Origin of the sequence: Glutamicibacter sp. NPDC087583, from assembly GCF_044743685.1 — a bacterium.
In the GTDB taxonomy this organism is placed as follows: domain Bacteria; phylum Actinomycetota; class Actinomycetes; order Actinomycetales; family Micrococcaceae; genus Glutamicibacter.
In genome coordinates this window covers 225,972-341,314 of the sequence record NZ_JBIUWY010000003.1, presented here as the reverse complement: position 1 = coordinate 341,314, position 115,343 = coordinate 225,972, and the positions used below count along the sequence as shown (strand labels likewise).

96 protein-coding genes (2 of these 96 cut by a window edge) are annotated in these 115,343 nt (G+C 62.1%); 34 read left to right on the top strand and 62 right to left on the bottom strand.

Translation table 11 applies throughout. From position 1 onward, the window contains the following. Positions 1 to 263, bottom strand: the 5' end (the start) of a protein-coding gene (locus ACIOU9_RS10700) for a metallophosphoesterase (RefSeq protein WP_332498835.1). 568 nt of this gene lie to the left of the window's left edge; 263 of the gene's 831 nt are visible here — the first part of the coding sequence; the start codon lies at positions 261 to 263; its stop codon lies beyond the left edge, outside the window. A 248-nt stretch (positions 264 to 511) separates the two neighbouring features. Between ACIOU9_RS10700 and ACIOU9_RS10695 the strand changes: the two genes are divergently transcribed. From ACIOU9_RS10695 to ACIOU9_RS10660, 8 genes are all read left to right on the top strand, one after another. Further along, positions 512 to 1,462, top strand: a complete 951-nt coding sequence (locus ACIOU9_RS10695; protein ID WP_105656229.1) for a beta-ketoacyl-ACP synthase III — start codon at positions 512 to 514, stop codon at positions 1,460 to 1,462. A gap of 137 nt (positions 1,463 to 1,599) precedes the next feature. Then, positions 1,600 to 1,938, top strand: a complete 339-nt coding sequence (locus tag ACIOU9_RS10690) for a metalloregulator ArsR/SmtB family transcription factor (protein WP_332502965.1) — start codon at positions 1,600 to 1,602, stop codon at positions 1,936 to 1,938. Continuing rightward, positions 1,935 to 2,915: a TIGR03086 family metal-binding protein gene (locus ACIOU9_RS10685; RefSeq protein ID WP_105656227.1), complete on the top strand. Its 981-nt coding sequence runs from the start codon at positions 1,935 to 1,937 to the stop codon at positions 2,913 to 2,915. Before ACIOU9_RS10690 ends, ACIOU9_RS10685 begins: the two co-directional genes overlap by 4 nt. Positions 2,916 to 2,924: 9 nt before the next feature. Then, on the top strand, positions 2,925 to 3,362 hold the full coding sequence (locus tag ACIOU9_RS10680) for an SRPBCC family protein (protein WP_402696875.1): 438 nt from the start codon (positions 2,925 to 2,927) through the stop codon (positions 3,360 to 3,362). Positions 3,363 to 3,498: 136 nt separating this feature from the next. Next, a complete protein-coding gene (locus tag ACIOU9_RS10675) occupies positions 3,499 to 4,203 on the top strand; it encodes a FadR/GntR family transcriptional regulator (protein ID WP_105656225.1) in 705 nt (234 codons plus the stop codon). Further along, on the top strand, positions 4,200 to 5,195 hold the full coding sequence (locus ACIOU9_RS10670; RefSeq protein ID WP_286172202.1) for an asparaginase: 996 nt from the start codon (positions 4,200 to 4,202) through the stop codon (positions 5,193 to 5,195). Before ACIOU9_RS10675 ends, ACIOU9_RS10670 begins: the two co-directional genes overlap by 4 nt. Before the next feature lie 47 nt (positions 5,196 to 5,242). Continuing rightward, positions 5,243 to 6,658: an aspartate ammonia-lyase gene (locus ACIOU9_RS10665; protein ID WP_402696873.1), complete on the top strand. Its 1,416-nt coding sequence runs from the start codon at positions 5,243 to 5,245 to the stop codon at positions 6,656 to 6,658. A gap of 14 nt (positions 6,659 to 6,672) precedes the next feature. Then, positions 6,673 to 8,151, top strand: coding sequence for an amino acid permease (locus ACIOU9_RS10660; protein ID WP_133834084.1), 1,479 nt, complete (start codon positions 6,673 to 6,675; stop codon positions 8,149 to 8,151). 74 nt (positions 8,152 to 8,225) lie between these two features. Here the strand turns inward: ACIOU9_RS10660 and ACIOU9_RS10655 are convergent, their stop codons facing one another. Then, the gene (locus ACIOU9_RS10655) at positions 8,226 to 11,138 is read right to left on the bottom strand and encodes an FAD-binding and (Fe-S)-binding domain-containing protein (protein WP_286172204.1); all 2,913 of its coding nucleotides are present in this window, start codon (positions 11,136 to 11,138) and stop codon (positions 8,226 to 8,228) included. Between the two features lie 109 nt (positions 11,139 to 11,247). Between ACIOU9_RS10655 and ACIOU9_RS10650 the strand changes: the two genes are divergently transcribed. Beyond that, on the top strand, positions 11,248 to 11,973 hold the full coding sequence (locus ACIOU9_RS10650) for a GntR family transcriptional regulator (RefSeq protein ID WP_133834085.1): 726 nt from the start codon (positions 11,248 to 11,250) through the stop codon (positions 11,971 to 11,973). Here the strand turns inward: ACIOU9_RS10650 and ACIOU9_RS10645 are convergent. From ACIOU9_RS10645 to ACIOU9_RS10635, 3 genes are all read right to left on the bottom strand, one after another. Beyond that, positions 11,970 to 12,188: a hypothetical protein gene (locus tag ACIOU9_RS10645; protein WP_208294261.1), complete on the bottom strand. Its 219-nt coding sequence runs from the start codon at positions 12,186 to 12,188 to the stop codon at positions 11,970 to 11,972. The genes ACIOU9_RS10650 and ACIOU9_RS10645 overlap by 4 nt on opposite strands. Before the next feature lie 18 nt (positions 12,189 to 12,206). Further along, positions 12,207 to 13,568: a TRAP transporter large permease subunit gene (locus tag ACIOU9_RS10640; protein WP_286172205.1), complete on the bottom strand. Its 1,362-nt coding sequence runs from the start codon at positions 13,566 to 13,568 to the stop codon at positions 12,207 to 12,209. Positions 13,569 to 13,912: 344 nt separating this feature from the next. Then, positions 13,913 to 14,689 (bottom strand): hypothetical protein, encoded by a 777-nt coding sequence (locus ACIOU9_RS10635; protein WP_146112213.1) that lies wholly within the window; start codon positions 14,687 to 14,689, stop codon positions 13,913 to 13,915. 205 nt (positions 14,690 to 14,894) lie between these two features. Here ACIOU9_RS10635 and ACIOU9_RS10630 point away from each other — a divergent pair, with 205 nt between their 5' ends. Then, positions 14,895 to 16,952 carry a S9 family peptidase gene (locus ACIOU9_RS10630; RefSeq protein ID WP_402696870.1) on the top strand — a complete coding sequence of 686 codons (2,058 nt, stop codon included), beginning with the start codon at positions 14,895 to 14,897 and terminating at the stop codon, positions 16,950 to 16,952. Between the two features lie 31 nt (positions 16,953 to 16,983). Here the strand turns inward: ACIOU9_RS10630 and ACIOU9_RS10625 are convergent, their stop codons facing one another. The 8 genes from ACIOU9_RS10625 to ACIOU9_RS10590 form a co-directional block, all read right to left on the bottom strand. Then, on the bottom strand, positions 16,984 to 19,560 hold the full coding sequence (locus ACIOU9_RS10625) for a hypothetical protein (protein WP_402696868.1): 2,577 nt from the start codon (positions 19,558 to 19,560) through the stop codon (positions 16,984 to 16,986). Next, complete coding sequence (locus ACIOU9_RS10620) at positions 19,560 to 21,074, bottom strand: hypothetical protein (RefSeq protein WP_402696867.1); 1,515 nt, start codon at positions 21,072 to 21,074, stop codon at positions 19,560 to 19,562. Before ACIOU9_RS10620 ends, ACIOU9_RS10625 begins: the two co-directional genes overlap by 1 nt. A gap of 59 nt (positions 21,075 to 21,133) precedes the next feature. Next, entirely contained in the window at positions 21,134 to 22,030 is an 897-nt protein-coding gene (locus ACIOU9_RS10615) for a sigma-70 family RNA polymerase sigma factor (protein ID WP_400341286.1), read from the bottom strand. A 32-nt stretch (positions 22,031 to 22,062) separates the two neighbouring features. Further along, positions 22,063 to 22,500, bottom strand: a complete 438-nt coding sequence (locus tag ACIOU9_RS10610) for a carboxymuconolactone decarboxylase family protein (RefSeq protein ID WP_332489305.1) — start codon at positions 22,498 to 22,500, stop codon at positions 22,063 to 22,065. A 135-nt stretch (positions 22,501 to 22,635) separates the two neighbouring features. Beyond that, a complete protein-coding gene (locus ACIOU9_RS10605) occupies positions 22,636 to 24,051 on the bottom strand; it encodes a dihydrolipoamide acetyltransferase family protein (protein ID WP_332489306.1) in 1,416 nt (471 codons plus the stop codon). Between the two features lie 20 nt (positions 24,052 to 24,071). Beyond that, positions 24,072 to 25,049 carry an alpha-ketoacid dehydrogenase subunit beta gene (locus tag ACIOU9_RS10600; RefSeq protein ID WP_133834092.1) on the bottom strand — a complete coding sequence of 326 codons (978 nt, stop codon included), beginning with the start codon at positions 25,047 to 25,049 and terminating at the stop codon, positions 24,072 to 24,074. Continuing rightward, positions 25,050 to 26,192, bottom strand: coding sequence for a pyruvate dehydrogenase (acetyl-transferring) E1 component subunit alpha (pdhA, locus tag ACIOU9_RS10595; protein ID WP_105656216.1), 1,143 nt, complete (start codon positions 26,190 to 26,192; stop codon positions 25,050 to 25,052). 127 nt (positions 26,193 to 26,319) lie between these two features. Further along, the gene (locus ACIOU9_RS10590; protein WP_332489307.1) at positions 26,320 to 27,429 is read right to left on the bottom strand and encodes a histidinol-phosphate transaminase; all 1,110 of its coding nucleotides are present in this window, start codon (positions 27,427 to 27,429) and stop codon (positions 26,320 to 26,322) included. Positions 27,430 to 27,511: 82 nt separating this feature from the next. Between ACIOU9_RS10590 and ACIOU9_RS10585 the strand changes: the two genes are divergently transcribed. Continuing rightward, positions 27,512 to 27,898 (top strand): phage holin family protein, encoded by a 387-nt coding sequence (locus tag ACIOU9_RS10585; RefSeq protein ID WP_105656214.1) that lies wholly within the window; start codon positions 27,512 to 27,514, stop codon positions 27,896 to 27,898. 182 nt (positions 27,899 to 28,080) lie between these two features. On the opposite strand, the gene ACIOU9_RS10580 is transcribed toward ACIOU9_RS10585, so the two are convergent. Next, the gene (locus tag ACIOU9_RS10580; RefSeq protein ID WP_133834094.1) at positions 28,081 to 29,430 is read right to left on the bottom strand and encodes a hypothetical protein; all 1,350 of its coding nucleotides are present in this window, start codon (positions 29,428 to 29,430) and stop codon (positions 28,081 to 28,083) included. A 2-nt stretch (positions 29,431 to 29,432) separates the two neighbouring features. Then, entirely contained in the window at positions 29,433 to 29,864 is a 432-nt protein-coding gene (locus ACIOU9_RS10575; protein ID WP_133834095.1) for a hypothetical protein, read from the bottom strand. Between ACIOU9_RS10575 and purB the strand changes: the two genes are divergently transcribed. Further along, positions 29,845 to 31,254, top strand: a complete 1,410-nt coding sequence (gene purB / locus ACIOU9_RS10570; RefSeq protein ID WP_332489310.1) for an adenylosuccinate lyase — start codon at positions 29,845 to 29,847, stop codon at positions 31,252 to 31,254. The two genes, ACIOU9_RS10575 and purB, sit on opposite strands and share 20 nt — an antisense overlap. Before the next feature lie 278 nt (positions 31,255 to 31,532). Here purB and ACIOU9_RS10565 read toward each other — a convergent pair whose 3' ends face one another. The 6 genes from ACIOU9_RS10565 to ACIOU9_RS10540 all read right to left on the bottom strand — a co-directional run bounded on the left by ACIOU9_RS10565 (position 31,533) and on the right by ACIOU9_RS10540 (position 35,589). After that, complete coding sequence (locus tag ACIOU9_RS10565) at positions 31,533 to 31,952, bottom strand: hypothetical protein (protein ID WP_402696865.1); 420 nt, start codon at positions 31,950 to 31,952, stop codon at positions 31,533 to 31,535. Positions 31,953 to 32,149: 197 nt separating this feature from the next. Then, positions 32,150 to 32,752 carry a hypothetical protein gene (locus ACIOU9_RS10560; RefSeq protein WP_133834098.1) on the bottom strand — a complete coding sequence of 201 codons (603 nt, stop codon included), beginning with the start codon at positions 32,750 to 32,752 and terminating at the stop codon, positions 32,150 to 32,152. Then, on the bottom strand, positions 32,749 to 33,321 hold the full coding sequence (locus tag ACIOU9_RS10555; RefSeq protein ID WP_133834099.1) for a hypothetical protein: 573 nt from the start codon (positions 33,319 to 33,321) through the stop codon (positions 32,749 to 32,751). The genes ACIOU9_RS10560 and ACIOU9_RS10555 overlap by 4 nt, the downstream gene beginning before the upstream one ends. A gap of 118 nt (positions 33,322 to 33,439) precedes the next feature. After that, the gene (locus ACIOU9_RS10550; protein WP_133834100.1) at positions 33,440 to 34,825 is read right to left on the bottom strand and encodes a hypothetical protein; all 1,386 of its coding nucleotides are present in this window, start codon (positions 34,823 to 34,825) and stop codon (positions 33,440 to 33,442) included. A gap of 18 nt (positions 34,826 to 34,843) precedes the next feature. Then, positions 34,844 to 35,167, bottom strand: coding sequence for a hypothetical protein (locus ACIOU9_RS10545; protein WP_105656206.1), 324 nt, complete (start codon positions 35,165 to 35,167; stop codon positions 34,844 to 34,846). Between the two features lie 134 nt (positions 35,168 to 35,301). Continuing rightward, on the bottom strand, positions 35,302 to 35,589 hold the full coding sequence (locus ACIOU9_RS10540) for a WXG100 family type VII secretion target (RefSeq protein ID WP_066141890.1): 288 nt from the start codon (positions 35,587 to 35,589) through the stop codon (positions 35,302 to 35,304). A gap of 145 nt (positions 35,590 to 35,734) precedes the next feature. Here ACIOU9_RS10540 and ACIOU9_RS10535 point away from each other — a divergent pair, with 145 nt between their 5' ends. Together ACIOU9_RS10535 and ACIOU9_RS10530 are read left to right on the top strand one after the other, a co-directional pair. Beyond that, entirely contained in the window at positions 35,735 to 36,781 is a 1,047-nt protein-coding gene (locus tag ACIOU9_RS10535; RefSeq protein WP_133834101.1) for an RDD family protein, read from the top strand. Next, complete coding sequence (locus ACIOU9_RS10530; protein WP_133834102.1) at positions 36,778 to 41,232, top strand: FtsK/SpoIIIE domain-containing protein; 4,455 nt, start codon at positions 36,778 to 36,780, stop codon at positions 41,230 to 41,232. The genes ACIOU9_RS10535 and ACIOU9_RS10530 overlap by 4 nt, the downstream gene beginning before the upstream one ends. A 22-nt stretch (positions 41,233 to 41,254) precedes the next feature. Here ACIOU9_RS10530 and ACIOU9_RS10525 read toward each other — a convergent pair whose 3' ends face one another. Beyond that, entirely contained in the window at positions 41,255 to 42,703 is a 1,449-nt protein-coding gene (locus tag ACIOU9_RS10525) for an amino acid permease (RefSeq protein WP_133834103.1), read from the bottom strand. Between the two features lie 130 nt (positions 42,704 to 42,833). On the opposite strand from ACIOU9_RS10525, the gene mmuM reads away from it, so the two are divergent. Beyond that, positions 42,834 to 43,781: a homocysteine S-methyltransferase gene (mmuM, locus tag ACIOU9_RS10520; protein WP_286172206.1), complete on the top strand. Its 948-nt coding sequence runs from the start codon at positions 42,834 to 42,836 to the stop codon at positions 43,779 to 43,781. Between the two features lie 114 nt (positions 43,782 to 43,895). On the opposite strand, the gene ACIOU9_RS10515 is transcribed toward mmuM, so the two are convergent. The 6 genes from ACIOU9_RS10515 to ACIOU9_RS10490 form a co-directional block, all read right to left on the bottom strand. Continuing rightward, positions 43,896 to 44,660: a hypothetical protein gene (locus ACIOU9_RS10515; RefSeq protein WP_105656202.1), complete on the bottom strand. Its 765-nt coding sequence runs from the start codon at positions 44,658 to 44,660 to the stop codon at positions 43,896 to 43,898. A 126-nt stretch (positions 44,661 to 44,786) separates the two neighbouring features. Further along, entirely contained in the window at positions 44,787 to 45,605 is an 819-nt protein-coding gene (gene xdhC / locus ACIOU9_RS10510) for a xanthine dehydrogenase accessory protein XdhC (RefSeq protein ID WP_133834105.1), read from the bottom strand. Between the two features lie 2 nt (positions 45,606 to 45,607). Continuing rightward, complete coding sequence (gene xdhB / locus ACIOU9_RS10505; protein ID WP_402696861.1) at positions 45,608 to 47,941, bottom strand: xanthine dehydrogenase molybdopterin binding subunit; 2,334 nt, start codon at positions 47,939 to 47,941, stop codon at positions 45,608 to 45,610. After that, the gene (locus ACIOU9_RS10500; RefSeq protein WP_133834107.1) at positions 47,938 to 49,443 is read right to left on the bottom strand and encodes a xanthine dehydrogenase small subunit; all 1,506 of its coding nucleotides are present in this window, start codon (positions 49,441 to 49,443) and stop codon (positions 47,938 to 47,940) included. Before ACIOU9_RS10500 ends, xdhB begins: the two co-directional genes overlap by 4 nt. Before the next feature lie 272 nt (positions 49,444 to 49,715). Continuing rightward, complete coding sequence (locus ACIOU9_RS10495) at positions 49,716 to 51,218, bottom strand: NCS2 family permease (protein WP_105662034.1); 1,503 nt, start codon at positions 51,216 to 51,218, stop codon at positions 49,716 to 49,718. Between the two features lie 12 nt (positions 51,219 to 51,230). After that, the gene (locus tag ACIOU9_RS10490; protein ID WP_133834108.1) at positions 51,231 to 51,716 is read right to left on the bottom strand and encodes a nucleoside deaminase; all 486 of its coding nucleotides are present in this window, start codon (positions 51,714 to 51,716) and stop codon (positions 51,231 to 51,233) included. Between the two features lie 436 nt (positions 51,717 to 52,152). Between ACIOU9_RS10490 and ACIOU9_RS10485 the strand changes: the two genes are divergently transcribed. Genes ACIOU9_RS10485 through ACIOU9_RS10475 form a run of 3 tightly spaced genes read left to right on the top strand, consistent with a single transcriptional unit; the run spans position 52,153 to position 57,186 of the window. Next, positions 52,153 to 53,562 carry an MFS transporter gene (locus ACIOU9_RS10485; RefSeq protein ID WP_133834109.1) on the top strand — a complete coding sequence of 470 codons (1,410 nt, stop codon included), beginning with the start codon at positions 52,153 to 52,155 and terminating at the stop codon, positions 53,560 to 53,562. Position 53,563: 1 nt separating this feature from the next. After that, complete coding sequence (locus tag ACIOU9_RS10480; RefSeq protein WP_133834110.1) at positions 53,564 to 55,699, top strand: molybdopterin oxidoreductase family protein; 2,136 nt, start codon at positions 53,564 to 53,566, stop codon at positions 55,697 to 55,699. Further along, positions 55,696 to 57,186 carry an FAD-dependent oxidoreductase gene (locus ACIOU9_RS10475; RefSeq protein WP_105656193.1) on the top strand — a complete coding sequence of 497 codons (1,491 nt, stop codon included), beginning with the start codon at positions 55,696 to 55,698 and terminating at the stop codon, positions 57,184 to 57,186. The genes ACIOU9_RS10480 and ACIOU9_RS10475 overlap by 4 nt, the downstream gene beginning before the upstream one ends. Positions 57,187 to 57,449: 263 nt before the next feature. Here ACIOU9_RS10475 and nirD read toward each other — a convergent pair whose 3' ends face one another. Then, positions 57,450 to 57,827: a nitrite reductase small subunit NirD gene (gene nirD / locus ACIOU9_RS10470; protein ID WP_105662151.1), complete on the bottom strand. Its 378-nt coding sequence runs from the start codon at positions 57,825 to 57,827 to the stop codon at positions 57,450 to 57,452. A gap of 358 nt (positions 57,828 to 58,185) precedes the next feature. On the opposite strand from nirD, the gene nirB reads away from it, so the two are divergent. Further along, the gene (gene nirB, locus ACIOU9_RS10465; RefSeq protein ID WP_105656192.1) at positions 58,186 to 60,801 is read left to right on the top strand and encodes a nitrite reductase large subunit NirB; all 2,616 of its coding nucleotides are present in this window, start codon (positions 58,186 to 58,188) and stop codon (positions 60,799 to 60,801) included. Between the two features lie 23 nt (positions 60,802 to 60,824). Here nirB and ACIOU9_RS10460 read toward each other — a convergent pair whose 3' ends face one another. Next, entirely contained in the window at positions 60,825 to 61,814 is a 990-nt protein-coding gene (locus ACIOU9_RS10460; RefSeq protein ID WP_105656191.1) for an aldo/keto reductase, read from the bottom strand. A 133-nt stretch (positions 61,815 to 61,947) separates the two neighbouring features. On the opposite strand from ACIOU9_RS10460, the gene ACIOU9_RS10455 reads away from it, so the two are divergent. Next, a complete protein-coding gene (locus tag ACIOU9_RS10455; RefSeq protein WP_133834112.1) occupies positions 61,948 to 62,829 on the top strand; it encodes an SPFH domain-containing protein in 882 nt (293 codons plus the stop codon). 726 nt (positions 62,830 to 63,555) lie between these two features. On the opposite strand, the gene ACIOU9_RS10450 is transcribed toward ACIOU9_RS10455, so the two are convergent. The 6 genes from ACIOU9_RS10450 to ACIOU9_RS10425 form a co-directional block, all read right to left on the bottom strand. Beyond that, positions 63,556 to 64,182 (bottom strand): hypothetical protein, encoded by a 627-nt coding sequence (locus tag ACIOU9_RS10450; RefSeq protein ID WP_402696859.1) that lies wholly within the window; start codon positions 64,180 to 64,182, stop codon positions 63,556 to 63,558. A gap of 195 nt (positions 64,183 to 64,377) precedes the next feature. Beyond that, positions 64,378 to 65,859 carry a nucleobase:cation symporter-2 family protein gene (locus ACIOU9_RS10445; protein ID WP_105656189.1) on the bottom strand — a complete coding sequence of 494 codons (1,482 nt, stop codon included), beginning with the start codon at positions 65,857 to 65,859 and terminating at the stop codon, positions 64,378 to 64,380. Positions 65,860 to 66,017: 158 nt separating this feature from the next. Then, on the bottom strand, positions 66,018 to 68,339 hold the full coding sequence (locus ACIOU9_RS10440; RefSeq protein ID WP_133834114.1) for an FdhF/YdeP family oxidoreductase: 2,322 nt from the start codon (positions 68,337 to 68,339) through the stop codon (positions 66,018 to 66,020). A gap of 57 nt (positions 68,340 to 68,396) precedes the next feature. Continuing rightward, entirely contained in the window at positions 68,397 to 69,224 is an 828-nt protein-coding gene (fdhD, locus tag ACIOU9_RS10435) for a formate dehydrogenase accessory sulfurtransferase FdhD (protein ID WP_105656187.1), read from the bottom strand. Between the two features lie 169 nt (positions 69,225 to 69,393). Further along, a complete protein-coding gene (locus ACIOU9_RS10430) occupies positions 69,394 to 71,052 on the bottom strand; it encodes a BCCT family transporter (RefSeq protein WP_402696858.1) in 1,659 nt (552 codons plus the stop codon). A 44-nt stretch (positions 71,053 to 71,096) separates the two neighbouring features. Continuing rightward, entirely contained in the window at positions 71,097 to 72,071 is a 975-nt protein-coding gene (locus ACIOU9_RS10425; RefSeq protein ID WP_359185271.1) for a flavin reductase, read from the bottom strand. Positions 72,072 to 72,199: 128 nt separating this feature from the next. Here ACIOU9_RS10425 and ACIOU9_RS10420 point away from each other — a divergent pair, with 128 nt between their 5' ends. From ACIOU9_RS10420 to ACIOU9_RS10390, 7 genes are read left to right on the top strand one after another with little or no spacing between them, the layout of a single operon-like run. Then, positions 72,200 to 72,898, top strand: a complete 699-nt coding sequence (locus ACIOU9_RS10420; RefSeq protein ID WP_105656184.1) for a GntR family transcriptional regulator — start codon at positions 72,200 to 72,202, stop codon at positions 72,896 to 72,898. 30 nt (positions 72,899 to 72,928) lie between these two features. Beyond that, a complete protein-coding gene (locus ACIOU9_RS10415) occupies positions 72,929 to 73,597 on the top strand; it encodes an amino acid synthesis family protein (protein WP_105656183.1) in 669 nt (222 codons plus the stop codon). Beyond that, a complete protein-coding gene (locus ACIOU9_RS10410; RefSeq protein ID WP_133834116.1) occupies positions 73,594 to 74,145 on the top strand; it encodes an amino acid synthesis family protein in 552 nt (183 codons plus the stop codon). The genes ACIOU9_RS10415 and ACIOU9_RS10410 overlap by 4 nt, the downstream gene beginning before the upstream one ends. A 34-nt stretch (positions 74,146 to 74,179) precedes the next feature. Next, positions 74,180 to 74,932, top strand: a complete 753-nt coding sequence (locus tag ACIOU9_RS10405; protein ID WP_402696856.1) for an alpha/beta fold hydrolase — start codon at positions 74,180 to 74,182, stop codon at positions 74,930 to 74,932. Then, entirely contained in the window at positions 74,929 to 76,413 is a 1,485-nt protein-coding gene (locus ACIOU9_RS10400; RefSeq protein WP_133834118.1) for an aldehyde dehydrogenase, read from the top strand. Before ACIOU9_RS10405 ends, ACIOU9_RS10400 begins: the two co-directional genes overlap by 4 nt. A 14-nt stretch (positions 76,414 to 76,427) precedes the next feature. Then, the gene (locus ACIOU9_RS10395; protein WP_286172207.1) at positions 76,428 to 76,634 is read left to right on the top strand and encodes a tautomerase family protein; all 207 of its coding nucleotides are present in this window, start codon (positions 76,428 to 76,430) and stop codon (positions 76,632 to 76,634) included. 30 nt (positions 76,635 to 76,664) lie between these two features. Continuing rightward, entirely contained in the window at positions 76,665 to 77,711 is a 1,047-nt protein-coding gene (locus ACIOU9_RS10390) for an LLM class flavin-dependent oxidoreductase (protein ID WP_133834120.1), read from the top strand. Between the two features lie 68 nt (positions 77,712 to 77,779). Here the strand turns inward: ACIOU9_RS10390 and ACIOU9_RS10385 are convergent, their stop codons facing one another. Then, positions 77,780 to 78,565, bottom strand: coding sequence for a VOC family protein (locus ACIOU9_RS10385; protein ID WP_105656177.1), 786 nt, complete (start codon positions 78,563 to 78,565; stop codon positions 77,780 to 77,782). A gap of 191 nt (positions 78,566 to 78,756) precedes the next feature. Between ACIOU9_RS10385 and ACIOU9_RS10380 the strand changes: the two genes are divergently transcribed. Next, positions 78,757 to 80,316: a long-chain fatty acid--CoA ligase gene (locus tag ACIOU9_RS10380; protein ID WP_402696854.1), complete on the top strand. Its 1,560-nt coding sequence runs from the start codon at positions 78,757 to 78,759 to the stop codon at positions 80,314 to 80,316. 6 nt (positions 80,317 to 80,322) lie between these two features. Here the strand turns inward: ACIOU9_RS10380 and ACIOU9_RS10375 are convergent, their stop codons facing one another. The 6 genes from ACIOU9_RS10375 to ACIOU9_RS10350 form a co-directional block, all read right to left on the bottom strand. Beyond that, positions 80,323 to 81,117, bottom strand: a complete 795-nt coding sequence (locus ACIOU9_RS10375) for an enoyl-CoA hydratase/isomerase family protein (RefSeq protein WP_133834123.1) — start codon at positions 81,115 to 81,117, stop codon at positions 80,323 to 80,325. 112 nt (positions 81,118 to 81,229) lie between these two features. After that, on the bottom strand, positions 81,230 to 85,795 hold the full coding sequence (locus tag ACIOU9_RS10370) for an alpha-L-arabinofuranosidase C-terminal domain-containing protein (RefSeq protein ID WP_332499391.1): 4,566 nt from the start codon (positions 85,793 to 85,795) through the stop codon (positions 81,230 to 81,232). A gap of 217 nt (positions 85,796 to 86,012) precedes the next feature. Then, positions 86,013 to 87,002, bottom strand: coding sequence for a galactofuranose ABC transporter, permease protein YjfF (yjfF, locus tag ACIOU9_RS10365; protein WP_105656174.1), 990 nt, complete (start codon positions 87,000 to 87,002; stop codon positions 86,013 to 86,015). Then, positions 86,999 to 88,021, bottom strand: a complete 1,023-nt coding sequence (locus ACIOU9_RS10360; RefSeq protein WP_133834125.1) for an ABC transporter permease — start codon at positions 88,019 to 88,021, stop codon at positions 86,999 to 87,001. The genes yjfF and ACIOU9_RS10360 overlap by 4 nt, the downstream gene beginning before the upstream one ends. Next, positions 88,018 to 89,598 carry a sugar ABC transporter ATP-binding protein gene (locus ACIOU9_RS10355; RefSeq protein WP_402696851.1) on the bottom strand — a complete coding sequence of 527 codons (1,581 nt, stop codon included), beginning with the start codon at positions 89,596 to 89,598 and terminating at the stop codon, positions 88,018 to 88,020. Before ACIOU9_RS10355 ends, ACIOU9_RS10360 begins: the two co-directional genes overlap by 4 nt. 92 nt (positions 89,599 to 89,690) lie before the next feature. After that, positions 89,691 to 90,680, bottom strand: a complete 990-nt coding sequence (locus ACIOU9_RS10350) for an ABC transporter substrate-binding protein (protein ID WP_105656171.1) — start codon at positions 90,678 to 90,680, stop codon at positions 89,691 to 89,693. 336 nt (positions 90,681 to 91,016) lie between these two features. Here ACIOU9_RS10350 and ACIOU9_RS10345 point away from each other — a divergent pair, with 336 nt between their 5' ends. Beyond that, a complete protein-coding gene (locus tag ACIOU9_RS10345) occupies positions 91,017 to 91,517 on the top strand; it encodes a DUF456 domain-containing protein (RefSeq protein ID WP_208294262.1) in 501 nt (166 codons plus the stop codon). Here the strand turns inward: ACIOU9_RS10345 and ACIOU9_RS10340 are convergent. The 4 genes from ACIOU9_RS10340 to ACIOU9_RS10325 are packed head-to-tail and all read right to left on the bottom strand — an operon-like array spanning position 91,514 to position 94,936. Next, positions 91,514 to 92,119, bottom strand: a complete 606-nt coding sequence (locus tag ACIOU9_RS10340) for a response regulator transcription factor (RefSeq protein ID WP_133834127.1) — start codon at positions 92,117 to 92,119, stop codon at positions 91,514 to 91,516. The genes ACIOU9_RS10345 and ACIOU9_RS10340 overlap by 4 nt on opposite strands. Further along, positions 92,116 to 93,330, bottom strand: a complete 1,215-nt coding sequence (locus ACIOU9_RS10335) for a sensor histidine kinase (protein ID WP_105656168.1) — start codon at positions 93,328 to 93,330, stop codon at positions 92,116 to 92,118. The genes ACIOU9_RS10340 and ACIOU9_RS10335 overlap by 4 nt, the downstream gene beginning before the upstream one ends. Next, a complete protein-coding gene (locus tag ACIOU9_RS10330) occupies positions 93,267 to 94,019 on the bottom strand; it encodes an ABC transporter permease (RefSeq protein WP_402696850.1) in 753 nt (250 codons plus the stop codon). The genes ACIOU9_RS10335 and ACIOU9_RS10330 overlap by 64 nt, the downstream gene beginning before the upstream one ends. Then, the gene (locus ACIOU9_RS10325; protein WP_133834128.1) at positions 94,019 to 94,936 is read right to left on the bottom strand and encodes an ABC transporter ATP-binding protein; all 918 of its coding nucleotides are present in this window, start codon (positions 94,934 to 94,936) and stop codon (positions 94,019 to 94,021) included. The genes ACIOU9_RS10330 and ACIOU9_RS10325 overlap by 1 nt, the downstream gene beginning before the upstream one ends. 347 nt (positions 94,937 to 95,283) lie before the next feature. Between ACIOU9_RS10325 and ACIOU9_RS10320 the strand changes: the two genes are divergently transcribed. After that, a complete protein-coding gene (locus ACIOU9_RS10320) occupies positions 95,284 to 95,958 on the top strand; it encodes a VTT domain-containing protein (RefSeq protein ID WP_365942750.1) in 675 nt (224 codons plus the stop codon). 3 nt (positions 95,959 to 95,961) lie between these two features. On the opposite strand, the gene ACIOU9_RS10315 is transcribed toward ACIOU9_RS10320, so the two are convergent. Together ACIOU9_RS10315 and ACIOU9_RS10310 are read right to left on the bottom strand one after the other, a co-directional pair. Continuing rightward, positions 95,962 to 96,318 (bottom strand): DUF2695 domain-containing protein, encoded by a 357-nt coding sequence (locus ACIOU9_RS10315; RefSeq protein ID WP_402696849.1) that lies wholly within the window; start codon positions 96,316 to 96,318, stop codon positions 95,962 to 95,964. 110 nt (positions 96,319 to 96,428) lie between these two features. Further along, a complete protein-coding gene (locus ACIOU9_RS10310) occupies positions 96,429 to 97,619 on the bottom strand; it encodes a pyridoxal phosphate-dependent aminotransferase (protein WP_133834130.1) in 1,191 nt (396 codons plus the stop codon). Positions 97,620 to 97,835: 216 nt separating this feature from the next. Between ACIOU9_RS10310 and ACIOU9_RS10305 the strand changes: the two genes are divergently transcribed. Continuing rightward, positions 97,836 to 98,081 (top strand): hypothetical protein, encoded by a 246-nt coding sequence (locus ACIOU9_RS10305; protein ID WP_133834131.1) that lies wholly within the window; start codon positions 97,836 to 97,838, stop codon positions 98,079 to 98,081. Between the two features lie 255 nt (positions 98,082 to 98,336). On the opposite strand, the gene ACIOU9_RS10300 is transcribed toward ACIOU9_RS10305, so the two are convergent. The 8 genes from ACIOU9_RS10300 to ACIOU9_RS10265 all read right to left on the bottom strand — a co-directional run bounded on the left by ACIOU9_RS10300 (position 98,337) and on the right by ACIOU9_RS10265 (position 107,861). Beyond that, the gene (locus tag ACIOU9_RS10300; protein WP_133834132.1) at positions 98,337 to 98,972 is read right to left on the bottom strand and encodes an ATP-binding cassette domain-containing protein; all 636 of its coding nucleotides are present in this window, start codon (positions 98,970 to 98,972) and stop codon (positions 98,337 to 98,339) included. Next, positions 98,969 to 101,017 carry a hypothetical protein gene (locus tag ACIOU9_RS10295; RefSeq protein WP_133834133.1) on the bottom strand — a complete coding sequence of 683 codons (2,049 nt, stop codon included), beginning with the start codon at positions 101,015 to 101,017 and terminating at the stop codon, positions 98,969 to 98,971. The genes ACIOU9_RS10300 and ACIOU9_RS10295 overlap by 4 nt, the downstream gene beginning before the upstream one ends. 1,051 nt (positions 101,018 to 102,068) lie before the next feature. Then, positions 102,069 to 102,554 (bottom strand): carboxymuconolactone decarboxylase family protein, encoded by a 486-nt coding sequence (locus tag ACIOU9_RS10290; RefSeq protein ID WP_286172208.1) that lies wholly within the window; start codon positions 102,552 to 102,554, stop codon positions 102,069 to 102,071. A gap of 94 nt (positions 102,555 to 102,648) precedes the next feature. Beyond that, the gene (gene rlmN / locus ACIOU9_RS10285; RefSeq protein WP_166650787.1) at positions 102,649 to 103,860 is read right to left on the bottom strand and encodes a 23S rRNA (adenine(2503)-C(2))-methyltransferase RlmN; all 1,212 of its coding nucleotides are present in this window, start codon (positions 103,858 to 103,860) and stop codon (positions 102,649 to 102,651) included. 198 nt (positions 103,861 to 104,058) lie between these two features. Then, positions 104,059 to 104,655, bottom strand: coding sequence for a hypothetical protein (locus ACIOU9_RS10280; RefSeq protein WP_133834135.1), 597 nt, complete (start codon positions 104,653 to 104,655; stop codon positions 104,059 to 104,061). Positions 104,656 to 104,900: 245 nt separating this feature from the next. Then, entirely contained in the window at positions 104,901 to 106,034 is a 1,134-nt protein-coding gene (locus tag ACIOU9_RS10275; protein WP_133834136.1) for an NAD(P)/FAD-dependent oxidoreductase, read from the bottom strand. After that, complete coding sequence (locus ACIOU9_RS10270) at positions 106,027 to 106,740, bottom strand: methyltransferase domain-containing protein (protein ID WP_133834137.1); 714 nt, start codon at positions 106,738 to 106,740, stop codon at positions 106,027 to 106,029. The genes ACIOU9_RS10275 and ACIOU9_RS10270 overlap by 8 nt, the downstream gene beginning before the upstream one ends. Further along, positions 106,740 to 107,861 (bottom strand): type III polyketide synthase, encoded by a 1,122-nt coding sequence (locus ACIOU9_RS10265; protein WP_332499257.1) that lies wholly within the window; start codon positions 107,859 to 107,861, stop codon positions 106,740 to 106,742. The genes ACIOU9_RS10270 and ACIOU9_RS10265 overlap by 1 nt, the downstream gene beginning before the upstream one ends. Before the next feature lie 167 nt (positions 107,862 to 108,028). On the opposite strand from ACIOU9_RS10265, the gene ACIOU9_RS10260 reads away from it, so the two are divergent. Next, positions 108,029 to 108,694 (top strand): GntR family transcriptional regulator, encoded by a 666-nt coding sequence (locus ACIOU9_RS10260; protein WP_402696846.1) that lies wholly within the window; start codon positions 108,029 to 108,031, stop codon positions 108,692 to 108,694. 39 nt (positions 108,695 to 108,733) lie between these two features. On the opposite strand, the gene ACIOU9_RS10255 is transcribed toward ACIOU9_RS10260, so the two are convergent. The 3 genes from ACIOU9_RS10255 to ACIOU9_RS10245 all read right to left on the bottom strand — a co-directional run bounded on the left by ACIOU9_RS10255 (position 108,734) and on the right by ACIOU9_RS10245 (position 111,445). Beyond that, the gene (locus ACIOU9_RS10255) at positions 108,734 to 109,396 is read right to left on the bottom strand and encodes a GPP34 family phosphoprotein (RefSeq protein WP_133834139.1); all 663 of its coding nucleotides are present in this window, start codon (positions 109,394 to 109,396) and stop codon (positions 108,734 to 108,736) included. Between the two features lie 69 nt (positions 109,397 to 109,465). Beyond that, positions 109,466 to 110,629, bottom strand: a complete 1,164-nt coding sequence (locus tag ACIOU9_RS10250) for a hypothetical protein (RefSeq protein ID WP_332489078.1) — start codon at positions 110,627 to 110,629, stop codon at positions 109,466 to 109,468. Between the two features lie 78 nt (positions 110,630 to 110,707). Further along, positions 110,708 to 111,445 carry a sulfite exporter TauE/SafE family protein gene (locus tag ACIOU9_RS10245; protein WP_133834141.1) on the bottom strand — a complete coding sequence of 246 codons (738 nt, stop codon included), beginning with the start codon at positions 111,443 to 111,445 and terminating at the stop codon, positions 110,708 to 110,710. Positions 111,446 to 111,558: 113 nt separating this feature from the next. Between ACIOU9_RS10245 and ACIOU9_RS10240 the strand changes: the two genes are divergently transcribed. Then, complete coding sequence (locus ACIOU9_RS10240) at positions 111,559 to 112,734, top strand: FAD-dependent oxidoreductase (protein ID WP_133834142.1); 1,176 nt, start codon at positions 111,559 to 111,561, stop codon at positions 112,732 to 112,734. Between the two features lie 4 nt (positions 112,735 to 112,738). On the opposite strand, the gene ACIOU9_RS10235 is transcribed toward ACIOU9_RS10240, so the two are convergent. Together ACIOU9_RS10235 and ACIOU9_RS10230 are read right to left on the bottom strand one after the other, a co-directional pair. Beyond that, positions 112,739 to 113,770 (bottom strand): agmatine/peptidylarginine deiminase, encoded by a 1,032-nt coding sequence (locus tag ACIOU9_RS10235; protein ID WP_402696843.1) that lies wholly within the window; start codon positions 113,768 to 113,770, stop codon positions 112,739 to 112,741. Next, positions 113,763 to 114,740, bottom strand: coding sequence for a nitrilase-related carbon-nitrogen hydrolase (locus ACIOU9_RS10230; protein WP_402696842.1), 978 nt, complete (start codon positions 114,738 to 114,740; stop codon positions 113,763 to 113,765). Before ACIOU9_RS10230 ends, ACIOU9_RS10235 begins: the two co-directional genes overlap by 8 nt. 140 nt (positions 114,741 to 114,880) lie before the next feature. On the opposite strand from ACIOU9_RS10230, the gene ACIOU9_RS10225 reads away from it, so the two are divergent. After that, positions 114,881 to 115,343, top strand: partial view of a TetR/AcrR family transcriptional regulator gene (locus ACIOU9_RS10225; protein ID WP_402696841.1) — the 5' portion only. Its footprint extends 143 nt past the window's final position; 463 of the gene's 606 nt are visible here — the first part of the coding sequence; its start codon is at positions 114,881 to 114,883; its stop codon lies beyond the right edge, outside the window.

Genomic DNA, 115,343 nt, shown 5'->3' with positions numbered 1-115,343 from the left:
AACGGATCATGGTTGCCCGGAACGGTGATGACCGGACAATCCAGTTCGCGCTGGGCCTGGTTGAAGATCCCTGCGGCCCGCTCATGGATGTCCGAACCGCGGTCTGCGATATCGCCGGTCACCACTATGGCATCCGGATCCAGGCACGCGGCTGCTTCCAGCGCCTGTTCTGTTCGTTGCCACGAATCAATGGATCCGTGAAGCAGCTGCCCTTCGGGACGCAGGTGGGTGTCGCTCAATTGGATTATCGTCAGAGGTTCCATTTTTTCCTCCTTCACGGCTGCTGCATTTCATCCCATTGAACGCCGGGGTTCTGGCCAGCAGGTGAACAGGGTGTCGACGCCATATGAAGTCCTGAAGAATCGGGGTTTTGCCGATAATCGGACAAATGGGCCATGGAAGGCAGGTAAAACTGGCTGACACATGCTTTCTGGCGCATATGAACGGCGAGTAGCATCCAAAACGACTAATCTTAGAAGAGAAGATTTGAATCCACCGAGGAGCTATATCCATGACCGGCAGCAAAGTCGTCGCCTTTGGCCACTTCCAGCCAGAGCGCATCGTCCCTAACACCGAGCTGGAAAAGTTGGTGGAAACCAGTGATGAATGGATCACCCGACGTGTCGGCATCGAAGAACGCCGCTGGGGAACCGGTGTTGAAACTGTAGACTCCATGGCCATCAAGGCCGCAGAGATGGCGCTGGGCAACGCAGCTGGCATCAAGGCAGCCGATATCGACATGATCATCGTCGCCACCTGCACCGCTACGGACCGTTCGCCGAACATGGCCGCACGCGTAGCTAACGCCCTGGGCATGGACCAAGGGCCGGCAGCGGTGGACGTGAACGTGGCTTGCGCAGGCTTTGCCCACGCCGTTGGCCTGGCCCAGGGCGCCATTGCCGCTGGCTCGGCGACGAATGCCCTGGTTATCGGCTCGGAGATGCTCACCGACTACACCGACTTCACCGATCGCACCACCTGCGTGCTGACCGCGGACGGCGCTGGCGCTTTCGTGATCACCGCATCGGAGGACAACGGCATCTCGCCGGTGGTCTGGGGTTCGGTTCCGTCCCTGTCCGATGCGGTGCGCATCGAAGAGGAAAACAACATGAAGTTCGCGCAGAACGGCCAGAGCGTTTACCGCTGGACCGTCACGCAGCTGCCGAAGATCGCTTCGAAAATCATCGACCGTGCCGGCATGAAGCCTGAGGAGCTGGACGCCATTGTCCTGCACCAGGCCAACCTGCGCATCATCGAGCCATTGGCAGAGAAGATCGGCGCACCGAACGCGCGCGTGGCCACCGATGTGGTGTACTCGGGCAACACTTCGGCCGCTTCGGTTCCGCTGGCTCTTTCCAAGTTGATGGCTTCGGATGAGCCATTGCCTTCGGGTTCCAAGGCGTTGCTCTTCGCCTTCGGTGGCGGCCTGGCTTACGCCGGCCAGATCATCACGATCCCTTAAGTATTTTCGCCATGAGTGGGCGCTACGGCATTTTGCCGTGGCGCCCACTAGTGCTTTAACGGCGCCTTCCGCATCAGCCTAAAAAGCTGCTCCGAATCCCTTGCAACAACGCGTTAGTGACTGCTAACGTATTTTTCATGCTTGATCTACTGGAAGTCGCTTCCGAGCCAACGCGCAGGCGCTTGATTCAGTTGCTGGGTTCCGGGGAACGCACGGTGACGGAACTGGCCGCGAACTTCGCCGTCAGCCGCTCCGCCATCTCGCAACACCTGCTGCTGTTGATTGACGTAGGACTGCTGCAAGCCCGCAAGGATGGCCGCAGCCGCTACTACTCGCTGGACCCTGCAGGCATCACGAAGCTCAAGGCCCTCCTTGACTCGTTCTGGAATACCGAACTCGACCTGCTCGTTGCCGAGGCCGCCGAATTGGCGTCGTTCAATGGGCCACTGCACCAGCCACCAGGAGAAAAGCCATGAGCTTTGAACGAACAGTCATCCTCCCCGTTGACGCCGACACCGCCTTTGCACTGGTCACCAACCCGGAACGCCTTCGCCGCTGGCAAACCGTTGCCAACCGCGTTGACCTGCAGACCGGCGGCAGCTACCGCTTCACCATGGGTCCGGGCCACCAGGCCTCGGGCACTTTCACCGAAATCGAGCCCGGCAAGCGCCTGGTCTTCACCATGGGATGGGAAGGTTCGGATGCCGTTCCGCCCGGCGATTCGACGGTTTTCATCACCCTGGAACCGCTGGATCAGGGCACGGCCCTGACCTTGCGCCATGAGGGGCTGGACGCCGAGCAGTCCTCGGGCCACGCCGAGGGATGGAACCACTTCCTGGATCGGCTGAAGGAGTTTGCCGAAACCGGCGAAGCAGCCATCGACGAGTGGAACGCCGTGCCCGAGCCGCAGAATCCGATCGTTTCCGCCGAGGGCTCCGTGGCAGCCCTGCAGTTCATCCTGAACAACATCTGCGCAGCGGACCTGGCCAAAGCCACTCCCTGCTCCGAGTTCTCCGTGAGCGAGCTGCTGGATCACCTTGCGGGTTCGGTCTCGATGATCGGCGGTGCCCTGGGCGCTGCGGTATCCGATGACCCGGCTCTGGCGCCGGAAGCACGCATCGCCAACCTGGTGCAGCCGACCCTGGAGGCTTTTGCCGCTCGCGGCGTTGCCGGCGAGATTGATCTCGGATTCGCTGTCATGCCGGCTTCAGTGGTTGCCGGGATCCTGAATCTGGAACTGATGGTTCACGGGTGGGACTTCGCCCAGGCGACCGGCCAGGAGTTCGCGATCCATCCTGGCCACGCGGAATACGTACTGGGCTTGGCACGCAAGACTGTGGGACCGGCTCAGCGCACCTCCGGCTCCTTCGCGGAAGAAACCATGGTCGCCGAATCCGCCAGCAGCCTGGATCGCCTGATTGCGTTCACCGGCCGCGTTCCCGCAGGAGCCTGAGAACCTCCCATGGTTGATGCCTCCACGAGCATCGCTATCGACCGGCCACGTTCGGTGGTGGCCGGCTACGCGATGAACCCGCTGAACGCTCCGGCGTGGTACCGGAATATCCACTCGGTGCGCCGGCTGGATCCCCATGGCTTCGGCCTCGGATCACGCACCGCCTTCGAAGCCAGGTTCCTTGGACGGAAGCTTTCCTACACCTACGAAGTCACCAGGTTCGCGCAGAACGAGGAACTGGTCATGGCCACCGCGCAGGGCCCGTTTCCCATGCGCACCACCTATCGCTTCGAAGCGATAGGGCCAACGGCGACTCGGGTCCAGCTGCGCAATGACGGCGAGCCAACTGGCTTCGGCAAACTGGCCGGCCCGCTGATGGAAATGATGATGCGGCGAGCCAATATGGCTGATCTCCGGGCGCTGAAAAGCATCCTGGAGAAAGACTGAGGACCAGCGGCGAACACCGCGGATACCTTGCCTGTGGCATCGTGTCCGCGGTGTTCGCGCGTCACTGACCTGAGCATTCCCGATTGCTCCAGTTCTCGACTTGACGTTAAGTGGATCACACCCCAGACTGGTACACGTGAACCTGTCTGACAGCTGGACACCCGGACAGCAACCGATCGAACGACGATCCGCTGCCGAAGGCGTCTTCCATGCACTCCGCCTAGCCATTGAAGCCCAGGAAATCGCCATCGGCGCGAAACTGGGATCCGAAGCTGCCCTCGCGGCCGACTACGGCGTGAGCCGCTCGGTCATCCGCGAAGCGCTGCGCTCCTGCGCGGCCTTGGGCCTGACCCGCACCGAAACCGGGCGCGGCACCTTCGTGGTCTCCCACCGGCCCACCCGCGAGCTGAAACTGGGCACGTTCTCCTCCGACGACCTGCACGAAGCCCGTCCGCATATCGAGATCCCGGCTGCCACCCTCGCCGCCACCCGGCGCACCGCCGAGGACCTGGAGCGGATCAGCGGGCTGATCGAGGCGATGGAGCAGGAAGACGACCCGGCAGCCTGGGTCGAGCTGGACGCCGCCTTCCATGCCGCGATCGCCCAGGCCAGCGGCAACTCGGTGTTCTCCAAGGTCGTCGCGGACATCCGCGAGGCCATGGCCCGCCAGTCCGAGACCGTGAACCTGGTTGCCGGCCGCCGGTCGCCGTCGAACTCGGAGCACCAGGAAATCTACCAGGCCATCGCCGCCCAGGACCCGCAAGCGGCCAACAATGCGATGGCCAAGCACCTCAATGCGGTGCAGCAAGCAGTATCCACCATAGTCAGGAGCAAGAAGTGACCCCCGCCGATCCCCAGACCCTGCGCGCTTCGCTGGTCGTTGAGGCACTGCCGCAGCACGAACCGCTGGTCATCGCCACCCGCGGCGAGGCCGTGGAGTCCATCCACTACGGCTCGGCCGTGCTGCTGGATCCCGCCGGCTCCATCGCCGCCAGCCGCGGCGATGCCCAGGCCGCGTTCTACCCGCGCTCGGCGCTCAAGCCGCTGTTCGCCGTGGGCATGCTGCGCGCCGGACTGCAGCTCGACGACCAGCAGCTGGCCTTGGCCTCGGCCAGCCACTCCGGGAGCCCGCGCCACCTGCAGGTCGCCGAATCCACGCTGGCCGCCGCCGGCCTGGACCACACAGCGCTGCGCAATTCCACCGACCTGCCCTACGGCGTTGCCGAGCGCCAGGACTACCTGGCCGCTGGCGGCAAGGCCACCGCGCTCGCGCAGAACTGCTCGGGCAAGCACGCCGCACTGGCGGCCCTGTGCGAGCTCAAGGGCTGGGACACCGCCAACTACCTGCACGACGAGCGCCTCCTGCAGCTGCTGCAGGACACCGTGGAGGATCTTTCGGGCGAACAGATCTCCGGGGTGAGCACCGACGGCTGCGGCACCCCGGTCTACCGGATGACCCTGGCCGGATTGGCCCGCGCCTTCGGCAAGCTGGCCAGCGCCGCGCAAGGCACCGCCGAGGCACGCGTGGCCGCGGCAATGGCCGGCTACCCGGAACTGGTAGCCGGCGTTGGCCGCGATGTCACCGCCCTGATGCGCGCGGTGCCCGGCTCCGTGGCCAAGGACGGTTTCGAGGGCATCCAGGCCGTGGGCCTGCCCGATGGCAGCGCGCTGGCCGTGAAGATCGCCGACGGCTCGGACCGCGCCCGGATGCCGATCACCGCCAAGCTGCTCGCCGAGCACCTGGGCTCCGAGGCCGCATTGGCCCTTGAACCGCTGGCTACCAGCCCGGCCTTTGGCGGCGGTGCGCCCGTGGGCCTGCTGGCCGCACTGTAATTTTTTCCGTTCCAACCATTTCAACGAATCCTGGAGAAGAATCCACCATGCCTGAAACCTTGCTCAGCGGCCAGACCCGCAGCGAGCATGACCTGATCGGCGACCGCGATATCCCGGCGGATGCCTACTGGGGCGTGCACACGCTGCGCGCCAAGGAGAACTTCGACATCACCGGCACCGAGCTGTCCGGCAACCCGCACCTGATCCGCGCATTGGCGCGCGTGAAGCAGGCCGCGGCGCGTGCCAACCACGAGCTGGGGCTGCTGGACGCCCAGCGCGCGAACGCCATCGACCAGGCCTGCGAGGCCATCGCCGGCGGGGCGCTGCATGGGCAGTTCATCATCGACCCGATCCAGGGCGGGGCCGGCACCAGCACCAACATGAACGCCAACGAGGTCATCGCCAACCTGGCGCTGGAAATCATGGGCCATGCCAAGGGCGAGTACTCCTTCTTGCACCCCAACGACCATGTGAACCTCTCGCAGTCCACCAACGACGCCTACCCGACGGCGGTGAACATCGCCACGCACTTCGCCACCCAGCCGCTGCTGGCAGCCATCGAGGTGCTGCAGGATTCGTGCATCGCCAAGGCCGCCGAGTTCCGCACCGTGGTGAAGATGGGCCGCACCCAGCTGCAGGACGCCGTGCCGATGACCGTGGGCCAGGAGTTCCGCGGCTGGGCCGTGACCCTGGGCGAGGACCGGGCGCGGCTGGAGGAATCGCTGTGCCTGGTCACCGAGATCAACCTCGGCGCCACCGCCATCGGCACCGGGCTGAACGCCCCGGCCGGCTATGCCGAGGCCGTCTGCCGCCACCTGCGCGAGCTGACCGGCCTGCCGCTGACCACCAGCCCGGACCTGATCGAAGCCACTTCGGATGTGGGCGCGTTCGTGCACCTCTCGGGCGTGCTCAAGCGCGTGGCGCTGAAGATCTCCAAGATCTGCAACGACCTGCGCCTGCTCTCCTCCGGTCCGCGCGCTGGCCTGAACGACCTGCAGCTGCCGGCCGTGCAGTCCGGCTCCTCGATCATGCCCGGCAAGGTCAACCCGGTGATCCCGGAAGTGGTCAGCCAGATCGCCTACCAGGTGGTGGGCCACGACTTGACCGTGACCATGGCCGCCGAGGGCGGGCAGCTGCAGCTGAACGCCTTCGAGCCGGTGATTGTGCACTCGATCGGGCTCTCCCTGAAGCACCTGGCCAACGGCTGCCTGACCCTGGCGCACAAGTGCATCGACGGGATCACCGTGGACGAGCAGGCGCTGCGCCGCGAGGTGGAGAACTCCATCGGCCTGGTCACCGCGCTGAACCCGCGGCTGGGCTACGCGGCATCCACCTCGGTGGCCCTCGAAGCGCTGCACACCGGGCGCGGCGTGGCCGAGCTGGTGCTCGAACGCGGCCTGCTCTCGGCCGAAGACCTCAATGAGTTGCTCTCCCCCGAGCGCCTCGCCAACCTCACCGACTAGATCCGAGGAATCATATGGATAATTCCACTCCGCACGCCACCGCGGCGCACGTCCCCGATGCCGCGCTGACGGCCGGCGACAACGATTACCACAAGGGCCTGTCCTCCCGGCAGATGCAGATGATCGCCATTGGCGGCGCCATCGGCACCGGGCTGTTCATGGGTGCCGGCGGCCGGTTGGCCGAAGCCGGACCGGGCATTGTCATCAGCTACGCAGTCTGCGGCTTCTTCGCCTTCCTGATCCTGCGGGCGCTGGGCGAACTGGTCATGCACCGCCCGTCCACCGGTTCCTTCGTGTCCTACGCCCGCGAGTTCTACGGCGAGAAGGCGGCCTTCGCCACCGGCTGGCTGTACTGGCTGAACTGGGTAATGACCGCCATTGTCGATATCACCGCGGTGGCCCTGTACATGGGCTTCTTCGGCAAGTACGTGGGGTGGATCAGCTCGGTGCCCCAGTGGCTCTGGGCGCTGCTGGCGCTGGCCGTGGTGCTGGCCATGAACCTGATCTCGGTCAAGGCCTTCGGCGAGATGGAATTCTGGTTCGCACTGGTCAAGGTCGTGGCTCTGGTGGCCTTCCTGATCATTGGCTGCTACTTCGTCATCTTCGGCACGCCGCTGGCAGGACATGAGGTCGGCTTCTCGCTGCTCAGCTCCAATGGCGGGCTGCTGCCCAATGGCCTGCTGCCGGTGCTGGTGCTGATGCAGGGCGTGGTCTTCTCCTATGCTTCCATCGAGCTGATCGGCACCGCCGCGGGCGAAACGGAGAATCCGGAAAAGGTCATGCCCAAGGCGATCAACACCGTGATCATCCGCATCGCCGTATTCTACGTCGGCTCGCTGGTGCTGCTCTCGCTGTTGCTGCCCTACACCGCGTACAGCGCCGGGGAATCGCCGTTCGTGACCTTCTTCGGATCCATCGGCGTGCAGGGCATGGACGTGGTGATGAACCTGGTGGTGCTCACCGCGGCGCTGTCCTCGCTGAACGCCGGGCTCTACTCCACCGGGCGCATCATGCGCTCCATGTCATTGAACGGCTCGGCGCCGAAATTCGCCGGGCGGATGAACAAGGCCGGGGTTCCCTACGGCGGCATCGTGATCACCGCTGTGGTGGCCGTGTTCGGCGTGGTGCTCAACGCCGTGGTCCCGGCCAAGGCCTTCGAGATCGTGCTGAACTTCGCGGCCATCGGCATCATTGCCTCCTGGGGGATGATCGTGCTGTGCCAGATGGCGCTGGTGAAGTCCGCCAAGCGCGGCGAGCAGCAGCGCCCCGGCTTCCGGATGCCGCTGGCTCCGGTCTCCGGCTGGGTCACCCTGGGCTTCCTGGCCCTGGTGCTGGTGATGATGGCCTTCGATAATCCCATCGGCACCTGGACCATTGCCTCGCTGGTGGTCATCATCCCGTTGATCATCGGCGGCTGGTACTTGTGCCGCGGACGGATCAACGAGATCGCCAAGGCGCGGCTGCACAACGAGCAGCCAACCGGCCAGCGGTAGCAGGATCCCGGAACCGGTCCGGGAGCAGCCTCGTGCTGCTCCCGGGCCGGTTCTTTTTGCGTGCCGGCCGGGCCCTAGCTGGTGATCTTGGCCTTGAGCAGCGCCTGCGCAAGATGCATGCCGCGCACATCCGTGCCCTCGGCGATCTGCGTGCGGCAGGAGAAACCGTCGGCGAGCACCACGTCGTCCTGCGCTCGGTTGCGGATAGCCGGGAAGAGCTCGCGCTCACCCAGCGACCGGGAGAGCTGCGCATGCCCGGGCTCGAATCCCCAGTTGCCAGCCAAGCCGCAGCAACCGGTTTCGATCTCGCGCTCGTCGATGCCGATGCTGCGCAGCACAGCCGAGGAATTCCCGTGGTCGCCCTGCGAACGCTCATGGCAATGGACCTGCGAGACTGCACCGACGTTCAGCTGCCCGAATGGCCAGCTGGCATTGGGCTGGCCGTCCTGCGGAACATGCTTGGCGATCAAATCCGCAAACGGCACGACGGCGGCCGACAGCGCGGCCGCGCGCGGATCCTCGGGAACCAGCTCGGTGATCTCGTGGCCGAGCATCACCGTGCACGAAGGTTCCAGCCCGATCACCGGGTAGCCCGCATTGACCAGCGGTTCCATGACATCCAGCGTGTGCTTGATGACCTTGCGCGCGGTATCCAGCTGGCCGGTTGAATGCCACGTCAGGCCGCAGCAGACGAATCCCTCGGGAATGATCACCCGGTAGCCCAGGGTTTCGAGCACTTCAACTGCTGCCTGGCCCGGTCCGGTATCGAGGTGGTTGTTGAAGGAGTCCGGCCACAGCACCACGGTGCCCTGCTTAGCTTCGGCCGCCGTTCCGTTCCGCTTGGCTGCCCAGCGCTGCAGGGACATGGCTGAGAACGTGATCATCTTGCGCGTCGGTTCAATGCCTCCAAGCTTCTTGACAAGCCGCTGCACGGCTTCGACGCGCATCACCGCGTTGGCCAGGGAAGCCAAGCCAGGCACCTGGTGCATCCAGTGGGTGAGCTTTGGCAGCCATCCCATGGTGTAGTGCGCCATCGGGCGGATGCGGCCCTCGTAGAACTTGTGCAGGAACTCCGACTTGTACGTTGCCATGTCCACATTAACCGGGCATTCGGAGGCGCAGGCCTTGCAGGAGAGGCAGAGGTCCAGGGCATCCTTCACCTCTTCGGATTTGTACGCTTCGGGCAGGGTGCTGCCGCGGAACATCTCGGAGAGCACTCGGGCACGGCCGCGCGTGGAGTTCACCTCATCGTGGGTGCCTTGGAAGGAGGGGCACATGGCTCCCTCGTCCGAACGGCACAATCCCACGCCCACGCAGCGGTTCACTGCGTTGACCAGAGAGCCCTTGTCGCGCGAGAGCGCATGCACCGGAGTCAGCTCGAAGCTGCGCTGCCCGGGTCCGGGCCGCAGCGAATCGTCAATGCGCTCGGGATTGACCAGCACTCCCGGGTTGAACAGGCCCTCGGGGTCGAAGACCGCCTTGAAGCTGCCGAAAGCCTGCATCATCTTCTGGCTGTACATGCGGTTGAGCAGTTCCGAGCGTGCCCGGCCATCTCCGTGCTCGCCGGAGAGCGAGCCGCCGTGCTTGGCCACGGTGTCGGCGGCCCGCTCCATGAACTGGCGGAAGATCGCGACGCCTTCGTCGGTGCCCAAGTCGAAGGAGATGCGCACGTGGACGCAGCCCTCTCCGAAGTGGCCGAATGGGATGCCGCGCAGTCCATGGGTTTCCATCAGCGCGTACAGATCCCGCAGGTAGCCGGCAAGGTTTTCCGGCGGGACCGCTGAATCCTCCCAGGATGGCCAGGCTTCGCCGCCATCTGGCAGGCGGGTGACGATGCCGGCGGATGCTTCGCGGATCTTCCATAGCGTACGGGCCTCGGCATGGTCCGTGACGACAACCGCATCGATAGCGGCTCCTGACTGTGCGGCGTAGGCTGACTGCACCAGCTCATCGGCGATGCTTCGCGCTTGTTCAATGGTTTGGCCAGCCGTTTCGCAGAAGAGCCAGCCGCCAGCCTTGGCTACGCCACCGCGGTTGGCTGTGCCCATTCCCGGCAGGTTGGATCCGGCCTTTTCCTGCCCGGGGCGGCTTCGCAGCGCGTCGAGCAGATCGCCGCCCATGCCTTCCGCGGTGGCCAGGCCGGGCCGGCGCAGGGACGAGGCCGCAGCCGCGGCATCGAAAACCGTTTCAAAGGCCAGGACGGCCAGTGCGGTGTGCTTCGGCTTCTCGACAAGACGCACTACCAGCTCGGTGATCACCCCGCAGGTGCCTTCGGAGCCGGCCAGCGCCTTGGCGACATTGAACCCGTTTTCCGGCAGCAGGTAGTGCATGCCGTAGCCCGATACCTGGCGCGCGAAGCGGCCGAGTTCGGTGCGCAGTTCTTTGAGGTTCGCATCGCGAAGGGCCTTGAGCTTTCCGTCAAGCTCCTCGCTGCTGGTTCCGTCGCTGTTGATCGCGACCACAGTGCCGTCGCCCAGCATGACCTTCATGGAAACGACGTTGTCCGCGGCGGTGCCCCAAGCCAGCGAGTGCGAGCCGCAAGCGTTGTTGGCCACCATGCCGCCTACGGTGCAGCGGCTATGGGTCGACGGGTCGGGCCCGTAGGTCAGCCCGTATTCAGCAGCCGCATCGCGCAGCTGGTCGCAGATGACTCCCGGCTGGATGCGTGCGGTTCTCGCCTCGGGATCAATTTCGAGGATCTTGTTGAAATAGCGCGAGGTATCCAGCACGAGCCCCTCGCCGATGGCGTTGCCCGCGACCGAGGTCCCTCCGCCGCGCGAGGTGATCGATAGCCCCTCGGCCTTGGCATACTCAATGCTCAGGGCAATGTCGTTCTCGTCGCGGACTTCGAGCACGGCCTGCGGCACCCGGCGGAAAATCGAGGCGTCCGAGATATATGCAGCCCGGGTGGTCAGATCGGTCCGTAGCCGTTCCCGCATCTCGATGGCCTCGGGGGTCAAGGTCTGGATACTCGACTGAGCTGACATGGTGGCGCGCCTCTCGTTGATTAGTTCAACCAGAGTAACATGTTACATGCTGTCTAGTTTCCCGATTACGTGAAATCTTTCCGGAAGGTTTCAATGAGAGAATCAGTTCATGACCTCCGATCCCCAAGTCCCCGCCCAGCATGGACGCACATTGACCGAACAGGTGATGGATTACGTCCGTTCAGCAGTCATCTCTGGGGAACTCAAGACCGACACCCTCTACAGCGTGTACCAGCTGGCTGACCGCCTGAAGATTTCCCGTTCGCCGGTGCGCGACGGCCTGTTGCGCCTCGAGGAAGCAGGATTGGTGGAATTCGCGCGCAATCGCGGTTTCCGCATCATCCCGACCCAGCCCAAGGATGTCGCAGAAATTTTCTCGCTTCGGCTGGCCTTGGAGGTTCCCGCCGCATTCCGGGCTGCACAGGCCTGCACCCCGCAGATCGCAGCGCAGCTCGATGAGATCGTTGCCGGCTTGGCTCGTTGCGCCGCAGGCGATCTGACCGAAGAGTTCTTTGATTTGGACCAGCAGCTGCACGACTTCATCCTCGAGGTCGCGCAATCCAACCGCGGGCGCAATATCGTGAACCGCCTTCGTGTCGCCACGCGGCTGCTCGGCGTTTCCACAGCGGGCAAGCAGCGTACGCTGGGCGACATCATGGCCGAGCATGAGCCGATTATCACCGCGATCTCCAGTGGCAACGCCCCAGCGGCGGCGCTTGCCATGCGCCAGCACCTGGTCGCTACCGGAAAGCTATTGCTCGCACAAGCAGTTCAGGGCCAAGGCTTGGACCTTGACCCTGAAAACTTGTGGACAGAACTGACAGCTGGCTACTAGTCCTGCTCTTCTTCCTTGTATTCCCTTGAGTACTGCAGCACGAAGGCGCACAGAGCACACGCTGTCGCGAAGCTGAAGGTCCACGGGTACAAGACCTGCTTGGCCCCGGTGACCATGTCGCCATTCAGCGACAGCACTCCGGCCAGCTGCGTGCCGACGATCGCAGTGCCGCCGATCATGAACAGCGCCAAGAAGAACAGAAACAGAATTTTCATGATTCGCATGTTTTTCTCCTACGAAATCGGAATCGGCAGCCAGCCCATGCCGACAAGCCAGGCAATGCCGATCATCGGCAGCACGAAGTAGCCCAGCAATGGCATGAACATCTTGGTCGGATTGGTTTCGGCGAAGCCGGCGGCCAGGTAGATCGGCGCGCCAACCGGAGGAGAGGAACCTTCGGTCGAGGTGCACAGCAGCACTGTCACCACGGCGATCACTGGATCGATGCCCACGCTGGTCAGCGCCATCACGGCCGGAGCGCCCACGGCCGCTGCAGTTGCAGTCGAGGACAGCGGGGTGGCTACAACGACAGCCATGACACAGACGATTGCGACAATCGCTGCCTTTGGCATATCCAGTGAACCGAGGAAATCGGAAAGTTGCGGGCCGACGCCGAGTGCCTCCATGATGTTCGAAGCGCTCAGCGCCGCGAACAGTGAAACGCCAACGGTGGCGAACTGCGGCAGCTCACGATTCAAGATCACCTTGAACTTCGAATCCGGTGCGAAGAACCGCTTTCGCCCCTCGATCAAAGCGATCGCAGAGATGAGAATCGGAACCCAAACAATTATCGAGATCGATCCCATCGAGTCCTTGCCCACCAGCTCCGGGCGGGATAGGAATTCAAACAGCGGGCCGAAGGTCAGCGCAACAGGTATCGCGATACCGAGGAAGATCAGCAACGAGCGCCATCCTTCGAGCAGCGCTTGCCCCAACGTCGCCATGCCATCCCGATTCGCTGCGGGAATGCCGTCGACACGAGCCCAAGTGAACACCAGGATCATGCGGTAGAGCACGCAATAAGCACCGCCGATGGCCAGGGCAACATATACGTCGCCAGCAGAAATGCCAGCAGCAGCCGGCATCGCCAAGAGGATGAACATCGTGCTATTTGGGGGCAGGGCGACACCCAGCCCGGAATTGCCTGCTACCAGCGTTGCCGCGCGATTGGCCGACCAGCCGTTTTCCTTCATCCACGGAATGGTCACCGATCCAACCGTAGCCGTATTGCCTGCCGTCGACCCTGCAACCAGCCCGATTGCGGCCGAGCCCAAGGTCGACACGTAGGCCGATCCGCCACGCACCCGCCCGAACATCGAGTTCAGGATGTGGATCAGTCGCTCGATCAGGCCCGTCGCCGAGACGATCACTCCCATGAACACAAAGGCCATGCCTGCGAAGGTCACATCGGATTGGAAGCCGTCAATCACGGCTGCACTCAACAACTTCAGCGCATCCGCACCGCCAACCAGAGAACAAGCTATCAGCGCTAGTACAAGCGCCTCTGAAATACGCCGTTTCAGTACGACGTTAACTATGACTGTCACGGCGATGAATACGCCCAGTGCCAGCACGCCCATGTGTGCACCTTTCACGTTATGACTTTGTGTGCTTACACACAGTAGCATGTTACAGGCCACGCAATGTGACATGGACATCTTTTTGCCCTTTGGTTACACACCTCAGCCAAACGCTAACCGCCCTTGCATATTGCGGCAGGGACCCAGCTTGCATCTGCGATTTAGAGAGGTGGCACTGCAAGACTTGCTTCGCCTGATGCATAAACCGTTGGGGACCCGCATCTTTACTTGGACTGCCGAACCCGCGTCCAGCCCATTTCCGCGGGCTCCGGCTTTTTGAGCAACAGGAAAGGCAGCAGTAACCACGGTGGTTCCACGGTTTCCACTGCCTTCCTTGGATCCGCCCGGTCTAACCAGGCCTAGCCCTTGACCGGCTGCACGCTGAGCAGGATTTCGCGCACCAACGCGTATTCCTGGGTATCCAGGAACTGCTGCGCCTGCTGCTTCACCGGGTCATCCGGGACGCCGTGGTCTTCCAGATAGTCCTCTTCGACCCACATCATCGGCGACTGCTCGCCGACCTTGAAGAAGTTCAGATCCGGGTTCTCATTGCGCTGGGCGAGCACTTGGTCATCGACCAGGGCAATATCGAACCCGGAATCCTTCTCGCCATCTTCCTGGCTGGTCGATTCCCAGAACTCGGCAATGAGGCTGGCGGGATGGAAGCCGGTGCCAGCTCCGGGGTCCGGCAGCTCTTCGCGGTCCAGTAGCTCCCGCTCGTACAGCGACATGTCCCCATCCGGCGAGGTTGCCGTGGTGGGGATCAGCGTGAGCACATGCTTGCCCTGCGCGTCCTTGATCTCCCATTCATCCCATTCGGTGCATTCACCCTCGCAGTCATCCCCGGTGGCGGTCCACTGCTCCGGGGTCATGAACTGGACGCTATGCACTTCATGCTCTTGGCTCAGCTCGGGCGCCGCCGTGCTTGGCACATCCGGGCTTTCGGCGCCTGGCGATGGGCTGGATTCGGGACTCGAAGCCTCCGGCGAGCTGGCACTTGCCGATGGCGATGCGCCGCTTGGCGCAGGGTTCTGGCTGGGTGTCGAGTCCGGCTGGACTCCCTGGCAGGCAGCCAGCATCAGGGCTGCTGCGCACATCATCGGGAGCGCGCCGAGACGGGTTCTGGCACGGTTCATCTTTTCCAACTCCTTGATCCATGATCCGGTCATGCAGCTGACATCGCGAGCTCCCCCATTGAATTCATCCTCCACTCAATTGCAGGTTTTTCCAATAGCGGCGGCATCACGCCTTGGTTGCAAGTTGTCCCGATCTTGTTGCCGATGCCAGGTAATTTTCGATTTCCGGTAGTGCCCAGCCGCGAACAGTGGCAAGATATGTGAAGTGGAACACTCTAAGCATTCATTTCATAATTTAGATTCATTTATTGGCCTGGGCCGCCTCGGCGGCCTGGCGCTCTCCCCCGACGGCACCAAGCTCGTCACCACCCTCAGTGAGCTTTCCGAGGACGGGACGAAATACGACAGCGCCCTTTGGTCGCTGGATCCCAAAGGCGAAGCACCAGCACGCAGGCTGACGTTCGGCGAGCACGGCGAATCGCAACCGCAGTTCACCGCCAACGGCGACCTGCTCTTCGTGGCCAAGCGCTCGTCGAAGGAAGACGCCAAGGCCGAAGGCTGGATCCTGCCGGTAGCAGGAGGCGAAGCCCGCTCGGTGATTTCCCACCCTGCCGGGGTGCAGTCCTTGCGGATCTGCCAGCAGTCCCCGCAGACCATCGTGCTGCGCACCTCGGCTTTCTCCCGCGCCAAGGACCTGGACGCCGAAGCGGCACTGCGCACCGGCCGCAAGGACAAGAAGGTCTCGGCGATCCTGCACACCGGCTACCCGGTCCGCTACTGGGACGAAGATCTGGGCCCGTCCACCCCGCACTACTACACCGGGTCCCTGCCGGGCCTGCAGGACGCCACCAGTACCCAGCTCACCGACCTCACCCCGGGCATCGGCGCGAATCTGGAGGATACCTCCTACGACGTTGCTTCCAATGGCAGTTTCCTGGTCACCGAATGGCAGGTTCCCGAAGGCCGGGCTTCCTCAGCCCCGGGAGTGATGCGCATCGACCTGCACACCGGCGCCCACGAAATGCTGCTGGCCCCCGACGACACGTACGAATATACGCTGGGCAAGATCAGCCCGGATTCAACCCAGCTGGCCTACGCCCGCTGGGAGCGTTCCACCGCCGATACCGCCCCGGTCTTCGAGTTGTGGCTGATGGATCTGGCCGACGGCGCCACCCACCGGATCGCCGCCGGCTGGGACCGCTGGGTCAATGACCTGCAGTGGGTTCCCAACGGGCGCTCGCTGCTGCTGACCGCCGATGACAACGGCCACGCCCCGGTCTTCCATCTGAGCCTGTACAACGACAAGATCACCCGGCTCACCGATGACGGCGCGTACACCGATCTGGCCATCAGCAGCGACTCGCGTACCGCCTACGCGCTGCGTTCCAGCTACCTGTACCCGGCCGAACCGGTGGCCATCGACCTGGCGCACACCGGGGACCTGGAGCCGGGCGAATTCGCGGCCTTGACCGAACTGCGCTCCCCGGTCTCCCGCCCGGCCCTGCCCGGAACGCTCACCGAGGTGTCAGCCACCGCCGAAGACGGGTCGAGCATCCGCGCCTGGCTGGCCCTGCCCGCCACCGCTTCTGCCGCCGACAAGGCGCCGCTGCTGCTGTGGATCCACGGCGGGCCGCTGGGCTCGTGGAATGCCTGGAGCTGGCGCTGGAGCCCATGGCTGCTGGTGGCCCAGGGCTATGCCGTGCTGCTGCCGGATCCGGCCCTGTCCACCGGCTACGGCCAGGAGTTCATCCAGCGCGGCTGGGGCCGCTGGGGCCAGGAACCGTACACGGACCTGCTGGCCATCACCGATGCCGCCGAGGCGCGGCCGGACATCGATGAAACCCGCACCGCCGCCATGGGCGGCTCCTTCGGCGGCTACATGGCCAACTGGGTGGCTGGGCACACCGACCGCTTCAAGGCCATCGTCACCCATGCCAGCCTGTGGGCGCTGGAAGGCTTCGGCAAGACCACCGACGCCGCGTTCTACTGGACCCGCGAGATGAGCCCCGAAATGCGCGAGCAGAACTCGCCGCATCATTCGGTGGGCAGCATCGTCACCCCGATGCTGGTCATCCACGGCGACAAGGACTACCGGGTGCCCATCGGCGAGGGCCTGCGCCTGTGGTACGAGCTGCTAGCCGATTCGGGGCTGCCCCAGAAGGAAGACGGCAGCACCGAGCACCAGTTCCTGTACTTCCCGGATGAGAACCACTGGGTGCTGTCCCCGCAGCACGCCAAGATCTGGTACCAGGTAGTCACCGAGTTCCTCTCCCAGAAGGTGCTGGGCAACGCGCCGCAGGAACTGCCCGAGCTGCTGGGCTAGAACCGCGCAGTGCCGGACTGCCGGGGCGGAGTCATTTCTGCCCCGGCAGTTCCACTGGCGCTGGAGCATCTCCCCCGGCACCGCGGCTGGCCAGCACCAGCGCCTTGGCCCGCCGCGCCACGTCGGCATCGCGTTCGCCCAGCAGCGCTACCAGCCGGGCCAGATGCGCCGTGCGCTGGGCATAGCCGGCGGCAAGGCGCTGGCCCAGGGTCATCGAGGATAACTCCTGGGCTTCGCGCCACGCCATCATCAGGGCACGCTCGAACAATCGCTGCCCGGCCTCGTCCGCATTCGGGGCCGCGATCGCGCCGAGCACGGCCACCGCATTGATCTGCGAATCCTCCAAGCCCATGGCCAGCTCCTCCAGCTGCCGGCGCGAATGCTGGACGGACCGCGCGCCGCGGGAGAACCGGGTCAGCTGCGAGGTCGCCCCGAGCAGGTACTGGAGGACCTGGACCACGTTGACCACCGTGAAGAACAGCATGAACACGAGCATCCAGTACAGCAGCGAGGTGCTGTAGTCCGGCTGCTCGTACCCGGCCTGCTTGAGCACCACGGCGAAGTCTTCGGCCGCGCTGGCAGCTTCCATGGCCGGATAGTTCGACTCGTAGATGCTTCCATGCTCCCACCCGCCGGTCGTGCCCCAGGAGGCGGTGCCGCTGATGACTGCCCCCGAGATCAGCCCGGGGACGATTCCCTTGCCCTCGTCGGTGATCAGCAGCGGGATGATCGTCAGGTCCTCGGGCAGCTCGCCGTTGGCCGGATCCGCGCGATCGGAGTATTCGTCCTTGATCCGCAAGATCGCTGTGCGCACGCTCTCGGGCGTCGAATCACGGTATTCCGAGCCGTCGAAGTGCTTGAGTTCCAGGTAAGCTTCGGCATCGCGCACCGCAACCAGGATCTGCTGCGGAGTGTCGAAGTCCTCTTCCATGTACCGGCGGATCTCGGCTTCGTCAACCAGCTTTCCCTGGTCATCGATGTCAAGTTCCATCCCCCGCCCGGACCCCTCATAGGTGCGCCCGGGCTCGCTGGCTACCGAGGACACGATGACCCCCGCGGCGATCAGGCTGCCCAGCAGCAAGGCAGAGAGCAGGCCGGCCGTCCACGCCCGGCGCAGCTTGGGCGGTTCATCGCCCTCGGCGCCGACGGTGCCGGCGAACTTGGCCAGCGCGCGCCGCCAAGCACCGGGCTCGCGCGGCATGCCGTCTGCCTCCTGATCGGCCTGAAGCGTATCGCCGAGAATCCCGCGGGCCAGCGAGTTCGCCGTGGCGATCTGCGCCAGCGCACCCTGCTTGGATACCGGAGGCAAGCCCAGGCTGGAGCGCAGCTCATTGTGCTGGGCGCCGATCTGGGGCACCGGCTGCTGCAGGCCCCGCGGATACCGGCGCAGCCGGGCAGCGATCTTCCCGGCGAGCTTCGCCAGCCGCCGTTCGGCCTCGGCCCAGCGCTCGATGGCGGTGCGCTGGCTGGTATCGCCATGGGCGGCATTGAGCAGTTCGCCGAGGGCACTGCGGAAATCCGCCAGGTCCTTGCCGGCCACCATGGTGCCCGGGGCGGTGTCCAGCCGGATCAGCAGCGCCGTGGCCGCATCGTTGATCGGGCTGCTGAGCTTGTCGAAGGTGGATCCGTTGCCAGCCAGGTGCGCATGCACCGAGCCGGCGCCCATCAGCGAGTCGGCCAGTTCCGTCAGCTTGCGCGTGTCGGCCTCGAAGGCCGCCAGCTGCTGCCCGGTGCTCTGTTCCAGGCATTCGGCCCGGGTGAACAGCGAGCGCACCAAGGGCGCTTCGCGGCGGGCGGCATCCAGGGACAGGGATTCGAGCTGCCGCCACGCCTTGGTGAAGCCGGCAGGACGGCGCGATTGCTCGGTGGCCTGGTAGGTGGCTTCCAGTGCTTCGAGGTCTAGGAGCACGCGGGCCAGCTTGCGCTGCGCCGCGGCCAGCCGCCGGTGGCGCGATGCCCACCGCGAGCGGTAGCGCAGGGCGCTGGCCAGGAACGCGGCGGTGAGCATGGCGCTCGCACCCACGGCCGCGAACCAGAAGATCGCCGAGCTGCTGGGCGAATTGTCCAGCAGCACGGCGGCAGTATGCGCGGCGGCCACCGCCGCCTTGGGCCCATGGCCTACCGAAACGTTCTTGGTGAAGGCGTGCTCGATGTCGAAGCGCAGGTCGGTATGCGCGTCGTCGGATGCTGCAAGGCTGCGGTCCAGGCCCACCCCGGCGAAGCGCTGTTCAGCGTCGCTTAGCCCGGGATCCCTGTTCTCCATCCTGGTCGAGACGATGATCTGGTTTTCCGGCACCTGCCCGCGCAGCAGTTCATCACCCGTGAGCCAGCGGTCGGTGATGACCAGTTCCAGCGGGGCCGTGGCACGCACCGGGTGCCGGGCCAGCTCGGCGTCCACCGTCTGCTGGGTGATGTTGAAGCCGTTATCGCCGCGGACCACCACCTGGACCTCGTAGGGGTCCGGGACGTTGGCTGCCTGCACGGCCAGCACCGCGCGCACGCCCAGCGCGGTGGTCACCAGCGCCATGATGATGGCGGCGATGGCGGTCCAATGGAAGGGGCGGTGCAACCGCCGCCCGGTGGAATCGTGCATCAAGCGGGCCGGCATCAGCGGGTCCCGCTTCCTGGCGCGAAATTCCGGAGCACCCCGATGGGATCGTCCTCCATCGGATCGGTTTTCCGCTGCGCGCTTTCCATCGACTCGCCCAGGCCGTGGGGAATCTTCAGCCTCGCCTGGCCGGCTTGGGCCAGTGCATCGTGCAAGACGCCATCGAGTTCGTCGCGCAGTTCCCACAGCCTGTCCAGGATCCCCGGGGCCGTATCCGCGCCGCTACTCCTGCGGCTCAGGCGGGTGTGCAGCAGCTGCAGCTCATCGGTATGCGTGATGATCACGGTGCGCGCGGCCTGCGCGCAAGCCAGTTGCCCGGCACCGGGAAGATCGAGGAACAGCGCCAGGTCCTCCAGCCGTGCACGGTGGTATTCGAAAATCCGGTTCCAGGACTCGCGCGAATCCCGTGGCCGTGCCGTGAAGGCATGGGCCAGCTGCACCGCGCCGCGCAGCAGCGAGAGCTCGTGCTCGCGGTCGCGCAGCTGGGCCAGCTGCGCTTCGGAGACCTGCTGTGGCTGCGGGGAATCCGGGTCCGTGTCCAGTGCGCGCAAGGCGCCTGGCTGGGAGCCGGCCCGTTGCCTTTCAAGTTCTGCCATCACCTGCGCCAAGCGGCTCTCCTGCGGCAGGCCGGGATTGGGCACCGGATGGCGGCCCAGGTAAATGCTTGCTCGCTGGATCCGTGATTCGAGCAGCTCGGCCTCCTTGTTGCGATCGGCGGCGGCTGCCTGCCGGGCCTTGCGGCGCTTGGCACGCCAGGCCCATGCGAGCAGGAATGCAATGGCCGCGGCGAGCGCGCCCACGGCGATCACCTTGGCCAGTGTCCGGTCAGGCGGTGCCTGCAGCTGCTGCGTGGTGGCCAGCGCGACGGCGGTGATCCCCGCGGTGTAATCCCCGGCGGCGAACTCTCCCTGCCCTGCCTCCAGGATCCGCTGCTGGCTTCCCGGTGCGGTTTCGCGCACGTCGCGCCCGGGATCCACGGCGATTTCCACCGGATCCCCGGCTTTCTCGGGAAGCATCACGCCGATGGCGATCCAGCCTTCCCCGACATAGCCCAGGGTCTTTCCGTTCTCCAGCCAGTCATCGCTCAGCGCGTCGCTGTCGCCGAACATCAGCATCCCGCGCACCAGCTGCCCGGCGCCCTTGAGGTTGTTGGGTTCTTGGTCCACCCCGAGCAGGATCTTCGCATCTTGTTCGCCCACGGCCTGCCGGACCTGGTCCATGATGCTTTCCGAATCCACCTCATCGAGTGCCGCGTCGGTGACCGCCAGATAGAAGTTCCCCTCTTGGGAGCTCACCGAAGGAATGCGGACGGTGCCTTCGTCTTCGGAATCCCCGCCGGGTGTCGCCGAGGGGTAGACCGGTGCCGGCGATGGCGCCTCTAATTGGGCGGCTTGCGCGCTTGTCAAGGACGGGATGCTGCCCGCGCCGAGGCCAAGTCCGAGGCAGACCGCGAGCATGCTTGCCAGCAGGGCCCTGCGTGGTACCGGCGGTCCGAGGCGGCGGGGACGAGTCATGGAAACTACTGTATCAACAGGGGTTCGACTAATCTGGCTTCACGTGGAACAGCACGCATCTACCCGGTCAGCGGATCCCACCTGCTCCCCACCTGCCAGAGCTTGTCCGGATTCGAAACCTGCAAGATCGTTCGGATGGATCCCTCGGCCACTTCGATCGCGACCACGTCCTGCCGGTCCGCCAGCCTGAAGAGCAACGCAGGCTCCCCATTGACTCGGCCCATGAAGACGGTTCGCCCGGGATTCTTCCGCTCCACGCCCATCAGGAAGCGGGCGATGCGATGCGCTCCGATCACCGGGTTCAACGCGGCCCTGACCTTGCCGCCGCCATCGGAGTAGAGCACCGCGTCCTCGGCCAGCAAGCTGACCAGTTCCCCGGCATCAGCCGCGCGGATGGCCTCAACGATCTTCGAGAGCAGGGCTGACAATTGACCCGATTCCCTGCTTGGCGCCCGGGCCTGCCCGAGTTTCCGGCTGGCCCGGCTCAGCAGCTGCCGTGCCGCCGCAGGCGAGATCTCCAGAACCTCGGCAATGCGCACCGAGGTATACCCCAGCGCATGGTGCAGAACGTAGGCTGCTCGGGATGGGGCCGAGAGTTCTTCGAGCAGGAAGAGCACGCCCAGGCGCAGCATCGACGCGGTGACGGCTGCATCCTCTGGAAGCTCCTGCTGGTCCACCGGCTCGGGTAGCCATGAACCGGCATACTCTGTCCGCTGGTGCTGCGCCGAGCGCAGGACGTCAATGGCCCGGCGCGTGGTCAGCGTGGTGAGGTACGCCGGCCAATTGCGCACCTGCTGCGCGGCCGCTGGATCGAGCTTGAGCAGATTCTCGCCCACTTCGCTGACGACGTCTTCGGCCTGCGCCCAGGCTCCGAGCATGTTGTAGGCCAGGACCGTCAGCCGGCGCCGCTGCGAGTTCCACTGCCCGAGTGCGGCAGATTCCCTTGGTTCTTCCACGCGCCTGATTCTACCTGCGGGTCCTGGCACTATCAGCGCACCGGGGGTTCGAGCTGGGTGGTGATAGCGATGCGGTTCCAGACATTGATCGTGGCGATGGCCAGGATCAGGTTGCCCACCTCTTCTTCGCTGAATTCTTCAGCGGCGCTGTTCCACACCTCGTCACTCACCCCGTGCTGCGGGTCCAGCCGGGTGACCGCGTCGGTCAACCGCAGTGCGGCACGTTCGGCATCGCTGAATAATGGCGAATCGTTGTAGGCGGCCACGGCAAAGAGCTTCGCGGCGGAAATCCCCATCTCCAGTGCGTCATGGGAGTGCATGTCGGTGCAGAAGGAGCAGCCGTTGATGATCGAGGCGCGCAGCTTAACCAGTTCGTATAGTTCCTTGGGCAGCGATTGGCCGGCATAGGCTTCCAGTCCCAGTACCGCGGCGTAGCCCTTCTTGTGGGTCTTGCCCAAATTCATGCGCATGCTTTGCTCCAGTTTCTTCGTCGTTTCCCGGGCAGTGTGCTGCCCTTCAAAAGTACGTCGGATCCGGAGCTTAAACTGTGACACCCCAAGGAAAACTTTTTCAGGAGTTTTCCTTGGGGTGTCCGCCTCAGTCGCCTAGTCCAGCAGCATCGCCGGTTCCTGAAGGATCGACGCCACGTCGGCCATGAAGCGGGCCGAGAGGTCGCCATCCACCACGCGGTGGTCGAAGGAGCCGCCCAGGGTGGTGATCCAGCGCGGGACCACTTCGCCGTCGATGACCCATGGCTTCTGGCGGATCGTGCCGAATGCAACGATGGCTACTTCGCCCGGGTTGATGATCGGGGTACCCGTGTCGATTCCCAGCGCACCGATGTTGGTGATGCTCAGCGAGCCGTCGCGCATGTCCTCTGGACGGGTCTTGCCGGCACGAGCGGTGGTGGCCAGATCATTCAGGGCGATGGCCAGTTCCTTCATGTTCAGGTTCTGGGCGTCCTTGATATTCGGCACCAGCAGGCCACGCGGGGTGGCTGCGGCGATGCCCAGGTTCATGAAGCGCTTCTGGTGGATCTCGGCGCCGTTTGCGGTCTCCACCCAGCTGGCGTTCACGGAAGGGTTGCGGGCCGCCGCCCAGATTACGGCACGGGCTAGCACCAGCAGCGGCGAGACCTTGATGCCCTCGAAGTCGCGGGACTTCTTCAGGCGCTGCACGTATTCCATGGTGCGGCTGGCATCCACGTCCACGAAGATCGAGACATGCGGTGCGGTGAAGGCCGAGTCGACCATGGCCTTGGCGGTGGCTTTGCGCACGCCGCGCACCGGGGTGCGTTCCACGCGGGCATCGGCCAGCTGGCCGTGGGCCCAGTAGGTCGGTGCCGCTGCGTGCTCGGCTTCGCGCTGGGCCTGGTAGCTGTTGACGTCCTCGCGGGTGATCTCGCCCTGGTTGCCGGTGCCCACCACATCGTTGATGTCGATGCCCAGCTCCTTGGCCAGCCGGCGTACCGGCGGCTTGGCCAGCACGCGGTCCACGAAGCTCGCCACCGCAGGCTTGCGGCGATCCACTTCGCGGGTCACCGCGGTGCCCAGGGACTGCGCGCGGCGCGAGATGGTCTCGGCCAACGCGGATCCGGAGGCGCGCACCGCTGCGGTACGCGCACCGGCCGCCGAAGGAGCGGGGCGGGTGGTGCGTGCCCGGCGCACCGAGGCATCAGCGGTGGGGCCCGATCCGACTAGCGGGCCGGGTTCCTCCGAGGCCTGCGGTGCGGCGGTGCTCAGGGCTTCGGCTGCTTCGGGCACGCCGGTTGGAGGTGCCGCGTTGCCTTCTTCATCGATGGTGATCAGCGGGTTGTCCACGAGTACGGTATCGCCCTCGGCCGCGTGCAATGCGGTGACCACCCCGGCGAAGGGGCAGGGCAGCTCGACCAGCGACTTCGCGGTTTCGATTTCCACGAAAATCTGGTTGACCTCAACGGTGTCGCCCACCTTGACCTTCCAGGAGGCGATATCCGCTTCGGTCAGGCCTTCGCCCACATCGGGGAGATTAAAGACTGTCATTACTACTCCTTGGATTCCGCTTAGTAAGCGAAAGACCGGTCGAGGGCTTCAAGCAACTTGTCGATGTCCGGCAGGTACTGGGACTCCACCTTGGAAATCGGGTAAGGCATGTGGAATCCGCCCACGCGCAGCACTGGGGCTTCCAGCGAGAGGAAGGCGCGCTCGGTGATGCGGGCCGCGATTTCGCCGCCCAGGCCGCCGAAGGTCGGCGCTTCGTGGGTGACAATCAGCCGGCCGGTCTTCTGCACCGATTCGGTAATGGTGTCGAAATCAATCGGCGACAGCGAGCGCAGGTCGATGACCTCGATGGACCGGCCATCTTCCAGCGCGGCATCAGCGGCAGCCAGGGCGATCGGCACCAGCGGGCCGTAGGCGACGATGGTCGCGTCGGTGCCCGGGCGGACCACCTGCGCCTTGAAGGCATCCAGCGCCGGGGTTTCGGTATCGACCTCGCCCTTGAGCCAGTAGCGGCGCTTGGGCTCGAAGAAGATCACCGGGTCCTGGCAGCTGGCTGCCTGCTGGATCATCCAGTAGGCGTCATGCGCGTTGGACGGGGTGATGATGCGCAGGCCCGCGGTGTGGGCGAACAGCGCCTCCGGGGATTCGGAGTGGTGCTCGATGGAGCCGATGCCGCCGCCGTAAGGGATGCGGATGACTACAGGCGTGGTCAGACGCCCCTCGGAGCGGGCGTGCATCTTGGCCAACTGGGTGGTGATCTGGCTGAAAGCAGGGAAGACGAAGCCGTCGAACTGGATTTCCACCAGCGGGCTGAAACCGCGCAGGGCCATGCCCACGGCGGTGCCGACGATGCCGGCCTCGCCCAGCGGCGAGTCGATGACGCGGTGCTCGCCATACTTGTCGATCAGCCCGTCGGTGATGCGGTAGACGCCACCGAGGCGCCCGATGTCCTCGCCCATCAGCAGGGACTTGCCATTGGACTCCAGCACCTTGTCCAGGCCGCTGGTAATGGCCTTGGCCAGGGTCATTGTGGTGGTCATTTAGTGCTCTCCCTCAGCCGCATCGGCGAATCCTGCTTCGTATTCCAGATGCCAGGCCAGTTCTTCCTGGATCAGTGGATGCGCTTCGGCGTAGACCTGCTCGAAGGACTTGGCCAGCGGCGGGACAGGGAAGGCCATGGCGTCTTCGCGGACCTTGGCAGCCATCGCATCAGCGTCGGCGGCCAGCTGCTCGAAGTAGGCGTCGTCAACCAGGTTGTTCTCGCGCAGGTAGGTTTCCAGGCGGATCAGCGGGTCCTTCGGGGCCCACTGGGCCTCTTCTTCGCTCATGCGGTATTTGGTTGGATCATCGGCGGTGGTATGCGCGCCGAGGCGGTAGGTGACGGCCTCGATGAGGACCGGGCCCTTGCCGCTGCGTGCGTGTTCCAGCGCCCAGCGAGTGACCGCCAGAACGGCCAGCACGTCGTTGCCATCCACGCGCACTCCCGGCATGCCGTAGCCTGCGGCGCGGTTGACCAGCGGCACCTTGGACTGGACCTCGAAAGGAACGGAGATCGCCCACTGGTTGTTCTGGCAGAAGTAGACCACCGGTGCGTTGAAGGAGCTGGCGAAGACCATGGACTCATGGGTTTCGCCCTCGGTGGAGGAGCCATCGCCGAAGTAGGCGACTACGGCGTTGCCCTCCTTGGCGCGACGGGCTTCATCCCAGCCGCGCTGTTCCATGTTCAAAGCCATTGCATAACCGGCGGCATGCGGCATCTGCGCGGCAAGCACCATGGTGTACATGTGGAAGTTGTTTTCCCGGGGATCCCAGCCGCCTCCGGAGATGCCGCGGAACAGGCGCAGCATTTCGGAGAAGGACACATCGCGGGTCAGTGCCACACCGTGCTCGCGGTAGGTGGGGAAGATGTAGTCGCTACGGCGGGTGGCACGGCCGGAACCGATCTGCGCCGCTTCCTGCCCGCGCAGCGGAACCCAGAGGCACAACTGGCCCTGGCGCTGCAATGCTGTGGCCTCTTGGTCGAATCGACGGGTCAATGCCATGTCGCGGTAGAAGCCGCGAAGCATGTCATCATCAACGTCACCCAGATACGCATCGTACGTTCCATGGGACTGACGCTGGCCGTCCGGAGTCAGGATCTGAATCAGATCCGGCTCCGTCGCCTCGGTCGCAGCACGCGTCATTTATCATCCTTCGGTCATAAATATGCCCCACACGGAATACATTCCGCATGGGACATATACGGCTTGTCTAATTTCTAAGCCTATAGGCACTGACCGCTAAAACGCGAGAAATCAGCACCAGTTGCCCCTATGCCAGGTCTAGTGATTCCTTGCACAGTTCAATAAAACGATCGTTTGCTTCAACTTCGCCGATGGAGACGCGCACTCCTTCGTTCGAGAAGCCGCGCACCGACAGCGCCACGGCGTTTGCCCGCTCGACGAACTCATCGGTATTTTCGCCCAGCGGAAGCCAGACGAAGTTCGCCTGGGTGGAAGGAATCTTCCAGCCCTGCCCGGACAGGGCCGAGGCAACTCGTTCGCGTTCCATGACCAAGCCCTCAACGCGCTCAAGCACCTGGTCGATGTGGGCCAGCGAAGCGACCGCGGCATCCTCGGCCACGCTGGAGACGGCAAACGGGGTGGCCACTACGCGGATGTTATCGGTGATCTCCGGGTGAGCCACCGAGTAGCCCACCCTGAGATTCGCCAGGCCGTGAGCCTTCGAGAAAGTGCGCAGGAGAACCACATTTTCGTTCTCGTTGTAGGTATGGATGCCATCCACCGATTTCTCGTCGCGGACGAACTCGGTGTAGGCCTCATCCAGGACAACCAGCACGTTCTTCGGAACCCGTGCCAGGAAGTCATCGACTTCGGCCTGGCTGAGTACCGGACCGGTGGGGTTATTCGGTGTGCACAGCAAGATGACTGAAGTATTCTCGTTCACCGCTGCGATCATGGATTCCAGATCGTGGCGCCCGTCTTCCAGCAACGGGATTTCAACGGGCAGCGCACCGGCAGTCTGCACGAGGATTGGGTAGGCCTCGAAGGAACGCCACGCATAGATGACTTCATCCTGGATGCCGTCTTCGTTCTGGCCCGCGAAGGCGTTCAGGATCTGCACCAACGCGCCAAGGGAACCGGCCCCGGTCACGATGTCTTCCGCAGGAACGTCCAAGTACTCGGAAAGTGCTTCGCGCAGCTTGGTCGATAGCGGATCAGGGTAGCGATTCAGGCTGGACTGCTCCACGACCGCCCGATGCACAGCGTCCAAGGGACCGAAGGGAATTTCATTCGATGACAGCTTGTAAGCTCTCGCGCCTTCAATAGGGGCAGGCGGCTTGCCCGCAGCGTATTTGGGCAAACGTGCAACTACAGAGCGTGGCTGCACCTGATCTTGGGTCACCGGGTTCTCAGTCATACCTCAAAGCCTAGCCCTCACTAAGGGTTTAGCGATATCTCCGGTTCATCCTAATCCCAGATTTCTATGCCAAAGTTAAGGCATGAGCTTTCTGATTCGAGTCATCGTCAATGCGCTTGCCCTCGCCGCCGCCGTCTGGATTGTGCCCGGCCTCAAGATCGTCGCGGCCGGCGAAGGTGCAGTAAGCACGGTCATCGCCTATTTGGCGGTTGGCGCAATCTTCGGATTGGTCAACGCCTTGGTCCGTCCGATCGTCAAGCTGTTCTCCTTGCCAATCACCTGCCTCACCTTGGGCTTGTTCACTATCGTGATTAACGCCCTGATGCTCCTGCTGACTTCATGGCTGACGACCTTCACCCCGATTGAACTGGTCATCGAGCAGTTCTGGTGGGATGCCATCGCCGGCACGATTATCATCTCCATCGTCTCTGCGGTCCTCGGATTGTTCGTCAAGAGCGAGAACGAGTAAGCGGTATTCGACGCAGTACAAGAAGAGGACGGCATCCGACAGGTGCCGTCCTCTTTCGTTAATATCCGATTCGCCGCCCCCGATCAGCGTCCCATCTTATGCCCTGATCCACAGCACCATTCATCAGCACGGTGATACCCGGTGATGCTGATCCGGCCGGCTGGTTGCAGTTCTTGAGCGCTTTAGTGGCGTGGTGCCATGTGCTTGAGCCGCTCCTTGTCTTCTTCCTTCAAGGGCGGACGTTCTTTTTGCTTGCGCTCCAGCTTGAACATGCGGATTTTCAGCGGGGATTCGGGAAGGTAGAACTGCTTCAGATGCTCTCTGATTTCCAGTTTCGGGTCCTCATCGAGTTCCAGGAGGTGGTCACCGTAATTCTTGAGATGATGCGACGGGCCAAAGAGCCCGTCTTCGGGCAAGATGTCCTGCATGTGCTCGCGCGGACCTGGGAAAGTGGTGGTGTAATGCTCGCCCTTGCGGGGATTGGGTCCGCCATCGGTGCCGGGCACCATATCTTTTCGGTCTTCTACGGATAGGCTGCGGATATCCTCTGGCAGATCAATAGTGCCGATGGGAGAACCAAGGGTCAGCAACTTGTTCAGCTTGTACTTGCGCTTCAAGAACTTGTTCTTCGTCAGCTGGGCTACGTGAATGCCTCCTTGCGAGTAGCCGGAGAGGATTACTTCATCGCCCTCTTTCGCTCCGCTGAGCCTTAATGCTTCATCGAGCGGTTCCACAAAATTCTCGGATTCCACCCCGAAGCCGTCAGCGATGCCTTCCGGGCCAAAAGGCGAAGGAACTTCGGCGTCATCCTGCGTCCCCGGAAAGAGCGCGATATAAGTATCATCGTCAGCTTCGACGATCATGATCTTTCCGTTGTTCTCCGTGCCTTCGCCCTCCAGCTTTTCGTGCAGCTGGAAATAGCTTCTCATCTTGCCATCCAGTTCAACCGTCTGAGCTGGATCTTGCCCTGCGAGCTCTATTTCGGTATTCCGGTTTGACCCCAGCAGCCGCATAATCCGCGACAGCGACTTGGCGGTACCTTCGATTTGCTCGGTCAAGGTCATATTCGGCGCCAAGGGCCAGTGCGGGATGTAGGACATCAGCAAGCGCAAAAAGGTCTCCATGCTTTCCCTCGGCGGACGCCAGCCGTTATCGCGGGTCTTGGATATGAAGTCCCCGACCAGTACTGCGCTGGTGCTTACGAGCATCATCCGTTCAACTGCGGCTTCGGCAACCTCATAATTCCGCATGGCCGCAGAGACCTTTCCGGTAAGTTCGAACGCTGTGATTTCGCCTTCCCTGGCCTGCTGATAGCTGTCTCTGATCAAATCGCCTAGATGCCCGATACCATAGCCCCTGGCTTCAATGCCTGCCGCCATGCACTGCAGATTCAGGTCCCCCTGGCAATTGTCCGCAGCCTGCGCGGCCCTGAGTAAAGCGTCGGATATGCCATTGATGTCGCGAGCAACCCGCTGGCAGATTTCCCCTGCCTGGGCGTAATCCGGCTCGTTGTAATTGACTTCATATCCCATGGCTACGAGGCCATTCTCTGGTTCATGATTTGCGCTTCGAGGTTTTGGATCTCACGCATGGCAACCCCCAAGTACTCTTCAGCGTTGTTCAGCTCGCCATTGAGCATTTCCAGTCGCTGGCTCAGCTCCTCAACATTGTCTAGAAACGCCTTGCCAGCCTTTGAATTCCAAGTCAATGCCCGGATTGAACCCAACTGTGCGATGGCGAACTTAGTGGTTTTCTGGGCGTCATCGAGCTGACTTGCCACCGTCAGCAGCGTCGCTTGAAACATCATTTCCTTGCTCCGCATCCTTGAGAATTTGTCCACCATCATGGACAGCAGCAATGGGGCACCAGCACGTTTGGCGACCGGTTGTGGAAACAGCAGTGAAGTAAAAGATGTGATGTAGCGCCGAGGATGGAAGAATATGAGTATGGCTGAGATTGCGCGCACTTCCCTTGCTAATGAACCACTGGCTTTGACTGCCCTCGACGGACGCTACCGCAGCGCCGTGGCACCGCTGGTCGACTACCTTTCCGAAGCGGCTTTGAACCGCGATCGCGTTCACGTTGAAGTTGAATGGCTGATCCACTTGACCGATAACTCCGTTCTTCCAGGCACCTCCCCGCTTTCTGCGGAACAGAAGGCAGCACTGCGCAAGATCGTCACCGATTTCAACGCTGATTCCGTGAAGGAACTGGCAGAGATCGAAGCTGTCACCGTTCACGATGTGAAGGCTGTCGAGTACTACATCGCTAACCGCCTGGAAGCGATCGGCATTGGCAACCTCAAGCCGCTGGTGCATTTCGGTTGCACCTCTGAAGACATCAACAATCTGTCCTACGCTCTGGGCGTCCAGGGTGGCGTGCAGCAGGTATGGCTGCCGGCAGCCCGCGACCTGGTGGCACAGCTGGCCAAGATGGCCGAGGACTCCCGCGACGTGCCGATGCTCTCGCGCACCCACGGCCAGCCAGCCACCCCAACCACCCTGGGCAAGGAACTGGCAGTTCTGGCGTGGCGCCTGACCCGCCAGCTGGACCGCGTCGAGAAGACCGAGTACCTGGGCAAGATCAACGGCGCTACCGGCACCTATGCTGCCCACTACGCTTCGGTCCCTACCGCTGACTGGCAGCAGATCTCCAAGGGTTTCGTTGAGCACCTGGGCCTGACCTGGAACCCGCTGACCACCCAGATCGAATCCCACGACTGGCAGGCAGAGGTCTACGCAGACATTGCACGCTTCAACAGCATTCTGCACAACCTGTGCACCGATGTCTGGAGCTACATCTCCATCGGCTACTTCGCGCAGATCCCAGTGGCCGGCGCCACCGGATCCTCGACCATGCCGCACAAGGTCAACCCGATCCGCTTCGAGAACGCAGAAGCCAACCTGGAGATCTCCAACGGCCTGCTGAACACCCTGGGTTCCACCCTGGTCACCAGCCGCTGGCAGCGCGACCTGACCGACTCCTCCTCGCAGCGCAACATCGGTACCGCCATCGGCCACTCGGTGCTGGCAATCTCCAACGTTGCCAAGGGCTTGGATCGACTGTCTGTCGCCGAAGCCGTGCTGGCTGACGACTTGGACCACAACTGGGAGGTCCTTGCAGAGGCCATCCAGATGGTCATGCGCGCCGAGGCTATCGCCGGTGTCGAAGGCATGGACAACCCCTACGAGCGCCTGAAGGACCTGACCCGCGGCCACCGCGTGGATGCGGCCCGCCTGAAGGAATTCGTTGGCGAGCTGGGCCTGTCGGCTGAAGCCGAAACCCGCCTGCAGTCGCTGACCCCGGGCAGCTACAACGGCATCGCTTCGCAGCTGGTTGACCACCTGAAGAAATGACGTCCATTTAGCCGAAATTGCGTAAATAGAAGCGCCGTTGCCCCGGTAAGGTCTGGGTGCAACGGCGCTTCTGTCGTAATGCATGTCGGGCATGCTGGCTCAGAACTGCTTGCGTTCGATCAGTGCGCTTTCGATTTCGTGAAACCGACAGCGGACCGCTCCGCTTCTAGCTACGTGCTGAGCCGCAGACCACTACAGCCCCGGGCGTTTTGCAGGATTCTCAACCGCTTGAAATAACGGTTAGCGGCATCGGCGATGGAGCTCCGGTACGCGGAGATTCAGAACTGCGTAGCTCGTGCCTCGAATGCAAGGGGTATGCCGCGTTTTTCGAATTGGTCCAGCATTTGCTCATAAAGGGTCCGGTACTCTATGGCAGGGTAATGGCGAAGCGAAACCCGAACGTATGTCGTTCCATCCTTGGAGTTTCCAATGGGGCCATCCACGGAATCATCAACATAAATTTCCAATGACCGGTTCAGATCGGCTCGGTCCCAAAGGACTTGGACTTTCGCATTATTTACATGCTCGATACCTGTCACCGAGGTAATCGAATCCCAGTTGATCTTGCGACCGCCCCGAACGGTCAGGCCGCTGGCTTTGAATCTCAGGTCGATCGCCTCGTTGCCCTTGCGTGCCGCGCCTTTTAGTGCGGTGACAAGTGCGACGACTCCGAAAATAGCAAGAATGGCTCCGATCACGGTCGGAATTCCTTGCAAAACAATCTGGGATAGATAACTTGATGTCGAGGGTAAATCATTCGCGATTAGATAGATTCCCACGATGCACAGAATCCCGCCCAACAGCATTAGGGAAAACCCCTTATCGATTCTTGGATATAGATGCAAGGAGTTAGTTACAAAATCTTTGTGTTCGGGGAGCCTGGATCTGGCAGTATTCAATTCTCATCCATTTCACTATCGAATTCATCCTCTTCAAAGTTGACGGCTTCGAAAAAGTCGATCATAGGGTCCATCATGAAGCTCAACGCAGACAGGTCCGAGTCGTAGGCTTCCAGCAGGAATACCAGCCCGTGCGAACGCGCAACGGTCCTCACATGCCCGATGGCCGGCAGCACAGCTGAACCGTTTCCTTCACGCTTCCCATCCAGCGCGATGACGGAAGACAATTGGATGATCTGGCCAAGTGACTCCGAGTGGTATTCGCTCATCTGGACCGGTGCCGCCGATTCGTAGTCCGGCCGGGCCAGTTCCTCCAAGCTCAGGGCAGGGTCGTCATCCAGAACTATCAAATGGGCAGTGCCCAGTGCGTGTCCATCTTCAGGCGAATACCAGAGTGTATGCTCGGCTTCGGCTATCTGGTTGTTCGCCACGTCCAAAGCCAGCTGCTCATAGACCTTCCGCAGCTCAGGATCTTCCGGGATGGCCAATTCCGCAAGGTCCTGTGCCCATTGCTCCGCCGTCGCCCAATTATCTTCAGGAAATGAGCGAGGTACTGGAATCCAGAATTCCAGATCCGGTTCAATCTCGTATGTTGTCATTGAATTGGCACCCATTTGAAAGTTCCCAGTATCGACAAGCCCAACGACCTTAATCCTTCGGCGAATGCCTCACCATTCTCCGACTCAACGTGCGCGTAGGAATAAAGCAACCACAATCCAGCTTTTGGATCCGGATCGATGCTTCCATCCGGCAAAGGACGAGGAACAACCATGTTCAGGCCATTGTTCTTGAGCTCGGGAGCTTCGGCAGCTTGCTCCACGGAAGACCAGAGGTACCAGTCTGCTCCGTCGGCATCTTCGATTTCGATCTGGTTGCCGCCTGCGGCCTTTCGCGCAGCATCCAGCAAAGTGCCGGAGGGCCCCACCTTGAGTGGTGTCAGGATCACGGAAACCGGCATTGCACCGACGGCAAGTTTCTCTACCGGCATTGCGAAGCCAAGTGATCCACGGCGCCTCAAGTACTCGAACGTCTGGTGCATTTGCCGTCGAAGCATCAATACCAGGTCTGCGCGCCCAAGTGCCTTGGGCTCAGCAGTCACCAGCTTCGTCAAAGCCTGCTCGTGCTCCACACTGCTGTTGAATTCGCGCCAACCTGCCGGATAAAGCAAGCTATATCCGATGCCTCGGGGACGCGCCTTCGACGCTGGTGGTGTTGCGCTCATCGTTTCTCCCGCCAATTCAATGTGTAGCTCGGATGTTCACTTTACGGATTGCTCCGCGCCTAAGCTACTTCTCGCGAGTCAAGTCCCAGATGCTTGGAGGCGCGGTCACTATGACGTTGCCCCGGTCTTCCCAGTTCCCGTGCTTCGCAATCTTTTCCGCCCAGGCCTTAGCTTGGGGACCCACGTCGTCAGGGTTCTTCAGTATGTACGCAGCCATCTCGCGATGCTTTGTCGCGCTTCCCTCCGAGATGTACTTCACGTATGTCTTCCAGTCGCCTTTGAATTCCTTATTGAAACCATCCAAATACTTATTGCTCTTGCCGGAGACGTTCTGCTGGTACTTTTGCTCGATCTTGCGGTTGTTGCGCCGAATCTTGGCTTTGGTCTGGCGGCTTCCACGGATCGTAGTTTTCAGTGGTCGTTTGGTGCCCGACTTGATGGAAGACCTGACAATGCCGCGCCCCGTGCTGGAACGCGTCTTGCTAAAGGCCTTGATAATATTCCGAGGCCCCGCTTTGGACCCTGCCTTGATCCCCGACGGGAATGCCTTGCTTAAGCCGGAGAAGGCTTTTCCAGCAAAACGGCCGAACGGGATAATTCCGACTACCGCTATTAGCAAGCTGGTCCAGTCCCCATCGCCTTGGACCATCTTGATGACCTCGATTGCCACCACGGCAACGGCAGCGATCACCGCAATTGCTGATGCGATCGGTCCCCACACCGGCGATGTGATGAACAAGGCCGCAATGCCCACGCCCAAGGCAATCCAACCTAGAACCGAACCCAGGGTAGAGAGGAACTTGTCATCGTTGTCCGCGGCTTTGAACGCATCCTCGATTTCGCCGACTGCCTCATCGTAGGCATCTTCCCAATAGGAAACGCGACCGTCGAATTTGCCCCACAGCTCACGCAGGTCTTCTTCGGCTTCTTCGCGCGCAGCGGTTGCTTCTGTCAGATCGCTTTTGGCCTCCGCTTTTTCCTCGTCGGTTCCTTCGCTGAAGCCGAGGAATCCGTCGGCATCATCTACTGCACCCTCGGCAGTGTCTTCCTGGCTTCTCTTGGTCTGCACGCTCTGGTGCGCATCCTCGATGTCCGTGATAAGCGCATTCAAGGTCGTGTATGAATCCACACCGCCCTCGGCGGTACACATCTGGAGCGCGCCTTGGACCCGGTCCAAAGAATACGAATATTTCTTCAAGGCCTGGCCCGTGCCGTCGTATCGGATGGCTGCCTTGCGCAATTCGGGAAATACTTCTCCAGCGTTCTCGCGCAGCTTGGCAATAGCTTCGGATTTCAGATCTGAAGTTCCATTGCTGATATCTTCCAGCCTGTTCGCAGTGCGTTCCATCTCTTCGCCCGAGGTGATCAGGTCCTTGGCGCTCCGGAGCAGGTCATCAGGATTTCCTTCGATGAGCTGCAGGGGTGAGCCCTTTGGCGATTCCAAGGTCATATCGTCAGTTTTCTCCGTCTACTTTGCTTCTTTGGGGGCGTCGGAAGCACGTGAATTCAAGAAGGCCTTCTTCGTTTCCAGATCCCACTCTTCGAATCCGTCCTTGATGTCCTTCAACCCGGTATGCACTCCTTCAAGATTCTTGAGGAGGTCATCTCGGGTATCGTTCCAGTTGTCTTCGAAGTCCTTGACCCGGTCTTTCAGATCGCCTTTGCCCATCGGGTCTCCCACTGAGCCGGCCATGCCTTTGGCAAAGTCAGACGCATTCTCGAAATCCTTAATACTATTGCCTAGCTCCGTGACAATTTCTTCCAGGCGCGCCAAATAGATCTCATCGGCCATGGTGCAAACGACTCCTCGGGTATCCAGCGACGACGCTGAAAGACAATTCGGTAATGAAAGATCAGGCGGTGCAAGAAAAATGTGGCCGCCCGCAACTTCCCAAGGCGGCCACATTAGTCCGTAAGAAAATGGGCCTACTTACCAGCCATGGAACGATCGGTGTCCTGGATCTGCTCCATCATGTCGCGCAGGGCGATTGCCATGTCATTGATGCCGTCGAAAGCCTTCTTCAAGCCATCGTTCAGGTCCTTGTAGCCTTCGCCGAACTGGCCCGAAGCGTGCTCGGTGGTGAAGTCCTCGCCCAACAGCTTGTCCACGCCGGACTGCAGCTGCTCAAGTACGCCATCCAGGTCTTCTCGCCCGGTGTCAAGCTTCGATGCCATGGCTTCCATTTCGCCGTAATTGGCCTTGAAATCAGTCACAATAATGCTCCTCGACTTGTCGACTGGCCCGCTTTCAGGGCCCCTTTAGTTCGTTCAGAGTCTAGAATAATGTGGCAGATGGCCTCCGTTCAATGGGGAGAACTCCCCGTGGCAGGCCGGCATTGAACTGAAGTAGAAAGGTCCCATGGACGTCGTTTCAGCAGCAGCCCTCGCCAAATCCTCCACCCTCGGAATGCGGCCGGCCGAAGCACGCCTGCGCATTTGGTCCTACCTTATCGACTACGCTATTTCGCTGGCTGCATTGCTGCCCGCCGGCATCGGCTACGTGATTTTCCGGGTGACTGGGCAGTACTCCACCGTTCCGCTGGTCCTATCCGCGGTCAGTGCCCTGCTATTGCTGGTCTACCTGATTGTCTTGCTCACGATGAACAGCCGCAAGGGCTCTTCGCCCGGCAAGTCCGCGATGCGACTGCGCGCCACCGGACTGGGCCGCTTCGCCGCACCGGGTTTCCCCCGCGTTATGGTCGCGTCTTTCGCCTTCCTGCTCAGCCATCTCCTCCCGCTCATTGGCCCCGTCCTGCTGCTGGCCTCCTGCCTGTTCGACAAAGAGCACCGCCGCAGCTGGCTGGACAAGATTGCCCAGACCTATGTGGTCGATGTGCGCAATGGACTGGACCCCACCAACCCGCGGGCGCTGGCCCGTGCCGAATACCTGCTTTCGCGCCCGGACCGGGATATCTCCGAGCATCTGCCGTCACTGGGAACGATCGAAGACGACGCCGGGCGCGAAGAAGCCGCCGTGCCTTCGCGTGCCCGGTCCACCGCTGGCATTGTCGGAGCGCAGAACAGCGACTGGCATTCGCCTTCGGAGCAAGGGCTGGGAATCGTCCGCCGCGCGGCCTTCGCCTTCGACGACGGGTCCTACATCCCGGTTCCCGAATCCGGGCTGATCGGGCGTGCGCCCCAGGCCACCGCGGGCACCGGCAATGAACTGCTGGTCGCGCTGAAGGACCCGGAACGTCTGATGTCCAAAACGCATCTGGCCTTCGGCTGCGACGGGGCGAATGCCTGGATCATGGACCTGGGATCCAGCAATGGCACCCAGGTCATCGTCGCCTCCCGCGCCCCGCACAATGCACCGCCCCATGTCCGCCTGCATCTGAATGACGGTGACGTCGTCCAAGTCGGCAGCCGCACCTTCCGCATTACCTTCCAGGAGACCGCCAAGTGAAAATCAAGGCCACGCTCAGGCGACCGGACACCAGCACCGTGGACGTCATCCTGACCTGCGATGCGACCGCCACCGTGGGAGATGCCGCCCGCGCCCTGGCCGGGGAGCAGGTTCCCGAGCACCCCACGCTGCTGGCCACGGCCACCGGCACCGCCCCGGTGCAGCTCGATCCGCACACCCCGCTGGCCGAAGCGGAACTGGGTTCGGGCTTCACCATCGAAGTCGTGCCGACTACCGACGCCTTCGTCTCGGGCGGCTCGGCGGCCGCGGTGCTGCGCGTGGCCAACGGCCCGGATGCCGGCATGGCCTTCGCGCTGCCCGCCGGCACCTCCTATGTGGGGCGCTCGGAGAAGGCCACCGTGGTGCTCAACGACCGCATGGTCTCCACCCGGCATGCGCGCATCGAGGTGGGCAGCAAGATCGAGTTGGTGGACCTGAACTCCGCCAACGGCATCCTGGTGGATGGCGGCTTGGCCCAGCGCGTCTCGGTGATCCCCGGCCAGCTGATCACCCTGGGCGCCACGGATGTCTACTTCGAGCTGCTGCACGGGACCGCCACGGGGCAGTCCCCGGTCTACGAGATGGGCGGCTCGATCCTCTTCAACCGCTCCCCGCGGGTGGAGATCCGCTACCCCGGCGAGGAACTGCCTCGCCCGGCGATCCCGCAGGAAGCCAGCCCCAAGCTCTTCCCCTGGCCGATGATCTTCGCACCGCTGATCATGGGCTTGACCATTTTCTCGCTGACCCAGCGCGCGCTGTCGCTAATCGTGGTGCTGGTCTCGCCGCTGATGATGCTGGGCAACCTGATCGGCCAGCGCACCCAGAACAACAACAAGCTGCGCCTGGAAATCGAGACCTTCGAACGGCAATTCGAGGCATTGGAAGATGGCCTGCTGGCCGGGGAGGAAGCCGAACGCGCCCACCGGCGCAGCGAAGCCCCAGCCACCGCAACGGTCTTCGAGCAGGCCGAGTCCCTGGGCCAGCTGCTCTGGACCCGACGCCCGGAGCACTGGAACTTCCTCTCCCTGCGGCTGGGCTCGGGAACCGCCCGCAGCCGCACCACCGTGGCCCCGTTGGCGGACCGGGCAGGACTGCAGGAATACGTCGAACGGGTCGAAGAGCTCACCGAGCAATACCGGATGATCGACGATGTGCCGATCATCGAGCTGCTTCCCTCTGCCGGCGCCATCGGCATTGCCGGGCCCCGGCTGCAGTCCGCTGATGTCCTGCGTTCGCTGGCCGTGCAGCTTTTCGGCCTGCACGCCCCCAACGACCTGTGCACCGCCGCGATCATCGACCCGGCCTGGACCGGGGACCTGGAATGGTTCAAGTGGCTGCCGCACACCACCGGGCCGCGCTCCCCGCTGGCCCAGCTGGCGCTGGCCGATACGCAGACCTCGGGCACCGTGCTGCTCAACGCCCTGGAAGAGCTCATTGCCCGGCGCAACGACCCGGCCTCCTACCGGCTGGGCCCGCTGTCCACCCGCAACTCCTCCATGGAGCTGGGCAAGGAAGCCGGCGAGCAGAACACCAGCCTGCCGGTAGCCAAGGACCTCTCGCTGGTGCTGTTCGTCAGCAATGACGCCCCGGTGGACCGCGCCCGGCTCTCGCAGATCATCGAGCGCGGACCGGCCGTGGGCATCTACACGATCTTCGTGGCCCCCACCGTCCAGTCCCTGCCCGCGGCCTGCCGCACCTTCGTGGATGTCACCCGGGGCCCGGAGGATGCCCGCGTGGGCTGGGTGCGCGCCGGCGAAGAAGCCCGCAAGGTGACCGTGGAAGGAGTCTCGCGCGAGCATGCAGAGCACTTCGCCCGTCGGCTGGCTCCGATCGTTGACTCCAGCTCGCTGGTCCCGGACTCTTCGGATATCCCGGACTCGGTGTCGCTGCTGCGCATCCTGGGCACTGATCTGGCCGAAGCACCGGACGCGGTGCTCGAGCGCTGGAAGCAGAACAACTCGGTGATCGACCGCGCCGCCACCGGGCCCCGGCCGCGGCTCAAGCGCGCCGGAACCCTGCGCGCCTACATCGGCCAGAGCACCCCGGATGCGATGAGCCTGGATCTGCGCACCCAGGGCCCGCACGCCCTGGTAGGCGGCACCACCGGCTCGGGCAAGTCCGAATTCCTGCAGGCCTGGGTGCTGGCGATGGCCGCCGAGTACAGCCCCGACCGGGTCACCTTCCTCTTCGTGGACTACAAGGGCGGCTCGGCCTTCGCCGACTGCGTGGAGCTGCCGCACTGCGTCGGGCTGGTCACCGACCTCTCCCCGCACCTGGTCCGCCGCGCGCTGACCAGCCTGCGTGCCGAGCTGCACCACCGCGAGAAGCTCTTCCACCGCAAGAAGGCCAAGGACCTGCTGGAGCTGGAAAAGCGCCAGGACCCGGAGACCCCTCCGGCCCTGGTCCTGGTGGTCGACGAGTTCGCCGCCCTGGCCGGGGAGGTCCCGGAATTCGTGGACGGCGTAGTGGACATCGCCCAGCGCGGCCGTTCATTGGGAATCCACCTGATCCTGGCCACCCAGCGCCCGGCCGGGGTGATCAAGGACAACCTGCGCGCCAATACCAACCTGCGCGTGGCCCTGCGCATGGCCGACGCCGCCGACTCCAATGACGTGGTGGAGGACCCCATCGCCGCCGGCTTCGATCCGTCGCTGCCCGGCCGCGGCATCGCCAAGACCGGCCCGGGCCGGCTGGTGCCCTTCCAGTCCGGCTACGCCGGAGGCTGGACCACCGACGAGCCCGAAACGGCCGAAGTGCGGGTGGAGGACCTGCGCTTCGGCGGCGCGCGCGTCTGGGAGCAGCCCGAATCGGGGACACCGGACATCGAGGAGAACAGCGGCCCGAACGACCAGAAGCGCCTGGTCTCCAGCTTCATCGCCGCATCCAACGGGGCCGGGATCCCGGCACCCCGCCGGCCCTGGCTCGATGATCTCTCGGCCACTGTGGACTTGCGCGAGCTCGCCCCGGATTCGGACAGCCGGATCCCGCTGGCCCTGGCCGACATCCCCGAGCACCAGGCCCAGGAAACCGCCTGGTTCGAACCCGATACCGACGGCCACCTGCTGGTCTACGGCACCTCCGGCGCGGGCAAGTCTGCGGCCCTGCGCAGCATCGCGATCGCCGCGGGAGCCAACCCTTCGGCCGGCACCGCAGCGGTGTACGCGCTGGAATTCGGCACCAGCTCGCTGCGGTCGCTCGATCCGCTGCCGCATGTCGGCGCGGTGATCGGCGGCGATGACGTGGAGCGCATCCAGCGCGTCTTCCGCATCCTGGCCGAGCACCTCGATGAGCGCTCGGCCCGGTACGCGGCCGCAAACGCCGCCTCTCTGAGCGAATACCGCCAGGTCACCGGGGACTTGTCCGAGCCGCGCATCTTCTTGCTGATCGACGGCTTCGGCCAGTTCCGCAGCGACTGGGAGCTGGGCCACGGCCGCGGCGAGTACTACCAGGTGTTCATGCGCATCGTGGGCGAAGGCCGCCCGCTGGGCGTGCACGTGGTCACCACCGCCGACCGCTTCGGCGCGGTGCCCACCGCGATCAGCGCGAACATCACCCAGCGCGTGGTGCTGCGCATGGCCGACGAGCAGGCCTACAACGTGCTGGGCGTGGCCAAGGATGTGCTGGGCGAACGCAGTGCCCCGGGTCGCGCCATCATCAAGGGCCACGAGGCGCAGATCGCCGTGCTGGGCGGCACCGCGAACGTGGCCGAGCAGACCGCGCTGACCACCAGCTGGGCCCAAGAGCTGGCAGCTTCCGGTGCCCCGCAGGCGGCCGGAGTCGAGTCGCTACCGCAGGAATTCTCCGCGGCGGCGCTGCCCGACACGGTCAACGGGCAGCCGGCCATCGGCCTGTCGGATGCCACCCTCGCACCCTGCGGCTTCGAGCCCATCGGCACCTTCGTCATCGCCGGGCCGCCGCAAAGCGGGAAGACCAACACCCTGCGCGCCATGGTCACCGCGCTGGAACGCGCCAACCCGGCTACCCAGTTCTTCCACATTGGCGGCCGGCGCGCCGAGCTGCGCGGCTGGCGGACTTGGAACGGCACGGCCTCGGGCCCGGCCGAGACCCGGCAGTTCGCCAAGGACATGCTGGATCTGGTCGCCGACGATTCCATGCCGGGCAAGATCGTGTTCGTTGTGGAGAACTTCACCGAGTTCGCCGATTCGGATGCCGAGCGCCCGCTGAAGGAACTGCTCAAGGCCATCAACCGCTCCGACCACTTGTTGATCGCCGACGGAGACATCAACGCGTTCTCCTCCAGCTTCGGGCTGCTCGGCGAACTGAAGTCCAACCGCCACGGCATCGCGCTCAAGCCCGACGCCTACGACGGGGACTCGCTGTTCAAGGTGCCCTTCCCGCGCGTCAAGCGCCACGAATTCCCGCCGGGCCGCGGATTCATGGTGCAAAACGGGCAACGCACCCTGGTCCACCTTCCACTCGTGGAACAGTAGGGCCGACGGACTCTGCGCCGGTTCAGTTTCCCGCGAACGATCCCGCACTTTGCCCTTCACGCTGCGGGCTGAACACCCCAGCGCCATGGCGCCAGCGGTAATAGGCCAAGCAGGCAAGGGTGAACGGGACGCCGAAGTACAGTGCTGGTCGCTGCACTGGATCAAAAGCCACACCCACCAGTGAAGCGCCAAGCAGCACCAAGGCGATGATCGGCAGAATCGGGAACAATGGTGCCCGATAGGGCAGGGAATCGGTGGATCCATGCAGGGCAACGTAGTGCCGGCGGAACGACAGGTGCGATGCACAGATCACGATCCACACCGCTACTACCGCAAACCCGGCAATGGATACCAGAGCCATGAAGAGCGACTGCGCCGCGATGAAGCTGGAGAACAGCGATACCAGTCCGCCGAGGATCGACAGGCTCAGGGCCAGCATCGGAATGCCCCTGCTGTTGGTCTTGGACAGGGCCTTGGGCGCCTGGCCTGCGGCTCCCATGGAATGCAGCATGCGAGCGCATGAGTACAGTCCGGAGTTTCCTGCCGAGAGCAGGGCGGTGATGATCACGAAGTTCATGATGTCCGCACCGGCTGGCAGGCCGGCGACATCCAGGACCGTGACGAAGGGACTCTCATTCGCGCCTGCCTCGGCAAACGGGATGATTGCGGCTACGACCACGATGGCACCGATGAAGAACACCGCCAGGCGAACCACGGCGGTGCGGATGGCCCGCGGAATGCTCAGCTGCGGGTTCTTCGCCTCGCCGGCCGCGACGCCGATCAGCTCGGTGCCGCTGAATGCGTAGAACACCGAGAGGACGGTGACCAGTACTCCGGTGATCCCCGCAGGGAACAGTCCCCCTTCGGTGCTGAAATTGGACAGGCCAATCGCGCCGGCGTCACTGGCCGGGTTGATGCCGATGATCGTGGCGGCGCCAACGACAACCACCAGCAGCACCGCCGCCACCTTGATCAGCGCAAACCAGAATTCGGTTTCTCCGAAGACCCGCGATGAAGTCGCATTCAACGCAAACAGCAAGGCAGCGAAAACCAGTGAGAAGACCCAGACGGAAATCGAGGGGAACCAACGTTGCATCAGCAGCCCGGCTGCGGTGAATTCGCTGGCCAGGGCTACCGCCCAGCACAGCCAGTAGAGCCACGCCGTAGCAAAACCCCACGCTGGTCCAAGATCACGGGTGGCGTGTGCATGGAATCCTCCTGCCACCGGATGCCGCGCCGATAGCTCTCCCAGCCCGCTCATCACCATGTAGGCCACCAAGGCTCCGACTGCATAGGCCAGCACCGCGCCCAGCGGCCCGGCTTGGGCAATGGTGTATCCGGAGGAAACGAACAGGCCCGAGCCGATCACCCCGCCCAAAGCGATCATCACCAGATGACGCGAGGTCATGGTTCTTAGCAGTCCGGAATCGGCTGGTGCAGTCTCGTTGGTGCTGACGATGCTCTCGGTCATGGGGCTCCTTGTGGAATGAATGCGCTTGCAGGATATCGAGCTTGGACGGCAGTCCCGGACGGGCATGTCATCTGTGGTCACACGGCGTCAAGGTCGGTCATCCAAGCACTCGCCGTGTACCCTCGATGACGTGCATACCCCAAACCACTCCAGCAATTTCCGTGACGCATTGCGCGCCGAAGGCAGCCCGCCAATCATCCTCGACGGCGGTCTCGGCACCCATCTGGCCGATCGCGGCAATGACGTGACCGGGCACCTGTGGTCAGCGCAGATCCTCATGGACCGCCCCGAAGAGGTCCGCGCGGCGCACCAGGACTTTTTCGCTGCCGGTGCCCAAGTTGCCACGACTTGCTCCTACCAGGTCAGCTATGACGGCCTGGCTCAGGTGGGCTCCGAGCAGCAGATGGAACAAATGCTGCGCACCAGCGTGCGCCTGGCGCGAGAAGCCTCCAGCGCTGGGCGCACGGACACAGCACGCTGGGTGGCCGCCTCGGTGGGGCCCTACGGTGCCGGACCGGGCGCCGGGACCGAATACGACGGCGCCTATCGCAAGACGGCCTCCGAGCTGGCTAACTGGCACCGCAAGCGCTTGGAAATCCTGGCTGATGCCGGTGCCGATCTGGTCATCTTTGAAACCGTGCCAAGCCTGGCAGAAGCAGAAGCATTGACCGTATTGGCTCGGGAGCTGCAACTGCCGGCGTTGCTCAGCCTTGCGGTGCGCGCCGATGATCAAGGCCGAGTGGTTCTGGGCGATGGCACCGATCTTCGAGTCGTGGCCGGAATCGTTCAGGAATCCGGTGTGTGGGACGCAGTCGGCGTGAACTGCTGCCCGGTACCCCAAGCGGTGGCCGCGTTGCAGATCCTGGGAGAAGAAACCGGCTTGCCGCTGTTGGCCTACCCGAATAGCGGTGAAATTTGGGACCACGAAGCTCGTGTGTGGGTCCCAGGAACTGAGGGCAATGATTTGCCCGGAGCGGTTCCTGAACTCGTGGCCGCGGGCGCTCGCCTGATTGGCGGTTGCTGCCAGGTCACCCCGGGACAGATCACCCGGGTCCGCGAAGCCATCCAGCTCGGCTAAGGCCCGTCCCGGCACTTCGGCTTCCGCTGAGCCAGCGGCTTGTCCGCAGGCCTGGACAGTGCGCGAAAAAGCCGGCAGCAACACGCAGTTGCTGCCGGCCTGGGACCAGTTACCTTAGAACTCGAAGTCGCCGAAGTCCCCACCGGCGCCGCCGAGGAAGTCCCCGAACATGCCTTCGGCCTGGCCGCCCAAGCCTTCACCGGCCGCAGAGAGCTGTTCCCCGGCACCGGATACGGTATCGCCCAGGCCCTCGGCCATGGAACCGAACTCTTCGCCGATACCGGCGAAACCATCAAGCAGCGGTCCGGCAATGGCGGTACCGATGAACGCACCTGCCACGCCGCCGAGCAGGCCGACACCCAAGCCGCCGGCCGCGCCGGCAGCCATGCCCATACCCCGTCCCTTGCCGCCGGAACCCAAGATCTTGTCCATGAACCCGGGACGCGACATCTCCGCGCGGGTTGCCGAACGGGCCAGGTCCCTTGGGTCCTGGCTCATCGGGCGTTCTGCTGGCGGCAACTGCTCGGAGAGTTCATGATGCAGCAGTTCGCGTTGCTGCGGGGTCAGCCGGGCGAAAGCCTCGGCGTGGGCGCGTTCCATATCCTGCGGCGGAGCGGTACGGAGCATGTAGCGGTACTTCTCGATCGCGGCCTGGTCCTCGCGCGACGGTGCCGAGGCCGGCTGGTTGCCGTAGCCGCGCTCGCCGTAGTTCTGGTGCTGCGGCTGCTGCTGGTAGCCGCCGGGATTCTGCTGGTAGCCGCGTTGCTGGTTATTGGAGCCACGCTGGTTGCTATTGGAGCCGCGCTGGTTGAGCTGTTCCCGGACGTACTCGCCGGCCATTTGCTTGCCCTTGCGCAGCAGCTTGTCGAACATGGACATGGAATTGGCCTCCTAGACGTTGCGGGCGCGGTGCACGAAGCACCGCTCTCCCCTGTTTAAACTCCCCGGCATTGCTACTTGTTCCCCACGTTAGACAATTCTCATAATCGCCCGCCGGCCCCGCACCTAGGCGCTGCGCACCGGCTGCTTTGCCCCGGACGTGATCCTCGCCAGCAAATCGGCGGCCACGGACACGGCAATCACCGCCGGCTGCTTTCCCCGCACCTGCTCGATTCCAATGGGGCACTGGATCACCGCGATCTGCTCGTCGCTGAAGCCGCTGGCACGCAGATTCTTCTGGAAGCGGGCCCACTTGGCACTCGACCCGATCAATCCGATCGATCCCAAGCCCGGGTGGCGCAACGCGGCATCGCACAGGTGGAAATCCTCGGCATGATCGTGCGTCATGATCAGCACGTGCGTTCCCCCAGGCAGGCAGCTGAGCACCTGCTCCCCGAGCACCGCCACCGCCGAATGGATCCGCGCCACGCTCGGTTCAAGGGCCGGCAGGTCCGCCAGGAATTCCGGGCGCGAATCAATCAGATGCAGCTCCAGGTCATGGCGGGAGAGAATGCGGGCCAATTCCATGCCCACATTTCCCACCCCGAAAATCGCCACCGTGGCAGGAACCGGCAAGGGCTCGAGCAGCACCGTGATCTCGCCACCGCAGCATTGCCTGCCGTACTTGGCCGGGGCCTTGTCGCTGAGCTTCATGGTGATGCTCTGCGGCTGGTTCCCGCTCGCGCTGATCATCTGCCGGGCCCGTTCCATGGCAGCCATCTCCAGGTTGCCCCCGCCGATGGTTCCGAAGATCTCCTGGCTGGCAATCACCATTTTCGCGCCGGCCTCGCGCGGGGCATGCCCGCGCACCGCGGTGATGGTGGCCAGCACCGCGGGACGCCGCTCATTGCGCAGCGCGGTGACAGCTTCAATCCACGACAGCATGGCTACCGCTCCTCCCGTGCCGCTTCGATCGCCCAGAACACCGCTTCCGGAGTCGCCGGGGACGCCAGCGGCACCGGACGCCCGGAGCGGCCGAAGGAGGCAATGGCCTGACGCAGTGCCTCGCGCACCGAGAAGGCGAGCATCAGCGGCGGTTCTCCCACGGCCTTGGAACCGTAGACCGCGCCTTCCTCATGCGCCTTGTCCAGCAAGCTGACGTTGAAGACGTCGGGCATCTCGGAGAAGCTCGGGATCTTGTAGGTGCTCGCGGCTTGGGTGGCCACCCGTCCGCGGCTCGGGCCATCGGAGGTGTCCCAGCGCAAATCCTCCAGGGTCAGCCAGCCAGCCCCCTGCACGAACCCTCCCTCGATCTGCCCCAGATCCACCAGCGGCGAGAGAGAATCGCCCACATCATGGACGATATCCACGCGGCGCAGCACATAGGAGCCGTCAAAGCCGCTGACTTCCACCTCGCTGGCCGCCACCCCGTAGGAGAAGTACTTGAACGGGCTGCCCGTCATCTGCGAGAGGTCCCAATGCAGCCCTTCGGTCCGGTAGAAGCCGGCGGCCGAAAGCTGGACCCGCTGGAAGTACGCGGCGTTGACCACTTCTTCCCAACCCAGCGATTCGCTCTTGCCCAGCGCGGTGACCCTGCCGCGGCTGAAGCGCAGATCTTGCGCCGGAACCCCCAATTGTCCGGCGGCCACCTGCGCGAGCCGGCCGCGGATCTGCTCGCACGCATCCTTGACCGCGCCGCCGTTCAGGTCGCTGCCCGAACTGGCTGCGGTGGCCGAGGTATTGGGCACCTTGTCGGTGCGCGTGGGAGCAATGCGCACCTTGGATAGCGGCACGCCCAAGGCGGTGGCGGCCACCTGCAGCATCTTGGTATGCAGGCCCTGTCCCATTTCGGTGCCGCCGTGGTTGACCAGCACCGAACCGTCCTTGTAGACCAGCACCAACGCGCCGCCCTGGTTGAAGGCGGTGAGGTTGAAGGAGATGCCGAATTTCACCGGCGTCATCGCCAGCGCCCTTTTGGCGTGCTCGTGCCCGGCATTGAATTCTGCGATCTGCTCCTCGCGTGCGGCGATACCTGCCGAGCCGAGCAGCTGGGTCCAAGCAGCCTCCAAGCGCTCGGGATGCCGGACCGGCTGGTAGTACGGGGTGTCCTGTCCCTGGGTGTAGAAATTGCGGCGGCGCAGTTCCCGGGCGTCCAATCCCAGCTGCGGGGCCACCCGGCCCAGGATGTCTTCCATGACCAGCATGCCCTGCGGACCGCCGAAGCCGCGGAACGCGGTCTGCGAGGTCTTATGGCATTTGGCGATGCGCCCGTTGACCCTGATATTCGGGATCCAATAGGAATTGTCGATATGGCACATCGCGCGGGTCAGCACCGGTTCGGACAGATCCAGGCTCCACCCGCCGTCAGCGGTCAGCTCGGCCTGCAGGGCCAGGATCTTGCCCTGATCGTCGAAGCCGATTTTCCAGGTGGCATGGAATCCGTGGCGCTTACCGGTCATGGTCATGTCCAGGGTGCGGTCCAGCCGCACCCGCACCGGCCGTCCGGTGAGCACCGCGCCGAGGGCCGCCACCGCGGCATAGCCATGGGGCTGCATTTCCTTGCCGCCGAAGCCGCCTCCCATGCGCAATACCTGCACGGTGACCTCGTGGGCGCCGATGCCCAGCACATGCGAGACGATGTCCTGGGTTTCGGTGGGATGCTGGGTGGAGCAGTGGATCATGATCTGCCCGCTCTCATCCACCATCGCCAGCGAGTTCTGGGTTTCCAGATAGAAGTGCTCCTGGCCGGCGAACTCGAAATCGCCCTCGAAAACGTGGGCCGCCTGCGCGAAGGCGGCCTCCGGATCGCCCTTGGAGATCTCGGGCTGGATGCCGTGGAAGCTGTTGGCCCCGATCGCGTCCTTGATGGTGATCAGCGAATCCAGCGGTTCGTACTCCACGCGCACCGCCCTGGCCCCGGCTTTGGCAGCTTCCAGGTCTTCGCCCAGGACCCACGCCACCGGCTGGCCGAAGAACATGACTTCTTCCACCGGGAGCAGCGGTTCGTCGTGCTTGGCGCCCTGGTCATTGACCCCGGGAATGTCTTTCGCGGTGATGACCCGGACCACCCCGGGTACCTGCTGCGCCGCACTGGCATCCAGGCCCAGGATTTTTCCATGGGCGCAGGTGGACTGCACCGGGTAGGCGTGCAGGACCCCGGCCAGACGCGCAGCCAGGTCGTCGGTATACAGCGCGGTGCCGGTGACGTGCGCGGCCGCCGATTCGTGGCGGTGGCGCTGGCCGACTACCGGTGCGTCGGGGCGTTGGGATAGCTGGCTCATGAGTTCTGCTCCTGTCCTGCTTCCAAGCGGCGTTCAAGCTGCTGGGCATAGAACCGTTCAAGCGAGGAGGCCAGCATGGCCTTGCGGTAGTTGGCGCTGGCCCGGTGGTCATCCATCGGGGTTCCTTCGGTGCCCATGGTGCGTGCCGCGGCCCGGATGGTTTCCAGGTTCCACGGCTGGCCTTCCAGCTCGGCTTCGGTGGCCACGGCGCGCAGCGGGGTTGCGGCCACGCCGCCCAGCCCGATCCGCGCCGTGGTGATCATGCCGTCCGACACCGTGAGCGCATAGCCGATGGCTACCGAGGAGATGTCATCGAAGCGCCGCTTGGAAATCTTCTGGAAGCTGGTCAGCGGCGCCAGCGGCAGCGGGATGCGGATCGCGGTGATCATCTCTCCCGGCTCGCGCACGGTCTGCCGGTAGCCGGTGAAGTAGTCCGAAAGCGCCACCATCCGGTTGCCGTGGATGCTGGAAAGCACCAGCTCGGCCTCCAGCGCCAGCAGCGCCGGCGGGGTGTCGCCAATGGGCGAGCCGGTCCCCAGATTGCCGCCGATGGTTGCGCTATTGCGGATCAGCCTTGACGCGAACTGCCCGAAGAGCTGGGAGAGCAGCGGAACCTGCCCGGCGAGCTTGCGTTCCAGCTCGCTCAGGGTGCAGCCCGAGCCCAGTTCAAGGTACCGCTCGTTCCAGTGGATCTGGCGCAGTTCGGGCAGCCGGTCGATGGCCAGCACCGAGCGGGCGCGGGCGCCTTTGATGTTGACCTCCACGCCCCAGTCGGTGGCACCGGACACCAGTACGGTCTGCGGTTCGGCGGCCAGGATCTGCAGTGCCTGATCCAGGTCGCTGGCCCGGCGGAAACGGCCCAGGTCCCCGGTAGGGGTATCGGCGCGCTGGATATCCGTGGCTGCCGGGGCCGGTGCGGCGCGCTGTGCCCGGGCAGTCAGCGGGTCATCCGGCTCGGGCTCGCCCAGGGCGTAGGCGGCGTCGCGGATCGGGCGGTATCCGGTGCAGCGGCAGAGATTGCCCGACAGCGCGTGCAGGTCGAATTCATTGGGTCCGCACTCGTGCGCGCCGCTATCCTCCGCGCTGACTGCGGGATTGGCGGTCCGCTCGGGGCGGTAGTATTCGGCGGCCATGGAGCAGACGAATCCGGGGGTGCAATAGCCGCACTGGGATCCGCCGCGGTTGGCCATCTCTTCCTGCACCGGATGCAGCGCCGCGACGCTGCCCAGCCCTTCGGAGGTGATGATCTCCTGGCCGTCGAGCGCCGCGGCCGGCAGCAGGCAGGCGTTGACCGCCGTCCACCTGCTGCCTTCCCCATCGCTGCGGGCCACCAGGATCGAGCAGGCGCCGCACTCGCCCTCGGCACAGCCTTCCTTGCATCCGATCAATTGCTGCCCGCGCAGGAAATCCAGCGCGTTGGTATGCGGCGGCCCGTCGAATTCCCGGACCTTTCCGTTGACCGTAACCAGGCATTTTGTCTCTTGCGTTGCCTCGGCGCTCATGCCGTTGACACCTCCTGCGCCCGGGTATCGCCGGACGCACCATGAATGAATTGGATGATGGGTGGGATCTGGCGCCCTGCCGGAGGTTCCAGGCTCGTCCAGGGCGCCGCCGCGTGCTGCGGCGGGATCAGTTTCCGTGCGCTATCTGGCCCTTGGACCAGGCGAGGCATCCGCCCATGATTACCCTCCAGAATTCGGATCATTCACATCCATGCAAACCATCAAGGTGAGCCACCTCACCTCAGTGGATCCTTACTATAGCCCGTATCAACTCAGGCCAGTAGGGCCGTAATCGGGCCCCGTGCGAAGTACACCAGGAAGCCCAGCGCCACCACCCACAGCAGCGGGTGGATCTTGGCATACCGCCCGGCCGCGGTGTTCACCACCACCCAGGCGATGAACCCTGCGCCAATGCCATTGGCAATGGAGTAGGTCAACGGCATGGTGATCAGGGTGAGGAACGCCGGCATGGCGCTGGAGAACCGCTTGAAGTTGATCTCGCGGATCTGCGCGCACATCAAGGTGCCCACCAGAACCAGTGCCGCGGCAGCCACCTCGATGGGAACCACGGAGGTCAGCGGCGTGAAGAACATCGAACCCAGGAACAGCACGCCGGTGATGACCGAAGCCAGCCCGGTGCGCGCTCCTTCCCCGATGCCGGCCGCCGAATCCACGTAGACGGTATTGGAGGAGGACGAGCCCATGCCTCCGGCCACCGCGCCCAGGCCCTCGACCACGAACGCGGCCTTCAGCCGCGGGAAGGTGCCGTCCTTGCGCGCCAGACCGGCATTCTTGGCCAGTCCGGTCATGGTGCCCATGGCGTCGAAGAAGTTCGTGAACACCAAGGTGAACACCAGCATCGTCGCCGCCAGCGCGCCGATCCGCCCGAAGGATCCGAACAGGTCGAACTCCCCGGCCAGCGATAAATCCGGCAACGAGACGATATTTCCCTGCAGCACCGGCATGTTCAGGTGCCAGCCATGCGGGTTATCCGCGCCGGCTGGCCCGATCCTGAACACCAGCTCGGCGATCATCGCCAGCACCGTGGAGATCACGATGCCGATCAGGATCGCGCCCTGCACCCCGCGGGCCACCAGCGCGCCCATGATCAGCAGGCCCACCACGAAGACCATGGTCGGGATCGAGACGATCGACCCGCCATCGCCCAGCTGCACCGGAGGCCCGGCGGCGGTACGGGTAACGAAGCCGGAGTCCACGAACCCAATGAAGGTGATGAACAGCCCGATGCCCACCGTAATGGCGGCCTTCAGGTCCTTGGGGATGGCCCGGAAGATCGCGGTACGCACCCCGGTCATCCCGAACAGGACGATCAGCACGCCGTTGACCACCACCAGTCCCATGGCCTCGGGCCAGGTGACGTCCTGGATCACCGAGACGGCCAGGAAGGAGTTGATGCCCAATCCGGCGGCCAGGCCGAAGGGCAGGTTGGCGATCAGCCCGAACAGGATGGTCATGGCCCCGGCGGTCAGCGAGGTCATGGCCCCGACCTGCGCGGCCGGAAGCCAGTTGCCGGCCACATCCACGGGCGCGGCCTCGGCGCTGAATCCGCCGAGGATCAGCGGGTTGAGGATCACGATGTAGGCCATCGTGAAGAAGGTGACGATCCCGCCGCGCAATTCCCGCGCCAGCGTGGACCCGCGTTCGGTGATGCTGAAGAACGCGTCCAGGATGCCGCCCGGCCCGCCCGGCCGGCGCGGCTTGCTGCCGCGCTGCGCGCCCTGGGGGCCAGCTGGCAAGCGACTTGTCGTGGTCATGGTCCTGGACCTTTAGTAGTCGGTCCGGGATTCTTGCGAATCCCATGCCTTGAACGGCAACAGGTGCTCGCCGCCTTCGGACTGGAAGCAGTTCACCGGCATCAGCGAGCGGTTGGATTTTGCTTCGAAGTAGTCGTAGAACACCGCGTCGTCGAATCCGGCGGCAGCCGCATCATGCCTGTTGGCCGCGAAGAAGACCTTGCCGATGCGGGCCCACAGCGAGGTGGCCAGGCACATTGGGCAGGGTTCGCAGCTGCTGTAGAGCACGCAGCCGCTCAAGTCGAAGGTCCCCAAGGCGGCGGCCGCGGTGCGGATGGCCACCACTTCGGCGTGCGCCGATGGATCATTGTTGGCCGTGACGCGGTTGACCCCTTCGAAGACCTGGCCGTCGGAGGCGACCACGACGGCGCCGAAAGGCCCGCCAGCGTTGTGGACATTTGTGGTGGCAATATCGATGGCCATCGAAAGATAGTCTTGGCCAGTGGTAGTAACGCTCATCGCGTGGCTCCTCATGCTTTGGACAAGAGAACCGCAGCGCGCTGCTTGGCGCTAGCTACCGGTTGCGCTTGTCACCTGAAATCGATCAGTTGCATGCCCGGTAGATAGCGACCCATCAGGTGGGTGCCCGCCATAGACAGCTACGAGATTATCAGCGGATTGTGACGTAAGCAACACTTCTTTTGAAATCTCTTTTTCGCATCATGAACAAAAACTTGCCGTCTTGCCGCTCATCCCCTCTCCCACTAGCAGCGATCCGACGGGACTGGCCCCTCCCTCCAGCACCGCGAATCCCTAAGCTGGATCGTTGCCCCGGCGCTCGGGTTTCCAACACATTACAGCCGCCTATCGGCGCACCGATCCGGCGGGTGAATTTAAGTTCCCTTCGGCGCAACAACCTGAGCACCTAGGCGAAATACCTCTTTGAGAAGCTCAGATGCATCAAGTGCTAGAGAAGGGATCGGATAACGTGAGCGCACAGCTAGAAGCATCTGACACATCGCAGGCACTGCAAGTGCAACCGGGACGCTGGGTCAGCAATTGGACCCCGGAGGATCCAGAATTCTGGAAGCGCACCGGATCTGCGGTAGCCAGCCAAAACCTCAAGTGGTCCATCTTCGCCGAGTTCCTCGGATTCAGCGTTTGGCAGCTTTTCGCCATTGTCGTGGTCTATCTTCCAGTAGCGGGATTCAGCTACAGCACCACGCAGCTGTTCTGGCTGATCTCCATCCCGAGCCTCGTCGGTGCCACACTGCGCATCCCCTACACGTTCATGGTGGCCCGTTTCGGCGGGCGCAACTGGACGGTCATTTCCGCGCTGCTCCTGCTGATTCCGGCCGGCGGCATTTCCCTGGCCCTGGCTGATCCGTCCACGCCATTCTGGGTCATGCTCAGCCTTGCGGCGCTGACCGGCTTCGGCGGCGGAAACTTCGCTTCCTCGATGGCTAATATCACCTATTTCTACCCCGCTTCCCGCAAGGGATGGGCGTTGGGCCTCAACGCCGCCGGCGGCAACCTCGGCGCGGCGGTCGCCCAGCTGCTTGTACCGGTCATTGTCACGGTCTTCGCCGCCGGGGCGTTGCAGCTACCGCTGGCAGGGATGCTCTGGATCCCGTTGATTCTGCTCTCCGCATGGGGTGCCTGGAAATACATGCATAACCTGTCGTCGGCCCGCTCAGATATCCGCGGCGCCATTGCCTGCCTGAAGGTAAAGCACCTGTGGATCATCTCCGCACTGTATGTGGGAACCTTCGGCTCCTTCATTGGATTCTCGGCAGTATTCCCCAAGCTGATCGTTGACACCTTCCCCGAATACGCGGCCTTGCCGTTGGGCACCGCAACCATCACCTTGGCTTTCCTCGGCCCGCTGGTCGCGTCCCTGGCCCGTCCATACGGCGGCAAGATCGCTGACAAGCTCGGCGGCGCACGCATCACCGTGGCGACCTTCGGAGCCATGGCCTTGATTACCGCTGCGCTAGTGCTCAGCCTGCCACGGGCCAACTTCTGGATGTTTCTATTCCTGTTCTTGCTGCTCTTCACCGCAAGCGGCATCGGCAATGGCTCGACCTACCGCATGATCCCGGCAGTCTTTGCCCTGAGCGACGAGGGAAAACAGGCAAGCCAGGTGGATTCTTCGCGCAAGGCGGCCGCAGCCCTCGGTTTGATCTCGGCCATTGGCGCCTACGGCGGCTTCCTGATTCCCCAGGCCTTGGGCCTGTCCGTATCCAGCACCGGCGCCTACACCACGGCGTTCATCATCTTCATCGCGGTCTACCTGCTGCTCATGGCCACCGCATGGTTCGCCTATGCACGCTCAGGCACCCGTTTCGCCCAGCACGGAGTCTAGGATGACCGACACTCATTGCCCCTATTGCGCCCTGCAGTGCGGCATCATCTTGGAACCCAACCAGCAGGATCACGGCACCGAACCGGTGAGCCTGAAGGGACGGGACTTCGAGACCAATGGCGGGGCGCTGTGCCGCAAAGGCTATAGCGCCGCCACGCTGCTCGATCACCCAGAACGCCTGCAATCACCCCTGCTCCGTCAGCCCGATGGAAGCTTTGCCCCGGTTAGCTGGGAGCATGCGCTGGATCTGGTTGCCGAAAAGGCGCTGGGCATCCGGGCCGAATCCGGAGCCAACGCACTCGCGGTCTTCGGTTCCGGGTCGCTGACCAATGAAAAGGCCTACCAGCTGGGCAAGTTCGCGCGGCTTGCCCTGGGTACCTCGCGCATCGACTACAACGGACGGTTCTGCATGTCCTCGGCAGCCGCCGGCACCAACCGCGCCTTCGGCTTGGACCGGGGATTGCCTTTCCCGCTGGCTGATCTGGATTCGGCCGGGATGATCCTGATGCTCGGTTCCAACGTGGCCGATACGATGCCGCCCTTTGTCCGGCATCTGGCCGGAGCCCGTGAGAACGGCGGGCTGATCGTGGTTGATCCTCGCCGTTCAGCTACAGCCAAGCTCTGCGCCGATAATGCTGGCTGGCACCTGCAGCCGACCCCGGCCACCGACCTACCGCTGCTGCTGGGCTTGGCCCACGTGCTGGTGGCCGAGTCCCTGGCCGACACCAGCTACTTGGCCGCCCGCACTAACGGTTTCGATGCAGTGAAAGCCTCCTTGGCCAGCTGGTGGCCAGAACGCACCGCCCAGGTCACCGGTGTTCCTGCCGAGCAGATCCGGCACACCGCCCGGGCCTTGGCGCAGGCAGCCAGCGAAGCGAAGGCCGGCGGCAAGCCGGTCTACATCCTCACCGGCCGCGGCATCGAGCAGCATTCCAACGGCACCGATACGGTCACCGCCGCGATCAACCTCGCGCTGCTGCTCGGCTTGCCCGGAACCCTGGCCGGCGGCTACGGCACCATCACCGGCCAGGGCAACGGGCAGGGCGGTCGGGAACACGGGCAAAAGTGCGACCAGCTTCCCGGCTACCGCAAGATCACCGACCCGGAACACCGTGCGCATGTAGCCCGCGTCTGGGGTGTTGACCCCGAAACCATTCCCGGTCCCGGGCTTCCCGCCGTTGAACTCCTCGACGCGCTAGGTACCCCCACCGGTCCGCGCATGCTGATGGTCCACGGGGCCAACCCGGTGATCTCCGCACCCGATGCGTCGCGCGTGATCCACGCACTGTCCAGGCTGGATTTCCTGGTGGTCTGCGACTTTTTCCTCTCGGAGACCGCAGCCCAAGCGGACCTGGTCTTGCCGGTGCTGCAATGGGCTGAAGAAGAAGGCAGCATGACCAACTTGGAGGGGCGGATCCTGCGCCGCCGCGCTGCCTTGGCGGCACCGGAACATGCGCGCGGCGAACTGTGGATCCTCGCCCAGCTCGCCCAACGCCTGGATGCTCCCGGCCACTTCTCCCCCGATGCCCGAGAAGTCTTCGAAGAACTCAAATTGGCTTCAGCCGGTGGACTAGCGGACTACTCGGGAGTGCGTTGGGATGACCTCGATGCCGGGGCGGCCATCTACTGGCCGTGCCCTGCAGGCACCGAGGTGAAGGCCGAGCGCGGCATCCGCAATGGAACCCCTCGGCTATTCCTTAACGGTTTTGCCCATGCGGATCGGCGTGCAGTGCTGGTGCCAGTTGCTTTCCAACCGGAGCCCCGGATGAGTAAGTCGGCCGTGTCCCTGGTGACCGGCCGGCTGCTGGAGCACTACCAGTCTGGCGCCCAGACGCGCCGGGTCCCCGAGCTGGTCCAGGCCGCACCGGAACCGCTGCTGGAAATCCATCCAGCAACCGCGCTGGCCCACCGGATTGTCCAAGGACAAAAGGTCGTGATCAGCAATGAACGCGGTGAAGTCACCGCCCGCGCACGGCTGACCGTTGATGCCCGGCTGGACACGGTCTTCTTGCCCTTCCACTACCCGGATTCCGGTACCGCAAACCTGCTGACCGAGGCGAAGGTCGACCCGCGCAGCAAGATGCCGGAATTCAAGCACGCCCATGTTTCGCTGAGCGCTGTGAAAGAGGAACAATGAACGAGCAACGCCCGCAACGCATTATCATCATTGGCTTCGGCCCCGTCGCCGCGTCCCTTGTCGAAGGGCTGCTCCCGGCAGCGGCGGCCGGCCACTGCGCCATCACCATCATCAGCGCCGAAGACCACCTGGCCTACAACCGTGTGCTGCTCGCTGAACTGGCAGTGGGAGCCGCCGAGTTCGGGCATTTGGGCATGGTGGATCCGCAGCGCTTGGCCGATGCCGGAGTCGACGTGCGCTTGGGCGTGCAGGCTACCGGCATCGATCGCTCACGGCGCCGGATCCATCTGGGCGGCAACGACTATGTGTCCTACGACCGGCTTGTTTTCGCCACCGGCGCCCGAGCGGTAATCCCCACGCTCAACGGCCTGAATTTCGATCCGCACGCTGATGCTTCACTGCCAGCCGGAGTTTTCGCGCTGCGCACGGTGGATGACGCCCACCAGCTGCGGGAATCGATCGGTCTGGGCCAACGCATTTTAATTCTCGGCGGCGGAGTTCTGGGTATCGAGGCGGCCTTGGCCATTGCGCGCACCGGCGCCCAACCGGTGCTGGTGCATCATGGTCCGGCTCCCTTGGGACGCGTCGTGGATGCAGATGGAGGGGCGCTGCTGACGCGTAATCTGCGTGAAGCAGGTGTCGAGGTGATCCCTGGTGCGAAGGCCAGTGGCATTCAGAAGGATGCACAGGGTTTCACCGGCCTGATGACTTCCACCCACGGACTGATCCAGGCTGATGCCCTGCTCATTTCCACGGGTGTGAGAGCCAGAACAGAGCTGGCCTCGGGCTGCGGATTACCGGTGGGCCGCGGTATTAAGACTGATGAATTCCTTTGCGCCGATACCGAGCAGCGAATTTTCGCCCTCGGCGACTGTGCCGAAGTTGCCGGACAGCCACCGGTCGGACTGCTGGCCCCGGGCTGGGCACAAGCCGCATGGTTGTCCCAGCAGTTGTTGCGGCTGGCTGGTTCCTCTGGCTCCGAGCCGCTTGCTGCCCCGGACTTCTCTGCTTCTGATGTATTGATGCTCAAGGGACAAGGCATCGAGCTGACTGCAGCCGGCGATATCAGCGCCGGTTATTGGGACGATACCGATCTGCAGGCAACCGTCTATGCAGATCCTGCGCGCGGACGGTACCTGAAGATCGTCACCCGGCAGGATACGGTCACCGGATTCCTGGCCATGGGATTGCCGCAAACCAGTGCCGAACTCGTGCTGGCCTATGAACGGGCCACCGCGTTGCCTGAAGACCGTTCGGCCCTCTTGCGGCTGGATGATCCGGCAACGGATCAAATCGCTGCTATCCCCAGCGATGATGATCAGCTGTGCCGCTGTTCGGGCGCTACCTACGGCCAGGTAACCCATGCTGTAGGCGCTGGTTGCACCACCGTCGCCGAGGTCGGCGAGAACTGCCGTGCGGGCACCGGATGCGGCGGGTGCAAAGCGAAGATCGAAGAGTTGCTGGCCAAGGCGCCTGCCCTGGCGTAATGGCTCCAATGGGCGGTCGGCTCCCAGCGAGCTGGCCGCCCTTGCCTATGCCCGGCCGGAACGCAAAATCGCAGGGACGAAAGCCGTGAGCTTTCGTCCCTGCGTTTGGATGATGATGCGAGTTGCCTTATTCTTGCACGCCACCGCTGGAAAATGCGATAGCCGGAGCTAGTTGGTTGCAAGCGAATCCGTCTCGTCGTTCAGTTCGTACCAGCCTTGCCAGGCCGAATGCTCGACGTTCAGGCTGCGATCTGATTTGATACTCATTTGCTCTGCTCCATCCATAGCTGTCCCTCGATTTCCATGAGCCGCTGCACTGGCAGCGGCAGCGAATCGGCGTTCAGGCATTCGCCGGTATCCAGTCGGTACACTTCCTTGTGCAGCGGGCAGGCAACGGTGGCCACGCTGGTTCCTTCGACCATGGTGTCGCCCAGAATGCCGCGGGCCATGACCTTCGCGCCGCTGTTCGGGCAGTGATGCGAGGTTGCGTAGAAGGCATCTTCTTCGGTACGGAACAGGGCTAGCTGTGTGGCCTCAAGCCACAGCGCTTCTCCCCATCCACGCTCCAGCTCTGCACTGCGGCAAAGCGGAGCCAAGCTCAAAGTAGCTTCACGGGTGTCTTCTGCAATTTGCGTGCTCATGAACGTAAGCCCTTCGTGGTTGGCATCTGCTGACATACCGAGCTTAGAAGCCGCATGTTTCGCCCGATGCTTCCAGCCGTTGCCAGTCCGTAAAGCATGCCTAACAGCAAAAATGGGCACCGTGAATCCTGGATTCTCCCGGAAATCCGCTGGTTTATCCTGTCCAATTGCCTTTGCGCAACGATTGCCCATTGCGAATGATTCGAATATGTTTCAGCCGCTTCACCTGGCTTTCGTCTGATGGTGGAGAGAATTGCTCCGGCCGAAACACAAGGGTAATTGCGGCGCAAAGCATGCTTTCTACAGTGGACTCATCAGCCTGAAACTCACCGTTTCCCAGCGAAAGTCGAAATTGATCATGGGTACTCCACACAATGCACGCAACATCCTGGTTATCGGCGGCGGTCCCGCAGCCCACCGCTTCACCGAAGCCCTGGCCAGCCGCGCACCGCAGGATCTGAGCATCACGGTATTGACCGAAGAAACCCACCTTCCCTATGATCGCGTGGCGCTCTCCCAGGCGTTAACCAACCCCGGAGTCGATCTCACCCTCGGCGATCCGAAGCTCTGGGAAGCCGAGCATGTCGCCTTGGAAACCAACGCCAAGGCCATCGCTATCGACAGCACCAAGCGGACGGTCACCACGGAAGACGGACGCATCTTCAGCTACGACGAATTGGTGCTGGCCACCGGTTCCAACGCGGCCACGTTGCCAATCGCCGGCAACGAGCACACCTTTGTGTACCGCACGCTGGAAGATGTCTGGTCCATCGCGCAGAAGGTCAAGGAACTTTCAGCTTCCCTGGGCCGCACCCCGGTGGTAGCTACCATCGGTGGCGGGCTGCTCGGTTTGGAAGCTGCCGCGGGTGCCCAAGCACTGGGTGCGGAGGCAGTAGTCATTGATGGCGGCAAATGGCTGATGGGCACCCAGCTGGATGAAGGCGCTGGCCAGGCCATGGGCCGGCTCATCGAGCAAACCGGATTCACCGTCCACAACGGCGTTTTCCCGCAAGAAATCCTGACCAGCCAGGAGTCTGGCAGCACGGCTGTCACCGGCGTGCTGATGGCTGATGAACGCACCATCGATGCGGATATAGTGGTCGTTTCGATCGGTGTTCGTCCCCGCGATGAGCTGATCCGCAATTACAACGCGGCCCTTGACGAAGCAGGCAGCCCGGCACCCCGTTTCGGCATGGGCCCCCGCGGCGGCGTGGTCATCGACGCGCATTGCGCCACCGATATCGAGCACATCTGGGCTATCGGCGAGGTCGCGAACTACGAGGGTTTCTGCATCGGCCTGGTCGCTCCGGCCAACGCCATGGCGGAAATAGTGGCCGAACAGCTGGCCGGGGGCGAAGCCGAATTCGCTGGCTTCGACACCGCCACCAAGCTCAAGCTCTCCGGTGTGGACGTGGCCAGCTTCGGCGATGGCTTCGCCCGCGCCGAGGGGGCGCTGGAAGTGGTCTATGCCGATGCCCCGCGTGGCCTGTACCAGAAGCTCGTGGTTTCCTCCGATGCCAAGACACTGCTCGGCGGCATTTTCGTTGGCGATGCCACCCCGTACCAGTCGCTGCGTCCTTTACTCGGACGGGAGCTGCCCGGCGAACCAGGCGCGTACCTCAGCGCCTTGGGCGGCGAAGCGCCGGAGGGCGAACTGCCCGATGATGCGGTGCTGTGCTCCTGCAATTCGGTCACCGCCGGCACCATCCGCGATGCCGTTTCCGGTTGTGGTTGTTTCGAGGGCGAAGCTCCGGTGACCACCGTTTCCGGGTTGAAGGGGTGCACCCGTGCCGGCACCCAGTGCGGGTCCTGCGTGCCGATGCTCAAGAAGCTCATGGAAGCGCAGATGCTCAAGGACGGCGCGGAAGTTTCCACCGCCCTGTGCGAGCATATTTCCTTCTCCCGTCCGGAGCTCTACGAAGCCATCCGCGTGGCCGGGTTGCAGGCCTTCGGCGAGGTGATGGAACGCTTCGGCACCGGCCAGGGCTGCGATATCTGCAAGCCGGTGATCGCCAATATCCTCTCCTCGCAGACCAGCGCCCACCCGATGGATGCAGGTCTTGCCGGCGCCCAGGACACCAACGACCGCGTGCTGGCCAATATGCAGAAGGACGGCACCTACTCGGTGGTGCCGCGCATCCCGGGCGGGGAGATCACCCCCGAGAAGCTCGGCGTGATTGCAGCGGTGGCGCAGAAATACGGCCTGTACACCAAGCTCACCGGCGGCCTGCGCATCGACATGTTCGGCGCCCGCTTGGAGCAGCTGCCCGAGATCTGGCGCGAGCTGGTGGACGCCGGCTTCGAATCGGGCCAGGCCTACGGCAAGTCGCTGCGCAATGTGAAGACCTGCGTCGGTTCATCCTGGTGCCGATACGGCATGCTCGATTCCACCGCGCTGGGCATCGAAATGGAGCTGCGCTACCGGGGCCTGCGGGCACCGCACAAGCTGAAGATGGGCGTTTCGGGCTGTGCCCGCGAGTGCGCCGAGGCCCGCGCCAAGGACATCGGCGTGATCGCCACCACCGATGGCTGGAACCTGTATGTGGGCGGCAACGGCGGCGCCAACCCGGCCCATGCCCAACTGCTGGCCGGCGGGCTGGATGATCAAACGCTGTTCAAGTACATCGACCGCTACCTGATGTACTACATCCGCACCGCGGACAAGCTGCAGCGCACCGCGCATTGGCTGCAGGACCTGGATGGCGGATTGGAACGGGCCAAGCAGGTGGTGATCGAGGATTCGCTGGGCCTGGCCGACGAGTTGGAAGCGGCCATGGAAACCCACGTGGCCAACTACGAGGACGAGTGGGCCGCCACCTTGGCCGACCCGGTGAAGCTCAAGCGCTTCCGTTCCTTCGTGAACACCGCCGCACCGGATACCGAGCTGGAATATGTTTCCGAGCGCGGACAGCAGCGCCCCGCCGAGCCGGTGGCACTAGGTGCCAGCATCCCGGTCGGGGCGCCGCAAGGCTAGGAACGGCATCCCACCCGTGCTGCCTACCAGCGCGGGTGGATCTGTTCGCGCAGCTTGGCGTCGTAGAGGTCGCGGACCGAGGCGTTGAATCCCTCGGAGATCCGCAGCGAGCCGGCAGCCGCGTTCGCGCGGGCCTGCTGTGCGTTGCGGGCTCCGGGGATGATGGTGCTCACCCCGTCCTGGGCGGCCAGCCAAGCCAAAGCCACCTGGGCACTGGTGGCTTCGGGCGCCTCGGCGGCAGCCAGCTTGGCGAACTCGCCAGCGGCTTGAAGACCGGTGGCGTAGTCCACGCCGGAGAAGGTCTCCCCGACGTCGAAGGAGGAGCCGTCGCGGTTGAAGTTGCGGTGGTCGTCCTTGGCGAACTCGGTCTGCAGGGTGTAGCGGTTAGTCAGCAATCCGCTGGCCAGCGGCACCCGGGCGATGATCCCCACCCCTGCCTCGCGGGCTGCTGGAAGCACGGTTTCCAGCGGCTTGTGGCGGAAGGCGTTGATGATGATCTGCACGGTGGCAATGTTCGGGCGGGCAATTGCCGCCAGCGCCTCATCCACGGTTTCCACCGAAACGCCGTAGTTGGCCATCCGGCCTTCATCCACCATGGTGTCCAGCGCATCGTAGATCGCATCGGTGGAGTACACCGGGGTTGGCGGGCAGTGCAGCTGGACCAGGTCCAGGGTGTCCACGCCCAGGTTCTTGCGGGAGCGGTCATTCCACGCGCGGAAGGCATCCAGGTTGTAGTTCTCCGGCAGCTGCTCGACACGGCGGCCCATTTTGGTGGCCACGGTGACCCCGGCATCCGGGTTGGCCTTCAGCCAAGTGCCGATCAGCTGCTCGCTGCGGCCATCGCCGTAGACATCGGCGGTGTCGAAGAAGTTCACCCCGGCTTCGTAGGCGGCATCGAGTACGGCTAGCGCGTCGGTCTCGTCTACCGAGCCCCAGTCAGCGCCTAGTTGCCAGGTGCCCAGGCCAATGGCCGACACGTTGCGGTGGGTACGTCCAAGTTCTCGTTTTTGCATGCCTCCGAGTCTAGTGCCCGCAGTGCATATTTCCGGTCGATGGCAGATCATTCTGCTGTGTTGCGGTGTCTGAATTTGTTCTCAATTATCTAAACGATAGAATATAAATTACCGTCACACCATCGAGGAGATCATGTTCCCCACTATTCTTGCGGTCATTTGCGCCGTCGTAGGATTGCTCGTCATGCTTGCCAGCAAATCCATGAAGCCAGAAAACAAGAACCGCTCTTCCACGCGCTTCACCGGAATCAGCATCTTCATCGTCTCGCTGATCGTGCTGGCCATCATGTCAACCACCATCGTGCAGCCACGCACTGTAGGCGTGAAGGTCGCGCTGGGCAAGCCGACCTCCGTGGTGAGCAACGGCTTCCACCTGAAGTGGCCATGGGAAAAGGTCGAGAAGCTGGATGGCTCGGTGCAGAACGACGTCTACTCCGCCAGCAGCGCCATCCCGGTTCGCCTGGGCAACAACGGCCGAGCCGACGTTGACGCCTCGATCCAGTGGCAGCTGAAGACCGACGATGCGATGGACGTGTTCCTGGATTACCGCACCTTCGAGGGCATCCAGTCCAACCTCGTCGACCGCAACTTCCGCGCCGCATTGAACGAGGTCATGGCCACCTATGATCCGCTGGAATACGGCGAACCGGCCAGCGGCGGCCAGGACTTGGAGGGCCTGGCGAAGTCCGTCCAGGAAAAGATGCAGGCCAAGGTCAAGACCCAGATCGAGATCCGCTCGGTTACCTTGCCGATCATCAATTTCGACGAGCCGACGCAGAACCGCATCAATGAACTGCAGGCGGAAACCGCCAAGACCCGCGTGGCCCAGCAGCGCAAGCAGACCAGCACCGCTGAAGCCGAAGCCAACAAGATCCTGGAACGCTCGCTGACTCCGGAAACCCTGACGTCCAAGTGCCTGGATATCGTCGCCGAATCCGGCCAGAGCCCTATCGGCTGCTTCCCGAATTCAGGGGTCCAGCCCATTACGATGACTGGCGAAAAAGACAGCAAATAGTCCCCCTTTGGTCATCGCCCCCGTCCACAGGACAGGGGCGATGACTAGCTTAATTTTGGACCTGCACTAATGAACTTCGTTGCGCTGGTGTTTACGGGGTGACTCGTGGGGAAAAGTTTTATGAATCGCTACTTGCTAATGAGATGAGCGGGTCAATTTTCTGAAACAGAGTCGTTGATGATCCCTAAATACTCTCAAGCCGCGAACCTGTCGGCGATGTCTGAGGCGTTTTCCACTGGCTGTTCAGCCGGGTCGTCTTAGAAGGTCATGTCGTGTTTTTCCGAGTCTCTTTCTATCAATTGGTTGGAAATCCTACACAGTTCATCTGACTGGCTTCGCGCGAGTGCAGGCATGGTTCAGATCCATCTCGTGTGAAAGCGCTGAAAGGGATCATCAAGACTGCACCATAGGAGAACACAGTATTTGATCTGGAGGAAGACCTGCTCTCCGCACGCCGGAGCAGGTGGCAGCCGATGAGGTCAATGAATTTGAGCACGCCCCAGCGCCAAGTTTCTACGACGCCGAAAATCGGCGTGACTCCTATGTGTTCGCATCTGAAACTGAAAGGTCAATAAGCGTGCGGGCGCGCTTCGAATTTGACTACACAAATGCTGCACTGATCTAGTCAGCTTCCAATAGGAGCAACAGAACCCCTAACCGTATTGGCTGGGGGATTCTGTTGTTCTCAACCACGTGATAGCCCAAGAAACCTTGGTCACACAACGGTCACTCGCAGCTTTGAGCTCGCCATTCGTAGCGGATATTTCCGACAGCAGAAGAGCTTTTCGACGATTTCAAATCTGTCTTATAAATGACCCGAAGCTGTGAAACTTCAGCGTTTTCCACACCATTCTTCACGGCACCCTCGAGACCTACCTGCACATTTTCCCCGGCAGGGACTTCGATGGGACTTTCTAAAGGTACTAATCTCTCAGCGATTTCTTTGAATTCTGCCTCTTTGAGGCTCTCATTAGTCCACGCCAACAAGCTAGTCTCACCTTCGGGTAGCAGTGCTGCCACGGATCGCTTTGATTCCCAGCCCGTGGCCTCTACAGCTTGCACGTCGGTGATCCATAGCGGATCCCCTGAGGTGCTGGATGCTACATCCCCGACGAAGTTCTGCTCGTGAAATATTCCGCACAAAGTGTTTTCGACGTCGCCTTCAGGAGCGCCTAGGGCCAATGCCCCAGTCTGCGTGGCTTGAACCCCGCCGCAAGCGGAAAGGGCACAAATAGTTGCTAAAGCAAGACAACCTGAATAGATCTTACGTATCATCATTTGAGCTAATGCTACCGGGATTCTGCGCCGGCCAATCGCGATGACCGCACGCGATTTATCTTTGATTAAAGTCATGTTCTTGTCGAATTTTAAACGTGGCTGAAATGTCCCACATTCTAGGCGAGCGCCAACGCGTCTGAAACCCTCAGAATCTACCAGAATCCGACCGATGAACGGCTTGAAAACTGTTCATACTCAAGGTCAGGATGAACGGCCATGCGCTCAATCCTCGATTCAGATTGGGCTCGGTAGACGAATACTTCCGCGGAGCTAGCCCTGCGGCATCGGACGATCACCGGCGTGGCCTGGCTGCTCCGAGATGACCTGGATTTCCAAGCCCTTGGAGTCGTACAGCTTGCCATCGATCAGGCGGTCGCCGTCTTCAAGGCCGGCCAGCTGGTACTTGTAGACGGTGCGCAGCGACGTTTCCTTCTTGCCCCAGTTCAGCTCGTTGAAGATGATGTTCAGCAGCACCGCCATGATGGTGGCCGAGGAGATGCTGGACTGGAAAATGGTGCCAACCCAGGCAGGGAATTCGGCGTAGAAGTCGGGCTTGACCATGGGAATGCAGCCGAAGGCCAGCGAGGTCGCGATGATCAGCATGTTCATGTTGTCATCCTTGGCCTTGGCCAAGGTGCGGATGCCTGCGGCCGCTACCGAGCCGAACAGCACCACGCCGGCGCCTCCCAGCACCGGGGAGGGGATGGAGGCGACCACGCGGCCAAGCACTGGCAGCAGGCCGAGGACCACCAGGATGCCGCCACCGGCGGCCACCACGAAGCGGCTCTTCACACCGGTAATGGCCACCAGCCCGACGTTCTGCGCGAAGGCCGACTGGGTGAAGGTGTTGAAGATCGGGGCGACGGTGGAGGAGAGCATGTCGGCGCGCAGGCCGTTGGCGATGCGCCGCGAATCCACCTTGGATCCGGTCACCTCGGCCACGGCGAGCATGTCTGCGGTGGTTTCGGTATAGGTCACCAGGATGACGATCATCATCGAGATGATGGCGCCGATCTCGAAGACCGGGGCGCCGAAGGCGAACGGAGTGGGAACCGCGAAAATGTCGCCGGTGAGCACCTGCGAGAAATCGGCCATGCCCATGAACACTGCCACCAGGGTGCCCAGCGCAATGGACAGCAGGATGGACAGCCGCGAGAGCGCAGGGATGCCGGACTTGGACAGCGCCAGCAGGATCAGCAGGGTAATGGCGGCCAGGGCGATGTTCTTGATCGAGCCATAGGAATCCCCTGCGCCCGCCCCGCCCATGGCCCAGTCGGCGGTGACCGGGAAGAGCGAGACGCCGATAATCGTGATCACCACGCCGGTGACCACCGGCGGGAAGAAGCGCAGCAGCTTGGCGAAGAACGGGGCAATGACGATGCCTATGGCGCCCGAGGCGAGCACCGCGCCGAAGACTGCCGGCATGCCTCCCCCGCCGTTGAGGATGGCGATCATGGTGGCCACCCCGGAGAAGGACGTGCCCTGGACCAGCGGCAGCTGGGCGCCGAAGAATGGCACGCCCAGGGTTTGCAGGATGGTGGCCAGGCCGCCGATGAACAGGCAGCTGGCGACGAGCACGCCCATTTCGGCCGTGTCCATTCCCGCAGCCCCGCCCATCACCAGCGGCGGAGCGATGATGCCGCCGTACATGGTCAGCACATGCTGGAAACCGTAGGCCACGGTTTTCGGCGCAGGCAGGCGTTCGTCTTCGGGTCTGATGCTCTCAGCGGATTGGCTGCGGGCAGCACTCATGGGGAATTTCCTCTTCGGTGGACTGCGGATTGGCGCACCCCATGCGTTCGGGATGCGCCCCGCCGTCAATTCTCCCGCAGAAGCCCGCCAGGTTGACAGCTGGTGAAGCGCAAATGGCTGCGAGGTGCATTACGTCAAGCGCTTAGCACTGCTCCAGGTCAGCTATCCAGCGTGCGTCCAGGCTGCTGGGTGTGCTCGACGAAACGCACCATCATCGCCTTGAAACCCGGGGTGTTGGACTCGCGGGCCACCAGATCGCGGTGCACCAGCGCGTTGGCCTCCGGGTAGTAGGCCGCCACGCAGCCCTTGGCCGTCGGATAGGACACCAGGCGGAAGCGGTTCGCGCGGCGCTCGGAGCCGGCGAAAGTGGAAATCACGTCCACCAGATCCCGGTCGCTGTACCCGGTCTCGGCCAGGTCCTCCGGGTTGATCAGGATGACGCGGCGGCCATCCTTGATCCCGCGGTAGCGGTCATCCAGCCCGTAGAAGGTGGTGTTGTACTGGTCGTGGCTGCGCATGGTCTGCAGGATCAGGTGGCCTTCGGGGGCTTCCAAGGCCTCGAACTCGGAGACGGTGAAGCGGCCCTTGCCGATGTCCGTGGCGAAGGAGCGGGTATCGCGCGGCGGATTGGGCAGCACGAAGCCGTTCTTCTCCCGCACCCGGGTGTTGAAGTCCTCGAAGCCGGGCAGCACCTTCTCGATGTGGTCGCGGATCACGTCGTAGTCCTCGGCCATGGCACGCCAGTTGACCGGGTGCCCATCGCCCAGGATGGCCTGGGCCATGCGGGCAACGATGACCGGCTCGGCCAGCAGGTGCTCGGAGACCGGGGTGAGCCGGCCGCGGGTGGACTTGATCACCGACATGGAGTCCTCCACCGAAAGGAACTGCGCACCGGTGGGGTGCTTGTCGTCCTTGTCGGTGCGGCCCAGGGTCGGCAGGATCAGCGAAGTCTTGCCGTGCACCACATGCGAGCGGTTGGGCTTGGTGGAGATGTGCACGGTCAGCTTGGCACGCTGCATGCCCGCCTCCAGCGCTTCGGTGTCCGAGTTGGCCAGGGCGAAGTTGCCGCCCATGGAGACGAATACGTCCACTTCGTCCTTCTCGAAGGCATGCAGGGCCTCGGTGGAATCGTAGCCGTGGGCGCGCGGGGATTCGATGCCGAATTCGGCGTCCAGCGCTTCGAGCAGTTGCTCGCCGGGCTTCTCCCAGATGCCCATGGTGCGATCGCCCTGCACATTGGAGTGCCCGCGCACCGGGCAGGCGCCAGCACCTGGCTTGCCGAAGTTGCCCTGCAAAAGCAGCAGGTTGATGATTTCCTTCAGAGTCGGCACCGAGTGCGGCTGCTGGGTCAGGCCCAGCGCCCAGCAGATGATGGTGGCCTTGGACTTGGCCAGCAGCATCGCGATCTCGGTGATCTGGGTGCGGGTCAGTCCGGTGGCCTTCTCGGTAGCTTCCCAGTCCAAGGTGGCGCGCGCGGCTTGGTAGGCCTCGAACCCGTCGGTGACCGCGGCAATGAACTCGTGGTCCACCACGGTGCCCGGATGCTTCTTCTCTTCTTCGAGCAGCAGGTGGCCGAAGGCCTGGAACAGGGCCAGGTCGCCACCGACCTTGATCTGCAGGAAGTCGCTGGAAATCGGGTCGGCCTTGCCCAGCATGCCGCCCACGGTCTGCGGGTCCTTGAACCCGAAGAAGCCTGCCTCCGGCAGCGGGTTCACGGCAACGATGCGGGCGCCGCGCTTGCGCGCATCGGCCAGCGCGGAGAGCATGCGCGGATGGTTGGTGCCGGGGTTCTGGCCCACCACGAAGATCAGGTCCGCATGATCGAAGTCTTCCAATGACACGGTGCCCTTGCCGATGCCGATGGTCGGGTTCAGCGCGCTGCCCGAGGATTCGTGGCACATGTTCGAGCAGTCGGGCAGGTTGTTGGTGCCCAGCGAGCGGGCGAGCAGCTGGTACATGAACGCGGTCTCGTTCGCGGTGCGCCCGGAGGTGTAGAACACGCACTTGTCCGGGGTGGTCGCGTTCACGTGCTCGGCGATGGTCGAGAAGGCCTGCGCCCAACTGATCGGGGAGTAGTGAGTCTCCCCCTCGCGAATGATCATCGGAGCGGTGATCCGGCCCTGCGAGCCCAGCCAGTATTCGGTCTTGTCGCGCAGGTCCTCGATGGAGTGCTGCGCAAACCACTCCGGGGTGACGGTGCGGGCGCTGGCTTCCTCGGCGATGGCCTTGGCGCCGTTCTCACAGAACTCGGCGGGCTTGCGCTTGCCGGTGATGGATTCAGGCCACGCGCAGCCCGGGCAGTCGAAGCCGTCGTGCTGGTTGACGCGCAGCATCGAACGCAGGGTACGCGACGGGCCGGCTTCGGCGAAGCCGCGCTCCATGGATACCATCACGGCCTTCAAGCCGGCGGCGGCGTGCTTGGGTTCGCTGACCTTCAGTTCATCTTCGTTGATGTCCTTTTTGGGTGCCGAACGATGCATGAGACCCTCCTATTGGTAGCGCGGCCGGTACTGATATCCAGCTCACATATTACAAGGCTACGCCCTGATCACCCGATCCGCATGTGTATAAATGTTCACGCTGTGCCTGCGGGAAAAAGCGGCCAGCGTCAGACCCGATTCCTCGGCCAGGTCAGCGGCCAGCGACGAGGGCGCACTGACCGCTGCGAGCACCGGAATTCCAGCCATCGCGGCCTTCTGCACCAGCTCGAAGGAGGCGCGTCCGGAGACCTGCAGGACGGTGTCGCCCAGCGGCAGCAACCCGTCGCGCAGGGCCGCTCCGATGACCTTGTCCACCGCATTATGACGCCCGACGTCTTCGCGCAGGATCAGCAATTCCCCGGCGGTGGAGAACAACCCGGCCGCGTGCACTCCCCCGGTAGCGGAGAACAGCTGCTGCGATTCGCGCAAGGTGTCAGGCAGGCCCAGCAGCGTTTCCAGCCCAACCCGCCCCGATTCCGGGGAGGGTGCGAAGGCGGCTTTCTTGCGCACTTCGTCAATGGAGTTGGTGCCGCAGATCCCGCAGGCTGAACTGGTGACCACATTGCGGGCAGCCAGGAGATCAGGATGCTTCGCCCCCGCGCCCAGCTGCACCTCGATGACGTTATAGGTCTGGTTGCCTGCTTCATCGGTGCCGGCGCAGTAGCGCAGGGAGGCCAGATGCTCGGGCGCGGAAATGATTCCCTCGCCCACCAGGAATCCGGTGACCATGTCGAAGTCGTCGCCCGGGGTGCGCATGGAGGTGGTGTAGGAGGTATGGCCGAAGCGGATCTCCAGCGGCTCCTCGCCAGCCAGCTTCTCCTCGCGGACGCGGGAGCCCTCCAGCGTTGCCCTGACCACGCGGCGGCGCACGATCTTGCGACCCATATAAACGCTCCTTGTGCTACATCTTGCGACTTCCGCCGCTTTCCGCATACTGCTAGAGGACACTCTACGTTTACAGACCCCGGCGCAGCCAACCCCCATGCCGGATTGCGACAAATCCAAGGTACCGCCGGGGCCGCAAATTCGCTGGCCGTCTCTTTCGCGATGCTGCCTAGACTGCTTTGTTGCCCCCTTGACTCGGGGCAGCGGCTTCCAGCGAAGGTGCCTGCAGGCGTGTGTCGCAGCGCAGCTCCCTCATCAGCGAAATCGCCAGCAGCGTGACAATCACCGTGAACGGCACCGCCGAGAGGATAGCGGCCTGTTGCAAGGCCTCGAGCCCGCCCACCAGAAGCAACACGATCGCGCAGACGCCGGTGAGAAGTCCCCAGACTACTAGGACCGGCCTCTTGGGGTACATATTTCCGCCTGAGGTCAGAGTGCCCAGAACATAGGTATTGGAATCCGCGCCGGTAATAAAGAACAGAACCACGAGGATTACTGTGAATGCCGAGGTCACTTCCGGTATCGGCAATTCGGCCAGCATAGCGAAGAAGGTGCTATTGGTGTCTTCCAACGTCGCCTGGCCGATCCCAGAGCTGCCGGTCATCTCCTGGTGGATCGAGGTACCGCCGAAAATGCTGAACCAGATACTGAAGACCAGAGACGGGACACCCATCACCGCAAGAACGAACTCGCGAATGGTCCGGCCCTTGGAAATCCGTGCGAGGAAGATGCCGACGAAGGCACCCCAACTTAACCACCAGGCCATCATGAAGTACGTCCACCATTGCATCCATTGCAAGTCCTCGGCTCCAGAAGGAGTCAGCAGCGCCACGGCCGGGAATTCACCCAGGAACTGCCCCATTGAACGGAAATAGATGTTGGAAATAAATCCGGTGGGACCGGAAACCAGAACGAATACCCCGATGGCAGCGGCACCGATCATAGTGCCCTGGCTGAGCCATTTGATTCCCTTGCCAACACCGGAAAGCGCCGAAAGAGTGAACACGATGGTAACGCCCGCAATAATTACGATCTTGACGAAAAGATCCGTGGGAATGCCAAACAGGCTGTTCAGCCCCTCGGCGATTTGCGAAGCGCCCAAGCCCAGAGAGGTCGTCGTGCCGAAGAGGGTAGCAAGCACGGTGAACACGTCAATGGTCTTCCCGAGCCATCCGTCCATGGACTTCCCAAGAACTGGCCTGAGCATCACCGAAACGAGTCCCGAGTTGCCCCGGCGGTGCGTCGAGTAGGCGATGGCTAGGCCGAACACGCCGAACAACGCCCAGGCGTTCGGACCCCAATCGAAATACGAGAATTGCAAGGCCAGCACTGCCGCATCCATGCTTTCCGGCTCGGCCCGTCCGTGCGGAGGAACCATGAAGTGGCTCATGGGTTCGGCTGCGCCATAGCTGATCAACCCGATACCCATCACTGCACCGAGAATCATCGCGATCCAGGCCCAAGTGGAGAATTCGGGTCGATCAGCGTCTTTGCCCAGCCGGATGCCTCCGTAGCGCGAAAAAGCCAGGAATAGCATCAGCACGATGCAGCCGAGAGTTACCAACAGATAGCTCCAGCCAATGTACTGCGCTGACCAGGTGGATGCCCCGGACATCAGTACATTGAGCCGGTCCGGTGCAGCAGCCGCCCAGAGCACGAACACCACGACCAGCGCCAGCGAAACGAAAAGGACACTGCCCGGACGTTGGAGTTGCTTGTAGACCTGTTTCGATTCGTTCTTATCTGCGGCCCGACGCAATTTGCCGCCGGTGAGCGTGGGCCCTCCGCGTGGCTCTTTGCCCTGCTTGTCGTTGGATTCGGTTTTCATGGCTCTCACACTTCGTTGTATTGGAGGAATCTGCCGGCGCTGGGCTATAGCGCGGTCAGTTCGGCGCCGTCGTAGAACCGGCCGGCCTTGTAGACCATCGGCTCAAGCTGGGCGACTTCGGAATGCTTTACCTTGGCGATGAACACGGTATGGGTCTTGGCTTGGAAGCGCTCCTTGATTTCTGCTTCGATGGAAGCGGCCGAGCCATCGATCAGCGGGCTGCCGTTCGGCCCCTGATGCCATTCGAGCTCGGCGAACTTGTCATCACCCTTGGAAGCGAAGGTGCCCACGGTGTCGCGCTGCCCGTTGCTCATGATGTTGATGCCCAGATGGGTGGACTTGAACAGCGATGCATAGGTGCTGGTGGTCTTCTGCACGCACACCAGCACCAGAGGCGGCTCGAGCGAAACTGACACGTATGAATTTGCGGCTAGCCCGCGAGGCTTGCCATGTTCATCCATGGTGGTCACGACAGTCACGCCGGTAATGAATTGGCGGTTGAACCCCTTGAGCGCATCGAGATTCGGCACGCCGCTCAAATCGTCCACTACCACGCCATCATCCGTGGACTCGAAGGCGGACTTGAGCGATGGGACCCCCACGTCTTCGAGCAGCTCGCTCTGGTCCCAAGTCACCTGCTCCGAGATGATTTTCCCGTCCTGGATTTCCATCAGGTTGGAACCGCGGGTTTCCACGGTGTTGCCCGTGGCCGGCACACCCTGCAAATCGTTGGTGAACGTTCCGGTGGTGTGCCAGAAAATCGCGATGGACTGCTCCTGCTCATCCACGAGCAGATGGTCGATTTTTGTCACCAGATCAGGGAAGGCCTCCCGCACGGACAAAATCTCTTGCTTCAGCTCTCGGATGGTGGTGACGTTTTTGGATTTCTTGCTGATTCGCCGGAAGTCCGCGTGGAAGATCTCGTCCAGTGCATCGACCTGCCCCCGATCCCATGCCGCTTCCCAGGCGTTGACGAGTGATTCTTTGACAGGCTGGAGTGAATTTACAATTTGTTGCATGCAAGAAATGCTAGCAAAGGTTGTGACGGAGTCAACATGTTTCAGGAAATTCTCTTAAATTTGGCGGATTCAAGGCGATTGCTTGAATTTCTGTTGCATACAAGAGAATCTATGGATAGAGTTCTTGTATGCAAGAGAGTTCAAGCGTGGAATCAAAAACCAGGAGCACCCCGGAGACGCCGTTGCTGGGCCGGCTCCGTCAAATGATCGTCACTGGAGTTGTTCAACCCGGAGACCTATTGGCAGAGACAGCCCTGGCGCAAGACTTCGAGGTCAGCCGTACTCCAATTCGAGAAGCATTGAAGCAGCTGGAGCGCGAGGGCCTAGTTGAGGTGCGTTCGCGGGTTGGAACATTCGTCAGGAAGCCCACCCAGCGCGAAATTCACGAGATGTTTTCCCTGAAGGAGGCCTTCGAGGGACTAGCCGCTGGCCTGCTGGCCAGACGTGGAGCCGTACCTGAATTGGAGCAGCTCAAGGAAAACGTTGCACGCAGCCAACGGGCCGTCGAGCGCGGCGACGCGGAACTCTATTCGCAACTGGTCCATGAATTCCACAGCACGTTGGTTGCCGGGGCTGACAACAGGAAGCTCACCGAGCACTATGACCTGTTGATGAACCAGCTGGCCTACCATCGCATCGTTTCGCAGACCCTGAGCTTGCCCGGGCGCTTGCAGAATTCGAAGGACGAGCACCAGGCAATCATCGACGCCATCAGCTCCAAAGATCCGTTGGCCGCAGAACTTGTGATGCGCAGGCATGTTGCCGCATCAAGCCAGTCGGCGGCCCTGGCCGCAATGAAAGAAGAAGACGAAGAACAACCGGGTTAGCCCCAAAAAAGCCATGCAAAGGAATACCAGATGAATTCTCCACTGGCCCAGCCGCCTCAGCTCATTGATTTGAGCACCCGATCAACGCTCGAAGACTACCAGGATTTGGCCCAGGCCATTGGTTTGCGCAAAATCTCGTGCACGGTGGAAGAAGTTCCCCACCACGAATTAGGCAGCATCACCCGCGCGACCGCCACCGCAGTCATCCCCAATCCTTGGCTCGGCACTGGAACGTCGCAAGATTTATCCGAGCGGACCGAGGCCATCGCCCCATTGCTCGCCAAGCTGCTGTCGGATCGCCTGCTCAATGCCCTGGGCGGAGCCGAACAAGTTGAAGCTTTCGGCAAGGCCGCATTGGTTGGCAGCGATGGGGAATTGGAGCATGCCGGAGCGCTGATCCACACCCCGTTCTTCGGCAACCTGCTGCGCGAAGCCCTCGGCGGCACCTCGATCATCTGCTTTGTCGACGGCCGCGGCGTTCCTGGTGAATCCCTGCGAGTACCGATGTGGCATAAGACCGCAGCTGCCACCCGAACCCACTACCAGACCCTGGAGCTGTCCTTGCCCGATGCCCCGCATGCTGGCGAGATCGCGGTCATTGCCGCGGCATCAAGCGGCCCCCGGCCACATGCACGCATCGGCGATCGAACCACCGACCGAACGGTCACTTCCGAAATACTGAAGGGAATACAACTATGAACTACCGCAAACTGGTAACCATCGTCGAGGAAATTGCCACAGAGGGCGGACGCCCGGTGGATCCGGTAGCCCGCGTGGTCATTGTCGCCGCCGTATTCGACAACCCGTGGGCAGGGCAAGGATTCGTCGAGGACTTGAACCCGGGAATCGACTCGGTCGCCTCGGACCTCGGAGCGCTGCTGGCACCGCGGGTCATCGAAGCGCTGGGCGCCCCGCTCCAGGCCTATGGCAAGGCTGCAATCGTCGGCCTTGACGGTGAAGTCGAGCACGGCTCGGCCCTGATCCACACCCTGAAATTCGGCAACCACTTCCGCGACGCAGCCAAGGCCACCACCTTGCTGCCGGCCGTGGAAAAGCGCGGACAGGCCGGAGTGCAGTTCGACATCCCGCTCAAGCATTTCACCGATGCCACGATCCGCTCGCACCACCAGAGCGTCGAGGCCAGGATCGCCGATGCTCCGCATCCTGGCGAAATCCTGATCGCCCTGGCCGGCGCAACCCGTGGCCGGCCGCAGGAACGCCTGGCCCCGCTGTCCACCGAACAGTAGCAGAGCGCATCAGCCGGAACGGAGCGAAGCACGCATGACAAGCACGAAGCAGCCATTGGTTGTCCTCCTGCATGGAGTCGGATTGGACCGGACCATGTGGAAGCCGCTGCGCGAGCAGCTGGCGCACGAATCAGTGGCCCTGGACCTGCCTGGGCACGGGTTACGCCCGCCCCTGCGCAGCGAGCAGAATCTGGCGAGCTTGGCCGCCGATGTGCTCGAACGCCTTGAAACTCGCGAGCCTGTGCATCTTGTGGGATTCTCGCTCGGTGCCTTGGTTGCCCAGTACCTTGCGCGCTTCGCTCCCGGGCGCGTGCTGACCTTGTCTGCGGTGAACTCCGTATGCCGGCGCACCGCCGAAGAGTCGACCGCGGTGGAAGAGCGCCTGGCTACCGCCGGCACGAACTTCTCCCAGGGAGTGGACCGCGCCATCGAACGCTGGTTCCCGGCCGCGGCCACCACGGTGGACGCGCAGCTCATCGAGGCTACGCGCCAAACTATGGCGGGCAACGATCTCGAATCCTATCTGCACGCCTACGCGGTTTTCGCCTGCGGTGACCAGGAGATTGCCGGCGAACTCGATGCGATCAAGCAGCCGACACTGGCCATCACCGGCGAGCTGGATCCCGGATCGACCCCGGAAATGTCCCGCCGGCTGGTTGCCGCTGTGCCGCAGGGGCGGCTGCGCATCATCCCCGGAGCACGGCATATGCTTCCGGTCGAGAATCCGCTGGCCTTGGCCGCGGAATTGAACAGTTTTTTCAGCGATAACGAAGGGAAACAGGCATGAGCGAGCGTTACATGCATTTCATCAACGGAGAGCACATCGCTCCCAGCGAAGACCGTTTCTTCACCAGCTCCAACCCGGCAACCCTCGAAGATCTTTACGAGGCCGCGCGCGGCAATGCTGAAGATGTGGACCGTGCTGTCAAAGCCGCCCATAAGGCATTCTCCGCGCCCTCGTGGAGCGCCCTGAGCGCCACCGCCCGTGGACATCTGCTGCGCCGCCTAGGCGATCTAATCGGTGAGAATGCCGAGAAGTTGGCCCGCTACGAATCCTTGGACAACGGCAAGCTGCTGCGCGAAATGCGGGGCCAGCTGGCCACCCTGCCGGAGTACCTCTACTACTATGCCGGGCTGGCCGACAAAGTGCAGGGTTCCCAGATCCCAAGCATGAATCCGGCGATTCTAAACTACACCCAGCGCGAAGCGCTCGGCGTGGTCGGGGCTATCACCCCGTGGAACTCGCCTCTGACTTTGACCACTTCGAAGATCGCCCCTGCGCTGGCTGCCGGGAACACTGTGGTGATCAAGCCCAGCGAATACACCTCGCGCACGGTGCTGCTGCTGGCTGAGCTGGCTGAGCAGGCCGGATTCCCTCCGGGCGTCATCAACGTGGTCACCGGGTTCGGGGCCGAGGCCGGCGCGGCGCTAGTCAGCCACCCACTGCTGGCCAAGATCTCCTTCACTGGTTCTACGGCCACCGGCTCGAAGATCGCCGCCGAGGCGGCCGGCCGCTTCATCGGCTGCACCTTGGAGCTGGGTGGCAAGAGCCCGAACATCGTCTTCGACGACGCCAACGTCGCCAACGCGGCTATGGGCGTGGTGGCCGGCATCTACGCCGCGGCCGGCCAGACCTGCATTGCCGGCAGCCGGGTCTTCGCCCACAAGTCTGTCTACGACGAGCTGCTGGAACGGGTTACCGAACGTGCCAAGTCCATTGTCATCGGAGACCCGCTCTTGGATGCCACCGAGCTAGGCCCGCTGGCGTTCGCCGACCAATTGGAAAAGGTCGCTTCCTATGTGAAGATCGGCGCAGACGAGGGCGCCAAAGTACTGGCCGGCGGCACCCGCCCCGAAGGCCTGGACCTGCCGGGCTACTATTTCTCCCCCACTGTGCTCACCGACGTCAATAACGACATGCGCGTGGTCCGCGAGGAGATCTTCGGCCCGGTGGCTGCGATCATGCCCTTCGAGCACGAAGACGAGCTGCTGTCCATGGCCAATGACACCGAGTACGGGCTGGCCGCCGGCGTGTGGACGCAGAACCTTGCCCGCGCCCATCGCATGGCCCGGAGGCTGGAGGCCGGCACGATCTGGGTGAACACCTACCGCGCGATGTCCCCGATGTCCCCTCGCCAAGGCTTCAAGAACTCGGGCGTCGGCATCGAGCACGGCCTCGAATCCATGAACGAATACACCCGCCTCAAGAGCGTATGGATCAACACGGACGAGTCCCCCGTCGCAGATCCGTTTGTGATGCGCGGCTAAGGAAAGGGAGCCCCATGCCACTGATCGATGTATCCATTGCCAAGGGCCGCAGTTCCCAGCAGCTGCGCGCCCTGATCGACGCCTTGCACCGGGCCGCCGAAGAAACCGTTGATGCGGCCCCCGAAAACATCACGGTCATCGTGCGCGAAGTCGATCATGAGCATTGGTCCCGGACCAATCAAACCATCGCCGAACGCAACAGCACCCAGGCAACTGCCTAAGGGCAGCAGAGCAACGAAAGAAGGACAGATATGCGCTTTTCACTGTTCATCCACATGGAACGCTATGACGACTCGATCAGCCACGCACAGCATTTCGAGAACCTCGTCGAACTGACTCAAATGGCCGAAGCCGGTGGCTTCTCCACAGTCTGGATCGGCGAACACCACTCGATGGAATACACCGTCTCCCCGAACCCGATCCCGCAGCTTGCTTACCTCGCGGCTCGGACCTCCACGATCCGGCTCGGAGCCGGCACCATCATCGCACCATTCTGGAACCCGATCCGAGCAGCCGGCGAACTCGCGCTGCTCGATGTCATCAGCAATGGCCGTGCCGAATTAGGCGTGGCACGCGGTGCCTACCAATTCGAATTCGATCGCATGACCGATGGCATGAAGGCCACCGACGGCGGTGCCTCCATGCAGGAGCTCATCCCCGCAGTCAAGAAGCTGTGGGAGGGAGATTACGCCCACGACGGTGAAGTCTGGCAGTTCCCGACGTCCACCTCGGTGCCCAAGCCAACACAAAAGCAGATCCCTGTCTGGGTTGCCGCCCGCAGCCCCGAGTCGCACGAGTATGCTGTGGCCAACGGGTGCCATGTCATGGTGACTCCGCTGATGAAGGGCGACGAAGAAGTCGAATCATTAGTCCAGAAGTACGAAGCCGCCATCGCTGCCCACCCGGAGGTGAAACAGCGCCCTGACATCATGGTGCTTCGCCACACTTATCTGCACTCCGCCAACGAGCCAGAGGCCTGGCGCCCTGCTGCCGAAGGCATCAACAAGTTCTACCGCACCTTCGATGCGGTCTTCGGCAACAAGGTGGAGCCGGTCAACGGATTCATCGATCCCAGCCCGGAGGAGAAGTTCTCTGAACGCGAGGAGTTCACGCCTGAGTCCCTGCACCGCACCGCAATGATCGGCACGCCGGACGTGGTTGTTGAGCGCCTGCGCCGCTACGAAGATCTGGGCGTCAGCGAATACAGCTTCTGGAGCGACAACGCCCTGAGCCACGAGGAAAAGAAACGCTCGCTGAAGTTGTTCATTGACGAAGTTGTGCCGAATTTCGTGAAGTAGGCTGCGAAGGACCAGCCCGAACCGAGGCCGCCGTGCATCCGATTTTTCGGTGCCGGCGGCCTTTGCCGTCAGGCTTCAGATTCCTGTTTGCGCGACGGAGCGATGATCGCGAACTCTGCGCCGGTGACGTCGCTGAGCACGGCCATGCGGCCAAAGTAGGAATCATGGGGCTCATGGATGATCGTGCCGCCGAGCTTCTCGGCGAGCGCCACGGTCTGTTCGGCATCCGCCACCGCGAAGTAAGCGCGCCAACCGGCCTTGGAATCCGGATAGCTGGAGATGTCGAAGATTCCGGCCACCGCCTCGGAACCTTGGCCGTAGGTGTGGTAGCGGAATTCGTCCGTGTCCGAGACCGGGGACAGGCACCAGCCCAGTGCTACACGGTAGAAGCGGGCCACCGCCTCGAAGTGCCTGGTGTGCAGCTCGTTCCAGATGCGGGTGCCCGGTGCGCGGCTGGCGGTTGTGTCTGCTGATTGGAATGCCTGGAAGAGTCCAACGCCGGTTCCCGCTGGGTCCCCGATGATGGCCATGGTTCCCTGGCCGGGAATGTCGATGGGCTTGAGATAGACCTTGCCGCCGTGCATTTTGGTGGCATAGGCGGCGGCGTGCACATCGGTCACATTCAGGTAGGTGGTCCAGGCATCTTGCACCTCGGAATCCGGGTCATTGGCAATGAAGCCGGTGGCCATTTCCCCGTTGAGGTAGACCTCGGCATATCCCTCGTCGCGGGTTTCCTCGTCATGGCGGACTTCCCAACCGAAAAGCTGCCCGTAGAACTGCGTGGAGCCCTCCATGTCGCTGGTGAGCAAATCGACCCAGCACGGCTCGGCTCGAGGATCCTTTGGTGCCGGCATCGCTTCCCCATTCCACAATTCATCCAGCTCGTTTGGGCTGAGTCTATGTCCTTTTTACCCAGATCAGCAACGGAAATTTTCCATTGTTCAAGATATTTCGAAACTCAATACCTCGTACTGAACCGCAGTTCCAATATGGTTTAATGTGACACAACACACAATGCACTGCTGGGCGACCCGAGGAGTTCACCATGAGCGTTTCCACATCCAATCTCACTGTTTCAGTGGCGGCCATCCTCGCAGAAGGGGCTGCCCGCTACGGCGAGCTGAACGCCATCACCGTCGATGGTCGCAGCACCACCTATGAGCAGCTGTGGGAGCAGGCCCGGGAATACGCCGGAGCCCTGCAAGCCCAAGGCATCGAGGCGGGCGACCGGGTGGCCTTGCTCATTCCCAACGTCACGGACTTCGCCCGCGCCTACTACGCGGTTCTGGCCCTGGGCGCCGTGGCGGTACCGGTCCACGCGCTGCTCAAGGCGCGCGAGATCTCCTACATCCTGGAGGATTCCGAAACCAAGCTGATGATCTGCGCCGCACCGCTGCTCGCAGAAGGAGCAGCGGGGGCCGCCGCTTCCGGGGTGCCGGTGCTCAGCGTGCTGGCTCCGGAGGAATCGGGCGCAATCCGGTTGGAAGACCTGGCCCGGAACGCCGCGCCGATTGGCACCTACCTGCCGCGCCGCCCCGAAGACCTGGCCACGATCCTGTACACCTCGGGCACCACCGGCAAGCCCAAGGGTGCGCTGGGCACGCATCTGGCGTTGATCGAGCAGACCCACACCACGTTGCTGAACACCATGGAATTGCGCCGCGGCGACAAGCTCTTCGGCGGGTTGCCGCTGTTCCACACCTTCGGCCAGACCTGCGTGCTCAATACCGGGCTGCGGGTGGGGGCCGAGGTCATGCTGTTACCCAAATTCACCGCCGAAGGGGCCCTGGAACTGTTGCTGGAGGCTGGCATCGACGTCTTCTTCGGGGTGCCCACGATGTATGTGGCCCTGCTCGAAGCGGGCAAGCAGCGCGAAGGGATGCCGGAAAAACTGCGCTACGCCATTTCCGGAGGGGCCTCGCTTCCGGTATCCATCCTCACCGCCTTCGAGCAGCGCTTCGGCGCGCGGATCCACGAGGGCTACGGGCTGACCGAGACCTCTCCGGTGGCTTGCTTCAACCATGTGGGCGTCGACCCGCGGCCCGGGACCGTGGGCACCCCGGTCTGGGGCGTGGATGTGGAAATCGCCGACCCTGCCTGCCCCGATGAAATCCGGCTGCTGCCGCGCGGGGAGCTGGGCGAGCTGGTGGTGCGCGGGCACAACTTGTTCTCCGGCTACCTGAACCGGCCCGAGGCCACGGCCGAAGCAGTGGTTGATGGCTGGTTCCGCACCGGGGATCTGGGGACCAAGGACGAGGATGGCTACCTGCGCATCCTGGACCGGACCAAGGACATGATCCTGCGCAACGGCTACAACGTGTACCCGCGCGAAATCGAAGAGGTACTGGTTTCCCATCCGGAGATTTCCAATGCCGCCGTGTACGGGGTGCCGCACGAAACCCACGGACAGGAGATTGCCGCCTCGGTGACCTTGGAGGCCGGCTCCACGCTGGGCGCGCAGGAGCTGGTGGCGTGGGCCAGCAAGCAGATGGCCGCGTACAAGTATCCGCGGCTGATCGAGATCGTCCAGGAATTCCCGCTGGGTCCCAGCGGGAAGATCCTCAAGCGCGAACTGGTTGCGCAGTTCACTGCCCAGCAGGACTAGCGAACACTACTGGGGCAGTCCACCGTAATCCGGTGTGCGGCGTGAGTAGAACGCGGATCTGCCTTCGGCCAGGTCCGCGTTCGCCCCGTTCTCTTCCCACATCGCTTCCCACCAGCCCTCGGTGGCTTCTCCCTGGCGCACCAAGTTGATTGCCTCATTGGTGCGCGCAATGGAATACGGCGAGTTCGCCGCCAGCTTGCCCAGCAATGCGGCCAGCTCTTCGTCGAGCTGCCCCTGGGCAATCACCCGGGTGAACATGCCCCAGCGCTCCGCCTCGGCAATGGAAATCTCCGCGCCGGAAAACAGCAGGTACTTGGCCCGGTGCTCCCCCACGGTACGCACCAGCCGTTCGATGCCCGGGCGCGGGAAAACCAACCCGATTCTCGCTGGGGTGATCGCCAGGCGCACGTTATCCGAGGCCAACTGGATATCGCAGGCCGAGGCCAGCTGCCAGGCCCCGCCAAAGCAATTACCTTCCACCACCGCGATGGTGGTCTTCGGGCAGCCCACGATGATCTTGTCGAGCAGGTCGAAATGGTTGATCAGCTCGCCGTCCGCGTCCCGGTCGAAGAGCACCTGGTCCATCTCGTCGATGGCAATTCCAGCGCAGAAGTTCGCCGCAGCGCCGCGAACCACAATGGAACTGACCTCGTCGTTGGTCGAAAGGCCGGCAAAGGCGCCCACCAGCTGCAGGCACATGTCCTTGGTGAGCGCGTTGAGTTGGCCCGGGTTATCCAGCAGCACCACGGCAGTGGACCCGGCTATTTCTACGCTGACCCGTGCTTCATTGTCCTTGCCCATCAGGTTCCTCCCAGTCGCGTGCAAGCCGCAGAAGTTTTAGAGGCAATAGCAATGCCCCCACTTCGCAATCTATCGCGAAATGGGGGCAAGCTGTTGTCCAGGCTGGAAACTATTACTTCCCGGCCATCCTGAGGAAGGTTACCGAATAGGCCGGGACCTCATAGGTCAGGCCATGCTCGCCAGACTGCAGTTCAAAGTCCCTCGGTACTACATTTGCCGGGTCTTCTTTGGTGTTCTGCGCTTCCGGCTCAGCCACCAATTCGGTGCCTTCGACCTTCGAACCCACCTCAAGATCATCAACCTCGATCCGTGCCGCCGATGCGTGGCCGGTGGGATTGACCAGCTTGACGATCAGCTCGTTGCTCTCCGTATCGCGGGTGACCACCTGGTACAGGGCCTTGGCCGCCGGTTCGGTGTACTCGAATTGGAATTGCCCATCCAGGTACAGCTTGATGGTGTCCCCGTCGAGAACGATCTTGACTTGATAGTCTCTTCCGGTTTCGAGACTCACATTGGGACCGGCTGCGACTTCGCCTTGCCGAGCGCCATCAGCGCGTTCCAGGACCGAACGGGTATTGCCCCAGCCTCCAAGGTTCCACCAATAGAATTCATCAGCGGCTCCAGCGGCAAACCCGATCAGGAAGCCTTCCTGGCCAGCTTCCTTGCGCGCGGTCAGTTCAACTGTGTAGTTGTTCCAGTCTTTGCCGTAGGCCCCTTTAATAAGGCTCCTGCCATCCTCGGTGCTCTCGTCTGATTGCACGTATTTGCCGTCTTCAACTGCCCATGAGCCTCCTTGGGCTTCCCACGAAGACGCATCCGCGAAGTCATCGGAGAATAGGGTTTCGCCGGTGCCATTGGAAGTGACTCGAAGGTCGTCATAGGCCGTCTCGGTGAGCCAGCTGCTCAGGAACACCCCACCTGAAAGATCTGCCGAGGCAGCTCCCTGGCCGCTCAGGGTGGAAGGCACTACCTGCTGTCCGACGTTGTTCATCCATAGTTTCTGGTTGTAGTAGTTCACCGATCCCCAGGATTCGTCATTGTCGAACCACATCATGTCCGGCGCCCACTGGACATAGTCTTCATTGGCGAACATGGGAGCATAGGATGCCATTTTGACGACGTCGGCATTGCGTTCCAGACCGGTCATGTAGGCAGCTTCTGATAGCGCGTTGGCGAAGCTGTTGCCCCTCGATGCGTACTCGCCGAGAAACACTTCAGGACCCGTGCGATCGTAGGAATCGTAGCGTTCGTCGTTCCCCAGGAACCAGGACGGATCGTTATAGTAGTGCTCGTCGACCATGTCCACGTTTTGTTCCTTGTTGAATTTCCACAATTCCTCGAAGCGGGTTCCTGAGTCGTCGGGACCGCTATTGGAAATGATGGTGATCTCCGGATGCTGCTCTGCGAGCGCAACGCGGAACTTTGGGAAATTCGCTTCGAAAGTCTTGGTAACTTCCTCATTGCCCAGGCCAATGTACTTGATCCCGAACGGCTCTGGGTGGCCCAATTCAGCTCGTTTGGCGCCCCAGGTTGTCTCGGTGCTGCCATTGGCGAACTCGATCAGGTCCACGGTGTCCTGCACCCAACGCTGGATACGCTGCGCATCGGTCATCTCCGGGATCTTGGACCCGCAGCCATTGGCTCCGACCGAAACCACCGGCAGCGCGGTGGCGCCCAGATCTTCGGCCCATTTCAGGTACTCCAAATACCCGATTCCGTAGGACTGGTTGTAGCCCCAGAAGTTCCAGTTTGCCGGACGCGATTCAACGGGACCGATCGTTTCCTTCCACTGGAAAGTCCGCTGCCGGTCCTGCCCATCGGACTGTACGTAGGTGTCGAAGGTTCCAACATTGGTGACGCAGCCGCCAGGGAAACGCAGGAAGCTCGGGTTCAATTCAGCAACTTTTTCGGCCAGATCCTTGCGCAATACAGATTTGCCATTCACCGGTCCCACCCATGTGTCTTGGGGAAACAAGGAAACCATATCCAGCTTGATCGAGCCGGCCGCGGTGGCGGCCAGGGATAGCCGAGCCGCATCGGAAGTTGCATTGGCCTTGAGCGACGCTTCGTACTTCTTCCATTCGTTGCCGCCATCCACGTGCACGGTGGCGTTGCCGATGACCTTGGATCCGTCAGCGCTGGTGAGCTTCACTTCCAGATCCTGGCCCTTTTCTGCCCGGGCGAAGACGCTGAAGTCGTAGCTGCTCCCCCGCTTCACGGCGACTCCGTTGTTGTACGAGGCGTTTTCCACTCCATCGCCCTTGGCTGCAGCGTCCAGTTCCAGGTAGGAGCGGTTCGCCTCATTGAGCCACTGGCCACGCTCGGATTTCACGTTGAGGCTTGCTCCGCCTAATGCCTTCCAACCGGTTAGCGGGGTGAAGTCCTTATTGTCCGAATCATTGAATTCAAAAGAACGGTTCCGGATCAGCTCGGCATAGAGGCCTCCATCGGCTGCATAGTTAATGTCCTCGTAGAATGCCCCGTACATGGTTTCGCTAATCTCATGCAAGGTGCCGTCTCCATCGATGTTCAGGACCTGGTTTCCCAGTTCTCCCGAGCCCAGCTTGAAGTTCACCGCATCGGTTTTGCTGCCCAGCCGCAACGATCCATTCTTATGGCGCACGACCCATGCCGAATTCTCGTCAACGCTCTGCGCCAGTCGGATCTTCAGCTTGCCACCGCCGGCACCGACCATTCGCCAAGCCGTCTGCTCCCCTGGAATCAGCTGAAGCTTCTGGCCCTTGATGCCGAGGTTTCCGGCCTCCGATGACAGGATGAGCGAGTGCTGCCCAGCAGCATCACCGCCAGATGCAGCAGCGGCGGAGAATCGCAGCGCAGATGCCGGCCGGGTTTCCTCCAGGGATAGCCGCTGCTTTTTGTCAGCGACGAGATACCCATGGTCCCCCTGCCCGGTCAGCGTGAATTTCCCTTCAGGAACCAGATCTGTTGGCCCGGATTCGTTGAGCCAGAAACTATCGAACACCGCAGTATGGCTAGTGCCGTTCTGGGCCGCCAAGGCATAAAGACCGACCTGGGTCGCGTTCCACTGCACAGTGAAACTCGCAGCTTCTGCCCATTGCCCTTCCGAGTCCCCGTAATAAACAGTCAGCTCTTTGCCTTTGCGGTCCAATCGCAACCATTCGGTTTTCGATTCGGGGCGCGGTGTATAGCTCGCGCTATAGGTTCCCTCGGATTCCACTGCGCTTTCGATGACTACCGGCCCACCCGGTGCGCTCGATACGTGGGCAAGCCCTGCCCTCACATAATTATCGAAATCACTCCACGCTAGTAGTCCCGCTCCTTGGAAGTCTTGGGAAACCGGTGCAGTCAGGTGGGTAGCAACTGAGAAGTCTCCGGCGGGCACATCGACTAAGAACAAGTTCTTGGCATCATTGGAGTCTTGCCAGGTGTCGCCTCGCTGGGACTCCAGGCGCAGCGCGGAATCTTCCAATTTCCAAGCATCCGCTTGTTCGTTGAGTATCCTGAAACGGCCATCCAGCTCGGACCCTTCAAATCCCTCCTCGAAGGTCCCTTCGGGCAGCTGGGGATCGGGACCAGGAACAACCGGTTCAGGGACTTCGGACCCTTCGCTTGGAGGATACGCCGCGATGAGCGCTTGCTGCTCTTCAGCTGTAATCGGCAAAACTGTTCCGTGACGCGGACTGCTTGGCAGTTTGGCTTCGGGAACGCTGGTCCAGTCGCCGCCAGCAAGGTTCTCGCTCTCGAAGAGCATATAGCCTTGGCCACCGTGATAGGACGGCTGGTCGATCATCAGGTACCAATTATCGTCGGTGAGCGAGGGGAACATGGTTGGCCCTTCGCCAGAGTTGAAAGTTCCTCCCCATGGGTTGGGTTGTCCAATACCGATCTTCTCGGCAATCATGTCCCAGCCATCACCTTCAGTGACACCTTGGGTGCGCAGGAGCTCCGGCGAGGATTCCATGCGCACGCTCATATCGCCTTCATCTTTGGTCAGGCGATAGAAGGAGCCGTCAACTTCAGCGACCGTGGAGTCGATCATGCCCAGCCCAGGACCTTGCCGTTCATCAATCCATACTTCAGGCTCGGAAAAATCGGCAAAATTCGTCGTCGTCGAATACATCATCCGCTGATACGAGTCCTGGATGTTGCGTTCGGCTTCAGGCACATCCTCCGGATACAGCGCCGATGCCCAGTACACAACATACTGCCCGGTGGCTTCATCCCAGTGGGCTTCGGGCGCCCACAAGTTACCGGAGTTCTCCGGTGCCAATTCGACCTCGCGCTGCTCAGACCAGTTGACCAAGTCCGCCGATTCCCAAATCATCAGCGAGTGGCTGCCCGTTTCTTGGGCGTCGCCGAAGCTTCCGCCCCCGTGCATCTTCAGATCGGTAGCCAGGAGATAGTACTTGGAGCCGTCATGGGACCGGATGAGGAAGGGATCCCGAAGCCCCTTGGTACCAAGCTCGGACTCCAGGACCGGTTCGCCGCCATTGAGCGTATACCAGCTGCCGGGATCAGATTCCCGGGAGACGGCGAGATGGATTTTCTCTCCGTCATCGGTGCTCTCGCCGGTGAAATAGGGGAAAACATAGGCCGCATAGTCTTCGCTGGCGGCCTCGCCAAATTCTGTGGTGGCCGCTGGTTGCTGCCAGCTCATTGCGGGCCCGGCAGCCAATGCCGAGCTTGGTATGGACATGGAAACGAGCAGCGCCAAAGGCACGGCCCATCGTTTTTGGGCATGCATCACTTGCTTGAACCTCCGTGAGGTAAGTCGACGTGCTACCGTCGTGATGACGTAGACAGGATCCTGCAAAAGACAATGTCTGCGTTGAACAAAAACCACCTTTGGGTGGCTGGATACGGCCCAGGGCCCGGTACGCTAATACCGGGACCTGGGCCCTTCCCTTCCGGGCTTAATTTCGCCGCAAGGTAAGAATTCGTTGCAAGACCACGAAGATCAGCAGCAAACCGCCGATCACGATCTTGGTCCACCAGGAACTCAAGGTTCCCTCGAAGGTGATGATGGTTTGGATCAGTCCGAGCACCATCACGCCAACCACCGAGCCGAGAATGAAGCCCATGCCGCCGACAAGCAGGGTTCCACCGATAACCACTGCGGCGATCGCGTCGAGCTCCATGCCCACACCGGTCAGCGCATAGCCCGAGCGCGAGAACATGGCGAAGAGGATTCCGCCCAGCGCCGCACAGGTGCCGGAGATGACGTAGACAACCACCTTGGTGCGTGCCACACGCAATCCCATCAGGGTGGCTGATTGCTCGCCGCCGCCCACCGCGTAAACGGTGCGGCCGAAACGGGTGCGGTGCAGCACCCACCAGGACCCGGCAATCACCAGCACGGCGATGACCACGGCGGCGGTCAACCGCCAGCGGCCCGCAGAAACGCCCCAGCTCGACAGAGCCACAAAACCCTCATCGCGGATCGGCACGGATTCCGGGGCGAAGATGAAGCACAGGCCGCGGGCCAAGAACATGCCGGCCAAGGTAGCCACGAAGGGCTGCACCTCGAAGTACTGGATCATCACTCCCATGCCCAGGCCGATGATCGACCCGCTGAGAATCGCGATAGGCAGCACCAGGGACAACGGGATCCCGGCATTGAGCATGGTTGCGGTGATGACCGAGGACAGGGCCAGCACCGCACCGACGGACAGGTCGATGCCGCCGGTGAGAATCACGAACGTCATCCCTGCTGCCAGCACGATCAGGTGGGCATTGTTGATGAACAGGTTGGACAGTACAGCGGGCGAAAGGAAATTCTCGTAGCGCACTCCGCCGATGACTAGCATCAGCCCGAAGACGACCACAGTGCCCAGAACCGGCAGGTAGCGCCGGTCCACATTCAATTTGGATACGGACTTGCGCGGAACACTGAGGATGCTCATGCTCCCACCTCCTGGTAGCGGCGGCGTTCGCGCAAGGAACCGAGCATGGCGCGCAGCCGGGTTGACATCATCAAGGTCACGGCAATGACCACGATGGCTTTGAATAGCGAAGTGACCAGCGGTGAAACGCCCAGAACGGTCACAGCCAGGCTCAGGGTGGTAATGATCAGCACGCCAATCATGGTGCCCGCGAGGTTGAACTTGCCGCCGGCCAGGGACGTGCCGCCGATAACCACGGCGAGAATGGCATCCAGCTCTATGAACAGCCCCGCATTGTTGGCATCAGCGGCCATGGTGTTGCCGGCGAAGATCAGTCCAGCCAGGCCCGATAGCAGGCCGCACAACACATAGACGGTGAATACCAGAGTTCTTGATTTCACCCCTGAAAGCCGGCTGGCTTCCGGGTTGATGCCTACCGCTTCGAGCAGCATGCCCAGCGCAGTACGCCGTACCACGAGGGCCACCACCGCAAACACGCCGTAAGCGATGATCGCGGCCACCGGCAGGCCCAGCACATAGCCCGAGGCCAGTTTGCTGAAAGGTGCGCTATTGACCGTGGTGATCTGGCCGTTGGTGATCAGCATGGCCACACCGCGGCCGGCAGTCATCAGGATCAGCGTGGCGACGATCGGCTGGATGCCGAAGTTCGCCACCAGCACGCCGTTGAATGCGCCGAGGATCAGGCACAGCCCCAAGGCCACGATGACGGCGCCGACGGCTGTACCTGCGGATCCCGGATTGGCCGAGCTGGCGATGAACGTCAGCGCCACGGCTCCGGAGATCGCGACGGTGGCACCCACCGACAGGTCGATGCCGCGGGTGGCGATCACCAGAGTCATGCCCAGGGCAACCAGCAACAGCGGCGAGCTATTGCGCAGGATGTCTATGGGGGCACCGAACAGGTGCCCGTCCAGCACGCTGATGCCCAGGATGTCCGGGCGCTTGATGGTGCAGGCTAGCAGCAGCGCGAGCAGCGCAATCGCTGGCCAAAACAGGCGATGCTTGTAAATACGGGTCATTTGTTTTCTTCCCCGGTGGCGATGATTTCGATCAGGCGTGGCACATCCACATCTGGAGTGCTTGGAATTTCGGCAACCTTGGCGTGATCGCGCATCACAACGATGCGATCCGAGAGGCGCAGGACTTCTTCTAGCTCAGCGGAGATGAAGACCACCGACATGCCCTGTTCAGCTAGTTCGGAGACCAGGTTCATGATTTCGGTCTTCGCGCCGATGTCGATTCCGCGGGTGGGCTCATCGAGGAGCAACAGCTTCGGAGCGGTGGCGAGCCAGCGGGCCAGCAGAACTTTCTGCTGATTCCCGCCCGAGAGGTTCTTGAGCAGGGCGTTCGGATTGGCCGGACGGACGCCCAGTGCCTTGATATAGGCGTCCACGATTTGGGTGGCTTTGGTCTTGGGCAGCGGGCGGATCCATCCGCGCGCTGCCTGCAGGCCGAGGATGATGTTCTCGGCCACGGTCAGCTCGCCCACAACCCCTTCGCCCTTGCGGTCTTCGGATGTGTAGGCGATTTTGCGGCCCAGGGCCTGCCGGGGAGTTCGCAGCTTCACCGGTTTCCCGCCCAGCTTGATCACCCCGTCATCTGCCTTGTCCGCTCCGTAAAGCAGGCGCGCGAGTTCGGTACGGCCTGAGCCCAGCAGGCCGGCCAAGCCGATGACTTCCCCGGGATAGAGGTCCAGATCGAAAGGCTGCACCGCTCCCTTGCGCCCGAGTCCCACTGCCTGCAGCAACGGTTCGGCGTCGGCCGCGCGTTCGGTTGCGGCGGTGCGTTCGTTGGCGCCGCCCACTTGGGCATCGGAGGTGCCAGCGATCATCAGCGAGACCAGTTCACGTTGCGGCAGCTGGTCCTTCTCTCGTTCTTCCACCAATTGCCCGTTGCGCAGCACGGTAATGCGGTCGGCAATGGCGTAGATCTGGTCCAGGAAGTGCGACACGAAGAGGATCGCCACACCATCATCACGCAGCTTCCGCATGACCTCGAAGAGCTGGGCCACCTCGTCGGTATCCAGGCTCGAGGTCGGTTCATCAAGAATCAGCACCTTGGCGTCGACCACCATGGCGCGGCTGATGGCCACCAGCTGCTGGACGGCCAATGAATGGGACCCCAGCGAGCTGGCCGGGTCTATCTTCAGCCCCATCCGCTCCAGATAGGTTTGGGCCTGGCGCCGCATGGTTCGCCAGTCAAGACCACCGAAACGGCGAGGCTCGCTGCCGAGCATGATGTTTTCGGCCACGGTGAGATTGGTGCAAAGATTCACCTCTTGGTACACCGTGGAGATGCCGCGTTCGCGGGCATCGGCGGGGCCGGTGAAGCGGGTGTCGTTGCCGTTGACCGTGATGGTTCCGGAAGCAATCGGATTCACGCCAGTCAGGGCCTTGATCAGGGTAGACTTTCCAGCGCCGTTCTCCCCCATCAGGGCGTGGACTTCACCGGGAAAAAGCCGGAAGCCAACGTTGTCCAATGCTTTGACCCCGGGGAACTCCACGGAAATTCCAGCCATTTGAACGATGGGCTTCGTTGTAGGGGAATGCTGCACGGTGATTTCCTCAGTCCGTGACATGGGTGTTGAATCAATCATTAACTTGCCTCTGCGAGTTGCTTGTCCTGCCACCTGGTGGTGAACCGGCGGGCCAGCTTGTGGCCCGCCGGTTCGTGCTCTTGCCTGCGTTTCTAGTAGGTGCGATCGGCCAGGACCTCGGCCGCTTCATCCTGGGTGAAGGCGGCGTCTTCAACGACGATGCGCTTCTCCACAGATTCGCCGGCTACAACCTTCTTGGCGATTTCTGCCAAATCCTCGCCCAGCAGCGGGTTGCATTCGACGATGTAGTTGATCTTGCCGTCAACCAATGCCTGCATGCCGTCCTTGACCGCGTCAATGGTGACAATCTTGATGTCCTCGCCTGGCTTCTTGCCTGCTGCCTCGATGGCTTCAATGGCGCCCAAGCCCATGTCATCGTTATGGGCGAAGACCAGATCGATATCGTCATGGGAGTTCAGGAAACCTTCCATGACCTGCTTGCCGCCTGCGCGGGTGAAGTCACCGGTCTGCGAGTCGATAATCTCGATGTCCGTTCCCTCAATGGCCTTTCCGAAGCCTTCCTTGCGGTCGATGGCCGGTGCCGAGCCGGTAGTTCCCTGCAGTTCGACAACCTTCAGGTCCTTGTCCAGATTCTCTACAACCCAGTCCCCGGCCCGCTGTCCTTCTTCAATGAAGTCGGAGCCGATGAACGAGGCAAAGAGCGTGTCATCGGTGGTGTCAACGGCGCGGTCCGTGAGGATCACCGGGATGTTGGCGCTCTTGGCTTCTTGCAGCACAGCATCCCAGCCCGTTTCTACCACTGGGGAAAACGCCAGGACGTCAACGCCCTGCGCGATGTACGAGCGCAGAGCCTGGATCTGGTTCTCCTGCTTCTGCTGGGCATCAGAGAAGCTGAGCTTGAAGCCGTTTTCTTCGGTCAGGGTGTCTTGGATGTCCTTGGTATTCGCCGCGCGCCACCCGGACTCGGCGCCAACCTGCGAGAAACCGATGGTAATGGTCTCAGAACCGGAACCTCCGCCTTCGCTGCCACTGGAATCCGAGCCGGCGCATGCGCTCATGGCTGCCATAGCTGCGATGCTGAGCGTGGCCAAGCCAGTGCGCAAAAAGGTCTGTCGTTTCATCGTGAGTTCCTCCTCGTAGGTCCCCGCCGGAAAATGGTGGAGTGAATGGTCTCCGGCACCAGAACAATGTGTCGATGGTCACAATGTTAGCGCTAACAATTTAGGGTGTGAAGAGCCTTCCGGCTTTTGATTTCTTTTTCCATTGCCAACGGGCGACGGTTTTCAATCTAAATCGATATCCGACTAGGCAAAAAGGAATCAATGAGAGAAGGGGAATTATCCGTAATTAATCAATTATTTGTTCGTCAGCTCGGCAATTCGGAACAAATACCCCTGAATTCTCGTCCTGCTTGGCAGTTCGCCTCATGTAAGGATGCAGTGTGCGAAACTGGGCATGTGGATGCACAAATTATTTACACGATCATCGCCGGGCTGCTGCTAGTCGTATCGGCATTAGGCACCATCTTCCCGGTGCTGCCCGGCTCGTTGCTGACGATCGGCACGCTCTTGGGCTGGGGCTGGCTGCTGGGTTCCGGCGCTTCCTGGTGGGCGGCCGGCCTGGGCATGGCGATCGCCCTGCTGGGCTGGTCCGCCTCTGCGATCCTGACCGGCAAGAAACTCAAGGAACATCAAATCCCCAAGGGTTCCATTCTCTTTGCGGTCGTGGGTGCCATCGCCGGTGCTTTCCTCATTCCCGTGATCGGCATGTTCGTCGGTTTCGCAGTGGGCCTATTCGCCGGTGAAAGCGTGCGCCGGCGCGAAGTCTCCGGCGCACTCGGCTCCTCCTGGGCTGCGTTGAAGGCCATGGGCCTGGGCATCGTCGTGGAATTCGGCTGCGTGCTGCTGGCCTCCTCCATTTGGGTCATCGGCCTGATTACCCACTTCGTAACGCGCTAGATCCAGCCCATCTCGCGGGCGTAGCGCGCGGCCTCGATGCGATTGGCAGTGCTGGTTTTGCCGATCGCATTGGACAGGTGGTTGCGCACAGTTCCCACCGACAGGTGCACCGCCGAGGCAATCTGCGATACCGGCGAGCCGGAGGCGGCCAGTGAAAGGATCTCGCGCTCACGCCCGGTTAGCGGGTTGCTGCGGCTCTCCACGCTAAGCATGGCACGCTGCGGATCCACTACCTTGTCCCCGCAATAGACCCTGCGGATGGCGGCAATCAGCTCGGCCGGCGGAGAATCCTTGACCAGGAAGCCGTGCGCTCCGGCTTCGAAGGCCTGGCGGAAATATCCGGGACGGTCAAAGGTGGTCAGGATCAGCACCTTCACCCCGGCGTGGCTGGCCTTGAGTTCTGCTGCGGTGCGCAGCCCGTCGTGCCGCGGCATCTGCACATCCAGCAACGCGATGTCGGCGGGGTGCGCATCCAGTGCGGCGGCGACCTCGTCACCGTCGGCGCATTGCGCAACGACGTGGATGTCTTCTTCGAGGTTCAGCAAGGCTGCCAGCGCGCCCCGGACCAGGTGCTGGTCATCGGCGATGAGAATCCGGATCACGCTGCACTCCCCTCTGCCTCGAAGGCCACTTGCACGCTGGTTCCGCCCAGCCGCGATGCCCCTACTGTACAACTGGCACCGAATTGCTTGGCGCGTTCCTGCATTCCCCGGATGCCGTGGCCTGGCGTGCTGGCTTGCAGGCCATCCCCGTCGTCATCGACGCTGACTTTTCCGGGTTCCAGATGCAGCACGATGGTGCTGGCGTGCGCGTGGCGCAGCACATTGGTGACCGCTTCGCGCAGGATCCATGCCACATGCGAACGCAGCTGCATCGGGACTTGCTCGGCGGTTCCTGCCACGGTGAACTCGAGGTTGTTGTCGTCGCACGCCTGCTGCAGCTCGGCCAGTTCCCCGGCCAGGTCCTGGCGGCTGAGCCCCTGCACCGTCGTGCGCACGGAGTCCAGCGCGTCCACGGCCAGGGCGCTGAGTTGTTCCAGTTCCCCGCGGGCCTGGGCGTACTGTTCCTGGTCCATCAGGCGCAGGGCCAGCTGCGCCTTCAAATTCAATGCGGTCAGCGAATGCCCGATGCCGTCATGCACGTCCCTGGCCACGCGTTCCTGCTCGGCGACCAGCAGGTAGTCGCTGCGGATCTTTTCTGCTGCGGCCGAGCGCCGAATGGCGGCCACGGTAATCGCGTACACCACCATCAGCACGAGGTTCAGGCCGATCAGGAAGATCGCGTCCATGAACTGCCCGTAGACGATCGGCAGCGCGAAACTGAGCACCAGCACCGCGGCGTAGGCCGCGATGGCCCACTTCCTGCTGAGCAAGAAGATCGCGAAGGAGGTGATGAAGGGGAAGAGCCCCATGGTGGTCAGCCCGATGACCGGGATGCCCAGGGCGATAATCGCGCAGAGGACCAGGAAGTTCGCATGCGCCCTGCGAGCGCTGGTTCCGCCTTGCCCGATGTTCTGGGAGAATTTGGCGTACGACTGCAGGTAGACGGCGGCGAAGAGGGCGATCAGCGCCAGGCCGATGATCCGGGTGGGCAGCGTGTAGTCTTCCACGAGAAGGTCCAGCACCGGGAAGACCAGGAAGATCACCCAGACGCCGGCGATCAGCCAGCCTCGGCGATCCCAGAATTTCTGGTCCTCGTCGATCTCGCAGAGCGGATCGTCCGCTGGCGCGGCGCCGGGCAGGTTGCGGCTCACTGGCGTGCCTTGGCCTTCCTGGTGGCGAGTACCGCGAAGAGAACGAAGATGAGTGCCCATGCCACTAGGTTAGCGGTTGGGATCCACAATGCGTCCGGGGCCATTTCGACTCCGGCGGGCATGTCCTTGAGCAATGGGTAGCGGGCCAGTGCTACGTAGCCGTACATCGGGGTGAAGCGGGCCGCGTCGAGCATGCCTCCTTCCAGGGGCATGAAGACATTGCCGAAGAAGGCGAAGAACACCATCAAGCCTGAGGCCAGGCCCAGGGCCGATTCGGATTTGAACACCATGCCCACCCCGATGCCGTAGCAGGCGAAGACCATGGCGCCGAGCAGGATGATCAGGTAGCTCGCTCCGCAGATCCACCCTTCTTGCACTTCGGCTCCAGTCGCGGCGCCCAGGGCGAAGACTACTGCTGCCGAGGCACCGGCTACCGTGGCCGCGACGATCATCTTGCTGCTGACGAACATGGCCGGCGGCATTTTGGTCAAGGCAATTTGCCTGCCCCATCCCTGCATGGTTTCGGTGGCCACGGTCCCGGCGATTGCCACAGTGCTGACCGCCGCCCCGTAGGCTGCCATGGAAATCATCAGATAGAACTTCACGTTGCCTGCGCCCAGCTCGAACTCGGTGTAACTGGGGATGTTGCCGAACAGGATGTACATGGCTGCGGGCAGCAGCAGGGCGAAGATCAGGTTGTACCCATCGCGGAAGTGCCGTGCGAATTCCACGCGGATGTAGGTGCTCATCATGATGCGTCCTTGGTCAGCTGGATGAAGGCCTCTTCCAGGCTCGGCGAGGAAATTTCCAGGTCGTAGCCCTGGTAGTCGGCGAGCAGGGCGGCCGCGAAGCGATCCGAATCGGCGCTGTGGAAAGCGAAGCGCAATCCGTTGCGTTCGGCTACCTGCACCGAATTATCAAAAGCTCCGGCTCGTTCGGCATGCTCCGCCGAGGGGAAGGAAGCGCTGACGGTGCGTCCGGAGATGAGCTTGCGCAGCTCTTCGGTGGCTCCATCGGCGACAATGCGGCCTTGGCTCATCAGCACAGTGCGTTCTGCGAAGTTCTGGGCTTCTTCCAGATAGTGCGTGGCGAAAATGACGGTGCGCCCTTCGGTGGCTTCTTCTCGCATCGTGGCCCAGAAATCCCGGCGGGCCATCACGTCCATTCCGGCAGTTGGCTCATCGAGGATCAGTACATCCGGGTCGGGCAGCAGAGCCAGAGCGAACTTGATGCGCTGCTGCTCGCCGCCAGAGCATTTGCCCACGCGCCGCTTGGCGATCTTATCCAGCCCCGTGCGTTCCATGACCGGCCCAACGCGATCTGCTTGCTCATGCATGTGGGCGATGACTGACACTGTCTCCTTGACGGTCATATCGCGCAGCAACCCGCCGGTTTGCAAGACGGCAGAGACCCGCCCAGCGGAGATGGCTTGGCGCGGATCCAAGCCGAGGATCTCCACCGACCCTCCGGTGGGTTGGGTCAGGCCCAGGATCATGTCCACGGTTGTCGTCTTGCCAGCTCCATTGGGACCCAGGAAGGCCACGATCTGTCCGGTCTGGATCTGCAGGTCAATGCCCTTGACTGCTTCAACTTTGCTGCGCGGCGTTGAGAAGGTCTTCTTCAAGCCGCTGAGCGAAACTGCATTCGTTCTAATCAGCGTTTCCATGCTTCATAGTCTTCACCCTTTGCCGGGTGTGCAGAAGAGCAGAAAGTCATGCGTTGCCCATGACCGTTGTCATGGACCGATTCCAAGTGGCTCGATGCAACCTCGCCGACTTTTACGTCGAATCCCGCTGTGAGCTTGGCAACTTGCCGCTTCCCATTGTTCCCCCGGCTCTCGTTGCTGGCCCCGTGAAAAGCCATGATCACTACGGGTCAACGAACAACTTGGAGATTTTCGCCCTTGTGGCCGGGTTGTCCCCCATCAGAGATTACGGATGGCACTCTGGGAAACTCACAGCGTACTCACGTAGGATTTTTGCTGTGCTAGATCATTCTTCGTTTCTTTCCCTTGTGACCGATTATGCGGCTCCAACCATGGGCGCGGCTTTCCTGCCCGACTGGTTGAACCCAGTCGTCTTCCTGAACAACCCCGCGCTTGGCCCATGGGTCTTGCTGCTGGTTTGCGCCATTGTCTTCGCCGAGACCGGCTTGCTGGTGGGCTTCTTCCTGCCAGGCGACTCGATGCTCTTCACCGTTGGCATGCTCATTGCCACCGGCACCATCCAGATTCCGTTGTGGCTCTTCGCCGCCGCGATCTTTGTCTGCGCCTTCGCAGGTGACCAGACCGGCTACATCATTGGCAAGAAATCCGGACCTGCCATCTTCAAGAAACCGGATTCCCGCTTCTTCTCGCAGAAGAACGTTGAGCGGGCCCACGAGTTCTTCGAGAAGTTCGGCGGCCGCGCGGTGATCCTGGCACGCTTCGTTCCAGTGGTCCGCACCTTCGTCCCGGTAATCGCTGGCGTAGCGAAGATGAACCACAAGACCTTCATCCTCTACAACCTGATCGGTGCCGCCCTGTGGGGAATCGGCGTCACATTGCTGGGTTATTGGCTGGGCCAATTCACCTGGATCGAAGAGAACATCGACCTGATCTTCATCCTGATCGTCCTCATCTCGGTGATCCCTATTGGTGTTGAACTGCTCAAGGCCCGCAAGCCGAAGAGCAAGACCCCCGAAAACTGATCTTCAAGCACTTCGGCGGCGGAACTGACCGCCGCCCCACTGTACGCCGCGGCGCATCAACCAATGTTCACATGGTTGGATTGTGCCGCGGCGTACTCCTTTGCAGACAAGATTTTCGTCATTGTCCACGGCTTGAATCGCTTCACGCGTGATCGGGCGGATGGCAGTGGCCAGCACTTCGCAGTCGCAGAATCCGCCCAGCAGCTGCATTTTCCGGTCAATCGCGGTAGCTCGCGGAGCGCTCGCATCGCGATAAGACAGGAGGGAGAGATGGGTCCCGTCGCATCCTTGCGCGCAGACCGCACGATACAAATAGCACGCAAGGCATTCATGTTCGACAGGTTCGAGTACTGCAGGCATTGGTGGCTCCTTGAAACAGTGGATGGCAGTAACGAAGCGTTACTGCCATCCACTGTCCATTTTGAAGCGCCACGCGCAGCGCATTGCTCACCTAATGTGGAAAACTAGCTTCATGCCAAGCTCTGCCGGAGGAAAGCCGCAACGCGTTCCAGGGCTTCTGCCACACGCTCATATCCGGCTGCGAAGGACAAGCGGATATACAGGTGGCCTTCGAACGGATCAAAGTCGCCTCCAGGGGTTAGTGCCACATGCGCATGCTCCAAAACCGCTTGGCAGTATTTGCCCGCAGAACCGAAATGCTCCAAGACTTCGGGGGCCAACCGGCCGTAGAGGTAGAAAGCCCCATCGGCGGGAGCTGCCTCGCTGATGCCCAGGCTGCTGAAGTGCTCCAACACGTGGGCTCGGGTGCGGGCGAACTCGGCCACGCGCTCATTGGCTTCATCGAGGCTCTGCTGTTCAAAGGCAGCTACCACCGCGCGCTGTGCTGGCGCTGGAGCGCATAAGGCGAGGTTCGAAGCCAGTGCGTCCACCGTTGGCACTAGCTCATCGGGCACGATCATCCAGCCCAGGCGCCAGCCGGTCATCCCCCAGTATTTGGAGAAGGATGAGACAACGATGGACGAGCGGGAGAACTCCCACGAGGTGTGTCCCTTGCGGTCTGGGACGAATTCAATGCCGTGATAGATTTCATCGCTAATCAGCCGAACATCATTGGCTTCGCACCAGATGGCCAAGTCCGAGAGCTCGCCGGCGCTGAACATGGTTCCGGTGGGATTATTCGGCGACGCAACAACCAGCCCATCGAGGCGTCCATGCTCCTTCTTGGCCGCCTCAAGCAGCTGCACGGTGGGCTGGTAACGCTGCGCTGCACCGGTGGGCAAGTCAATAACTTCCAACCCCAGGGCACCCAGAATATTGGCGTAGGCCGGGTAGCCGGGACGGGCCAGCGCCACCACGTCTCCGGCATCGAAGGCTGCCAAGAACGAAAGCTGGAATGCACCGGAGGAACCGGTGGTCATCACGAAGTTCTTTGCGGGGATCTGCACCCCGTAGGTGTCTTGGTAGTGCTTCGATAAGGCCTGTCGGGTTTCGAGCAGGCCCGCGGTTGAGGTGTACCCGAAGTCGGCATGCTCGGCATGCAGCTTCGCGGCCAGGTCATTCACGGCAGCCGGTGCTCCTCCACCGGGCTCCCCCACGCACAGTGAGATGACGTCGTCTCCGGCAGCGCGCATGGTGGCTACCTGATCAACAATCTGCATCACTTCAAATGGGGCTACCTGGGAACGTTTCGAGGCTTGCACTGTCGTCCTTCTTTTCACTGGTGCGCTGAAGCTATCTTTTTTCAAGGCTATCGGCTCAGCTCCCGAAGGCCACATCATCGGCCGTTCGTGACCGGTTCTGGTGGTGGCCAGTGCTCAAGAGCATTGCTGGTGACTTGTCGTGTTCAGGTAGCTAGTGGATCATGGAAGCAGACGGCAAGCCGCCAGTTATCACGGCGTAGAAAGATAGGGCATCAGATGAGCGAACAGCGCGTTTTCAAGGCAGTAGTGGGCAAGGAAGCTGGCTGGTGGAACGTTTGGGTTCCTGAGTTGGATCGCGTCACTTCTACTCGCAAGTCCCGCAAGATCGCGCCTTACACCCGGACCCTGATCGCTGCAGTGCTCGGCGTGGATGAGACCTCATTCCGGGTTGAGCGCGAACTGGTTTCCGCACCTGAATTTGAACGCCGCTACACCGAAGCTGTACGCCAGGCTAACGCCTAAGAAATCAATCGGCCTCCGTTTCCTTCTAGGAAGCGGAGGCCGATTGTTAATTGTTCTTCTTTTCGAAGGTGCGTGCTACTTATGCGCCGGAGACAGGCTTCTGTACTGAAGCACTATGCGCGATACTGTCTATTCAGCGGTCGAGGCCCCTGAGAGTAATTCCAAACTCAGTCTGCTGAATAAGTTCAATAAACAGTTTTCTACGTCCCGATGACCAGTCCATGCAGTTGTCGCTTGAACAGGGCATACCGTGTTTTACTCCAGTGAAATAATCTCTGAGCATGCATTCGCCACCGTACTTGAATGGGTAGCAATCAGCACCGAAGCTCCTTCAGAAGCGATACGTTCCAACTCGTTGAGCACCATCTGCTCATTTTCTGAGTCAAGGGCGCCTGTTGGTTCATCAGCGATAACAACGGAGGGAGCCTTAAGGATCAAACGAGCCAATGCAACTCGTTGTTGTTCTCCTCCTGATAACTGATAAACCGGTTCACGCTGACGCCGAGGTAACCCAACTCGCTCCAACGCACCATCGAAATCAGCGGATCTAACCATCGAACGACCTTTTGCCACGAGGGCAATCTCAAGGTTTTCTTGGACAGTCGCATTTTCCACTAATGCATAGTCTTGAAACATGTATCCAACAATGTCGCGTCGGAACTTGCGTTGACGCTCTGCGGACAATCTTGAGATATCCCTGCCTCCGACAAGAATCTGGCCACGGTCCAACTTATCCAGCAGACCGATGCAATTTAGCAGGGTCGATTTCCCACTTCCCGATGGACCGGTGATTGCAGTCAGCTGTCCCGCAGATACATTTATGTCTAGATCACTAAAAAGCCAACGATTTCCGAATAATTTGCTTGCCTTTGAAACTACTACGCCGGTCACGCAGTCTCCTCCGATCGGTTACGGATCAATATGTTCGTTCTACTGCGCAAGGAGATTACTAGAACCACAATATTTATCAGACATACCAGCAACACTGCCCATGGTTGCCAAATATCAATTGCAGTAGCTTGTCCATGAACTCGACCGCTCTGATCCGCTGGGGCCAATCCTATGTAGTGGATCGTCTCATTTAAAATAATTCCGAATACAACTAGTCCAGCAAGTACCACCTCGAACGAGAAAAGTTTCTTGTGAGTATTGAAGAAATCCCACCCATGAAGGTACTTCACAAGAATGAGACGCGCGTTTCCTCGAACATGAATTTGAGCCATTCCGACTGCTGTCGCCAAAAGCACGACCAAAGAGAGCAACGCTGTGACAGAGCGAATCCGCAGCTCCATGACTCTGGTTGAATATTCATCTGCAGCTTTTTGTGCAATGGGAATGTATGCGGCAATCCATGACCTTAAATACTGCGAGGGAGTCACAGCAACTGCCGTTTGGAAGTCCTTGAACAGAACTCGCCCTTGGCTTGCAAAAGCCATGAAGTCATCATCTCTAACAAGATCAGACTGAGCTCCGTACAAGATCAGCGGAACATCAGACAATGACTGCGGCCTACTTTCACCGTCAGGTTCTGGTTCATACAGGGAAAAATCCTGCTCGTCCGGAATCGTTTCGACTATTAGATTATCCGCATAATCAGGGTCAAATGACCCTCCGATTTCAAGAAGGTCAGCAATCTCCTGCTGTGACAGCTGAAGACCATCTGGGAGTAAAACTTTTACGCTTTCAGGTGGCACGTAGGAGATCTGCTTGCCATCGCTCGAAACAAGTCCGCTCTCTTTTATGTATGAATTATTGACCAGTAACGCCGTGGACAATTGACCTGTAGCACCTTCAACTTCTAGAGGAACTGCTACCAGAAGATTCCCTAAGGAGTCTTGTTCCTTGAGCCATTTTCCGGACGAATATGCGAGTTCATCTTCTTCTTCCAAAGCAGCGCTACCTCCGAACAAAATGGTTGCCGCATTTCCTGCCTTCGAAAGTTGCTGCCTCGCCTCATGGGATTCCAAGGCAACTTGCGCCGAGGCAAACGACGAAGTCACTAATGAAATTGCCACGATTAGGCCAGGAATACGGATCAGGTATGCAAGTGCGGATGCGGCCGAGAATCCCAATTTGCCCTTGATACCAGCAAGTACGTCGACTGACCAAACAACGTGCACAGCTAGCATATGAACGATGATTGCAAGAAGTACCCCAATCAGCTCTATGCAGAACCAGACTTTAAGTACGGAGCTAAATTGATTCAAGCCATTATATAGAAATAGGCCAAGTGTTCCAGAAACGATGCTCGCAACCATTACCCAAACGGCAAACGGAATCAATCTACGCAGATCATCCATAATGGCTTGGTTCTTAGACATGCCATTAAGCTGCCTAATGGAATACATCTTAATATTATTAATCGTCGTAACGGTCACCAAAAGGATCACGAGAAGAATTACCACGTAGGAAGCTGAACCGATCATTCCTGTTAGGAACCACGTGAACGCCTCCCCAAGGTGAAAACCGATCTCGCTGACTTTGACATCAAGCCCGATTCTTTCGAATTGAGCGATTAGCTCCCCGGGGGCCCCATCGTCACCAAATACGAAATACCTTCCGCGTGGATCAACCCCCGTAAGTTCTGAAGCCGAATGAACAATGGTCGAAACCGAATTACTAAAGGTTGGATACCCCTCGTTCAACCACGATTGCTCAGGACGTGACGAACCAGCCTCACTGAGATAGGCATGACGAACCTTTGGATCATGAAGATCTCTAACTTCTCTTAGGATTACGGCGTCGGCCTCCTGCGCTGCACCATTGAGCAATTCCGAAAGAGAATCACTGCCAACAGAGGCTTTTTCGCCAGAAACCTGCACGGCAACAGAACCTGGGTATGCCGATTCGTCAGCAAGAATGCTAAACATAAAACTTGCGAATGCTGCATAAAGGGAAATTACAACTACAGCAAAGCGGAAACCAGAATGCTTCATATTGGTATCACGTTGAAATCGGGAAGAGCAAGAATACCCTTCCCGACCAATCAAACTCCCTAGCAGTATCTATGGTAGGCGCGGTGAGAGCCACCCCAAGTCGAATAGACCGATTCTGCATAAGCGCGAACCCCAGGCGCTTTGCAAGCAGAGCGTTTGAGCCCGCCTATATCGCCCTCAGCAGATACTCCATGTTTTTTGAATGGATAATCCCATCTCGACCACACGTATGTTTGAGTCCAAGATTTTGACGTGGTTCCGTAATACCACTCTGTCGAGGCAACAGCAGACGCGGCAGCGGCCGGAGTGAACATTGCCGCAACAAGGGCGATCAACGAAAATTTGACGATCAACTTTCTAAAGCGAACTTTCACGCAGAAGATTCCTAATCTGAAGATGTAGTGAATGACTAACCGCAAGCCTCGTCGAGAAGCGTCCCACGAAAGTAAAACCAACAGCCGAACAATGACTTGCTGGAAAAGATTACCGTTAACTTCACAATCTTTCCAAAAACACTGTACTCACCATGGGTTTACTATAGTTTTCAAGAAATTTCTTCAGATCCAGTATTGCAAATGTAACGCATCAAACTTTCCGTCTAGGACATCAGTTCAGGACGACTGCAGTACCTGATAGGCCTGAATCTCCTGTCCAAAAGTCCCCTCAGGAGATGAGGGTCGGGTATTTTGTGACCTGCACGCTTGCAATGTATTTTTAACCCGCATTTATCCGCATGACCGATAAACACGCTTCAATTTTCAGCTGTCCCATGCCCCTCAGGACTACCCGGCTCATGTTTCACCGGTAGGGTTCAGGGCAACCCACTAACTCACTACTGCCTGAGAACAGAGGTTGCCTGCATTGTGTGGCACAGCCCGGCATGGGGTCTGCCTACTTGAGCGGATAAAGGATACGTCGGCGCAGGAGATCGTGCCAAAGCACTAGTCAAAGATAGAAACTTTATGCCGGGCACTCTGAGGAGGAATTCGTTGGTCATCACGTGGCGGGCACCAGCGAAACGAATTCAAAAGTATGAAGCGGCGGCCGTTGGCTATTTGCCCGTCTTTTCCAGTTCGCGTTCCTTGACCGGGTGACGGGAAAGGATCGAAATCCGGTTGAAGGCGTTCATGGCCACAGCGATCCATTGGATGGCTGCCACTTGCTCATCGCTGAGCACCAGACGGGCCGATGCCACCGCGGCGATACGCTCTTCTGGCTTGGGCAGGTCGGTAGCGGCTTCAGCGATGGCTAGTGCTGCGCATTCTTCTTCGCTAAACAGGCCGCCGCATTCATCCCATGTGCTCAGCAGGTTGATGCGTTGGAGGCTCTCCCCTGCGTCCAGTGCATTGCGGGCATGCAGGTCCAGGCAGTAGGCACATCCATTGATCTGCGAGACGCGCAGGTTGACCAGCTCGGCGGTGCGGTCGCTGATTCCGGCTGCGCGGTAGGACTTGGCGACATCTTTGGAAAATCTGCCAATCGAGTTCCATAGCTCTGGATTGGTCTTATCAAGGAAAAGCGGGTCTGAAACGGCCATATCAGAACCATACATGCAGTCGTAGCTCTCCTGCACGAAGAGGGCTCGTTAACGCATCGTGGAGACCAGCGAAAGCTGGTCTCCACGGTAAATGCTACTTGTCGCCGTCGGCTGCGAGCTGGCCGCAGGCGCCGTCGATTTCCTTGCCTCGGGTATCACGCAGCGTGGTTGGCACGCCGAGCTCATCGAGGCGGCGAACGAACTTGGATGTGATATCCGGTTCGCTGCGGGTCCAAATGGAGCCCGGCACCGGGTTCAGCGGAATCGGGTTCACGTGCACCCAGCCGCGGCCGCGCGCGTTCAGCTTCTTGGCCAGCATTTCTGCACGCCATTCGTGGTCGTTCATGTCCTTGATCAGCGCGTACTCGATGGAGACACGGCGACCGGTCTTCACGTAGTAGTCGTACGCGGCATCCAGTGCCTCGTCGACCTTCCAGCGCGAGTTGACCGGGATCAGCTCGTCGCGCAGCTCGTCATCCGGCGCATGCAGCGACAGCGCGAAGGTGACCTGGACATTCTCCTCGGTCAGCTTGCGGATCGCCGGAACCAGGCCAACGGTGGAGACGGTGATGCCGCGGGCGGCCATGCCCAAGCCCTCGGGGGCATCGGCGACCATGCGGTGCACGGCGTTCATCACGCGCTTGTAGTTGGCCAGCGGCTCGCCCATGCCCATGAACACGATGTTGCCCACGCGCTCCTCGGGGTGCTGGCGTCCGCCCAGTCCGCCTTCGGCGATCACGCGGTTGGCCTGGACGATCTGGTCCAGGATTTCAGCGGTGGACATGTTGCGGGTCAAGCCCGCCTGGCCGGTGGCGCAGAACGGGCAGTTCATGCCACAGCCGCACTGCGAGGAAATGCACAGGGTGATGCGGCCCGGATAGCGCATCAGCACGGACTCGACCAGCGAGCCGTCGAACAGGCGCCAGAGGAACTTGATGGTCTTGCCATCATCGGTTTCCAGGCGCTTGACCTCGGTGAGCAGCTTCGGGAACATGGCCTCGGCCAGTTCCGCACGGCGCTCCTTGGGAAGATCGCTCATCTTCTCCGGGTCGGTGGTGTAGTGCTGGAAGTAGTGCACGGAGAGCTGCTTGGCGCGGAAGGCCGGCAGTCCCAGTTCCTTCAGCTTGGCCTGGCGCTCGGCCAGGGACAGGTCAGCCAGGTGCGTTGGCGGCTGGGAGACACGGCGCTTGGTGGCGAACTGCAGCTCTGGACGACCATCGGCACCCATCTCCTGCTTCCAGCCTTCGGCGGTTGGAACGACCTGGGCGCGGCCTTCGGCTTCGGCTCGGGACTTGGAGATGCGCATCTGCTGGGCGCGCTGGGCCGCGGCCTGCTCATTGCGCAGTGCCTTGCGTTCTTCGGCGGAAAGTGGGGTGGAATCGATGGAAGTCATTGCTACCTATTGTTTCATGTATCCGCGAGTATTTGGCGGTGAGTTTGGGCACGCAAAAACAGTGCCGCACCGCCAATCTACCGGCGGCGCGGCACAGCTGCATTCGGGTGTTCAGTACTTGAAGGATTCCTTCAGGTGGCCGAGGTTGCCCACGGCACCGGCAAGGTCCATGTCCCCCAGATGCCCGCTGGTGGCAGAGGCCGGTCGGTCTTTGCTCCAGTGCCGGAATCCATCCTGGTGCTCGCGGGTGACCACCGCATCACCGGTGCCGGCCATGACCGCCTCCAGCTGGAAGGTTTCGCCCCAGAGGGGCTCGCCATGGTCGGTTTCACCCAGGTAAACCCTGACTTCTCCGCTGACCGAGCCGTTGGCGCGCTGCTTCTCGATGTGCACTTCCAGCGCATCGCCGTACATTCCCACAGCGCCCAGCGTCTCGCAACCGCTGTCCGGATCCCATGACGGCATTTCTCCTGCTGGGCAGTCGAAGTTCACCACTGTCGCATCCCCTGAGCCGGTTGTGCGTGCGAAGAAGCTGATCAGGTGCGAGTTGCCGGCAAAACCGTCGAGGGTTCCGACATGGGCTACCTCGCCCATGAGCCAGGTGGTGTCGGTCTTTTCCGGGGGTGCCGCCGAAGCGGGGACAAGCGCGTTCAGCGCCAAAATCGCGGTGCCTGCGGCGCACAGCACTGCACCAGTCTTTTTCTTCATGATGATGGGTCCTTTCCGCTTCGTATGCCTCGATGCACGCGCAAGTGATGCCGTCCAGTGTGCGACCACCACTCCGGTTAATTCAATAGATAGACATAAGAGTTATCCGGACGCAATGCACGCTGGCCGGCAGCGGGTCTGGCCGTGCTGTTGCGCTCCGGCCCTCATATGCACTCTCACCGCATCTGGGCGCCATCCGGATAGATGCTCCGTTCGCAACCAGTCATCGAAACGTTGCCCTTTCGTCACGCAACGGGAACCGAACGCTGCCCGCGACCGGTCATCGTGAAGTCTCGCGCCACCTTCCCCTGCAACCAGGCACTGGAGGCCAGCCGGGACATCGCCGAATCCCGCAGCGGGACAGCCCAGCGCGGCAGGGCACGACCCAACAGCATGTTCACCTGCGCACGACGGGCCGCACTGCGCGCTGCCCCGAGCCGGCGATTATCCAGTGCTCCCATGGGCGCCCTGGCAGCGATGAGGTGCGCCACCGCCTGCGCATCAGCCAGCCCCAAGCTCAGCCCCTGCCCGCCGATCGGGCTGATCTGGTGGGCCGCATCGCCCAGCAGCACCACGCGCCCATGGACCATCGAGGGCACCATCCGGGTGGCAGTGCCGAAGTTGCTGGTCATCGTGCAGGCCTCGGCGTCAAGAAGGTATCCGGTGCGATCCAAGATGGTCTGGGCCAGCATGCCCGGCGAATCATCGACCTGCATTTGCTCGATGCGCACCACCCAGCGCCGCCGCGCACCGGGCAGCGGGAAGGACTCGACAATCCCCTGCTGATGCAGGAAAAGCGCGGCAGTGTGCGCCAGCCCAGTGGTCTCCGGGAAGTCCCCCATCAGGTAGCGGTCGCGATGTTCTCTTCCGGCAAAGCCCACCCCGAGATCCGTGCGGACCGCGGAGCGGACCCCGTCAGCTCCGGCCAGCCACCGGGCCCGGTGCACCACGCCGCCAGCGGCAAATTCCACGGCTTGCTCCGATTGCCCGAGTACCTGCTCGAAAGCGCAGTCCATCATCAATGACCCCGGTGCCAGCTGTTCCAAGCGCTCGCGCAGCAATTGCTCGGTGTCCTGCTGCGGCAAGGACAGCACATAGGGGTATCGGCCGCCAATAGTGGAGAAATCCATCGAAGCGATGCTCCGCCCGCGCGAGATCCCCAGTCCGCCGCGGATTTGCACACCGCTGCGCTGCACCGCCGGTCCCACGCCGAGCCGCGCCAGAACCTCTTGCGCTGGAGGATGCAGGCCGATAGCGCGCGAGTGGGCTACCGGTTCGCTGCGCTGCTCGAAAACCCGAACGGCATGCCCACTTTGGGCGAGCTCTATGGCCAGGGCCAGGCCCACCGGCCCGGCGCCGATGATCGCGGCGTCATCCATGGCCGCCAGCTTCCCAGAGCAGCAGGTTGCGGTAGGGCCGCTGCGTGCGCACCTCCCAACCAGAGCGGAGCAATGGCCCCAGTTCCCCCGGCACGAAGCTGCGCCGAATGGAGGTCAGGCCATCGCGCCGGATCAGCGAACTGCCTGCCAGCGGCAGGGTCGCCAGCCCGAACAGGCCCAGCGCCACCGGGGAACGCCGGATATCGCTGTGCAACCCGATCCCGGTGCACAATTGCTCGGTCTCGTCCTGCAACTGGCGCAGCTGGTCCGTACCCAGGTGGTGCAGCAGGTGATTGGAGAGCACCAAGTCGAACTGCTCGCCGTCGGCCGCTAGCCGGGTGCTGGTTGTTTCCCGGAATTCGAGTACCCCGCGCGGCAACGTGCAGCGTTGCAGCGCTTGCCGGGCGTAGGAGATGGCCCGGGGATCCGGGTCGATACCGCACACTGCCACCTCGAACCCGTCGGCGAGCGCCCAGCGCGCCAGATTCGCCGCAATGTCTCCTCCCCCGCTACCTACGTCCAGAATCCTGGCCCGGACCCGGCGCGCCAGCAACGGGCGGATGTACTGCACGTAATTGCCCCGCCAGCCGGCTACTACCCGGTTGACCAGAGGGAACTGGGCGTAGGTGCGGCGCAGCAGCGCCGGGTCGCAATCCGGGCGGTCCATTTCCTCGATGGCTTCCGCTGCCCGGGCCAGCCGGAGCATTATCCTTGCCGGCATATGGTGAACAGCCCGGATTCCACCGTCAGCCCCGGACCGAATGCCATGGAGCAGACCCTTTCGCCCTCGTCCGTAGCGGCCGCTTCCAGGATTTCCTTGAGCACGAATAGCACCGTGGCGCTGGACATGTTCCCGTAGCGATCCAGGATCGCGCGGGCTGGCACCAGCTGCTGGTCATCCAGGCCCAGCCGGTTTTGCACCCGGTCCAGGATGGCCCGGCCCCCGGGATGCAGACCCCAGTGCCTAATCCGGTCCACGGAGAGTTCCGGGTCGGCATCCTTGGCCAAGAGCGGCTGCAGCGCCCCGGCGATGTGCTCGTCGATGATGTGCGGAACGTAGGTGCCCAGCACCATCTCGAATCCGTGGTCGCCGATATTCCAGGCCATGGCCTCCTCGCCCACCGGGGTTAGCACGGTTTCGAAGCCGTCCATTTCCAGCAGCCCGCTGCCCTGCGCCGAGACGATCACCGCAGCGGCCCCGTCGGCGAAGATGGCCGAGCCCATGATGGTGTCCGGGTCATTGGAGCTGTGCACATGCAAGGTGCACAGCTCGGCGCAGACCACCAGCACGGTGGCTTGCGGATCGGCCAGGCAGAAGTCGCGGGCCGCGCGCAGGGCTGGGAACGCCGCGTAGCATCCCATGAAACCAAGGTGGTGGCGCACCGTGCTCGGCGCCAGCCCCAGTGCCCGTACGATCTGGTAGTCCGGACCCGGGTTGTAGAACCCGGTGCAGGAGACGGTAATGACGTGGGTGATATCTTCCGGGGCAAGGTCCGGGCAGGCGTCGAGAGCCTTTTTCGCGGCGTTCGTGAACAGCGCGCTGGCCTGTTTCGCATAGATGCCGTTGCGTTCGGCGGTGCTCGGGGAGAGCAGCCGGCCTTCAACCCGGTCGTAGAACAGCGGAGTTTCGGGTTCGGGCAGGGAGAGGTCGAATTCATCGACACAGCTGTACCTGGTGCTGATCGCGGCGGAGTTGAACGAGGTGGCGATGAGCCGTTCACCCAGCCGGCTCAGGTTCGGCTGGCTGGCAAAGACATCGCGGATCTCTTCCTGGGCCAGGGTCGTCGCGGGAACTGCGGTTTGAATCGTGCGGATCTTCACTGACATGACCCGAGCCTAGGACCGATGCGGGGGAAGGTAAACAGCTTTGGCGAATTACCAGCAATAGCCCGGGTATTCTGTTCCGCCGTGCGCGTGGATTATCTATCCCCTGCGAAGAATATGATTATTGTTATTAACATCAGATTCAATCGATCACGCATGAAGAGGTCAGCTTGGCAAAGGCATCAGTTCATTCCCTGGAGGGTATCCGCCGAACCATCCTTGATGGCTTCTGGTCCCCCGGTGACCGCCTTCAGCCGACCACTTTGGCAGAACAGTTCGAGACCAGCACCACCGTGATCCGCGAATCGCTGACACGGCTAGCGGGGGAAAACCTGGTGGTCATCCGCCCAAACCGCGGTTTCTTCGTGCCGGATCTGAACCTGCGCGAACTGGCGGATATCACCGAACTGCGGTGTTCCACCGAGGCACTGGCCGCCTGCTTGGCGGTGGAGCGCGGAGATGTCGCGTGGGAATCGAACTTGATCGCAGCCCACCACAAGCTTTCGCGCACTCCGCGGCGTTTGCCGGAGGAACCTGGCACCGTCAACCCCGCATGGTCCGAGGCGCACCGCGAATTCCACCATGCATTGCTGGTACCGTGCGATTGCCAGCCGATGCTCAAGCTCTCTGCCGACCTTTCGAACTTCACCGAGCTGTACCGCCGCTGGGCTGCCCCGTCGAAGGCCGCAGGCAAGCGCAACGTTGAAAAGGAGCACCAGGAAATCCTGGATGCCGCCTTGGATCGTAATGCAGCCCTGCTCGGTGAACTGCTCAATAGCCATTACCGTTCCACTATCCAGGTGGTCATGGATGCGGGATTGAGCACCCTGCGCTGAATCATCGCGCAGTAGTCTTTCCTTTCGAGCGCCGTCCAGCTATTTTTTGCCAGGCGCGGGCGGAATGACGCGCTGGGTAACGATGGCGGCGTTCATCGCTGCTACTGCCCGTTGCGCGGAGTCGGCTGCTGGTGAATCCTGTGCGAGTTCCGCAATCCGGGACTGCGCTTGGCTTCCCGTCATGGGTGCGAGCTCTTCTTCCAGCACATCGTTCACCAGGCCTATCGCCTGCAAGATCGCGAGCACGGTGGTGTCGCTGGTTCCCGGGATCTTCTGCCCGTGCAGGGCGCCCTGCAAATCGGTCCGGATCTGGCGCTGGATCTGTTGGTTGATGATGCGGACCCGCTGTTTGCCCAAGCCCAGCAGTGTGCGTTCACCGTATTCGATGATCCCGCCCTTGGCCAAGGAATCGGTCAGCGAGCGGGCATCGCACAAGGAATTGATCTTCACCGCTTCGTCGAGGCTCAGATTGCCTCTCTTTTCCAGCTTTTCCAATGGCGCGGCGAGAACTGGATCCGGGCAAGGGCCGGCACCGATGAGTTGGATCTGCCGCTGCTGATCCTCGCTCAGCGCCACACGCCCAGCGATCATCAAGTCGGTGATGATGGCAGCATTCATGCCGTATCCCGTAGCTGATACAACTGTCTCCGGCTTTTCGGAGTCATCGGCCATTAGCAAGTAGAGCTTTTCTGCAATCAACATATTTTCAGGCTACCGGCCCGCAGAGGCGAAATTCTTCAGCCTTCCGACGGATATTCAGGCTCGGCCGCCCTAGGCCGCGGACTTCTTCGCCTTGGCTACTTCGGAAGGCGAATGGGTGGTGCGGGGTTCGGAACGGTCCTGGGTCATCGCCGACGTCGTGCGGATGAATACCGAGATCCAGCTGAACATGATGGCCACGACCGAAAGCTCGAAACCGGTCAGGTTGTAGTACGACCATTCGGTCCACAGCTGGAAGGCCGCCCAGATCGCGCCAATGGCTGCGTAGGAGAGCATATGGAATACCGCAGGGTAGCCAGGCAGCAGCACGATGGTGCCCAGCAGCAAGAAGATCATGGCCGCCGAGACCAGTTGCACGAATGCCGAATGCACTTCCATCGACAGATCGAAGGGGACCAGGCCAATGCCGATAATGCCGACCGAGACAATCAGCAGGCACCAGCGCACGAGCCGCGGCCGGGGACGCACCATTCGTGCAATCCTGTACCTTTCCAGCGCCGGGCGGCAACGGTAGGACTGGGCCAGGCGGACCAGGTCGCGGGTCAGGAATTCGGTGAAGGCCGCCAGCACCAAGCCGGAAATCACCAGCGTGAGGTTGAAGGTCCAGAACGAGCCCATGCCGGCCTGCGTGGTTCCCAGCGAAGAGAACATGCTCTGCCACCAGCCCTGGTCTTCGGCCAGCAGCATGCTGATCAGCACCCCGGCGCTCATGAAGATGCCCAGCACCACGGAAAGTGATTCCGCGTTGATGCGCGCGGTTGCTTCCAGGGACAGGTAGGCGGAGATGCCCGTGGCGACGCTGACTGCCAGCGCGCCTGCAAGCACATCCAGATGCAGCCCGTAGAAGGCTTGCTGGAACAAATGGAAGACCACCAGCAGGATCATGACCGAACTGGCTACGTGCACCAATACGAGACCCAGGGCCGTGACGATCTGGCGCCATTTGGGAATCTTCTTCAGCCACGGTTCCCGTGCTCTCAGCATCGAACGGAAAGCATAGGCGCTGCTGGTTCCGGCCGAGACAGCACCGCAAACGGCGGAGACGATGCCCACGGACAGATCGCCAAAGAGCGGCGGACGCTCGCCGGCGAAGATAATGAGCCCCACAACCAACCCGAATAGGGAACAGAACAGGCCGGCCCACAGGGCACGGCGCTCAATGTCTAGCTCGCTGACTCGTTTGCTGAGAGTTACATCGGGATATTGGGAATGCACGGAGTACATTCTCTCATTTTCATTGAAAAACGTGTACCGCCCGCGGCGCCGCCGCGCACTGCGCAGCAGCGCACTGCGCTAGTTGGAGGCCAAGTCGACCAAGCCGCTGGCCATCAGGCTCACGGCACCGCCGAAGGCAATCAGTATCACGAATGCGCGACTGAATTTTTGCGGGATCCTCGGAGCCAAGTAATTGCCCAGCAAGATGCCCAGCACCATCGCGCCAAGGCAAGCACCCCACTGCTGCCAATCCAGCTGTGGCATGCCGCCCTTGGCGGCCAGGGACGTCAGCGACAGCACCAGGAAGTAGAGCTGCACGGAGATGGCGAATTGCGCCTGCGGCCAGCGGCTGGCCACGGCGTATCCCGCGATGGCCGGGCCGGAGACACCGGCGGTCACTGACATGAATCCGGAAACTGCCCCGGCGCCGATGGCCAATCCCTTGCTTTGGGCCAGCGCGAGATTTCGAATCATGAAACTCGAAACCAGTGCCAGGATCACCATGAACGATATGCCGATGGAAAGCCATGGACCCTCCAGCGAGTTCGCCAGCCAAGCTCCGGGAACGGTCATGAGCATGGCCGGTATGAGCATGAAGGCGACCTTCCGGTACTCGACCTGACGGAAGACCTGCGCAAAGATCAGCAAACTGCTGCAGGCGCCGAGCAGGTTGACCAGCATGACCCCCTCATGGGGTCCCAAGACCATGACCAGGAAGGGCGAGGAGACCAGCGCGAACCCCATTCCGGAGATTCGTTGCGTGGAGGCGCCCACGAAAACTGCAGCTGCCAAGCCGATTACCGCCGCTAGTTGCACGCTTTGCTCCACGTTGCCTCCGCTTTCCCGATCGCCATCCTCTATTACGTTAGTCCACGGCCAATGAGTCAATTGAATGGAGCCCGCTTCAGTTGGAGTTTTACGCTGTAGAGGTGAGCAATGACGTAGATTTCATGATTATCGGCGGCGGCGCGATGGGCTCGGCGGCCGCGTGGTCCCTAGCCTCTGGCGGGCACGAGGTCCTGCTGCTGGAACGCTTTGCTCCGGGCCATCTGGAGGGCGCCTCGCACGGAGCAACCCGCAACTTCAATCCTGCCTACACCGAACCGGAGTATCTTCGCCTGCTGCAGCGTTCCGACGCTTTGTGGGATTCGCTTTCCGAACAAGCCGGCACCCGGCTGCTGGAGCGCACCGGATTGGTCAATCACGGAATCGTTGCCGAACAACGGGGAATGCACCAGGTCCTCGCCCACGCAGGATTCGGCAGCGAGCTGCTGAGCATCGCTGCGGCAGAAGAGCGTTTCGCGGGAATGAAGTTCGAGACCGAAGTCCTGCATATCCCCGCCGGCGGCCAGATCAATGCCGATCTTGCGGTGGCTTCGCTGCAGAAGCTGGCCGTAGCGCACGGAGCTGCCGTGGAATACGGGCACCGGGTGACCGCTCTGCAGGTGCTTGCCGATGACCGTGTCGAGGTGCAAGTCCAGCACCAGGGCACCATGTCGGCTATCCGGGCTCGCCATGCCATCGTCACCGCGGGGGCTTGGACCGCGCAGCTGCTGGGCGACGCGTTCAAGCTTCCTGCCATCCACGTCACCGAAGAGCACCCGGTGCATTTCGCGCAGAAGGACCTGCCGGCGCACTGGCCGGGGTTCAACCACACCCTGGATCCGGCACGGGATATCGGATCACGCGTCTTCGGGCCCATCTACGGCATGCGCACCCCGGGGGAAGGCATCAAGGTGGGCTGGCATGGTTCCGGACGGATCATCGATCCGGAGCGCCGGCCGCACCAGGCCAGCGACGAGCAGCTGCGCGGGCTGCAGGACTACGCGGCACGCTGGCTTCCGGGAGCGGATCCATCGCGCTACGAAACGGTGTCCTGCACCTACGCCAACACCGCAGACGAGCACTTCATCCTCGATTCGCTGGGGCCGGTCACCGTCGGCGCGGGATTCAGCGGCCACGGCTTCAAATTCGTGCCCGCCATCGGCGAATACCTGGCCGACCTGGCCCTGGGCCGGCGCGCGGCCGAACCCCTGTTCTCCGCGACCCGCACGGCGGGGAAACCGGTCTTCCTGGAACGCCGCCGTGCGGTCGGCCTGGGCTAGGGGCCTATCCCCGTTCCGTGGCGGGCAGCTGCTGGGTGATGCAGTGGATGCCGCCGCCGCGGGCGAACAGCTCGCGCGCATCCACGCTGGCCACTTCCCGTCCGGGATAGGCCGCAGCTAGGATGCTCGCGGCCTGGTGGTCGTTGGGATCATCGAAGCTGCAGGCGATGACCCCGCCGTTGGTCACCAGGTGGTTGATATAGGAATAGTCCACCCAGCCTTCGGCATCGCGCAGCACCGTCGGTGCCGGCACGGCAATGAGCTCCAGCACCCGTCCCTGCGCGTCGGTTGATTGCTCAAGCCGTTCGCGCACCGCCTGCGAAATCGCGTAGTCCGGGTGCCGAGGATCCTGCTGGTCGTGGTAGAGCACCACGCCGGGCCGGGCGAAGCAGGCGACGATGTCCACGTGGCCGCGCGTGCCGAATTCCTCGTTGTCCCGGCTCAGCCCGCGATCGAGCCAAATGGTCTTCCGGGTTCCGAGCAGCCGGGCGAACTCGTCCTCGATGTCCTTCTCGGTCTGGCCCGGGTTGCGCCCCGGATCCAGCTGGACGCTGCGCGTGGCCAGCACCGTTCCCTCGCCGTCCACGTGGATCCCGCCGCCCTCATTGGTGATCGACGCCCGGATCTCCTCTGCCCCGGCAAGGCGCGCGACATGGCCCGCCACCAGTCGGTCCTTGTCCCAGGATGCCCAGCTCTGCGCGCCCCAGCCGTTGAAGTTCCAGTTCACCGCCTTGAGCTGGCCTTGTGCGGTGCGCACGAAGCTCGGGCCGGAATCGCGCATCCAGGCATCGTCCAGCGGGTGCAGGCAGTAGCTGACCGCATCGCCCAGATGGCGCCGGGCTGCGGCTTCGCTGGCCGGGTCCACCACCATCGTGACCGGGGTGAAAGCGCTGACCGCCCGGGCCACGGCGCTCCAGGCGGCGCGGGCCGCTTCGGCCTGCGCTTCGGTTTCTCCCAGCGTGTAGCCGCCGGAGGGAAATGCCATGAAGATGCGCTCATGGGCTTCGGTTTCTGCCGGCATGCGCAACTCAGGCATGGGACTGCATCCGTTCTCCCAGCTGCGCGTCTTCGCGCGGCGCAGCCAGCACCGAGTAGGTATCGGGCCGGCGGGTGCGCAGGAACGGGAAGAGCTCCAGCCAGTCGCGGCGGGCGTCCAGGTCCAAGGTGGCCACGAGCACCGCTGAGGCATCGCGCGGGGCGCGGGCCAGGATGCGGCCGTAGGGGTCCGAGATGAATGACGATCCGTAGAAGTCCAGCGCCCCCTCGTCGCCCCAGCGGTTAGGGACAACCATGAACAGCCCGTTGGCAATGCCGTTGCCGATGATGGTCTGGCGCCACAGCGGCTCGGTGTCGAAGTCCGGGTGGTCCGGCTCGGAACCGATTGCGGTGGGATAGGCCAGCAGGTCCGCTCCGGCCAGCGAATAGATGCGCGGCGGCTCGCTGAACCATTCGTCCCAGCAGGTGGGCAGGCCCATGGCCAGGTCCCCGAGCGCCGCGATGCGGTGTACCGGATAGGGGTCGTCATTGGGCCCTTCGCGGAAGTACTTGTCCTCGTAGTAGCCTGCGGTCCGCGGAATATGCAGCTTGTTGGTCAGCGCGACGATCCGGCCCTGCGGGGAAAGAACCACTGCGGTGTTCAGTCCCAACCCGTCGGCGGCCGGAGCCTTGCGGAACAGCGAGATGTGCACGTGCAGGTTGTACTTCGCGGCCATCTCGCGGGCGAAGGCCACGGTCGGCCCGTTCTCCAGATCCTCGGCGGTCTCGTCCGCGGCGTCGGCGTCCGGGATCTCGAAGGCCGGATATTTGCCCAGGGTCAGTTCCGGGAGGAAGACGATGCGCGCGCCATGCTTGGCCGCGCGGGCAATGCCGTCCTCCAGTTCGCCGCGCAGTTCCCGCGGGTCTTCGCGCCAGCGGTGCTGCACCAGCGCAATGGTGATCTCGCCGCGCAACTTGGCTTCGGCACGCGCCGGGGAAACGGGTGGTTCAAGGGCCAGGATCTCTTGCATTGGGCTCCCCTTCGGATATTAAACGAATGGTATTCGTTTACAGATTAGGTGCTGCAAAGGCCTCGGCGCAAGAGATTTAACGAATGACTTTCGTTTATTTGTGTAAGCTCTACCCAGAACCTTCAACAACGGGAGAATTCATGGCCAGGCCTTCCAAGCCGAAGCTCAGCACCGCCGCAATCGCCGATGCCGCACTCAAGCTCGTCGACGCCCATGGCGAGTTCACGCTTCCGCAATTGGCCAAGGCCCTCTCGGTCTCCGCTTCGTCCCTGTACAACCACGTGGCCGGCAAGGATGAGATCATCGAGCTGATGAGAGGCCGGGCCATGTCGGCGATCAGCCTGCCCGATAACGCTTCCAGCGACTGGCAGGAGATCGTACGGCAAATTGCCACGTCCTACTGGGAGTCGTATTCAAGGCACCCACGGTTGATCCCGCTGCTCACCAGCCACACAGTCCGCGACAGCACCACGCTGCGCGTCTACGATGCACTGGCCGAGGCCTTCGCTATGGCCGGGTTCGAACCGAAGCGGCGGCTGCAGGCCATCACGATCGTCGACTCCTTTGTGCTCGGGTCCGCCTTGGACGCTGCGGCACCCGAGA

What these genes read in the sequence shown, in the direction of transcription:
- ACIOU9_RS10440 (WP_133834114.1), bottom strand. Translation starts at nt 68,339, where the DNA reads ATGCATCGTTCGGCACCCAAAAAGGACATCAACGAAGATGAACTGAAG.
- ACIOU9_RS10620 (WP_402696867.1), bottom strand. Translation starts at nt 21,074, where the DNA reads ATGACTCGTCCCCGCCGCCTCGGACCGCCGGTACCACGCAGGGCCCTG.
- ACIOU9_RS10410 (WP_133834116.1), top strand. Translation starts at nt 73,594, where the DNA reads ATGAACTACCGCAAACTGGTAACCATCGTCGAGGAAATTGCCACAGAG.
- ACIOU9_RS10430 (WP_402696858.1), bottom strand. Translation starts at nt 71,052, where the DNA reads ATGAAAACCGAATCCAACGACAAGCAGGGCAAAGAGCCACGCGGAGGG.
- ACIOU9_RS10255 (WP_133834139.1), bottom strand. Translation starts at nt 109,396, where the DNA reads ATGTTGATTGCAGAAAAGCTCTACTTGCTAATGGCCGATGACTCCGAA.
- ACIOU9_RS10480 (WP_133834110.1), top strand. Translation starts at nt 53,564, where the DNA reads ATGACCGACACTCATTGCCCCTATTGCGCCCTGCAGTGCGGCATCATC.
- pdhA (WP_105656216.1), bottom strand. Translation starts at nt 26,192, where the DNA reads ATGACGCGTGCTGCGACCGAGGCGACGGAGCCGGATCTGATTCAGATC.
- nirB (WP_105656192.1), top strand. Translation starts at nt 58,186, where the DNA reads ATGGGTACTCCACACAATGCACGCAACATCCTGGTTATCGGCGGCGGT.
- ACIOU9_RS10375 (WP_133834123.1), bottom strand. Translation starts at nt 81,117, where the DNA reads ATGGGCAAGGACAATGAAGCACGGGTCAGCGTAGAAATAGCCGGGTCC.
- ACIOU9_RS10460 (WP_105656191.1), bottom strand. Translation starts at nt 61,814, where the DNA reads ATGCAAAAACGAGAACTTGGACGTACCCACCGCAACGTGTCGGCCATT.
- ACIOU9_RS10585 (WP_105656214.1), top strand. Translation starts at nt 27,512, where the DNA reads ATGAGCTTTCTGATTCGAGTCATCGTCAATGCGCTTGCCCTCGCCGCC.
- ACIOU9_RS10455 (WP_133834112.1), top strand. Translation starts at nt 61,948, where the DNA reads ATGTTCCCCACTATTCTTGCGGTCATTTGCGCCGTCGTAGGATTGCTC.
- ACIOU9_RS10425 (WP_359185271.1), bottom strand. Translation starts at nt 72,071, where the DNA reads ATGCAACAAATTGTAAATTCACTCCAGCCTGTCAAAGAATCACTCGTC.
- ACIOU9_RS10590 (WP_332489307.1), bottom strand. Translation starts at nt 27,429, where the DNA reads ATGACTGAGAACCCGGTGACCCAAGATCAGGTGCAGCCACGCTCTGTA.
- ACIOU9_RS10355 (WP_402696851.1), bottom strand. Translation starts at nt 89,598, where the DNA reads ATGATTGATTCAACACCCATGTCACGGACTGAGGAAATCACCGTGCAG.
- fdhD (WP_105656187.1), bottom strand. Translation starts at nt 69,224, where the DNA reads ATGGGTCGCAAGATCGTGCGCCGCCGCGTGGTCAGGGCAACGCTGGAG.
- ACIOU9_RS10330 (WP_402696850.1), bottom strand. Translation starts at nt 94,019, where the DNA reads ATGAGCACCTACATCCGCGTGGAATTCGCACGGCACTTCCGCGATGGG.
- ACIOU9_RS10695 (WP_105656229.1), top strand. Translation starts at nt 512, where the DNA reads ATGACCGGCAGCAAAGTCGTCGCCTTTGGCCACTTCCAGCCAGAGCGC.
- ACIOU9_RS10315 (WP_402696849.1), bottom strand. Translation starts at nt 96,318, where the DNA reads ATGCCTGCAGTACTCGAACCTGTCGAACATGAATGCCTTGCGTGCTAT.
- ACIOU9_RS10495 (WP_105662034.1), bottom strand. Translation starts at nt 51,218, where the DNA reads ATGACCACGACAAGTCGCTTGCCAGCTGGCCCCCAGGGCGCGCAGCGC.
- ACIOU9_RS10395 (WP_286172207.1), top strand. Translation starts at nt 76,428, where the DNA reads ATGCCACTGATCGATGTATCCATTGCCAAGGGCCGCAGTTCCCAGCAG.
- ACIOU9_RS10230 (WP_402696842.1), bottom strand. Translation starts at nt 114,740, where the DNA reads ATGCAAGAGATCCTGGCCCTTGAACCACCCGTTTCCCCGGCGCGTGCC.
- rlmN (WP_166650787.1), bottom strand. Translation starts at nt 103,860, where the DNA reads ATGCGCATCTCCAAGTCCCGAGCCGAAGCCGAAGGCCGCGCCCAGGTC.
- nirD (WP_105662151.1), bottom strand. Translation starts at nt 57,827, where the DNA reads ATGAGCACGCAAATTGCAGAAGACACCCGTGAAGCTACTTTGAGCTTG.
- ACIOU9_RS10580 (WP_133834094.1), bottom strand. Translation starts at nt 29,430, where the DNA reads ATGGGATATGAAGTCAATTACAACGAGCCGGATTACGCCCAGGCAGGG.
- ACIOU9_RS10685 (WP_105656227.1), top strand. Translation starts at nt 1,935, where the DNA reads ATGAGCTTTGAACGAACAGTCATCCTCCCCGTTGACGCCGACACCGCC.
- xdhB (WP_402696861.1), bottom strand. Translation starts at nt 47,941, where the DNA reads ATGAGCCAGCTATCCCAACGCCCCGACGCACCGGTAGTCGGCCAGCGC.
- ACIOU9_RS10680 (WP_402696875.1), top strand. Translation starts at nt 2,925, where the DNA reads ATGGTTGATGCCTCCACGAGCATCGCTATCGACCGGCCACGTTCGGTG.
- ACIOU9_RS10515 (WP_105656202.1), bottom strand. Translation starts at nt 44,660, where the DNA reads ATGTCCATGTTCGACAAGCTGCTGCGCAAGGGCAAGCAAATGGCCGGC.
- purB (WP_332489310.1), top strand. Translation starts at nt 29,845, where the DNA reads ATGGCTGAGATTGCGCGCACTTCCCTTGCTAATGAACCACTGGCTTTG.
- xdhC (WP_133834105.1), bottom strand. Translation starts at nt 45,605, where the DNA reads ATGCTGTCGTGGATTGAAGCTGTCACCGCGCTGCGCAATGAGCGGCGT.
- ACIOU9_RS10490 (WP_133834108.1), bottom strand. Translation starts at nt 51,716, where the DNA reads ATGAGCGTTACTACCACTGGCCAAGACTATCTTTCGATGGCCATCGAT.
- ACIOU9_RS10415 (WP_105656183.1), top strand. Translation starts at nt 72,929, where the DNA reads ATGAATTCTCCACTGGCCCAGCCGCCTCAGCTCATTGATTTGAGCACC.
- ACIOU9_RS10275 (WP_133834136.1), bottom strand. Translation starts at nt 106,034, where the DNA reads ATGGATGACGCCGCGATCATCGGCGCCGGGCCGGTGGGCCTGGCCCTG.
- ACIOU9_RS10690 (WP_332502965.1), top strand. Translation starts at nt 1,600, where the DNA reads ATGCTTGATCTACTGGAAGTCGCTTCCGAGCCAACGCGCAGGCGCTTG.
- ACIOU9_RS10610 (WP_332489305.1), bottom strand. Translation starts at nt 22,500, where the DNA reads ATGCGCATGAATTTGGGCAAGACCCACAAGAAGGGCTACGCCGCGGTA.
- ACIOU9_RS10545 (WP_105656206.1), bottom strand. Translation starts at nt 35,167, where the DNA reads ATGGCCGATGAGATCTATTTGGCGCGCCTGGAAGAAATTGTCACGGAG.
- ACIOU9_RS10550 (WP_133834100.1), bottom strand. Translation starts at nt 34,825, where the DNA reads ATGACCTTGGAATCGCCAAAGGGCTCACCCCTGCAGCTCATCGAAGGA.
- ACIOU9_RS10305 (WP_133834131.1), top strand. Translation starts at nt 97,836, where the DNA reads ATGAGCGAACAGCGCGTTTTCAAGGCAGTAGTGGGCAAGGAAGCTGGC.
- ACIOU9_RS10650 (WP_133834085.1), top strand. Translation starts at nt 11,248, where the DNA reads ATGACCTCCGATCCCCAAGTCCCCGCCCAGCATGGACGCACATTGACC.
- ACIOU9_RS10270 (WP_133834137.1), bottom strand. Translation starts at nt 106,740, where the DNA reads ATGCTCCGGCTGGCCCGGGCAGCGGAAGCCATCGAGGAAATGGACCGC.
- ACIOU9_RS10560 (WP_133834098.1), bottom strand. Translation starts at nt 32,752, where the DNA reads ATGACAACATACGAGATTGAACCGGATCTGGAATTCTGGATTCCAGTA.
- ACIOU9_RS10280 (WP_133834135.1), bottom strand. Translation starts at nt 104,655, where the DNA reads ATGAAGAAAAAGACTGGTGCAGTGCTGTGCGCCGCAGGCACCGCGATT.
- ACIOU9_RS10655 (WP_286172204.1), bottom strand. Translation starts at nt 11,138, where the DNA reads ATGTCAGCTCAGTCGAGTATCCAGACCTTGACCCCCGAGGCCATCGAG.
- ACIOU9_RS10335 (WP_105656168.1), bottom strand. Translation starts at nt 93,330, where the DNA reads ATGGGCACTCATCTTCGTTCTCTTCGCGGTACTCGCCACCAGGAAGGC.
- ACIOU9_RS10605 (WP_332489306.1), bottom strand. Translation starts at nt 24,051, where the DNA reads ATGACAGTCTTTAATCTCCCCGATGTGGGCGAAGGCCTGACCGAAGCG.
- ACIOU9_RS10445 (WP_105656189.1), bottom strand. Translation starts at nt 65,859, where the DNA reads ATGAGTGCTGCCCGCAGCCAATCCGCTGAGAGCATCAGACCCGAAGAC.
- ACIOU9_RS10295 (WP_133834133.1), bottom strand. Translation starts at nt 101,017, where the DNA reads ATGAAGCATTCTGGTTTCCGCTTTGCTGTAGTTGTAATTTCCCTTTAT.
- ACIOU9_RS10625 (WP_402696868.1), bottom strand. Translation starts at nt 19,560, where the DNA reads ATGCCGGCCCGCTTGATGCACGATTCCACCGGGCGGCGGTTGCACCGC.
- ACIOU9_RS10360 (WP_133834125.1), bottom strand. Translation starts at nt 88,021, where the DNA reads ATGACCCGTATTTACAAGCATCGCCTGTTTTGGCCAGCGATTGCGCTG.
- ACIOU9_RS10325 (WP_133834128.1), bottom strand. Translation starts at nt 94,936, where the DNA reads ATGGAAACGCTGATTAGAACGAATGCAGTTTCGCTCAGCGGCTTGAAG.
- ACIOU9_RS10500 (WP_133834107.1), bottom strand. Translation starts at nt 49,443, where the DNA reads ATGAGCGCCGAGGCAACGCAAGAGACAAAATGCCTGGTTACGGTCAAC.
- ACIOU9_RS10450 (WP_402696859.1), bottom strand. Translation starts at nt 64,182, where the DNA reads ATGACTTTAATCAAAGATAAATCGCGTGCGGTCATCGCGATTGGCCGG.
- ACIOU9_RS10390 (WP_133834120.1), top strand. Translation starts at nt 76,665, where the DNA reads ATGCGCTTTTCACTGTTCATCCACATGGAACGCTATGACGACTCGATC.
- ACIOU9_RS10600 (WP_133834092.1), bottom strand. Translation starts at nt 25,049, where the DNA reads ATGACCACCACAATGACCCTGGCCAAGGCCATTACCAGCGGCCTGGAC.
- ACIOU9_RS10350 (WP_105656171.1), bottom strand. Translation starts at nt 90,680, where the DNA reads ATGAAACGACAGACCTTTTTGCGCACTGGCTTGGCCACGCTCAGCATC.
- ACIOU9_RS10265 (WP_332499257.1), bottom strand. Translation starts at nt 107,861, where the DNA reads ATGTCAGTGAAGATCCGCACGATTCAAACCGCAGTTCCCGCGACGACC.
- ACIOU9_RS10405 (WP_402696856.1), top strand. Translation starts at nt 74,180, where the DNA reads ATGACAAGCACGAAGCAGCCATTGGTTGTCCTCCTGCATGGAGTCGGA.
- ACIOU9_RS10235 (WP_402696843.1), bottom strand. Translation starts at nt 113,770, where the DNA reads ATGCCTGAGTTGCGCATGCCGGCAGAAACCGAAGCCCATGAGCGCATC.
- ACIOU9_RS10420 (WP_105656184.1), top strand. Translation starts at nt 72,200, where the DNA reads ATGCAAGAGAGTTCAAGCGTGGAATCAAAAACCAGGAGCACCCCGGAG.
- ACIOU9_RS10485 (WP_133834109.1), top strand. Translation starts at nt 52,153, where the DNA reads ATGCATCAAGTGCTAGAGAAGGGATCGGATAACGTGAGCGCACAGCTA.
- ACIOU9_RS10475 (WP_105656193.1), top strand. Translation starts at nt 55,696, where the DNA reads ATGAACGAGCAACGCCCGCAACGCATTATCATCATTGGCTTCGGCCCC.
- ACIOU9_RS10660 (WP_133834084.1), top strand. Translation starts at nt 6,673, where the DNA reads ATGGATAATTCCACTCCGCACGCCACCGCGGCGCACGTCCCCGATGCC.
- ACIOU9_RS10535 (WP_133834101.1), top strand. Translation starts at nt 35,735, where the DNA reads ATGGACGTCGTTTCAGCAGCAGCCCTCGCCAAATCCTCCACCCTCGGA.
- ACIOU9_RS10370 (WP_332499391.1), bottom strand. Translation starts at nt 85,795, where the DNA reads ATGTCCATACCAAGCTCGGCATTGGCTGCCGGGCCCGCAATGAGCTGG.
- yjfF (WP_105656174.1), bottom strand. Translation starts at nt 87,002, where the DNA reads ATGAGCATCCTCAGTGTTCCGCGCAAGTCCGTATCCAAATTGAATGTG.
- ACIOU9_RS10635 (WP_146112213.1), bottom strand. Translation starts at nt 14,689, where the DNA reads ATGAACCGTGCCAGAACCCGTCTCGGCGCGCTCCCGATGATGTGCGCA.
- ACIOU9_RS10400 (WP_133834118.1), top strand. Translation starts at nt 74,929, where the DNA reads ATGAGCGAGCGTTACATGCATTTCATCAACGGAGAGCACATCGCTCCC.
- ACIOU9_RS10385 (WP_105656177.1), bottom strand. Translation starts at nt 78,565, where the DNA reads ATGCCGGCACCAAAGGATCCTCGAGCCGAGCCGTGCTGGGTCGATTTG.
- ACIOU9_RS10665 (WP_402696873.1), top strand. Translation starts at nt 5,243, where the DNA reads ATGCCTGAAACCTTGCTCAGCGGCCAGACCCGCAGCGAGCATGACCTG.
- ACIOU9_RS10525 (WP_133834103.1), bottom strand. Translation starts at nt 42,703, where the DNA reads ATGACCGAGAGCATCGTCAGCACCAACGAGACTGCACCAGCCGATTCC.
- ACIOU9_RS10380 (WP_402696854.1), top strand. Translation starts at nt 78,757, where the DNA reads ATGAGCGTTTCCACATCCAATCTCACTGTTTCAGTGGCGGCCATCCTC.
- ACIOU9_RS10645 (WP_208294261.1), bottom strand. Translation starts at nt 12,188, where the DNA reads ATGAAAATTCTGTTTCTGTTCTTCTTGGCGCTGTTCATGATCGGCGGC.
- ACIOU9_RS10290 (WP_286172208.1), bottom strand. Translation starts at nt 102,554, where the DNA reads ATGGCCGTTTCAGACCCGCTTTTCCTTGATAAGACCAATCCAGAGCTA.